Raw genomic sequence first — 114229 nt, 5'->3', positions numbered from 1 at the left:
TCGCGCTTGATCCGCTCGAAGGCACGACGATCTGCGCCAAGAACCTGCCGAACGCACTCGCGGTGATCGCGATCGCCGAAAAGGGCAGCCTGCTGTTCGCGCCCGACGTCTACATGGACAAGATCGCGGTCGGTCCGGGTTACGCCGAAGGCGTCATCGACATCGATGCCACGCCGGCCGACAACATCGCCAGCCTCGCCCGGGCGAAGGGCGTCACTGTGTCCGATATCACGGCCTGCATCCTCGACCGGCCGCGCCACGCCAAGCTGATCGACGCCGTGCGTGCCACCGGCGCCGCGATCCGGCTGATCGGTGACGGCGACGTCGCCGGCGTCATCCACACCACCGACCCGGAAGAAACCGGCATCGACATCTATCTCGGCACCGGAGGCGCACCGGAAGGCGTTCTGGCCGCGGCCGCCCTGCGCTGCACCGGCGGCCAGATGCTAGGCCGGCTGATCCTCGATACGCCTGAGAAGGTGGCACGCGCGGCAAAGATGGGCATTGCCGATCCGAAGCGGGTTTATCGGGCCGAGGACATGGCGCGCGGCGATGTGCTGTTCGCGGCCACCGGCGTTACCGACGGCAACATGCTGGCGGGCGTCAAGTTCGGCCGCACCTACATCACCACGCACACGATCGTCTTGCGCTCGTCGTCGCGCACCGTGCGGGAGATCAAGGCCCGGCACCAGGATCTGGATAAGTTCTAGACCTGCTTGCGAAGCCGGGTTTGAGTTGTTAGCCATCTGGCTGCCTCCGACGGAGGCAAGGGGTTTAACGATGAGACCGCCCCGACTGCTACGCGGCCCTGGTGTCTCGGGGCGGCAAGTGAATGGTTGGGCGCCAGGCTGAAAAGCGGAAAGCGTAGTTCTTCTTGAAGTCTCCCGCGACGCGCGCCTCCGTGAACCGCTTGGCTTTGCTGGCCTTTGGCCCTAAAGCGCGTCGCGTTAACACGGCGCTTCAGGGTGTTGTTTGTACATGCCGTTATCCCAAAACCGCTGCGCACTTTTGGGCGACATGCATTATCCTGCGGCCAACAATGAGTTGGCAAAGCGCATGATGGGCGAAAGGCGCCTCTTCCTCGATGTCAGGCAGTCGGCCACCGGTCTCTCCTGGGAGCACCGCCTGACCGAACGGCAGGACATGATCGCGCTCGCCATCGCGCAGGGCCATGGCGTGCCCGATATCGTCGCGCGCGTTCTTGCCGGACGCGGCGTTGCCGCCGATGAGACCGAGCGGTTTCTCGATCCGACGATCCGTGACCTGTTGCCGAATCCAGCCTCGCTGACCGACATGGACAAGGCCGCCATCCGCATCGCCGCCGCCGTCGTTGCCCGGGAGAAAATAGCGATCTTCGGCGATTACGACGTCGATGGAGCGGCCTCGTCGGCCTTGCTGAAACGGTTTCTCGCGCATTTCTCTGTGCCGTCGGAAATCTATATTCCGGATCGTATTTTCGAGGGCTACGGTCCCAATCCCGATGCCATGCGCGAACTGGTTTCGCGCGGCGCGACGCTGATCGTCACCGTCGATTGCGGCACCAACAGCGCCGCCTCCGTCGAGGCAGCCAACGAGGCGGGCGCCGATGTCGTGGTGCTGGACCACCATCAGGTTGGCGGCGCGCTGCCGGCGGCGCATGCCGTCGTCAATCCAAACCGCGACGACGACCTTTCCGGGCAGGGCCATCTCTGTGCCGCCGGCGTGGTCTTTCTCGCTCTGGTGCAGACCGCGAAGGTGCTGCGCGCGATGACCGACGCCACGCAGCCGGATCTGCTCTCCTTGCTCGATCTCGTGGCGCTTGCCACCGTCTGCGACGTGGTGCCGCTCACGGGCATCAACCGCGCCTTCGTCGTCAAAGGGCTGCAAGTCGCGCGCCAACAGAAGAATGAAGGGATGGCTGCCCTTGCGCGGGTGTCGCGCATCGGCGAACCGATCGGCACCTTCCATCTCGCCTATCTGATCGGCCCGCGCATCAATGCGGGCGGGCGCATCGGCGATGCGGCGCTCGGCAGCCGGTTGCTTGCAACGGACGATCCGGTCGAGGCGCTGACCATCGCCGAGACGCTCGACCGGCTGAACCAGGAACGGCAACTGATGGAGCAGGAGATGCTCGCCGCCGCGCGCGCCGAGGCCGATGCCGAGCTCGCGGGCGGCATCGGTCCGGCGATCGTCGTCACCGCCAGCAACAACTGGCACCCCGGCATTGTCGGCCTGCTTGCGTCACGCCTGAAGGATCACGCACGACGGCCGGCTTTCGCCATCGCCTTCAACGCCAACGCCAACGGCACCGGCACGGGCTCGGGCCGTTCGGTGTCGGGTTTCGATCTTGGCCGGCTGGTGCGCGAAGCCGCCAATGCCGGGCTCATCGTCAAGGGCGGCGGCCATGGCATGGCCGCCGGCATCACCGTGGAGCGCGCAAGGCTGGGCGAGCTCAGGGCCTTCTTCGAGGAGCGCGCGGCCGCCGACGTTTTCCGGTTGCAGGATGAGGAAAGCCTGGCGATCGACGGCGCTCTTGCCGCGGAAGGGGCGACGCTCGGCCTGCTCGACGCGCTGGAGAAGGCGGGGCCTTTCGGGGCCGGGCATGTCGCGCCGGTATTCGTGCTGCCACGCCATCGGCTGGTCGATATCAGGCCGGTCGGCACCAACCATATTCGCGCCGACTTGCAGTCGGAGAGCGGCGGCCGCATCCAGGCGATCGCCTTTCGCGCCGTCGACACCGTGCTTGGCGAATTCCTGTTCAAGAACCGCGGCAAGACGATGCATGTCGCCGGCTCGCTGTCGGGCAATCACTGGAACGGTAACCGCACGGTGCAGTTTCGCATCATCGACGCCGCACGCGCGTAGCCGCGGCGGAAACCGGTCAATTCAGCCGGCCGGCGCATAACGCAGCAACGTCACGCCCTGGGTAAGACTTTCCGTGCCGAGCGGTTTCAGCGCCAGCGACAGGCCGGGTTGGAAATATGGCTTACCGCCACCCAGCACCACAGGATGCATATAGAGCCGGTATTCGTCGATGAGACCGGCCCGCGCCAGAGAGGCTGCAAGATCGGCGCCGCCGAGAATGACGAGGCCACCGGTCTGGTCCTTGAGGGATCGTACCGTGTTCTCGGCATCGCCACTCATCAGGCGGGCATTGAGCCCGACTTGCCGAAGCGTAGTCGAGAAGACGATCTTCGGCGTTTCGCGCCATGCCTGGGCAAAATCCCGCTCGACCTCGGCGGCGCCGGTCTCGCGCTCAGGGCTGTCCCAGAAGCGCATCGTTTCGTACATGCGCCGTCCCGCGAGCACGGCGGAGGCCTGTCTCATCATGTCGTTGAAATGCTGGTGCAACTCCGTCTCGGGCACCGGCAAGCCGATGTCCTCGTCCGATCGGGCGATATAGCCGTCCAACGACGTCAGCATGGAATAGACAATCCTGGCTATCGGCACCTCCGCTTCGGTTGGCCTTCGTGCTCCCAAAGATCGCCGAAATCGTACTCGTAGTGAAAGCGCCCCGACGCCCCCCGGCGTCCGATCAGTAGTTGAACGAAATACGCGCAAACGGCCCATGGGTGAGTTGGCTGGCTTTACCCGCCGGTACTGTGTTGGCGTCATAGAAGTTCTTGTAGCCGACGCCGTACAGATATTCGAGCTGATAACCTGCCCCAAGCTTTACCCCAGGAGCGAACTCCCATGCCAGTCCGGTCTTGAGACCGACGGTTGCAAAGGTGCGACTTTCGGAAAACTCTTCCAAGCCACTACCATAGTCTCTCTTTGCCTTGATCTTTCCAAACAGAACGGAAGCGTCGGCCGATCCAAAGAAGCTTAATTGAGCGCCTAGAGGTTTGGACACATCCATGCCGAGACGCGGGCCGATGCCCCATGAAGTCTCGGTTGCGGTAAAGACTGGAGGTTCGTTGTCTGTAAAGTCCGCGCCATAGTGCTGATAACGCAGTCCCGCAAACGGGCGCAGGGACCAGTCGTCCTGCTGCAGGTGGTATCCTGCCTCAACGTCCGCATTCCAGTACCGCCCACCGCTGAACTGCCAGCCATAGAGATCGTCGTTGATCCGACCAGCGGACTGCTCCAAATAGCTGTAGCTCGCCGCCATGTCCCAGGCATCGTTGATGCGGTATCCCAACTTCGCCGCCCCATAACCGCCGTCGCCGGTGCGTGCTTCGTCGTAGTTGCCGGTCTCAAACTCCTGCGTTTGGCTGTTGGCCCGAAAGACGTACCCGCCCTCAACATAACCGAACCACGACGCGACCGGTATCGACTGGGCGACTGCCTGCAAATCCGCAGCCATCGCCGTGCCTGTGGCGAGCAACACCGAAGATAGCGCAAACAGAATCGATTTCATGAAAATTCCCACTAGGCTTTTTGCCTGTAACACTTGCCGCCGAAACTGAATATTGTTTTTCTGCAACACTCGCTCCAGAGCCACTCAGTGACCGCCGGAAGGGAGCGGTACATCGAGCTAGACTAATGGAAATGCCGCCGATGAAATACTGCCGGCACTTCCGATGGCCACATCATCGATCCTAAGAAGGTGATCGAAATCTCGCAATCGATGTGACGGACAAACTTAGCCGCCTTGGTTCACGGCGATGAGCTTTTGGCGGCCTGAAGCGGTGATCTGGCCGCCGTTGCGGTGCTTTTTGGCAAGCCTCGTCAGGCGCCGGCGGTGATCCGTCGTGATGGAAGGCAGGGTTTGCAGGTTGCGGTCGGCGGGTTCGGTCCGGCGCGTCTGGGCCCTGTGGCTATGTCGCGAGCCGCGGGATACGGTCGAGGGCGATGCGCAGAATACGCTGGTAGGGGCAGGATATCGGCAGGTGCAGGCGGATCTGGGTTTTCATCTCGACCACCCGCGCGGCGATCTTGATGAGGCGCAAACGCAGCGTGTCGAATCGGGCGACGGCAAAGCTCGAGCGTCTCGGCATCGCAGCGCGCAGGCCCCACATCAGCCAATAGGCGCCGGTATGCAGGAACAGCCGGAACTGGTTGGCCGTCGCTCTTGTGCAGGATGTGCGGTCGGCGGCGAGATGCGTTTTCCAGGACTTGATGTGGTTCTCGACCGCTCTGCGTCGGCACTAGTCTAGGCGAGAACCGTCTGCAGCCGCGTCAGTTCGCCGATCTGCGCCATCGTCGCCTGGTAGCCGAGCTGGATCGCCTCGTCGGCCCGGTGGAATTCGGTGAGGCCGATATGGCTGAGCTTGGGCTGCAGCGACATGTCGGGCGGATCGCCGGCAAGTCTCGCCCGTGAAATGCGATCTTGGATGATGTTGAAGGCCTCGACCATCACGCCGGTGATGCCCAGACGCGTCTGGTGCGATTGGTGCTGGGCGCCGACTTGGCCGGGCCTTGGCGCATCCTTTTCGATAATCAGTTCGCCGGCACTGTGCTTGATCACGGCGGCGCGGCCGAACAGGTCGTAGTGGAGGTTGACGGCCACGACGAGCGGCTGCTCGTAGGCGCGGCAGACCGAAACGGGTACCGGATTGACCAGCGCTCCGTCGACCAGCACGCGGCCGTTGCAATCGACCGGCTCGAACACGCCCGGCAGCGCGTAGGACGCGCGCATGGCCGTGATCAGCGAGCCGCTCGACAGCCAGATCTCGTGGCCGGTGCGGATTTCCGACGCGACGCAGACGAATGGCTTGCGCAAATCGTCGAAGCGGATACCGGCCACGTGCTCGCGCAGACGCGCATCCAGTTTCATGCCGCCGAAGAGGCCGCTGCCGCGCAGGTTGAGATCGAGCAGGCCGAAGATTCGCCGTCTGGTGAGGCTGCGGGCGAACTCTTCCAGCTCATCCAGTTTGCCGGCGAGATAACAGCCGCCGACGAGCGCACCGATCGAGGTGCCGGCGATCATGGAAACTTCGATGCCGGCTTCATCGAGCGCGCGCAGCACGCCGATATGAGCCCAGCCTCTGGCGCAACCGCCGCCGAGCGCGAGCGAAATGCCGGTTTTCTTCGGGGATTTTGCTTCGGATGCGCCGCCGGCCGAGGACAGGCCGTTGGCCTCCCTGACGTCTGGTCTGTTACGCGATGACGCCCATTCGAGCATCATGATCTCCCTTGTCCCGAGGCTAATATACGAATGGGCCGTATCGAAATGATGAATCTGAGTGGTCGGTGTGAGGCAGAAGGTTCAAGCTGGTGGCTTCCGATACATGTTTTCCGCATCGAACAGCGGTTTACTGCCGTCGTCGGCAAGCGTCGCCTTGCCGTCAATCAGCCCCACCGTCCGATAAAAGCATGAACGTCGGCCAGTGTGACAAGTTGCGTCGTGGCCCAACACTTTGACGCGCAACCATATGGCGTCCTGGTCACAATCCGTGAGCATCTCGACGACATGCTGGAAATTGCCCGACGTTTCGCCCTTCTTCCAGAGCGTGTTGCGCGAGCGCGACCAGTAATGGGCGATGCCTGTCTCCAGCGTCAGCGCCAGCGCCTGCGCATTCATATGCGCGACCATCAGCAGCATGCCGTCGGCGGCGTCGGTGACAACGACGGTGACAAGACCGGCGGCATCGAAGCGCGGTGAGAACACCGCGCCTTCCTCCAGATTTTTCTTATTTGACGGAGCTTTCGGAAATTCCAGTGCCGACATTGCCGGTCTATTTTCCTGTTGACCATGACGTCGGCAAGGGGCTTGCGCCGCGCACCATGGTGACAAAACGAACCTGCTCTTCGGGCGTATCCTTGAAGACGCCGGTGAAGGTGGAGGTCAGCGTGGTTGAGCCCTGCTTGCGGATGCCGCGCATGGCCATGCACATGTGCTCGGCCTCGATCATGACCGCGACGCCGCGCGGGTTGAGCACGTCCTGGATGACACCGGCAATCTGCGCGGTCAGGGCTTCCTGCGTCTGCAGGCGGTGGGCGAAGATATCGACGACGCGCGCGATCTTGGACAGGCCGACGACCTTGCCGTCCGGCAAATAGCCGACATGCGCCTTGCCGATGATCGGCACCATGTGGTGCTCGCAATGCGAGTGGAACGTGATGTCCTTGACGATGACCAGGTCGTCGTAGCCGGCGACCTCCTCGAAGGTACGGCCGAGCTCGTCCGCCGGGCACATATCATAGCCGCCGAACATTTCACGGTACGCCTTGGCCACGCGCTTGGGGGTATCGATCAAACCCTCGCGATCCGGATTGTCGCCGGTCCAGCGCAGCAAGGTGCGCACGGCGGCCTCGACTTCGGCCTCGCTCGGCCGGTCGGTGACCGGCTTTTCCATATAGGCGGCCTGGGGCATGAGTTTCTTGATGACGGCATCCATAAAAGGCGTCTCCCGTAGTCCCTCTCTCAGGAGGAACGAGTTGAACGGACCACGACCTTTCGGTGTCGGAAACTCGCCCCGTTTCCAGCCCCGTAAGCGGCGTGAACTTCCCGGCAAGGACGGTGGCGTTCGCCGCCTTGTCGATACCGGACTGCCAGCATTATATATGGTCGTGCCGAGCGAATGAAAGACGCAACAACGGCAATCGCTGTTCGCTTGGCGGCGACGGATTGGAAAATAATGATCAACGACGTCTACAACGCGAAAATTCTCGGTTTTGCCGGAAACATCGCCCGCATCGGCCGGCTCGATCATCCCGACGCGACCGCGAAGGCGCATTCGAAGCTGTGCGGATCGACCGTTACCGTCGACCTCAAGATGGTGGACGGCGTGGTCACCGACTTTGCCCACGACGTGAAAGCCTGCGCACTCGGACAGGCATCGTCCTCGATCATGGCGCAACATGTCGTCGGCGCCAGTGCCGAGGAATTGCGCGCGGTACGCGAGACCATGCTGAAGATGCTGAAGGAGAACGGTGCGCCGCCGGAAGGCCGCTTCGCCGACCTCAGCTATCTGGAGCCGGTGCGCGACTACAAGGCGCGGCATGCGTCGACCATGCTGACCTTCGACGCCGTGGTCGACGCCATCGGCCAGATCGAGAAGAAACGCGCCGACGAAGCGGCTTAGCGCCCGCCTGAATCCCGCCTGCTTTCGGCGAACTCGCCTCTGACCCAATCGGCGAACGCTGCGGCTGGCTCAGACAAATCGCTCAAACGCCTGGCCACCAGCCAATAGGCGCCGGACCCGACGTCGACGTCGAACGGCTTGACCAGCGCCCCGGTTGCAAGCTCCTCCCCAATCTGCAGGAGATCGCCCAGCGCCACGCCGTGCCCAAGCAGCGCGGCCTGCTTCGAGAGCGATGCGTCTGCAAGCATCGGGCCGCGCGGGCACGGCATCTGCGGGCACGCCCGCCGCCTCGAACCAGCGCGCCCAACCCTGGCGGTTTTCCTCATGCAAAAGCGTGAAGCGAACAAGGTCGGCCGGCTTCTCGAGGGCTGGGCCTGATGAAAGCAGTGTCGGCGACAGAACCGGCGAATCCACTGTCGAGGCCAGCCGCTCGGCCTCGCTACGGGGCCATGACGCCGCGCTCGAGCTGAAACGCAAGGCAAGTTCGGGCTGGTCGCCACGGAACTCGATCAGCCTTGGGTCGACTTCGAGAGAGACGTCGATGTCGGGCCGCAACTGCCGGAACCGGTTGAGCCTCGGCACCAGCCACACCGCTGCAAGCGAAGGTTCGACGCTGACGCGAACCACGGACTGGGCCGGCGTGGCGGCCAGGTCACCGAGCAGGCGGTCGATCGCATCGAAACTTCTGACCAGTTGAGCAAGCAGCCGCCGGCCGGCATCCGTCAGTTCGACGCGGCGATGGTGCCGTTCGAAAAGTGGTTGGCGCAGGAAGGTTTCGAGCTCGCGGATCTGCCGGCTGATCGCCGCCTGCGAGACGAAGAGCTCCTCGGCTGCCCGGCTGAAGCTCAAATGCCGGCCAGCCGCCTCGAAGCTCCTCAATGCAGTCAAGGGCAGGCGTCCACGCTTCATTTCGCATAACCCAGGATTATCCGAAGCGGAAATTATACTCGTTTGAAGGCGAAGGCCAGCAGCGGTCTAATCCCGTCAAAGGAGACACGACCATGATGCAGTTCCTGAACATTCTCGGCGATGTCATGCGGGTCGCGACGTTTCAATGGCGTGATGAAAGACGCGATGCAAGGCATCACGAAGAGTGGGTTCACCCTGGCCGGTGGGCACCGCCGGCCGACCGGCAGCCATTTCGCCGTTACCGCCCGTGACGGCAGGGTGAACGGGATTGCGTTCTTCGGTGGAAACTCACATCTATCATCTTGGAAACGCGGAGATCGCAGTGGGCGACCAACACGAGCATGCGCATACGGCGTCGAGGCGCGGCCGCAACTGGCCTGGTCCGTGGCGCAAGACGCCCGGCCGTTTGCTCGGCACGTCGCTCGTGCGACTTTACCAGCTGACGCTGTCCGGTTTTGTCGGCAATTCCTGCCGGCATCTGCCGACCTGTTCGGAATACGCGCATGAGGCGATCGCCCGGCATGGTCTGTGGGCCGGCGGCTGGATGGGGTTGTTCCGCGTGCTGCGCTGCGGCCCATTCGGCACGCACGGCATCGACCTCGTGCCGGAAGTGCTGGCGTCCCGTTACGTCTGGTTCATGCCCTGGCGGTACTGGCGGATTGGCCGTAAGCGCGGAGAAGCCCGGGGGTGAGGGCGCTGGTCGCACCGCGCCGGGTTTACGATCCGGTAGGGTTAACGCCAGCCTGCACGACAACTGCGCATTTGAGACAAAATCGAGACAAGAGGCCTCGCTAAGCCAGCTCGCGAACCCCCTCCTGGAGCGAGCATCCCATGCGCAACATCGACCGTCTTCCCTTCATCTTTGCCGGAGTCCTGTTCCTGCTCGCCTGGCTGTTGGGATTTCCAATGCGCGCTCAATCGGCGCCGCTCGGGGATGTGCGTTGTACCCTCATCGCCGATGCCCAGAGCGGCAAGATGCTTTACCAGGAGGGTACCTGCGACCAGCGCTTCAGCCCGGCATCGACATTCAAGGTGCCGCTTTCGCTGATTGGCTATGATGCCGGCATCCTGAGCGACGAGCACACGCCAAGCTGGGACTATAAACCCAAATTCAACGCGGTGAAGCGGGATCGGAAAACCGTCGATCCGACGATATGGGAACGCGATTCCATCATCTGGTTCTCACGCGAGATCACCCGCAAGCTCGGAGCTGAGAAATTCGCCGGCTATATATCTAAGTTCAACTATGGCAACACTGACGTTTCCGGCGATCCCGGCAAGGATGACGGGCTCACCCATTCCTGGGTCAACTCTTCGCTCGAGATCACGCCGGTCGAACAGGTTGCCTTCCTGCGGCAACTGCTCGCCGGCACAATGCCGGTGTCGGCCAAGGCGCATGAAATGACGCGGGCCATCATACCGAGCTTCAAGGCCGGCGATTGGGCCGTTCAGGGCAAGACCGGCAGCACCAGGCTCGGCGAGGGCGGCAAGGACAAGCGCTCGCTCGGCTGGTTTGTCGGCTGGGCGCGGAAAGACGGCCGCCAGATCGTGTTCGCCCGGCTCGTCGTCGATACGAAGCGGACCGACATGCCGAAGGGGTTGGCGACACGGGCCGCGTTCCTGAAAGACCTGCCGCAGCTGATTAAGTGAGCCGGGCTTTACGGCGGCGGCATCTGCTCATAAAAGACTGCCGCCGCCGGACGCCTCCGGCACCCTGGCAGGTCGCAGTTCCCGAACCGCTGATATCTGCATTTTACCACCCGCGCTCGTTTGCGGGACTGGATAGGAGATACATATGCTGAATTCCGTTTCCCTGACATTTCCCGATGGCTCCGTGCGCGACTACGACGCAGCGATGACCGGCGCCGGCCTTGCCGAATCGATTTCGAAGTCGCTGGCCAAGAAGGCCGTGGCCTATGCCATCGACGGCACCGTGCGCGACCTCAGTGATCCCCTGGGCAAATCCGGCAAGGTCGAGATCATCACCCGCGAAGACCCACGTGCGCTGGAACTCATCCGCCATGACACCGCACACGTGCTGGCGGAAGCCGTTCAGGAGATATGGCCGGGAACGCAGGTGACCATCGGGCCGGTGATCGAGAACGGATTCTATTACGATTTTGCCCGCAACGAGCCGTTCACCCCGGACGATTTCCCGGTGATCGAGAAGAAGATGCGCGAGATCATCGCGCGCAATAAGCCGTTCACCAAGGAGGTCTGGTCGCGCGACAAGGCGAAGAAGGTCTTCGCCGACAAGGGCGAGCGCTACAAGCTCGAACTTATCGACGCCATTCCCGAGGATCAGGATCTCAAGATCTATGCGCAGGGCGACTGGTTCGACCTTTGCCGTGGTCCGCATATGGCCTCGACCGGCCAGATCGGCAACGCCTTCAAACTGATGAAGGTGGCCGGCGCCTATTGGCGCGGCGATTCCAACAACCCGATGCTGACGCGCATCTATGGCACGGCCTGGGCCGACCAGGCGCAGCTCGAAGCCTACCAGACGATGCTGGAGGAGGCCGAGAAGCGCGACCACCGCAAGCTTGGCCGCGAAATGGACCTGTTCCATTTTCAGGAAGAGGGGCCCGGCGTCGTCTTCTGGCACGCCAAGGGCTGGAAGATGTTCCAGAACCTGGTCAACTACATGCGCCGCCGCCTCGACGAGCAGGGCTATCAGGAGGTCAATGCCCCACAGGTGCTCGACAAGAGCCTGTGGGAGACTTCGGGCCACTGGGGCTGGTACCGCGACGCCATGTTCAAGGTGACGGTCGCCGGCGACGAAACCGACGATGACCGCGTCTTCGCGCTGAAACCTATGAACTGCCCGGGTCACGTGCAGATATTCAAGCATGGGTTGAAGTCTTATCGCGATCTGCCCGTTAAACTTGCTGAATTCGGCAATGTGCATCGCTACGAGCCGTCGGGCGCGCTGCACGGACTGATGCGCGTGCGCGGCTTCACGCAGGACGATGCACATATCTTCTGCACCGAGGAACAGCTGGCATCCGAGTGCTTGCGCATCAACGACCTGATCCTGTCGACCTATGCCGATTTCGGTTTCGACGAAATCAGCGTCAAGCTGTCGACGCGGCCCGAAAAACGTGTCGGCACCGACGAGGCCTGGGATCATGCCGAGGCGATCATGGGCAGCGTGCTGGAGACGATCAGGACGCGCTCCGGCAACCGCATCAAAACCTCGATCAATCCGGGCGAGGGCGCCTTCTACGGGCCGAAGTTCGAGTATGTGCTGAAGGATGCGATCGGCCGCGAATGGCAGTGCGGCACGACGCAGGTCGACTTCAACCTGCCGGAACGTTTCGGCGCCTTCTACATCGGCTCGGACTCGGAGAAGAAGCAGCCTGTCATGGTGCACCGCGCCATCTGCGGTTCGATGGAGCGTTTCCTCGGCATCCTGATCGAGAACTATTCCGGCCATTTCCCGCTGTGGTTCGCGCCGCTGCAGGTGGTGGTGGCGACGATCACTTCGGACGCCGACAGCTATGCGACCGAGGTGGTGGCGAAGCTGAAGGCCGCCGGGCTGTTGGCGGAAGCCGACCTGCGCAACGAGAAGATCAACTACAAGGTCCGCGAGCACAGCCTGGCCAAGGTGCCGGTCATCCTCGTCTGCGGCAAGCGCGAGGCGGAGGAGCAGACGGTCAATGTCCGTCGGCTCGGTTCGCGCGACCAGGAATCGCTCGGCCTTGCCGAAGCGATCGACCGGCTGACCGAAGAAGCGATCACACCTGATCGCCGACGCAAGCGCGCCGCTTGATTCGGAGCGTTTTCGATCGAATGGCGGTGGAGCGATCCACCGCCGTTTTTCATATCCCTGTCACGGCAACGTTGTAACGAGCCCTTATGCTCAAGCTGAAATCGCGCGAACGCCCGTTCCCCGAGCTTTCCTACGCCAATCCGCACCAGCCGGCTCTGGCGCGCTGGTTCATTCATTCGGTGGAAGGTCTTTCGGGCCGCGACCGGTTTGCCGCGCTCTATGAATTCTGGCGCCATCAAGTTGTGCCGACCGGTGAGCGTGTGTTCAGCCGCATGCTGGACCTCATCGATGTGGGCGTGCGAACCCCCGACCAATGGCCGCCCGCGCACTTGCCCGACACGCCGCTGGTGATCATCGCCAACCATCCCTTCGGCATTGGCGACGGCATCGCCGTGCTGTCCCTGGCAGAGCAACTCGGGCGACCTTTCCGAGTGATGATCCACAAGGATCTGCTCAGGATTCGCGAGATGGGGCCTTATTCGCTGCCAATCGACTTTTCCGAGACCAAGGACGCGGTGAAAAACAACATGGCGGTGCGCCATGAGGCGGTGCGGCTGCTGAAGGAGGGCGTCACCATCGTGGTGTTTCCGGCCGGTGGCGTTGCCACGGCGCCAAACGGTTTTGGCCGGGCGCGCGACCTGCCATGGAAGATGTTTCCAGCCCGCCTCGTCCAGGAAGCCAAGGCGTCGGTCATTCCCATGCATTTTTCCGGCCAGAACGGCAGACTTTTCCATCTGGTCAGCGGCCCGATGAACATGGCCGAGCGCGACGGGCGTGTGGCCAAATTCGTAGGCAAGGCCTCGCTGACCTTGCGTACCTCGCTGCTCATCCGTGAATTCGCGCGGCTGTCCGGCAAGGCGATCGACGTGCGTGTCGGCAATGTACTCAGCTGGAGCGAACTGGAACCGTTGCGCGACCGCAAAGCGTTGCTCGATCGCTTGTATCGCGGCGTGTTCGACCTGGCGCCAGAGCTGCCGCGTCGGCGCATTCCCTTCCTGCCGGCCCGAGCCAAGCTCGCCGCATAAAGGCTAATCGGCTCCTTCTTCCGGATCCATCGCCGCCGCTTCGGTCGCCAGGACCTCGATCTCCTGATTCTGCCCGCCAACGACCGTGAAATCCTTCTGGTAGATGCGGTCGCGGTTCTTGGCGATGATGGTGTAGTCGCCTTCGGCCAACACCATAGAGGCGAAGGCGCCGACGGTTTCCTTGATCGGATCGCCGGATTCGTTGAGCAGCGACCACGAGGTGTCGGCAATCGCTTCGCCGCCAGCCTCGCGCACCAGCTTCATGGTGATCTCGGCGGCGTGATGCTCGACGGTGGCTTCGGTCAGCTTGCCGGCCTCGACACGGATGTCGGATCGGATGACGGCGTTGACCGCGCCATAGGTCGAGACGACATGGTAGATGCCGGCATTGAGCCGCACGACGCTGTTGGGTTCGACATCGGGAATGATCAGCGCGCGGTCGCCATTGGCCTCGGCGGTGCCCTCATAGATCGAGAAGCGCAGTTTCTTCGGGGGAATGCGCAGGCCGCCGGACAGAACCGCGTCGAGCTTTAAACCACCAGCATCGAGGACCAGGCTTTCTCGCTTGGCATCCTTGCCGACGGTGATGCGCTTGGTGGCGCCGGCACGGCCATAGGAGGCGTGGACCAGATAGCTGCCGGGCTCGAGCTGGAAGACGGCGCTGCCGCCATGCGCGGAAGCGACCATCGGCAATTTGCCGTTGACGGCTTCAGGCTTGAAGACACGCCAGACGAGGCCGCGGGTGATGTCGGTGCCTTTGTCGGTCAACTGGGCCGACAGGGTGATGGCGCCACCGCCGCCAAGCGCCAGCGAGGTCTCGCTCTTCGGCGTCGCATAGCTCGAAATTCCGGGAAGTTTCAGGTCGCCGACGCCGTCCTTTTCCTGCGCGACAGCCATGGCGACCGGCAGCAGGAACAGCGCGGCGCAGAGCCGGACCAGGAAAAGACGCAGTCGCCCCTCAAACATGCCTTGCGTTGAAGCCCATGGCGGTGGCAATTTCAAGGCTTAAGAGTCCGATGCGCGACTCTTCAGCCCGGCGCTAGCGCGCCTTTGCCCGAGCCGCCCGAATTCCCGATGGTGCGCTTCAGCTCAAAACAGAACGTTTTAGGAGACTTGCGCCCATGGCGTCGCCGATCATCGACTTCCTGCTGACCCGAAATTCGGCGCCTATTCCCGACCTCAGGGAGCCGGCGCCCGGCGACGCCGATATCGCGACGATGATTGCCGCCGCCACACGCGTGCCCGACCATGGACGACTCGAACCCTGGCGTTTCATCCTCTATCGCGGCGAGGCCCGCATTGAGATCGGCAGAAAGCTGGCTGCCCTGGCCGAGCAACGTGAGGGGCCGTTGCCGGAGGGCCGCCGCAACCAGGAACTGGCGCGGTTCTCGCGCGCGCCGCTGGTGATCGGTGTCGTGTCTATTCCGAAGGAGAATCCTAAAATCCCGCAATGGGAGATGTTCCTGTCCGGAGGCATGGCGGCGATGAACCTGATGATAGCGGCCAATGCGCTCGGCTATGGCACCAACATGATCAGCAACTGGTATTCCGATGTGCCGGAGGGCAGGGCGATTCTCGGACTGGCGCCACAGGAGCGCGTCGTCGGTTTTGTCCATATCGGTTCCTATGCCGGTCCGGCGCCGGAGCGGCCACGGCCCGATCCGGCAAAACTCTACGCCGACTACGCCGGGCCGTGGGCGGGCTGAATGTTCTACGAGCCGTCCAAGGGGCACGGGCTGCCGCACGATCCTTCCAAGGCGATCGTGGCGCCGCGCCCGATCGGCTGGATATCGACGCTGAACAAGGCCGGTGAGGTCAATCTCGCGCCATACTCCTTCTTCAATGCCGTCTCGACCCGGCCTTTCATCGTCTGGTTTTCCTCCGAGGGCGAGAAGGACAGCGCCTCGTTTGCGCAGGAAACCGGCGAGTTCGTCGCCAATCTGGTCAGCCGGGACCTTGCGGAGAAGATGAATTACACGTCCGTCGACGCACCGCGTGGCGTCAACGAGTTCGTCTATGCCGATCTCGCCATGGCGCCCTCGCGTCTCGTCAGGCCGCCGCGTGTGGCTGCAGCGCCCGCGGCGCTCGAATGCCGGGTGACGGAAGTGTTTCGCCCAAGGGCGCTGGACGGATCGCCGACGAGCGCCTTCGTCGTCGCCGGTGAGGTGATCGGCGTGCACATCGACGATGCTTTCCTGAAAGACGGCCTGTTCGACATCACCAAGGCCGGCAATGTCGCTCGTCTCGGCTACATGGAGTACGCCAGCGTCGATGAGGTCTTTTCGATGCGCCGGCCGCGCTGGGAACAAAAGTAGCTGTCAGACGGATATACCGGCCGCCCTTGCGCGCGCCAGTAGGCGTTCGGCCAGCCGCAGATGCGGGCGGTCGAACATCTTGCCGTCGATGCCGACGACGCCGGGATTTCCGGCTGCCTCGAATGCCGCCACGATGGCCGCCGACTGCTTCACCGCCTCGGCCGAGGGCGTGAAGGCAGTGTTGATGACGGGCACCTGATCAGGGTGGATCGCCATCTTGCCGGTGAAGCCGTCACGCTCGGCCTCGGCGCATTCCGCGGCGAAGGCCGCCGTGTCGCGAAAATTCGGAAACACGGTATCGATCGCCGCGACTTCCGCCGCGCCCGCGGCAAGGATGGCCATGGTGCGGGCGAAGCGAAACACGTCCGTGTAGCGGCCACGCTCGTCGCGGGCGGTGCGCGCGCCGATCGCCGCCGACAGATCCTCGGCCCCCCAGGTGAGACCGGCAAGCCGCTCGCTCGCTCCGGCATAGGTCGATGCCGCCAGCACGCCCGCCGGAGTTTCGGTGATGATCGGCAGGATTTTTATCGAACCGTCGCGCAGATCGTTCTCGGCCTCCCGGACCCTGAGCTTGGCCGCGAGTTGCTGCACATCCTGGCCGCTGTTCGATTTTGGCAGCATGATGCCGTCCGGCCTTGCCGGAACGAGCTTGGCAAGATCGTCGTCCGTCAACCCGGTCGAGAGGTCGTTGACCCTGATATAGATCGCCGAGCTGGTTTGCCCCCTGCGTTCGAGGATGAAGCGCGCCGCGATCTCGCGTGCATGCGCCTTGTTGTGCGACGCCACGGAATCCTCGAGATCGACGATGATCACGTCGGCACCGGCACCAAATCCCTTTTCCAGCTTCCGCTCGGAATCGCCGGGAACGAAGAGCAACGAACGCATCAGGCCGCCTTCTTCAGCATCATCGCCTGTCTCGTGCATTTGGCGACGAGATCGCCATGCTGATTATAGGCGCGGTGCTCGAATTCAACGATGCCGCGGTCGGGCTTCGATTTGGACTCGCGTACCGAGACGACAGATGTTTCGACGCGGATGGTGTCGCCATGGAAGACCGGATGTGGAAACACGGTTTCCTTCATGCCAAGATTGGCGACCGTGGTGCCGACCGTGATGTCGTTGACCGAAATGCCGATCATCAGGCCGAGCGTGAACAGCGAATTGACCAGCGGCTTGCCCCATTCGCTCTTGGCGGCGAAATCAAAGTCGATATGCAGCGGCTGCGGGTTCAGCGTCATCACCGAAAACAGCATGTTGTCGCTTTCGGTGACGGTTTTGCGCAGCGTGTGCTGGAAGACGTGGCCGACGACAAACTCCTCGAGATATAGCCCGGCCATTTCTGTCTCCTGCGCTGTCTGACGGTTGATAGGCGCTGCCTCCAGCGCTCGCAAGCCAGTTAATGAACATGGTGAACCGTTCGTAAACCATTTCTGCCTACCGTCGTCAGCGGGGCCGGAAACCTTCCGGCAAGGGGCGTAAGCAGACGGCATGGTTGTTGTTTCGCATTTCCTGAAATGGATCTACACGGCCAGGGTGTCGGAGCGCGCCGCCGCGGCCAATGCGCTGGCCCGGGCCTATGTCAATTCAGAATTGCCGTTCGAGGACCGCTGCGCCGCCGAAGCGGCGCTCACGCTGCTGCTCGACGATGCCTCGTCGAAAGTGCGGCTGGCGATGGCGGAAGCGCTCTCGATGAGCCACCACGCACCACTGCAGATCATCAGCGTGCTTGCCGCCGACCAGCCGGAAGTTGCCGGTGTCGTGCTGGCGCGCTCGCCACTGCTCACCGACGCCGATCTGATCAACCGGGTGGCGGGGAGCCAGAGGGCCACGCAGAAACTGATCGCCGACCGGCCGCTCGTCTCGATGGCGCTGTCGGCGGCCATCGCCGAGATCGGCGAGGCGGAGGCCTGCGCCGTGCTTTTGGCCAACACCGGCGCTGACATTGCCTCCCTCAGCTTCCGCCGCATGGCTGAACGCCACGGACATCTGCCTCTGGTGCGCGAGGCGCTGATATCGGATATCAGGCTGCCTGCCGACTGCCGGCATATGCTGCTCATCAAGCTCGGCGAGACATTGAAGACGTCGCCGCTGGTCATGGCGTTGATGGGCGCGGCGCGAGCCGACCGCGTCATGCGGGACGCCTGCGTCAAGGCCTCGGTCACCCTGATCGAAGGCACGCGTCAGGAAGAGCACGCGGCGCTGATCGAGCATCTCAGGCTGCGCGGCGATCTCACCGCGAGCTTCCTGATCCGCACCATCGCGCACGGCAAGGTCGATTTCTTCGGCTCGGCGCTGGTCGCGCTCAGCCAGCAGTCCGAGCCAAGGGTGAGGGCGCTGCTGGCCGGCGGGCACGATGTGGCCCTGCAGGCGTTGTTCCGCAGCGCCGGCCTGGCCGCCGCCACGCATGCGGTCATCCTGCGCGCCCTGAAGATCTGGCGTGAGGTCGCCAACGGCAAGCGCGTCGCCGGCGTTCAGGAGGTCAGCTGGCTGATGCTCAAGGAATTGGGTGGGCAATCCGCCGAAGGCGATCTCGCCGCCCTGGTCAAGTCGATCCATCTTGATGCCCTGCGCGAGAACGCACGTGGCCATGCGCTGGCGATCGCCGCAGCTTAGGTTTTGTCCCTCGCGAAGAAATCCGGGAAATCCTCCATCGCCGCGGCGATGATGCGCAGGGACGCCGCGATCTGCAGCATGTCGCCGGCGTCGTTTCGCTGGGCGATGCCTGCCGCATACTGCCGGGCGACGGTAATGGTCGCTGTTTGCGGATCGCCAGGGGCACGAAAAAGCAGTTCGCGCGCCAATCCCCTCAGGAAGTTGGCGATTGAAAGCGTCGTTTCCGATGGGATGGCATGGTTTTGGCCGGCAGTGCGCAGCCGCAGGATTTCCAGGCCTACCGTGACGGATGCGACGCCGCCACCCAGCACCGCCTCGCCCTTCCTGCCGGAATTCTGCACCAGCGGCATCAACTGATTGACCCGGTCATAAGCGAGGCTCTCGAAAGCCGAACGCCTCGGCACGCGCTCATGCAGGCAAAGCCGTGCCAGATCCTCGCGCATGGCCCGCACGATGCGGTCGGCCGCGAGCCATGGATCCGCCGGTAACACGACGATGAAGACGCCGATCGCAAGCAGGATGCCGACCAGGATCGATGCCGAGCCGGCGAAGAAGGGGCCGGGAGCGTAGGTCATTGCCTGATGCGGGCTGAGGAAAGCCAGGAAATTGATGGCGAAGGCCGTCGCCACGCCGACATGGCGCGGATTGGCCATGGCGAGCGCCGCCGGCACCATGATGGGCACGACGAACAGCATGAACCAGCCGAAGCCGGGCAAAGCGGGAAGCGCGACCTGACCGACGAGAAAGGCAAAGGGCAAAGCGAGCAGCGTTCCCTTGAAGAACCCCCAGGATACCTGCACGGGGTCGGGCCGAGCGGCAAACAGGCTCGACACGACGGCAACGAGGATGACGGTGCCGGCCGCTTCCGACCACTTCGTCGTCAGCCAGAATGCCGCGACCAGCAGCGTGGCAACGGCCGCGCGGATGGCGTTGCGCGCGGCACCGGGATAGTCGCGATGCACCACCAGCGCCGGCTGCTGGCTACTGGGACCTGGCCGGCGGGTGACCGGCGCGCGCAAGGCGTCGAGGCCGCGCAGCACCTGTTTCAGCGCCTCGGCGAAATCGGCCGCTATGGTGAGGCGCGTGATGGTCCCGACCCTGTCCTCACCTTGGTCGGCCGCGGTATCGGGCATTTGCCGGGCCCTGGTCGAGATCGCGTCGAGCCGTGCCACCCAGGGCGAGGTATCGTCCAGTGCTCCCGGCTTGGCTGCGAGTTCGCTGACGAGGGCCTGCAATTCCGAGCGTACCGGGATGAGGGCTGCGTTTTTCGGAGCGGCATGCGAATAGAGTGCGCGCGCCGCCGAAAGAGCCGAGAGCAGCTGTCCGATGGTGCGTCGCACCGGATGCGCGCGAGGCGCGAAGCTCGGCGCTTCGAGCCTGGCATAGGCGCGCATCTCGCCAAGCGTCTGGGTGTCGGCGACAAGCTTCCGGTGCAGGCCGATGAGCGTTGCCCGATCGCCGCCGGAGAACGCACCGCCAGCGTAAGTGGCGAGGTCGAGAATGCAGCGTTTCAGCCGCGAGATGATGGCGTCGCTGGCCAGTTTTGGCAGGATCAACCGGCTGGTGAGGCCGGCGCAAACGATGCCGAGCACGATCTCGGCACAGCGCGCGACCGCGAGGTCAACGACCAGATGCGGCTGTCCGAAGGCGGGCAGGCCGATGATCATGGCGGTATAGCCGGCAAGTGCGGCGCCATAGGCTTCGGGATTGCGCAGCAGCGACGAGACGAAGGTGCAAATGCCAATCCAGACGGCAAGTACCGTCACCAGAATCCAGGGGCCGGTGCCGAACGCCATGGTGATGCCGATTGCCGCGACGCCGCCGGCAAGCGTGCCGAGCAGCCGGTAGAAGCCTTTCGCGAGCACCATGCCGGCAACCGGCTGGGCGACGATGAACACCGTCATCATTGCCCATTGCGGATGGTCGAGCTTCAGCGCATAGGCGACGAGAAGCGCGATCATGCCGGCCGAAACGGTGCGCAGGGCAAAAATCCAGTCCGAGCGCGTCGGTTGCGTCAGCCCAGCCAGGCTCGTCTCGAAATAGATTTTCAGCCGCGCCCAGGTCACAGGCTGGTCTCCATGTCAGGAACGCAAGCTAAACTCGCCGGCGGCTAGATATCCAGCACTTCCGTCTCGGCGAATTCGGCGCGTTCCTGGATGAAGCGGAAGCGGGCTTCGGGCTTGGTGCCCATCAGCGCGTCGACCGCATCCTTGGTCGCCGCCTCGGCGTCAATAACATCGACCCGCAATAGCGTGCGCTTCCTCGGGTCCATGGTGGTCTCCTTGAGCTGCGCGGCCATCATTTCGCCCAGGCCCTTGAAGCGGCCGAGCTCGACCTTGCCGCGCCCGGTGAATTCGGTGCGCAGAAGCTCGTCCTTGTGCGCGTCGTCGCGGGCATAGGCGACCTTGCCGCCTTGCCTGATCGAGTAGAGCGGCGGCACCGCCAGATAGAGATGACCGCCGCGTACCAGCGCCGGCATCTCCTGGTAGAAAAAGGTGATCAGCAGCGAGGCGATGTGGGCGCCGTCGACATCGGCATCGGTCATGATGATGACGCGGTCGTAGCGCAAATCCTCGTCGCGATATTTTAAGCGCGTGCCGCAGCCAAGCGCCTGAATCAGGTCCGATATCTGCTGGTTGGCGGCCAGCTTGTCATTGCCGGCGCTGGCGACGTTGAGGATTTTTCCGCGCAACGGCAAGACGGCCTGGCTGGCACGGTCGCGCGCCTGCTTGGCCGAGCCGCCGGCGGAATCACCTTCGACGATGAAGAGTTCGGCACCTGCCGCCGCGTTCTGCGTGCAGTCGGCGAGCTTGCCAGGCAAGCGCAGCTTGCGCACCGCGCTCTTGCGCGACACCTCTTTTTCCTGGCGGCGGCGCACCCGCTCGTCGGCGCGTGCGATCACCCATTCGAGCAGCTTCGAGGCTTCCTGCGGGTTGTCGGCCAGCCAATGGTCGAACGGGTCGCGGATCGCGGTCTCGACGATGCGTATCGCTTCGATCGTCGCCAGCCTGTCCTTGGTCTGGCCGACGAATTCCGGCTCGCGGATGAATACCGACAGCATGCCGGCGGCCGAGATCATGACGTCTTCCGACGTGACGATCGAGGCGCGCTTGTTGCCGACGAGGTCGGCATAGGCGCGCAGGCCGCGCGTCAGCACGTTGCGGAAGCCGGCCTCATGGGTGCCGCCTTCGCCGGTCGGGATGGTGTTGCAGTAGGAATTGATGAAGCCGTCACCGCCGAACCAGGTCACCGCCCATTCGAGCGAGCCGTGGCCGCCTTGCTTGTCGCTCTTGCCGGCGAAGATTTCGCGCGTCACCTGGAATTCGTCGCCGAGCGACGCCTTCAGATAATCCTTGAGGCCGCCGGGGAAATGGAACTCCGCCTTGGCCGGTGTCTGATCCTTTTCCTTGATCAGGGAGGGATCGCAGGTCCAGCGAATCTCGACGCCGCCGAACAGATAGGCCTTCGAACGCGTCATGCGGTAGAGACGCGCCGGCTCGAATGCCGCGCCCTTGCCGAAAATCTGCTCGTCGGGATGGAAGCGGATTTTTGTGCCGCGCCGGTTGTGCACTTCGCCGAGCTGCTCGAGGCCGGTCACCGGGACGCCACGCGAAAAGCGCTGGCGGTAGAGCTGGCGGCCACGTGCCACCTCGACCTCGAGATGATCCGACAGCGCGTTGACCACCGACACGCCGACGCCGTGAAGGCCGCCGGATGTTTCGTAGACCTTCGAATCGAACTTGCCGCCCGAATGCAGCGTCGTCATGATGACTTCGAGCGCCGGCTTCTTGAATTTTGGGTGCATGTCGACCGGAATGCCGCGGCCATTGTCCGTGACCGTGAGATGGCCATCGGCCGAAAGTTCGACATCGATGAAGGTGGCGTGACCGGCCACCGCCTCGTCCATCGAATTGTCGATGACCTCGGCGAACAGGTGGTGCATCGCCTTGTCGTCGGTGCCGCCGATATACATGCCGGGCCGGCGGCGCACCGGCTCCAGGCCTTCGAGCACCTCGATGTCCGCGGCGCTGTAACCCTCGCTGCCATCCTTGGCCGCGGCCGGGCGCCTGGCGGCCGCTTGCACCAGCGGATCCGCCGGGCGCGCCGGCGTGCGAACCGGTTGCGGCTGCTTCTCCAGATTGCCGAAAAGATCGTTGTTGTCGTCCATGCCTGCCATAGAGCCCAAGCTGCGAATCACCCCGTCGATACTGCCACGCTTTTCAGCGCCAAGCGACGGAGGTTCCTGTTACGTTCGGGGATTTAACCCCTCTTACCCTAAAACCATTCGATAACCAAGCAGGCGGAAATAGGTCGAATGCAACCGCACAAGATTCCCGATTCTTTAACAATGCGGACTAGCGTGAGCCCAACATAACAAGAAACGACGGGCATCAGGGGTTTCGGCGTGAGGGGCAAGGCCATAACGATGATCGGTATCGCCGCCGTTTTCGGCGCGATCTCGATCTTTGCCGCGGATTTCTGGGTCAAGAGCCAGGCCAAGGCCGACGCCCAGGAGAAAACGGCGTCCATCGCCGCTCCGGCGGCACCCAAAATCGAGTTCAAGACCATCGTGGTAGCGAACGCGCCGTTGCGTTACGGCATGGAGCTCGACCGCGCCAAGCTCAGCGAAATCCCATGGCCGCAGGATTCCCTGCCGCAGGGCGCCTTTGCCACCGTCGATGGATTGCTTGGCGAAGGCAGCCGGGTCGTGCTGTCGCCGATCGAGGTCAACGAGCCGGTGCTGCTCACCAAGCTGTCGGGACCGAACGGCCGTGCGACGCTGTCCAACATGCTGACGCCCGGAATGCGGGCGGTCACCATCCGCACCGACGAGATCGCCGGCGTCGGTGGCTTCGTCACGCCGGGCGACCGGGTCGATGTCGTCCTGACGCGTGATGCCGGCGAAATCCAGGAAGTCGCCAAGAACGCCCAAGGTGCGGCCGGTTCGACCATCACTTCAGAGATCGTCGTAGCCGACGCCAAGGTGCTCAGCGTCGGGCAGGGCGCCGACGAGCGCCAGACGACGCCGCAGGTGGCCAATTCCGTGACCATCGAGGTGACGAGCGACGGCGCGCAGAAAGTGGCGCTTGCCCGCACGGTCGGGACGCTGTCGCTGTCGCTGCGCTCCGCCAGCGAAGGCGGCGACGGCAAGAACGGCGTCACCACCATCTCTTCCTTCGGCGGATCCGTGGCTTCCAAGGCCGAGGCCGCGGCCGGCTCCTTGTTCGATGCCATCGCCAAGGAGCCAGAGAAGCCGAAATTCAAGACGGTCATCGTGACACGCGGCACGCAGGCCGAGGAATACAAGGTCCCTTCGCGGGACCAGAAGTAAAGACCGGTGGGGACCGGGCGGGACGGGATCATGGTGATGCATACCCTATATCGAATGACGGATCGGTTGCGTTTCGTGCGCGCCCTGGTGATGGCGGCTTCACTGGTCGCGAGCGGCATGCTCGCCTTCGCAGGCGCGGCCAAGGCGGACAACGACATCGTCTATGTCTCGTCGACCAAGAATGCGTCGATAAAGGTCGCCAAGGGCAAGCCCAAGACGATCATGACGAGCGCGGCCTTCTACCAGATCGTCATCGGCGATCCGGAGATCGCCAACGTCAACCCGCTGACCGACAAATCCTTCTATGTGCTGGGCAACAATCTCGGCACCACCGGCATCGCGCTGTTCGACGAGAAGAAGCAGCTCGTCGGCACCGTCGACATCGAAGTGACGCTCGACACCGACCAATTGGCGAGCACCATCCGCGCAAGCGTGCCGGACGCCAAGATCAAGGTCGGCTCGGCCAATGGCCGCGTCGTGCTTTCGGGCGAGGCGGATGATGCGGTCGCCGCCGAAAAGGCCAACAAGATCGCCAGCCGCTTCTCTGGCAATGAGGAGGTGATCAATTCGGTCAATATCTCCTCGTCACAGCAGGTTCAGCTCAATGTCCGCTTCGTCGAGATCAACCGGCAGGCCGGGCAGGACCTGGGTGCGAAATACAGCGCCAATTTCGCCTACGGCTTCGGCGGTCGCGATGTCTCTCTCGATCCGGGCTCGGTGCCTGCAGCCGGCACCGGCGAGATCATCGGCCGGCTGCTGTCCAATGGCGTCTCGATCGATATCGCCATCAAGGCGCTGGAGGAGCGCGGTCTTGCCCGAAGGCTGGCCGAACCGAACCTGATTGCCCGTTCCGGCGAGACGGCGAGCTTTCTCGCCGGCGGCGAGTTCCCGATCCCGGTTTCCGAAGACAATGGCAAGATCTCCGTCAGTTACAAGAAATACGGCGTCAGCCTGGACTTTACGCCGACGGTGCTGAAGGACGGTCTGGTCAGCCTCGACATCGCGCCGGAAGTCTCCTCGATCGATGCGTCGTCGTCTTACAACATCGGCAGCATTTCGGTGCCAGGGTTCATCGTGCGCCGCGCCAAAACCTCGGTCGACCTGAAGAACGGCCAGAGCTTCATGATCGCCGGGCTGCTGCAGTCCCAGAACGACATCACCACGTCTCGCATTCCCGGTCTCGGCAAGATGCCGGTGCTGGGGTCGCTGTTCTCGTCGAAATCCTACCAACGGCGCGAGACCGACCTGGTCATCATCGTCACACCCTATCTGGTCAAGCCGGTCGATCCGTCGAAGAAAATGGCTGAACCGACCGACGGCACGCGACCCGCCAGCAACGTCGACTATTTCCTCAACAACACCGAGGAGGTGAAGGCGTCGGACACCAGCCGTGCGCTGGCGTTGGCTGACGGCAGCGCTGCCCGGAGCGCTTCCGCCACCAAAGTCGGGCATTTCCTCGACCTGCCGAAGGACTGAAGCCATGCGTCTGGTCCTGAGATCGTGCATCGCCCTGTTTATTGCCGGTTTGGCAAGCGGCTGCACCAGCGACGACTATGTGCGCAGCGAAGGCGTGACCTCGGCCGCCGGTGAGGCGCAGGCCGCCAACACCGTCATGCAGATGGTCGACCCGTGGAAGTACGGCGTCCAGAACTCGAGGCTTCTCGTGCCCGCCAAGCGTGGCAGCGCCGGACCCGTCACGCCCGATCAGGCGGCCGGTGCCAAGGCAGCGCAAACGACCACCGGCAACTGATCCACACGGCGATCGACCTCACAGGCGGCAAGAATGGCAAACAGCACCAAGAAGATCCTGCTCGTATCGACAGACCGGACCTTCGCGCAGGACACGAAGACGGCGTTTGCCGCCTCCGAGATCATCCAGCTCATGACGGTTGAGAAGAACGTCACGGAGCTGCGCGGCGAGGTCCAGGAGGCCGAGTTCGGCGTCGTTATCGTCGATATGGACGCGGCGAAACTGGAGGAAATCGAGTCACTGCAGCGCGTCATGCGCCGGCTCGAGGGCAAGGCGCCGGTGGTCGTGGTCACCCAGGAGTTCAACGCCGCCGCCGTGCGCATCCTGGTGCAGCTCAAGGTCGCCGACTTCCTGGTCAAGCCGATCACCACGGCCGACCTCGTGCGTTCGGTCGTGCGAGCGTTGCAGGGGCCAGGGCGCGAGGAAAACACCGAGTCGCAGATCTATACCTTCATGCCCGCCGCCGGCGGCGTCGGCACCACGACGCTGGCGCTGCAAACCGCGTTCCAGCTGCATCATTCGGTGACGCGCGGCGCCTCGACCTGCGTGGTCGACCTCAATTTCCAGCAAGGTGCCTGCGCCGAATATCTCGATCTGGAGCCTCGTTTCGACATCACCGAAATCGAGAACCAGCCCGAACGCCTCGACCGGCAACTGCTCGATGTGATGCTGTCCAAGCACGCCAGCGGACTTTGCGTGCTGGCCGCGCCGACGCGTCCGGCCGAGATGCGCTCGTTCAAGACCGATGTCGTGGTGCGCATGCTGGACCTCGTTTCGGCCTATTTCGACAATGTCGTCATCGACATGCCACGCACCTGGTTTCCGTGGACCGAAACGGTGCTGCTCGGCTCCAACAAGCTCTACATCGTTGCCGAGATGACGGTGCCGTGCCTGCGCCATACGCAACGGCTGATCCAGGCCGTCTACGAGACCGCCGGCAAGGAAGTGAAGCCGAACGTGATCGTCAACCGTTTCGAGCAGAAAATGTTCGACAACGGCATCAAGCAGGCGGACGTCCAGGAAATCCTTGGCGAGCATTTCGTCGGCGGCATCGCCAACAACTACCGGCTGGTGCGCGAGGCGGTCGACCGCGGCGTGCCGCTGCACGAGATCGACGCCAACGCCAATGTCGTCAACGATCTGAAGAAGATCATCCTTCCGGAAGAGGCGGTGGCGACCGCGAGCAAGTCGAAGTCGCTGTTCGGCCTCGGCAGGGGCCTCTTGAAGAGGAAGGCAGGATGACCAGCCGTTTCTCAACCCTGCAGAACCGCGACGCGCGCCCGCAGCGTCCGCCGGAATCAACACCGGTCGCGCATCATGCCGTCGTCATCCCGAGCAGCCGAAAGGCTTTGCCGGCGAAACCGGAAGCAGCACCGGTAAAAAATGCCAACAAGGTGCTCGATGCTCGCGTGCGCATCCACCGGATGCTGCTCGAGGAGATCAACCTGGTCGCGCTGGAGCGCTTGCCCAAGGACGAGATGCGCCGGCAAGTGCATGATTTCGTTTCGGAAAAGACCCGCCAGGAGCGGATGGCGATCAACACCGCCGAACTCGACGCGCTGGTCGACGATATCGTCGACGAGATGGTCGGCCTCGGCCCGCTCGAGCCGCTGCTCAAGGATCCCGACATCAACGATATCCTGATCAACGGTCATCAGAACTGTTTCGTCGAAAAGAAGGGCAAGCTGCAGCAGGTCCATATCCCGTTCAAGGACGAGGCGCATCTGCTCAGGATCGTCAACAAGATCGTGGCCGCCGTCGGCCGCCGCGTCGACGAATCGCAGCCGATGGTCGACGCTCGCATGCTGGACGGCTCGCGCTTCAACGCAGCCATCCGCCCGGTGGCCGTCGACGGTCCGCTGGTGTCGATCCGCAAGTTCTCCAAGAACAAACTTGGCCTGCACAGGCTGGTCGAATTCGGCGCCATCACACAGAACATGGCCGAAGTGCTGGCGGCGGCCGTGCATGCCCGCAAGACGACGATCATTTCGGGCGGCACCGGCACCGGCAAGACGACGATGCTCAACGCGCTGTCGGCCTTCATTCCGGAAGACGAGCGGCTGATCACCATCGAGGACGCGGCGGAGCTTCAATTGCAGCAGCCGCATGTCGCGCGCATGGAGACGCGTCCCGCCAACATCGAAGGCCATGGCGAGCTCAAACAGCGCGATCTGGTCAAGAACGCGCTGCGCATGCGCCCCGACCGGGTCATCCTCGGCGAGTGCCGCGGCGAGGAAGCCTTCGACATGCTGCAGGCGATGAACACCGGCCACGAAGGCTCGATGGCGACCATCCACGCCAACACGCCGCGCGACTGTATTTCGCGCCTCGAGCAGATGCTGGGCATGACCGGCATGCCGATGACGGTGCAGTCGATCCGCAGCCAGATCGCCAGCGCCATCGATATCATCGTCCAGCTGACCCGGCTTTCCGACGGCAAGCGCAAGGTGACCAGCGTCGCCGAGGTGACCGGCATGGAAGGCGACGTCATTCAGATGCAGGAGATATTCCGTTTCGTGCGCACCGGCATGGAGGCGGATGGCAAGATCCTTGGCTACTACGAGGCGACCGGCATACGGCCGCGTTTCCTGGAAGATCTGCGCGCGATGGGCATCGAGTTTCCCGGACGTTATTTCGAACCCGGCCGGCCGCAGGAGTAGCCGGCGTGTTGGACGGGTTCAGCGCGATCTATGTCGTCTATGCCGGGGCCGCTCTGACCGGCATCATGGTCGCCGAGGCGGTCTATCTGCTCTATGCCGGCCGCAGCGATAAGCGCACTGCCATCAACCGGCGTATGAAGCTGCAGGAAAACAAGATCAGCCAGGAACAGGTGCTGATCCAGCTGCGCAAGGAGCGCGGCCTCGACGCGGGAACGTCGCTGTTCTCGCCCGACCGGTTTCGTGCGTTGCGCACGCAGTCGGGCATGGTCATGCCGCTCTCGAAATTCCTAATGGTCACCTGCGGCGTGGCGATGGCCGTGGCCCTGTTCGCCATCTCGCGCGGCTTGCCGCTGTTGATGGGGCTCATCCTGTTCGTCATGCTGGTGCCGCTGCTGCCGGTCATGGCGATGCGCTCCATGCGCAAGCGCAGGCTGAAGCGTTTCGGCATGCAGCTGCCGGAGGCGCTAGAACTGATCACGCGAGGCCTCAAGGCCGGTCACCCGGTGCCGGTGGCCATCGCCATGGTGTCGCGTGAGATGCCCGATCCAATCGGCACCGAATTCGGCGTCATCGCCGATGAGGTGACCTATGGCTCCGATCTGGTCTCGGCGCTGAATTCGCTGTTCGACCGGGTCGGCCATGAGGATCTGCCGCTGTTCGTCACCGCCGTGTCGATCCAGACCAGCTCGGGCGGCAATCTGCGCGAAATCCTCGATGGGTTGTCGACGACGATCCGCGAACGCGGCAAGCTGCGCCGCAAGGTGCGCGCCATTTCCACTGAAGGCCGTTTGTCGGCCTACATCTTGACGGCCGTGCCGGCGCTGCTCTTCACAGCCATCATGGCCATGATGCCGGGATATTACAGCGACGTCTGGGGTGTGCCGAAGACCTGGTACATGATCGGCGGCTCGGTTACCTGGCTGATGCTGGGCAATCTGATCATGTTCAAGATGTCGAACTTCAGATTCTGACATGCAAAGCGTCATCGAATTCCTCGCCTCGCTCGCGCCGACGTCTCTGATGCCGGTGGCCGTGCTGTTGCTGGCCCTGGGAGCCGCTGCGGTCGCCTGGCCGATGGTGGCGGCGAGGGGCGACCGCAACGAGGTCAAGCGCCGGCTCAAGGTCGACCACGGTCCGGTGGTGGCCAAGCCCGAACCGGTGCAGAAGAAGAACAGCGGCGTCGTGCGCGAAAAAGCGGTGAAGAGGGCGCAGGAATTCTATGCCAAGAGCGATCCGGAAAACGTCGCCCGCCTGCGTTTGAAGCTCATCCAGGCCGGTTACATGGAGCCGCGCGCCGTCGGCATGTTCTTCCTCATCCGGTTCACGGCGATGATCGGCACGGCATTCGCCGTCTTCGTGCTCAACCGGTGGATGGCCAGCCCGGACGCGACCATGACCAGCCGGTGGACCTTCATCATCCTGTCGGGCGCTGCCGGCTATTTCCTGCCGGGCCTGGTGCTGACCCAGAAAGTGCGGGAAAAGATGCGCGAATACCGCAACGGCTTCCCCGATTTCATGGACCTGATGATCGTCTGCTCCGACGCCGGAATGAGCATGGAAGCGGGCGTCGAGCGTGTGTCGAAAGAGCTCGCCAGGACCTATCCGTCGCTCAGCCAGAACCTGCAGCTCGTATCGTTGGAGCTTCGGGCGGGGCGCAGCCTCGACGACGCGCTGAAGGCGCTCGCCGATCGCCTCAGCTTGGACGAGGTACGCTCCTTCGCCACGCTCCTGCAGCAGTCGAAGGAACTCGGCACCAGCCTATCGGGTGCGCTCAGGGTGTTTTCCGATGAAATGCGCCACAAGCGCATGTCGCTGGCCGAGGAGAAGGCGCATGCCTTGCCGGCAAAGATGTCCGTGCCGGTCGTGGTCTGCATCCTGCCGGTGGTGCTGATGATCGCCGTCATTCCCATCATCGTCAAAATGACTGGTCACTAGCGGCGTCCGATACTCGCTGGGCGGGCCGCGAAAATGTTGAATGCCCGCAGCCTTCGCCCCAGTGGTTAACGGCCGGTATTTTCGAAACCGAATCTTAGCTGCATTTCGGCACCGAAGCTTAATCGCTGTGCTGTAGTGTCTTTCCCTGAAGAACGACCCGACAAATCGGGCGACGGGGCAGGGCATGCGTCAGATAAAATTTACGGCGGTGGCTACGATGGCAACCGTCCTGATGATCACCGGGTGCACGACGAACACCAACGTCGATACGACCAAGACCACCGCGATCCAGCCGGCGGCCAAGGACGTCGACTCATCCGACCTGGCGGAAGGCAAGGCACAGTTTCGCGATGCCAATTATGGTCTTGCCGAACAGCATTTCCGCAAGGCAGTCGAACTGAAGGCCGACAACGCCGAGGCCTGGATGGGGCTCGCCGCTTCCTATGACGAACTCGGCCGCTTCGACTTCGCCGACCGCGCCTATGGCCAGCTTTTGAAAGTCGCCGGCCGCAAACCGCGGATCGTCAACAATATGGGCTATTCGCAATTGTTGCGCGGCAACAAGAAGAAAGCCAGGGCGCTGCTGCTCGAGGCGAAAGCCGGCATGGCCGATCCCACGGTCGTCGACGCCAACCTCGCCCTGCTGAACAAGGGCTGATGCCGTTTGATCCTCGGCCGGCCAGGGGTGCGGTTTCGGGACAGGTGGCATCGACGCTTTGTAAACCCTATCCGCAGGTTGGGCGGACAGATCGCCTGAAAACCATGTCCGAGGGCTGCCGCCGACCTAGAATGCGGCGCAACCGCCGACGCTCGAGAGGCACCCGCCCGATATGCTGGATTTCAGTTCGCTCCTGCTCGCAGCCGCGCTGTCGGGCATCTGTCTCAGCGCCACCATGTTCGCGATCTGGGCCACCGCGCCGCGGGCCGGATTCGTGCTGACCGTGGCATGCGGCATTCTCGTGCTCGTCGCGCATGTGATCCTGTTCTGGCGCTACACCAGGGAGCCCGATCCGCTGCTTTGCCAGATCGCGCTGGCGCTGCTCAGCCTGGGTTTTCTGATCATCTGCATTTCGGCCATGCAATATCTCGGTGTGCCGGACCACAGGCGTGCGATTGCGCCGACATTTGCCGCCATAGCTGTCTGTGCGGCCGTGACCTTCATGGGCCTTGACGGCATCGGTTTCGTGATCACCTACGCGACGGTTACCGCGCTGCTCTCGACGATCGGGGCCATGTTCTGGATCAATGGCAGTCACGATCGCCGCATCCTGCTGGTGGTGTCGTTCCTGAGCGGCACTTGTGCGCTGTCGTTTGCCCTTTGCGGCGTGGTTCTGATGGCCAAAGGGCAGTGGACGCTCGGCGTCGCGCCCGACAATTGGGCCGAGCGCCTCAACTCGGTCGTTGCGGTGGCCTGTATGACCGGCCTCGGCGCGTTGACGCTTTCGCTCCATCATCTGCAGGCGCAGATCGAGCTCAAGGCTGAAACCATGACCGATCCGTTGACCGGACTGATGAACCGTCGGGGTCTGACGTCGCTTTATGGCGAGCGCACCTTCAGCCCGTTCATGGCGATCGTCATGTTCGATCTCGATCACTTCAAGCGGACGAACGACATCTATGGACACCCGGTCGGGGATCAGGTCCTGTGCCGCTTCGCCGCCGTCATCAGGAAATATGCCAGGACCGGGGTCGACGCCTTTCGTTTGGGCGGCGAGGAGTTCGCAATCGTCATGTCGCGCATGACGGACGAGCGGGCCTATGATCTTGCCAGCAAGATCGGCGTTGCTTTCGGCACGGAAGTCGTGCCCACCCCGCTCGGTCCCTTGCGCAGCACGGTCAGCGGCGGGATCGGCTTCGGCGAAGCCGACGGCAGCACCCTCGACGAGGTGCTGGCCAGGGCCGACACCATGCTCTATGCCGCCAAGCGCGCGGGGCGAAATTGCGTGATCAGCCGCAATAGGATGGGCAAGGCCGAACCGATCAAGCGGGCCTTGCGCTCTGCGTAGCTATTCGGCAGCACCCAGATAGTCCGACAGCGGCGGGCAGGAGCAGACCAGGTTGCGGTCTCCCGCGACATTGTCGATGCGCGATACCGGCGGCCAGTACTTTGCCGCTGTGTCGGCGTCGCCGGCGGGATAGGCCGCTTCGAGGCGCGAGTAAGGGTGGGTCCATTGACCGGCCAGCGCCTCGGCTGATGTATGAGGCGCGTTGACCAGCGGATTGTCGGCCAAAGGCCATTCGCCTCTGGCCACTTTCGCTGCTTCGCCGGCAATGGCGATCATCGCCTCGCAAAACCGGTCCAACTCGCGCTTGGGCTCGGACTCGGTCGGTTCGACCATCAGCGTGCCGGCGACCGGGAACGACATGGTCGGCGCGTGGAAACCATAGTCGATCAGGCGCTTGGCGATGTCCTCGACACCGATGCCGGCGCTCTCCTTGAGCACGCGGGTATCGAGGATACATTCATGGGCAACACGATCGCTCCTGCCCTTGTAAAGCAGCGGGAAGTGCGGGGCGAGCCGCGTCGCCACGTAGTTGGCGGACACGATCGCCGTCTCGGTCGCCTGCTTCAGGCCGGAAGCGCCCATCATACGGATGTACATCCAGGTGATCGGCAGGATGGAGGCGCTGCCGAAGGGCGCGGCGGCCACGGCATGCGCCGAGCCTTCGCTGACATGGCCGGGCAAATAGGGCTTCAGATGCGCCTTGACGCCGATCGGACCGACGCCCGGTCCGCCGCCGCCATGCGGGATGCAGAAGGTCTTGTGCAGGTTCATGTGGCAGACGTCGGCGCCGATGTCCCCGGGACGGGCAAGCCCAACCAGGGCGTTGAGGTTGGCGCCGTCGAAATAGACCTGTCCGCCATGCTCATGGATGAGCGCGCAGAGGTGGCGCGCGCCTTCCTCGTAGACGCCATGCGTGGAGGGGTATGTGAACATCAGCGCCGCGAGATTCCTGGAATGCTCGTTGGCCTTGGCGCGCATATCGTCCATGTCGATGTTGCCGTCTTCCAGGCAGCGCACGACCACAACGCTCATGCCGGCCATCGCGGCACTCGCCGGATTGGTGCCATGCGCGGAGGAGGGGATCAGGCAGACGGTGCGATGGCCTTCACCGCGCGAGCGATGATAGGCGCGAATGGCGAGCAGCCCGGCATATTCGCCCTGGCTGCCGGCATTGGGCTGCAAGGTCACGGCGTCGAAGCCGGTGATCTCCGACAGCCAGCCTTCCAGTTCGCCGATCATGGCGCGGTAGCCGGCCGAATGCGCTGCGGGCGCGAAGGGATGCAAATTGGCGATTTCCGGCCAGCTCACCGGCATCATTTCCGCCGCGGCGTTGAGCTTCATGGTGCAGGAGCCCAGCGGGATCATGGCGCGGTCGAGCGCCAGGTCCTTGTCGGCCAGCCGGCGCAGGAAGCGCATCATCTCGGTCTCCGACTTGTTCTCGTGGAAGACCGGCTGGGTCAAAAACTCCTTGCCGCGCGGCTTGCCGGGCACCGTGCTGTCGGCGGCAGAAGCAGCCTTGGCGTCGAACAGGGCCGCGATCGCCTCGAGATCGGCATCGGTCGACGTCTCGTCGAAACTGATCCCGACATGGTCGGCGTCGAGCACACGCAGCAGCCTGCCGGTCTTTTCGGCGGCGGCCGCGATCCGGGTGGCCTTGCCTTTGACCTCCACCGTCACCGTGTCGAAACGGCTGGAGCCGAGCACCGATACACCCGCCCCCTCGAGGCCGCTCGCCAGGCGGTTGGCCAGTGCATGGACGCGCCCGGCGATCGCCTGCAGGCCAACCGGGCCATGCCAGATGGCGTAGGCGGTGGCCATATTGGCAAGCAGCGCCTGCGCCGTGCAGATGTTGGACGTTGCCTTGTCGCGGCGGATATGCTGCTCGCGTGTCTGCAAGGCGAGGCGGTAGCCGGGACGGCCCATGCTGTCGGTCGACTGACCGACCAGGCGGCCGGGCATCAGCCGCGTCAGTCTGTCGGCGACGGCGCAATAGGCGGCGTGCGGGCCGCCAAAGCCCATCGGTACGCCAAAGCGCTGCATCGGGCCGACGGCAATGTCGGCGCCGAGTTTCGCCGGCGCGTCGGTCAGCGTCAGGCCAAGCGGGTCGGCGATGAAGACGACAAGGGCGCCGGTGGCGCGCGCTTTTTCGATCGCCGCCTTGTGGTCGCCATAGACGCCAAAAGTATCCGGCCAGGAGACGAGCAGGGCGGCGGTGTTGTCGTCGATCGCCTCGCCGTCGATCTCGATGCCGAGTGGCTCGGCGCGGGTACGCACCACGTCCAGCGTCTGCGGGTGCGGCGTGCCGGCGAGCGCCACCTTCGTGCGCTTGTCGCGGTGGTGGCGAAGCGCAATGCCGACCGCTTCGGCGACCGCGGTTGCCTCGTCGAGCAATGAAGCCGATGCCACCGGCAGGCCGGTCAGTTCCGTGACCAGCGTCTGGAAGTTGAACAGCATTTCGAGCCGGCCCTGGCTGATCTCGGCCTGGTAAGGTGTGTAAGCGGTGTACCAGGCTGGATTCTCGAACAGATTGCGCTGGATGACCGGCGGCACGTGGACGCCGTGGTAACCGGCGCCGATAAAACTCTTCAGCACGGTATTCCTTGCCATGATCGTCGACAATTCGGCGAGCGCTTCGGCTTCGCTGGCCGGCGCGGGCAGGGCCAGCGGCTGGTCCAGGCGGATCGATCTCGGCACGGCCTGACTGATCAGCGTCTCGACCGAGGGAACACCGAGGACGGCGAGCATGGCTCTGACGTCGGCAAGGCCGGGGCCGATGTGACGGGCCGAGAAGGGGTAAGGTGCAGCGGTCATGTCAATGCGTCCTGATATCAGCCAATATGGGCTTTGTAGGCGGCCTCATCCATGAGGCTGGCGAGTTGGCTTTCGTCGGCGAGCTTCATCTTCCATAGCCAGCCGGCGCCGGTTGCCGCCGAGTTGACCAGCGAAGGGTCGGATGACAGCGTGCCATTGGCCTCGGTGATCTCGCCGTCGACCGGCGCGTAAACGTCGGAGGCCGCCTTGACGGACTCGACCACGACGGCGGTATCGCCCTTGGCGAGCTTCTTTCCCGTTTCTGGCAGTTCCACGAAGACGAGGTCACCGAGTTGCTCCTGCGCGTAGTTGGTGATGCCGACGGTGGCGACGCCGCCCTCGACGCTGAGCCATTCGTGATCGGCGGTGAAATAGATCTTTGCCATGGGGTCTATCCTTTGCGGTAGCGATGAGGGGTGAAGGGCAGGGAACTGATATCGACGGGGATCTTCGTGCCGCGCACGTCGGCGAAAACCCGTGTTCCGGGCTTGGCCAGCGGGGTGGCGACATAGCCCATGGCGACCGGATGACCGGCCGAGGGGCCGAAGCCGCCCGATGTGACATGGCCGGCAGGGTTGCCGTCGGCATCGAAAAGGGTTGCGCCCGCTCGTACCGGCTGGCGGCCATCGGCCTTCAACCCGACGCGCTTTTGCGCCGGGCCCCGCTCCACGGCGGCGCGCAACGCGTCGGCGCCGATGAAGGTGCCGGAAGCACGGATCTCTTTCGGGATTGCCCACATTAGCGCCGCCGCGGCCGGGTCGATCTCCGGCGAAATGTCCTGACCATGCAGGCAGAGGCCGGCTTCGAGCCGCAGGCTGTCGCGCGCGGCGAGCCCGATCCACAGTACGCGCTCGTCCGAGAGCAGTTTGGCGACGAGTTCTCTTGCATCGGCTTCCGGCAGGCCGATCTCGAAACCGTCCTCGCCGGTGTAGCCGGACCGGCTCATGAACCAGCTTTTTCGCGGCTCGATGCCATGCATGAACAGCAGCGAGCCCGTCTCGAGGCCGGCGCGGGAAAGTGCCGCCCAGGCTTCCGGACCCTGGATCGCCAGGAAGACGCGGTCGAGAGGCTCGACCTTCAAATCGAAATCGGCTGCCAGCGCGCGCAGATGCTTTTCGTCGGCGACGGCATTGCCGGCGTTGGCGACCACCATGAACCTCGTATCGCCGAGCCGGGTGACGATCAGGTCATCCAGAATGCCGCCCGCCTCATTGAGGAAGAAGGTCAGCTTGGATTGCGAGATTTCGAGCGCGCCGGCATCCAAAGGGCAGGCGCGATCGAGCAGCGCGACGGCATCCGGCCCGCTGACCTCGAACAGCTTCATGTGCGAGATGTCGAACAGGCCCGCATGTTCGCGGGTGTGAAGATGCTCCTTCATGACGCCGGCCGGATAGGTCAGCGGCATAGACCAGCCTGCAAAGGCGCCGAAGCGCGCTCCGGCCGCAGTGTGGATATCTTCGAGAGGAAGGTGTCTATCGTCGTCGCCCGTCATGTCGTCTCCAGAGTCGCACGCAATCGGTCGCTGATGGCGACCAGTCCGTGCCCCTCTGTCTGAAGCCTGAGAGACTCGCGCAGCCGGAACTCTGTCAGCGGCGCTTACACCTTCGGCGCGGGGGCAAGCCCCGACTTTCCAGAGTGTCTTTCCCGTCTACGGTTCTTTTGCCTGAGAGATTTCGGGCGATTTCCCCTTCGGCGGCAGCTCTCGCTGCTCTCTCCCGCAAACAGGTAGGACTCAAACCGTGAGCCCTCGACGCGCCATCCATAGCCCGTCGGCGACACCTTGTCACCTCCCAGCGACATCTAAGCGCGTCGCGCTTTAGATCTTTGTGTTGATGCATGTCGTTCTCCCAAAACCGCTGCACACTTTTGGGCGACATGCATTGGCTGACAAGTCTTCGCTAACCACGCCATTTGGCAGTTTTTCAAGATACTCCTGATATAGCAGGCCGATGTGAGGCGTTGGGCGGAGGGGGACGGCGGATGGGCGAGTTGATCATGAGTGCGCCGGTGGCGGGGCTGACTTCGAAGAACCGCATCGCTTCAGAGGATGTGGCGATGCTGCGCCGCGACGTGTTCGCCGACGGCGTGGTGACCCGGGGCGAAGCCGAGGCCTTGTTCGCGCTCGACCAGACGGCGCGGGACAAGTGCGCGGACTGGGCACCGTTCTTCGTCGAGGCGGTCACCGACTACATCGTCCGCCAGGAAAGGCCGGAAGGCTACATTTCACAGGAAAATGCCGACTGGCTGGTCCGCACGATTTCGCGCGACGGCATGGTCGACAGCCGGACCGAACTCGAATTGCTGGTCCATGTGCTGGAAGAGGCGAAATCCTCCCCGAGCCGGCTTTGCGTCTACGCGCTGGAGCAGGTCGCCAATGCGGTCGTCGACGGCAAGGGACCGCTGATGCTCGGCGGTGCGCTGGTGCCCGGATTGATCGCCAAGGCAGAAGTCGAGCTTCTGCGCCGTATCCTCCATGCCCATGGCGGCGACGGCAACATCGCCATCACCCGGGCCGAGGCCGAGGTGCTGTTCAGGATCAACGAGCGGACAGCCCAGGCCAACAACGATCCGTCCTGGAACGACCTGTTCGTCAAGGCGATCGCCAATTTCGTCATGTGCTCGGCCGGTTACGAGGCGCCTACCCGCGACGTGGCGCTGCGCCAGGAAACCTTCCTCGAACACGCCGATCCGGAAATCGGCGGTTTCTACAGCCGCATGGTCTCCGGCGGCCTTACCGGCATCATCGAGGCCTATCGCTCTCCGGACGACATTGAGGCCGAGTGGGAAGCCAAGAACAGGGCGGCCGAGGCCTTGGCCCGCCGCGCCGAGACGATCGATGCCGGCGAAGCCAAATGGCTGATCCAACATATCGGCGCGGACCGGCCGTTGTACGAGAACGAACGCGCGCTGCTGACATTGATCAAGCATGCCTCGCCGGAGATTCATCCGGCGCTGAAGCCTTTGCTCGACAAGGTTGCTTAAGAAGTTTGAACGCCTGGCATGAGTTGGCCGGTCAAAAGCCACGCCACCAGACAGCTAGAAAAACACCAAACGATAAAATGGCTACACTGCCGAATAGGCGTTCTGTTGGTATAGGTTTTTCGCCGCGCCGGACTTCCGGAGACAACATGGTTCCGATGAAGAACAAACAGAGTGCGCAGAATGGGCCGTGACCGGTTCCAAAAAACGCTTCCAATGGAGTTCCATAGAAGTCCCCCATTTTGTCATGGGCCAGGGATATGAATCCTTTCTCGATATCAGGCGATCGTGGTCTTCCAAAACTCTCGAAAATTACGCCGATAATGCAACTGAAGAAAAAACAAGAAATCGCGAGCGCAAAGAATATTGTGGACATAGCTCTCTGGGCATTCGTCCACCAAACGCGCGAAGACGGCTCGATGTCTTGCAGGCTGGCGGATCTTGGCTGAGGCTTTCGCACCTAATTTCCTTGGCTCGACAAGAGGGATTTTACCCCAACCTGTCAGACGACGGAGCACAGAAAACCGGGTGAAATCGAGATTATCGCCGACCTTGCTAGCGCACAGTTAGCTACCAACGTGGCGAACTGCGACCTCGCAAGTGTTCCTTGAAGGGCGCGATGGCGGCGAAACCGGCGATCACTCGGATCACTCTACGATGTGCCGCTGTCACGGTGATCGATGATGCTGACCAGCCGGACCAGTTCCGATTGACGGCGCACGCCGGTTCGGCTGTATGCCGCCTTGAGATGATGCGGACCGTGTTCATCGAGATGTTGGACCGGCCGGCATAGGCTTGCAATCCTCGTTGGCGGCCAATGGATTTACGCCGGCTTCTGAGCTGGCGGGGGGCTTCATCTCGTCATTGAGCATCGGGTTTGCGAAAACCGCCAAACGGTTTTCCATCCGGTGCCCTGGCCAGGCGTAACTAATCGGCTCGTGGCCCCCCATGGGCCGATCATCGTTTTGCCGTGCGCGGTTCAAATCCCGCCATACCAGTCGTAGCCATTGTCTTCCCAATAGCCGCCGCGGCCGCCGCCGACATTGGCGAAGCCGTCGACCAGTTCGATCTTGTAGAGATATTTCGGCATCTTGTAGCCGAGCTGGCGCTCGACGCGGACACGCAGCGGCGCGCCGTTCTCGACCGGCAGCGGTTTGCCGTTCACGCCATAGGCAAGGATGGTCTGGGGGTGGCGGGCATCGATCAGGTCGATGGTGCCGTAATATTTGATGTCGCCGGACAGGCTGCGGTCGATCGTGTCGAGGCAGTGGAACATGACATAGCGCGCCTGCGGCTTGACCACCGCCTGGTCGAGCACCAGCGCCAGCGGCGTACCTGTCCATTTGGCGATGCAGCTCCAGCCTTCGACGCAATCGTGGCGGGTGATCTGGGTACGGCTCGGCATGTTCATGAGCTGCTCGCGGGTGAGCGACAACGGCTTTTCGACGAGGCCTGACACCTCCAGACGCCAATCGGCGAAGTTGTTGGTGAGCAGGGCTTTGTATGTGTCGTCATCCGGCGCGGTGACTCCGTTTGGCCGCATAGGCTGACGGATATCGGCCTCGGTGAATTCCGGCGCCAGCGAATTGCCGCCGCCGAGCAACCGTTGTGCCTTGTGGGTCAGGCCATTGGCGTTTTCGAGGAAACTGCGCAAGCCGCCACCGATGCCGAGGCCGCTATCGAAGGCATCGCAGCCCGACAGCATGATGCCGGAAGCGCCGAGGCTGGCGGCGGTGAGGAATTTTCGGCGGCTGATCTCAAATTTCGCCATGTCAGACACTCCTCTCGGACGTTTTGGAGTCATGCACGGGAGGATCGGTGCGGTACCAGCCGGTGATGATCGAGCGCAGTTCGTTGATCGGGCCGGCGGCAAGGATCATCAGGATGTGGACGACGAAGAAGGCGACCAGCAGAACCATGACGCTGAAATGGATGGTGCGTGCGGTCTGCCGGCCGCCGAGCAGATCGTTGAGAAACGGCAGCACCGAATCCATGCTCGGCGACATGGCGAGACCAGTGATGATCATCAGCGGCAAGAGCACGAACAGCACGCCGCCATAAGCCATTTTCTGCAGCGTGTTGTACTCGCGCGTGTGATGGAATTTGAGCCTGGCGTGGTTGGCGATGTCCTGTGGCAAGCGCTTGAGATCATCCAGGCGCGGCGCCAGATCGCGGCGGATGTGGCCGTTGATCAGGCTGGCGACCAGCCAGACGACCAAGGTCGTCGTCAGTATCCAGGCAAAGAAGAAATGGATGACGCGGGCGGTACCGAGGTCATAGTAGGAGGGGATCGTCGCCCAGGATGGGAAACCGCGCGCTGTCTCGTTACCAGCTGGGCCCGACCAGCCGAGAACGCCGGTCGTGTCGAAACGGTGCCCGAAGATTTCGGTATAACCGCGCGGCCCGGCATTCGTATTCTCGGCGCCTATGGCGAAAATGGTGTTGTTGTAGCCGAAGCCGGATTGCTTGCCGATGTAGAGCTGCGGCCGGGCATTGAAGATCTGCAGGCCGGAAAGAAGCATGAAAAACAACGAGATGGCCCAGAGCCAGTGTGTCAGCCGCGTCCAGCGCGACTGGCGATAGATCAATGTTTTCTCTTTTGAAGCGGGGACACCCGGTTCAATTTCGGATTGGCTTCTGGCAACCGATTCCATCTTGTCTGGTCTCCCGGCCTTGCGGCTTGGCCTGCGCGTTCATTGTCCTCCTGATACGTCGCGATCCAAACCGATGTTTCATCCGATCACGGATTTATTACGAACCACCCAGGCTGACGGCGAGATTGACGGCCGCGGCGACGATGACCGTGTTGAAGAAGAACGACAGGACCGAGTGCACAAGCACGACACGACGCATGTGCGTCGTCGAGATGTTGGTGTCGGCGGTCTGCGCCGTCATGCCGATGACGGTCGAGAAGTAGAGGAAATCCCAGCCCTCGGGGCGTTTGTCGCCCGGGAACAGCAGGCCACCGACCGGGATCTTCTTGTTGGTGTCGGTGTCGACCGCGTCGCCGTCCATCCAGTAGACATGGGCATAATGGAGCGCCGCCATGGCATGGATTGTGAACCAGCCGAGCGGGATCGACAGCAGTGCGAAGCCGAGTTCGATCGGGTGACCTCCGTCCTTCCGATTGATCAGCAGGAACAGGGAGATAACGGCAACGCCGACGACAACGAGCGTCACAGCGAAGATGACCAGCACCGGCTGATCGGTGGCGCGTGCATTCTTGCTGAGATATTTGCCGGTGAGTTTGGGCATCTGGCTGACGACAAGAATGACGTAAGCGGCGAAAAATGCGTTGGCGCCGATCGAGTAGGCGAGCGGGGCGTGCAGCAGCAACGCCACGAGCAGCGCAAACGCACCGATACAAGCCGAGACTGCGAACAGCATATGGCGCTGCATCGGATTCTTAACCGGGGTTTCGGCGGCCATGGCGGTCTCCACCTGGATGGCGCTTTGTTGTTAGCTTGGTGTGGCGGATTTCAGCGCCCGCCGCAAGATACGGTCGAGTTCGCCGAGGAAACGCGAGCGGTCCTGCGGCGCAAAACTGGCGTTGTAGCCCTTGCTTTCGCCGGTTTCGCGTAGATGCTTCTTGAGGTCCCGCATCGCCACCGCCATGCCGATCGTCTCGGGTGTGAAGGGCCGCCCGGTCGGTCCCAGCACATGCGCGCCGAGCGCCACCGTGCGGGCGGCAAGCGGAATGTCCGCCGTCACCACGATGTCGTTGGACTTGGCGTTCTCGACGATCCAGTCGTCAGCGGCATCGGCGCCCTTGGAGACCACGACATTGCGGATCATCGGGTCGCGGGAAGGGCGCAGGCCGCCATTGGAGACGTAGGTTACGACAATGCCATGGCGCTCGGCGACCTTTTCTACCTCGGCCTTCACCGGGCAGGCGTCGGCGTCGACGTAGATGGCGGGTGCGGGCATTGTTTCTCCAGAAAACGCGCAGGGGCCGGAAACATGTCCGGCCCCTGCCTGAAATCTCATAGCGGTCAGGCCGGCAAAGCGCCGGACTTCTTGGCCGTCCAGGTGGCGATGTAGTCCATCAGGCCCGGGTTGAGGCAATCGTAAGGCTCCAGGCCGATTGTCCTCAGCCTGCCGCGAATGCCGTCCATCCGGCTCGGGTCGACACCCGATTCGATGATCGACGAGACAAAGGCGGTGAAGCCCGGAGGCGACCAGCCGTCTTCCTCGAAGCGCTCAGGGTGGATGAAGGACAGGCCCTTGAACGGATGGTCGCGCTCGACCGGTCCGTGCATGTGGACGCCGCATTGGGTGCAGGCATGACGCTGGATCAGCGCTGACGGGTCGACCACCTTCAGCTTGTCGCCGTTCTCGGTGACGGTGACATCGCCGGTACCGGCAACCGCTACCACAGAGAATATAGCGCCTTCGGGCTTCCAGCATTTGGTGCAGCCGCAGGCGTGGTTGTGGGCGATCTGGCCCTTGACCCTCACCTTGACCGGGTTGCTGGTACAGGCGCAGACCAACGTGCCGCCGGCAAAGCTTGCGCTTTCCCTGGGCAGGCCATTGTCGATTTTCGGATGCAGTTTCTCCGCCATTCTTACTTCCTCCCATGTTTCACCACAGAGGTCGCTGGCCGGTTGGCTGGCGGCGTGTGGCCGTCTTCAGTAAAGCACGACACTCCGGATCGACTTGCCCTCATGCATGAGGTCGAATCCCCTGTTGATGTCCTCGAGCTTCAGCGTGTGGGTGATCATCGGGTCGATCTGGATCTTGCCGTCCATGTACCAGTCGACGATCTTCGGCACGTCTGTGCGACCGCGTGCGCCGCCGAAGGCGGTGCCCATCCAACTGCGGCCGGTGACCAACTGGAAAGGCCGTGTCGAAATCTCCTGGCCGGCGCCGGCGACGCCGATGACGACCGACTTGCCCCAGCCGCGATGCGAAGCCTCCAGCGCCTGGCGCATCACCTTGGTATTGCCGGTGCAGTCGAACGTGTAGTCGGCGCCGCCGATCTGGTCGGCACCGCGCTTGGTCATGTTGACGAGGTGGGGGACGATGTCGCCCTCGATCTCCTTCGGATTGACGAAATGTGTCATTCCGAAGCGCTCGCCCCATTCCTTCTTGTCGTTGTTCAAATCGACGCCGATGATCATGTCGGCGCCGGCAAGCTTCAGGCCCTGGATGACGTTGAGGCCAATGCCGCCGAGGCCGAAGACCACTGATGTAGCACCTTGCTCGACCTTGGCGGTGTTGATGACGGCGCCGATGCCGGTGGTGACGCCGCAGCCGATGTAGCAGATCTTGTCGAAGGGGGCGTCGGGATTGACCTTCGCGACCGCGATCTCGGGCAGCACGGTGAAATTGGAGAAGGTCGAGCAGCCCATGTAATGGAAGATCCTGTCCTTGCCGATCGAAAAGCGCGACGAGCCGTCCGGCATCAGGCCTTGGCCTTGCGTGGCACGGATGGCGGTGCACAAATTGGTCTTTCTGGACAGGCAGGACGGGCACTGCCGGCATTCCGGCGTATAGAGCGGAATGACGTGGTCACCCTTCTTGACCGAGGTGACGCCCTTGCCGACATCGACGACGACGCCGGCGCCTTCATGGCCGAGAATGGCCGGGAAGATGCCTTCGGGATCGGCGCCCGACAGCGTGAATTCATCGGTGTGGCAGATGCCGGTCGCCTTGATCTCGACCAGTACCTCGCCATCGCGCGGTCCCTCGAGGTCGACCTCCATGATCTCCAGCGGCTTTCCGGCTCCAACAGCTACAGCGGCGCGGGTTTTCATCGGGCAATTCCTCCAGAGGCGATTTTTGTAGCCAAGTTTTCAGGTTTTGGGCTGCTCATCAACTGTCAGATGAGACGAAATGTCGGCTTTGGTGACGCAGATAGCACACCATTCGATAGCCGGCCCGGCAGCGGGCGCGATGGTGCGTCGGTAGCGGCGACTTTCATGGCGCCATGCCGGTACTTGAGACATGGCGACATAGTCCATAGAACTGAACTGTCTGCCGGAGGGGAATTCTGCCCGCATGTTCACCAAGATCCTGATCGCCAACCGTGGCGAGATCGCCTGCCGCGTCATCAGGACGGCGCGCAAGATGGGCATTGCCACGGTCGCCGTCTATTCCGACGCCGATCGCGATGCCGTGCATGTCGAAATGGCCGACGAGGCGGTGCATATCGGGCCATCACCCGCCGCGCAGAGTTATCTCGTTCCTGAAAAGATCATCGCCGCCTGCAAGGCGACCGGCGCCCAGGCCGTGCATCCGGGCTATGGCTTCCTGTCCGAGCGAGCCACGTTCTGCGAAGCGCTGGAAGCGGAAGGCATCGTCTTCATCGGGCCGAAGCCCAAGGCGATCAAGGCGATGGGCGACAAGATCGAATCGAAGAAATTCGCCAACGCGGCTGAGGTTTCGACGGTTCCGGGCTGGCTTGGCGTCATCGAAAATGCCGACCATGCCGAAAAGATAGCCGGCGAAATCGGCTATCCCGTGATGATCAAGGCCTCGGCCGGCGGCGGCGGAAAAGGCATGCGCATTGCCTGGGACAGGTCGGAAGTGCGCGACGGTTTTGACCGGGCCCGCTCCGAGGCCAAGAGTTCGTTCGGCGACGACCGCGTCTTCATCGAAAAATTCGTCGTCGACCCACGTCACATCGAGATCCAGGTGCTGGCCGACGCGCATGGCAACGCGCTCTATCTCGGCGAACGCGAATGCTCGATCCAGCGCCGCAACCAGAAGGTGGCGGAAGAGGCGCCGTCGCCATTCCTCGATGCCAAGACGCGCAAGGCGATGGGCGAGCAGTCGGTGGCGCTGGCCAGGGCCGTCGACTACCAGAGCGCCGGCACCGTCGAATTCATCGTCGACAAGGACAAGAACTTCTATTTCCTTGAAATGAATACACGATTGCAGGTCGAACATCCGGTGACTGAGCTCGTCACAGGTATCGATCTGGTCGAGCAGATGATCCGCGTCGCCGCCGGCGAGAAACTCGCCATCAGGCAGAGCGACGTGAAGCTGAACGGCTGGGCGGTGGAAAGCCGGCTCTACGCCGAGGATCCCTATCGGAATTTCCTGCCGTCGATCGGCCGGCTGACGCGCTATCGGCCGCCGGAGGAAGGACAGTTCGGCGACATCGTCATCCGCAATGATACCGGCGTCACCGAAGGCTCGGAAATTTCGATGTTCTACGATCCGATGCTCGCCAAGCTATGCACCTGGGCACCGACGCGGCTCGAGGCGATAGACGCTATGTCGGAATCGCTCGACAGCTTTGTCGTCGACGGCATCGAGCACAACATCCCGTTCCTGGCGGCGCTGATGCAGCATCCGCGCTGGCGGGAAGGGGCGATATCGACCGGCTTCATCGCGGAGGAATATCCGGACGGTTTTGCCCCCGTCGTGCCGAACAGCGAGGAAAGAGCCGTGCTGGCATCGATCGTCACGGCGGTGGAACTGCTGCGCCGCGACCGCCTCGACCGGCTGGGCGGACGGCTGGCGCCGCATTCGGGAGCGCTCAAGCGCGATTGGGTGGTGAAGATCGGCGAAGACTATCTGCCGGCTTCGATCCTCGAAGGCATGATTTCGATCCCGATGGAAATCGACCTGTCCATCGATGGCGGCAAGGCGCTGACCGTTTCGTCCGATTGGCGGCCGGGTGACCTGATCTGGCGCGGCACGGTCGGCAAGCGCAGGGTTGCGGCCCAGATCCGGCCTGTCGCCAATGGCCTTCGCATCGCCTGGAAGGGCATGTCGGTGACCGCGCGCGCCATGCTGCCGCGCACCGCCGAATTGGAAAGGCTGATGCCGGAGAAAGTGGCACCGGACACATCGAAACTGCTGCTCTGCCCGATGCCCGGCCTCGTCGTGTCGATCGCTGTCGCCGAAGGCCAGGAGGTCAAGTTCGGCGAGACTTTGGCCGTGGTCGAGGCGATGAAGATGGAAAACGTGCTGCGCGCCGATCGCGATCTCGTCGTGGCGAAACTCAACGCCAAACCGGGCGACAGCCTGGCCGTGGACGCGATAATCATGGAGTTTGCGTGAGCGGGCTGGATCCCTGTGGTCAGTAGTCGTTTGTGCTGGACTGGTATCGCCCGGTCCGGACAATACATTTCCATCGACTCAAAGACCTTCGGCAGCGCGAGAAACCATGGCGGATGACAGACTTCCACGCGATCCCCTGAAGCGCGAAGCAGCAATTGCGGCCGCGCGGCCGGAGGTGCCGGCGCGGTCGTTCGTCCATCTTCGCGTGCATTCGGCCTATTCGCTGCTCGAGGGCGCGCTGCAACTCGGCAAGATCGTTGACCACGCGGTGAAAGACGAAGCGCCGGCCATCGCCGTCACCGACACCAACAATCTGTTTGGCGCCTTGGAGTTCGCCCAGAAGGCGGTGAAGGAAGGCATCCAGCCGATCATCGGCTGCCAGATCGCGCTCGCCTTCTCCGGCGAAAACAGCGACGGCCAGCGTGATCGCCGTCGGCAAGGTCCCGATATGCGGCCGGTCGTGCTGATCGCGGCCACCGAAGCCGGCTATTCCAATCTCGTCCGGCTGGTCAGCCGCGTGTACCTCGAAACACCGCCCGGTGAAGCGGTACACCTGACCACCGAAATGATGAACGGCCAATGTGACGGCCTGATTTGTCTCAGTGGCGGGCCGCGCGGCCCGATCGGCATAGCCCTGAAGGAAGATCGGCGCGATCTTGCCGAGGCGCGCCTAGTCACTCTCAAGACGATGTTCGGCGACCGCCTCTATGTCGAATTGGACCGGGTCTCGGGCTACGATCGCATGATCGAGAAATCCTCGATCGATCTCGCCTATTCCCATGAATTGCCGCTGGTTGCCACCAACGAGGCCTTCTTCTCTTCGCGCGACGAATATGAGGCGCATGATGCGTTGATCGCCATCGCCGAGGGTTCGGTCGTCGCCGTCGATACCCGCCGCCGGCTGTCGCCGGACAATTTCCTGCGTAGCCAGGCCGATATGGCGAAATTGTTCGCCGACCTGCCGGAAGCGATCGACAACACGATCGAGATTGCGCTGCGCTGCTCCTACTATCCGAAAACCCGCAGCCCGATCCTGCCACGGTTCACGGGCGGCGATGCCTCCGACAAGGACGCGGCCGAAAAGGCCGAGGCCGAGGAACTGGCGCGCCAGGCGCGCGAGGGGCTTAACGCACGGCTCGCCTTGCACGGACCGACACCGGGCTACACGGTCGAGCAATATCGTGAGCGGCTCGAATTCGAGCTTGGCATCATCGAGAAGATGAAATTCCCCGGCTACTTCCTGATCGTTGCCGACTTCATCAAATGGGCCAAGGCGCAAGGCATTCCGGTCGGGCCGGGGCGTGGTTCGGGCGCCGGTTCGCTTGTCGCCTATTCCACCACCATCACCGACATCGATCCGCTGCGCTTCTCGCTGCTGTTCGAGCGCTTTCTCAATCCGGACCGCGTGTCGATGCCCGACTTCGACATCGACTTCTGCCAGGATCGCCGCGAGGAAGTGATCCGCTACGTCCAGCAGAAATACGGCCGCGACCAGGTAGGCCAGATCATCACCTTCGGTACGCTGCAGGCGCGCGCCGTGCTGCGCGACGTCGGCCGCGTGCTGCAGATGCCCTATGGCCAGGTCGACAAGCTCTCAAAAATGGTGCCGCAGAACCCGGCCAATCCGGTCAAGCTCGCCGACGCCATCGCCAACGAGCCGCGCTTTGCCGAGGAGGCCGAGAAGGAACCGATCGTCCAGACGCTGCTCGACATGGCGCAGAAGCTGGAGGGCCTCTACCGCCATGCCTCGACGCACGCCGCCGGCATCGTCATTGGCGACCGACCCTTGTCGGAACTGGTGCCGATGTACCGCGATCCGCGCTCCGACATGCCTGTCACCCAGTTCAACATGAAATATGTCGAGCAGGCCGGGCTGGTGAAGTTCGACTTCCTCGGCCTGAAGACGCTGACGGTGCTGGAGACGGCGGTGAAGCTGATCCGTCGCCGCGGCATCGACATCGATCTCGCGACGATTCCGCTCGACGATCCCGATACCTATGCGATGCTGTCGCGCGGCGAGGTGGTCGGCGTGTTCCAGGTGGAAAGTGCCGGCATGCGCAAGGCGCTGATCGGCATGCGGCCCGACTGCATCGAGGACATCATCGCGCTGGTTGCCCTCTACCGGCCGGGACCGATGGAAAACATCCCGACCTACAACGCCAGAAAACATGGCGAGGAGGAGATGGCCTCGATTCATCCCAAGATCGATCATCTGGTGAAGGAGACGCAAGGCGTCATCGTCTACCAGGAACAGGTGATGCAGATCGCGCAGGAGTTGTCCGGCTATTCGCTCGGCGAAGCCGACCTTCTGCGCCGCGCCATGGGCAAGAAGATCCGCGCCGAGATGGACAAGCAGCGTGAACGCTTCGTCACGGGCGCTGTCGAGCGCGGCGTCGCAAAACCGCAAGCCGACTTCATTTTCGACCTCCTGGCCAAGTTCGCCGACTATGGTTTCAACAAGTCGCACGCCGCCGCCTACGCCGTCGTCTCGTACCAGACCGCCTATCTCAAGGCGCATTATCCGGTCGAATTCCTGGCGGCGTCGATGACGCTCGACATGGGCAACACCGACAAGCTGGCCGACTTCCGCCAGGATGCGCTGCGCCTCGGCATCGAAGTCCTGGCGCCGTCGGTGATGACGAGTTTCCGTGCCTTCGAGGTCGGCGAGAACCGCATCTATTACTCGATGGCCGCGCTCAAGGGCGTCGGCGATGCCGCAGTGGAGCACATCGTCGCCGTTCGTGGCGAAAAGCCGTTCAAGAGTCTGGCCGATTTCTGCGAAAGGGTCGACCCGAAGATCGTCGGCAAGCGGGTATTCGAAAGCCTGATCATGGCTGGCGCGCTCGACTGCTTCGGTCACGATCGCGCCCAGATGTTGGCTGGCGTCGAACGGATGATGGGGCTGGCGTCGCTCGCCCAGCAGAACGCCGTTTCGGGCCAGGCCGACATCTTCGGCGCCTCGCTTGGCGCACAGTCGCAGGCGCTCAATCTGCCGGCGACCGATCCGTGGCTCGCTGCCGACCGGTTGCATCGCGAATTCCAGGTCGTCGGCTTCTATCTCTCGGCGCATCCGCTCGACGAGTACAAGGCGGCGCTGCAGAAGATGCGGGTTCAGAACTGGGCGGAGTTCTCGGCCGCCGTCAAGCGCGGCGCTTCCGCCGGCCGACTTGCCGGCACCGTTACCAGCAAGCAGGAGCGCAAGACACGCACCGGCAACAAGATGGGCGTGGTGGCCTTTTCCGACACCTCCGGCCAGTACGAGGCCGTGTTGTTTTCAGAAGGATTGGCGCAGTACCGCGATCTCCTCGAAGCGGGCCGCTCCGTTGTCATCACAGTCGCGGCGGAGGACAGGCCCGAGGGCGTCAACCTGCGCATCAACTCCGTGCAATCGCTGGAGGACGAGGCAAGCCGCATTCAGAAGGCCCTGCGCATTTTCGTCAGGAACGATGGGCCTGCCTCGATGATCCAATCCCAGCTTACCCAGCGCGGTGAAAGCCAGGTGAGCATCATCGTGATCAAGGAAGAGGCGCAGGGCGAGGTCGAGATTGCCCTGAATGGCGGCTACCGCGTCTCGCCGCAGATCGCCTCGGCAATGCGCGCCGTGCCGGGCGTGGTCGAAGTGGAACTGGTGTGATCCGCGCGCTTGCCAGGCGGCTGCCCGCGGGCCGTCACCTGCTGCTCATGCCGGCATGAAGGCCAAGGGGAAGCGCGCATCGCAGGACCTTTCCGCGGCGGCGCGGCTACGCGACATGCTGCGCAGGCTCTACCATGGCCGCTCGCCGGGCGCGTTCTGGTTCCAACTGGTGGCTGTCATCATCGACCTCGCCATCATCGCCTTTTTCATCGCCACGCCGGTCATCCAGCAGTCGGCCTCGTTTCTGTGGCTGGACTATGCGGTGGCGGCTCTCGTCGCCGCCGATCTGATTGCCAGGCTGCTGGCCTCCAACGACATGTTGCGCCTGATGAAGCAGCCTACCTTCTGGGTGGATGCCTTCATCCTTCTGACGCTGCTGATGCCGACGGCGCTCGCAAGTCTCGGCTTTCTGCGCATCCTGCGGCTGTGGTCGCTGTCGCGCAGCGGTTCGATCTGGCGGCATTTCGAAATGCGCGGGCTGCGACCCTGGCGCGAGGCAAGCCACGCGGTCATCAACCTGTTGACCTTTCTCTTTGTCATCACCGGCTTCGTTTATACGTTCTTTTTCCGCAACGGATCCGGACTGGAAAACTACGTCGACGCGCTTTACTTCACCGTCGCCACCGTGACGACGACGGGCTTCGGCGACATCGTGCTGCCGGGCATCGCCGGCAAGCTGACGGCGATCGTCACCATGATCATCGGCATATCGCTGTTCGTCAGGCTGGCGCAGGCGATCTTTCGGCCGGCCAAGGTGTTCTTTCCCTGTCCGCAATGCGGGCTGCGGCGGCACGAGCCGGACGCCGTGCACTGCAAGGCCTGCGGCCATGTGCTCAACATTCCAGACGAAGGGAACTGACCGGCAGTGCTATGACGCCGCGACCTCGGCCGGCTTTACGGTTTTGCGCTGCAAGTTGAGCAGATTGCCTGTCAGGATCAGCAATGCGCCGCCGGCGGTGAAGGCGTCGATCTGCTCCTGATAGAGCAGCCAGCCGATCAATGCCGACAGCGGCACGCGCAGGAAATCCATCGGCGAGATCACGGTCGCGTCGGCATAGGCCAGGGCGCGGGCGAGGCAGAAATGCGACGACATGCCGGTGAAACCGATCAGGACGATCCACGGCCACAGTGCAAGCGAGGGGTTGCGCCATTCGTAAAGGGCCGGAATAAGGCCGACCACTGACTGAATGACCAGCATCCAGAAGATGATCCGCACGACGCTGTCCGTGCGCGTCAGCGACTTGACCAGCACCAGCGAGACGCCGAAACAGACCGCCGCGCCCAGCACGACCAGATGGCCCACATCCGCCGAGCCGACGCCTGGACGCACGATGACGACCACGCCGATCAGCCCGAGCACGATCGCCGCGAGCCGCGGCCGGCTCAGTCTTTCGCCGAGAAACGTGACCGCCAGGATCGCCGTCCAGATCGGCGTGGTGAATTCGATCGAGATCAGCACCGCCAGCGGAATGAGCGTCAACGCGTAGAGCCAGGCAGCCTGGCCGCTATAGTGGACGACATTGCGCACGATATGGGCCAGCGGCCGCTGCGTGCGCATCGCGGCAAGCCCGCCTGTCGCCATCACCAGCGGCAGCAAGATGAAGAACCCGATGATCGAACGCAATTCCAGCACCTGGAAGACGTTGAGTTCGGCCGTCGTGGCGCGGCCGGCGACCGACATCGCCAGGAACGACGTGATCGACAGCGCCATCCAGAACGCGGCCTTGGGGATCGAAGGGGTGGGTGCCATTCAGCTATGTCGCAGGCCGTGGTTGCCGGAGCAATCGCTAGTCCATGTATTCTTCTGGGCCAGTCGCGGCGAAGGCTTTGAGAACAGTCGTGCTGCGAGTGAGCGGAACCTGATACGGCCGCGGGCGTTGAGCCTCTTATTGTCCGTGCCGGGCAAACGCGCATTCCCATCTCGACAAGGAGAGTTTCATGAGACTATTCGCGCAAGTCGCGCTGGCTGGCTGCCTGGTGATTGCCGCGGGCGCTGCTCATGCCGACGAGACCAAATTTCTCCAGTCGTTCAACGGCAATTTCGCTGGCAAGGGCACTGTCCAGGTAACCACGGATGTGCCGAACGTCAGTGTCTCTTGCAGCTTCAAGTCGAACGCGACCTCAGCCTCGCTGTCGCTCGACGGCAACTGCCGCGGCCTGATCCTGGTGACACGCGCCATCAGCGCTCGTCTGAAGGTCAGCGGCGGCAAATACAGCGGCGTCTATGTGGGATCGCGCACCGGACCGGCGCAGCTGAACGGACGCCGTTCCGGCAATGCGATAAACCTCGCCATCCGCTGGGCCAAGGAGGTCAACGGCGACCTCGCCGCGCAGCTTACCGTACAGAAAAACGGGGCCGACGGCATTGTTTTGACCGTGGTCGACCGTGATCCCAAGACTGGCAAAAACGTGGTGACCAGCCGCATCGATCTTCGACGCAGCTGATCGGGCTCAATCTTCGAGCGGCTCCGGCGGATGGGCATCGCGGCCCTTGCCGAAGGTGTAGCCGGTTTGCACAGCCTTGCGCCCGAACTTGTCGCGCAATGCATCGATGGCGCCTTCGGCCATGGCGCGCTTGCGCGACTGGACATCGACCAGATCCGGTGGATCGGCCTTGTCGTCGTCGGAGAGATCGCTGACGCCGATGCCGAGCAGCCGAAATTTCGTTCCGTCAGTCTCCTTGCGAAGGAGTTCCACACCGGTCGAAAAGATACGGTCGGCGAGCCGGGTCGGGTCGCCGAGCTGGCGGTTGCGCGTGCGCAGCTTGAAGTCCTGGGTTTTCAGCTTCAGCACCACGGTGCGCCCGGCGATGCCCGACTTCTTCAGCCGTGCCGAGACTTTTTCCGACAGCCCCCTCAGTACCGAGACCAGCTCTTCCAGCGAGGCGATGTCGGTGTCGAAAGTGGTTTCGGCCGATACGCTCTTGGCGTCCTGGTCGGGGTCGACGCGGCGGACATCCTCGCCGCGCGAAAGGCGGTAGAGCCGTTCGCCCATCACCCCATAGCGGCGCATCAAGTCGCCACGCTCCATTTTCTGAAGCTGGCCGATGGTGCGGATGCCATCCTGTTCGAGCGTGGCGTTGAACGCCTTGCCGACCCCCCAGATCATTGTCACCGGTTGCGCCGCCAGGAAGCCGACCGCCTCGGCCTCGCCAATGACGGAAAAGCCGCGCGGCTTGCGGAAGTCGGACGCGATCTTGGCGAGAAACTTGCAATAGGACAGACCTGATGAAACGGTGATGCCGATCTCCTTCTCCACCGCCAGCGCGAAGCGCGCCAGCACCACCGCCGGGGGCAGGCCGTGCAGCCGTTCGGTGCCGGCGAGATCGAGGAAGGCCTCATCGATCGACAGCGGCTCGACCAGCGGTGTCAACGCCTGCATCATGGCGCGCACCTCGCGGCCGACGGCCACGTATTTTTCCATGTTGGGCGCGATCACGACCGCCTCGGGGCAGGCCTCGAGCGCCTTGAACATCGGCATGGCGGAACGCACGCCGCGAATGCGCGCGATATAGCAGGCGGTGGAGACGACGCCGCGCTTGCCGCCGCCGATGATCAACGGCTTGTCCTTGAGCGCCGGGTTGTCGCGCTTTTCGATCGCCGCATAGAAGGCATCGCAATCGATGTGGGCCAGATGCAGCCGGTAAAGCTCGGGATGACGGGCAAGTCGAGGGCTGCCGCAGCGTTCGCAGCGGCGCGATTCACCGCGCTGAAACGTCAGGCAGTCACGACAAAAACCGTGATCGGGATTGTTGACAGGAGCCGCCATCGCTGCGAACATAAAGAGAACAGAAGCAATGGTACGACAGCGCAAGGCCAGCGACAAGCCTGGCCTGGGGAGAATGCATGAGCACGACCATAGTGCCGCTGGCGCCTGAGCTCTGGCCTGATTTCGAGGACCTTTTCGGCAAGCAGGGCGCCTGCTACGGCTGCTGGTGCACGCATTTCCGGCTGGCTCCGGCGGCGCGGCGCGAGAGCAGCCGTGAACGCAACAAGGATCACATCAAGGCGCGCATCGAAGCCGGCCCACCGCCCGGCGTGCTGGCTTTCGAGGATGGCAAGGCGGTCGGCTGGATGCAGATCGGGCCACGAGCCGACGTGCCCGAATGGAACAACAAGGGCAGGGGTTCGGCGCCGATCGATCCCGCCGACGCGTCCGATCCGGCCGTTTGGGCGATCTCGTGCTTTTTCATCCGCACCAAGGCGCGCGGCAGGGGCATCACGCACCGCCTCGTCGAAGGCGGCATCGATTTCGCCCGCAGGAACGGGGCGCGGCTTGTCGAGGCTTGCCCGATCGACCTGTCCCGCGATTCGCGTTCGATCGGCCTGTTCGTAGGCTCATCCGGGGTCTTCGAGAAGGCCGGATTCGAGAGACTTGTGGAGCGCAAGGCCGGCCGGCCGCTGATGCGGCTGATATTGTAAGGAAGCTTCAGCTCATAGTTGTATATAGTATTTTCTACAGCAAAGCGATTTTTGCTCATCAGGAAATAAGGGGGAGACTAAAGTGAAGCGTGTTCTGCCAGCTGTTCTTGGTTTTGCTCTGGTTGCGCCTGCCTGGGGGCAGACCGTCGACAATCGGGGCGCAAAGCAGCTTTCCGATGAGCTGTCACGCTATGTCGGGAAGCAGGTGCTCAACGAGGGCATTTTGAAGGTCTCGGTCGTAGGCGATGCCTACAAGATCACCTTCGATTTGAAGGCGATCGCCGCCGGCTTGCTGAAACAGGATCCGCCGAAGTTCGATTTCCCGCCTTACACGCTGCTGGTCAAACCTCGCGGCGACCGCAACTGGGACGTCTCCTCGGATTTTTCGACCAGCGGGTCAATTCAAGTAGATGATCCGAATGGTCAGACAAGCGCGCAGATCGTCATCAAGGACGGCAAGTTCACGGGTGTCTACGATCCTGAGCTGGCGGCATTTGCCGAGGGCGCCAGTTCGATAGCAGGCATGACGGTGACGTCGCGCATGCCCAGGCAAGTAACGGAACTCGGCATCGGCTCGAGCACTTCCAAGTTCGGCGCCAGCAAGTCGGCGAACGGTGGTGTCGATCTCAAGGTGACGCGGGCGATAGCCGACTTGGTCGAAACGGTTAAAATCGACGACCGGACTGTTGGAGCGATCAAGGCGTCGGACCTCGTCGTGGATGTAACCGCCAAAGCGATACGGACAAAGCCGTTCCTGGATCTATTGGCCTTCGCCGTAGCCCATGAAGATGAGGCGCGGCTGAAAGCCGACCAGGCGGAACTCAAAGCGCTTCTGCTCGCCGCGCTGCCGCTCTGGGACCGGTTGGCCGGAACCTATTCGTTCAAGAACGTTGCCTTTGATACATACGCGGGCAATTGGGGCGCGGCGCAACTGAGCACCGCGTTCGAGGCCGATGGCGTCGCCCGGAATGGCAAGCTCGATTACGCAATCAAAGCCTCTGGCTTGACCTTCCCCGAGGTCATACCCGGCTGGATCGCCGCAATACTTCCCACCGAGCTTGATCTGAAATTCGGCGGGTCCAACATTGACCTCGACAGCATGGCGAGAAAGACGATCGCTACATTCGATCTCGGCAAGAACCCACCGCTGCCGGCGGGGTTCCGCGATCAGATCAAGGCCGACTTCATGGCCAACACACCAAAATTCATCGTCGGTCACAGCCTTTTCAAGAATGGAGGCACGGAGATTGCGCTAGAAGGCGAAGTGACCTTCCCCGGCCAGAAGCCAGATGCAACCATGACCGTCGATGTCGCGGGCTACGACAAGATCGTTGCGACCTTGCAGACGGCGGCTAAAACCGAACCGGAAGCGGCCCGATATTTCCCCTTCGCATTGGCCGTCAAAGGATTTGCCAAGACGTTGCCGGACGGCAGGATGGAGTGGGTCATCAATGCCAAGCCCGACGGCTCCGTGATGGTCAATGGCGCCATATTGAAGCCGGCCGATCACGGTAGCGGTGGGGGCGGGGCGAAACTGAATCCTTGATTCTGCAGCGGTGCCAGATTGCGCGGCTGGTCGACGAACCATCCGCCGCCGATGCGGCTGGTGTTGAAGCCGAATGCCTGACTGTCATCGTCTTGCAGTCGTGATGGTATTTCCCTACCAGAGATACGAGACGAATTTTGCCTTCGATCGAACGGAGAATTCCCGTGAACCGTATGTTGCCAGTTGCCTTTACCGCGCTTCTGCTCAGTGCGCCTGCTTTCGGCCAGACCGTCGACAGCCAGGGCGCCAAGCAATTGTCCGATGACCTGTCCCGCTATGTCGGCAAACAGGCGCTCGACAAGGGTATTCTGAAGGTTTCGGCCGAAGGCGACGCCTACAAGATCGTGTTCGATTTCAAGGCGCTTGCCAGCAGCTTTCCCGACCAGAAGCTGATGAAATTCGACTTTGCGCCCTACGCCCTCCTGGTCAAGCCGCGCAGTGATGGGTCCTGGGATGTCTCGATTGATTTTTCGCAGAGCGCGTCCTTCGAATTCAACGGCCCCCAGGGAAAGCAAAGCACGCAATTCTCGATCAAGGACGGCAAGGCCAGCGGCGTTTATGACCCCAAGCTGGCGGCCTTCACCAGCGCCACAAGCTCGATGGCCGGGATGACGATGTCGTCGCAGGATAGCAAGCAGCAGATGGAGGCGAGCGCCGGTGCCGGCACTATGACGCTTTCCGCGACCAAGGCGGCCAATGGCGGCGTCGATTTCACGACATCGCAAAAGATTTCGAACTTCGTCGAAGCGATAAAATTCAATGATCCCGAGAGCGGACTGAATTTTCCCGTTACCGTGAAGTCGCCGGAATTTTCTGTGGAGGCCAGCGGCAAGGGCGTCCAGACCAAGCCTCTGCTCGACCTCCTGGCGTTTGGCGTGGCCAATGAAGACGAGAAGATGCTGAAGGCAAACCAGGCGCAGCTCAAGTCGCTTCTGCTTGCGGCACTTCCGGTGTGGGAGCGTATCGACGGAACCTATGGCTTCAAGGATTTCGCGGTCGACAGCCCGATCGGTACGTTCGGGGCAACCCAGTTCGGCATAGCGTTCGGTTCCGATGGGGTCGCCCAGAACGGCAAGGTCAGCTATGGCATCAAGGCTTCGGGGCTGACCGTGCCGCAGCAGCTCTTGCCGAGTTGGAGCGTGGCCCTGCTGCCCACCGATATCGACCTGAATTTCGGCGGCGCCAACATCGATCTCGACAGCATGGCGAAGAAGGCGATCGAAGCCTTTGATCTCAATCAGGATCCGCCGCTGCCGGCCGAATTCGGCGACCAGCTCAAAGCCGACTTCCTGGCCAAGACGCCGAAGGTTATCATCGGCCACAGCACCGTGAAGAACAAGGACATGGAGATCGCGCTGGAAGGTGAGATGACAAGCTTCGGCCAGAAACCCGACGCCAATCTCACTGTCGACGTCGCCGGCTTCGACAAGATCATGGAGCACCTGCAGGAAGCGGCGAAAGCGGAGCCGGAGGTCGGGCAGTACGTGCCTGTTGCCCTCATGGCGAAGGGTTTTGCCAAGACGCTGCCGGACGGCAAGCTGGAATGGGTCATCAACACCAAGGCCGACGGATCGGTCGCCGTCAATGGCGTCATGCTGAAGCCCGCCGACCCGGCGGTGGACGACAGCGTCGACGACGGTGACGGCTCGGGCGAGAGCGGCAGCGACAATGGCGGCAGCGATAATGGCGGCAGCGCTAACGGCGGGGCAGGGGCGAAGCTCAAGCCTTGAGGGTTCTGCCTTCGAGCAATTCCAGGAAAAATTGCGCCCCGGTTTTCCGTCCGGGATCGCACCAAAACGCTTAGATTAGAACCCCAGCGCGCCAGCGATCTTAGGCGCGGCTTCGTGCCAATCCTGGACGACGATGACATCGTTCGGGACCGGCGGCAGGAACGCGCGCAGCGAATTGTCGGCCATCAGGTGGAAAAGATTTGCGTCGGCGACCGAGTCCCGCACCGACGCCAGATTGGCTGGCTGGTCGTCGACGAAGACCACGGGCCGCCTGGTCTTGCCGCGCAGCTTGGCCACCGCCGGACCCTTGGCCATTTCGGTGGTCAGCAGCGGGTAGCTTAGTCCGAGGGCGTCGAGGTGGGCGCGGCGCACGCCACGATGCCTGTGCGGCATGGCCGTCAGCAATATGATTTCCGCCCGGTCTCCGAGCTCCGTCAAAGCTTCCGCGGCCCCATCGGTGATGCCCTGCCAATCGGCTTGCGCGTCGAAGAAATCGCCCAGGAGTGCCGTGACCTCGGGTTGTTCGATCAGGCGACCGCTGGCCGTTTCGGCAATGTTGCTGGTCAGCCGGAAGGAAGCCAGGGTCAGGCCATAGCCGCGCTCCTTGAGAAAATGCGGAAACGGGCGGATGAATTCGAGCACCACGTCGTCGACGTCGAGTACCAGCAGCGGCCGGTCGTCGGCCGCCAGTTCCTCGATCTGCCGCGCGGTTTCGGGATCATCGCTCATGTGGAACGCTCGTGATTGTCGTCGCCAAGCGGCAAGGCGCGCAACGCCTTGCCGACAGCCGCCGGCGGGATGCCGGTTTCCTCGGCGAAGCGCATCAAAGTCGGCTCGTGGGCGAGGATGAACTGCAGGACGCCGGCGAGGAAACCCGGCTCGCCGGCCGCCCTGCGGATCGAATGCGCCTCTATTCCCGTAATCGCCAGAAAGCGCTGCAAAAGCTCCGGATCCGCGGCAACGAAGCCCAATGCCTTCACGGCAATGGTTTCGGCCTCTTCGCGCATTGACGCTGCGTTTGCCATCACTACCTTCGGTGTGTGGAATGAGTCTCTCCCGCAGTAATGGCAAGAGTTGCTTGCGGCAAGCCATTAGAGTGTGGCGCCTTTTGGACGCGTGGGAGGCGAGGGCGGAATTCGTGGTGCTTTGCAGGCCGCGGGTTTCCGTTTCGTCAATCATATTGCCGTATCGTGAAGCAGGGTTTGGTGCGTCCAAGGAACGAGCGCATGACGGCCACCTCCGGGCGGAGGACGGCCGGGACGGGATTTCGATGCCTAAGAAGGTCATGATCGTCGAGGACAACGAGCTCAATATGAAGCTCTTTCGGGACCTCATCGAAGCAAGCGGTTACGAGACGGTGCGCACCCGCAACGGCCTGGAAGCGCTCGACCTGGCGCGCCAACACCGGCCGGACCTTATCCTGATGGACATCCAACTGCCAGAAGTCTCGGGGCTGGAAGTGACCAAATGGCTGAAGGAGGACGACGATTTGCACGTCATCCCGGTCATTGCCGTGACTGCTTTCGCGATGAAAGGCGACGAGGAGCGCATCCGCCAAGGTGGCTGCGAGGCCTATATTTCGAAGCCGATCTCGGTGCCGCGCTTCATCGAAACCATCAAATCCTATCTGGGCGATGCCTGATGTTCCCTTCCAGCCGAGCCGGAGCCTTGTGAAATGACCGCGCGGATCCTCGTCGTCGACGACATCCCTGCCAATGTGAGGCTGCTGGAAGTCCGGCTGCTTGCCGAATATTTCGAGGTGCTGACCGCCACCAACGGGCCCGACGCGATCGAGACCTGCGAGAACGGCAAAATCGATGTCGTGCTGCTCGACGTGATGATGCCCGATATGGACGGGTTCGAGGTCTGCCGGCGGCTGAAGAGCGATCCGGCGACGTCGCACATTCCGGTGGTGATGATCACGGCTCTCGACCAGGTTTCCGACCGCGTGCGCGGGCTGGAGGCGGGCGCCGACGACTTCCTGACCAAGCCGGTCAACGACCTGCAGCTGATGACGCGCGTCAAGAGCCTTGTCCGCCTGAAGTCGCTGACCGACGAGCTTCGGCTGCGCGCCTCGACCACACGCAACATCGGCATCGAAGAACTTTTGAGCCGCAATTTCGCGTCCCAGGATACCACGCCGAAAGTGCTTCTGATCGACGAGCGCAAATCGTCGGTCGAGCGCATCCAGAAGATGTTGCGCGAACGTGCCGACGTCGACGTCACTGGCGATCCGCATGCCGGGTTCTTCCAGGCCGCCGAAACCCCCTATGAATGCGTGATGATCTCGACGGCCTTCGCCGACTTCGATCCGCTCAGGCTCTGCTCGCAACTGCGCTCGCTCGACCGCACCCGTTTCGTGCCGATCATCCTTTTGGCGGAGGAGGGCGAGGATGAGCGCATCATCCGTGGGCTTGAACTCGGCATCAACGACTATCTGATGCGGCCGATCGACCAGCAGGAACTGACGGCGCGGCTGCGCACCCAGGTGCGCCGCAAGCGCTACAATGACCAATTGCGCGCCAGCGTCACCCAGACCATCGAAATGGCCGTGACCGATGGCCTGACCGGTCTGCACAACCGCCGCTATCTCGACAGCCATCTGCAGACGCTGTTCGACCGCGCCGTGGCGCGGCGCCGGCCGCTGTCGGTGATGATCACCGATCTCGACCGCTTCAAGTCTATCAATGACACGCATGGTCACGATGGCGGCGACGAGGTGTTGCGCGAATTCGCGCGGCGGCTGCGCAAGAACGTCAGGGGTATCGATCTTGCCTGCCGGTTCGGCGGCGAGGAGTTCGTGGTCGTGATGCCGGACACAGACGGCACCGTGGCCGAGAAGGTGGCCGAGCGCATCCGCGCCGAAATCGCCCAGATGCCGTTCGCCATCGGTGCCGACGGCAAGACGATCGAGGTCACCGTCAGCGTTGGGGTGTCATCGGTGCTGAAGGGCGTGGATACGGTGGCGGCGCTGATGAAGCGCGCCGATCTCGCGCTCTACGAAGCCAAGAGCGGCGGCCGCAACCGCGTCGTTGCCAAGGCGGCCTGACGGCCGGGCCGGCCCGTCAACCCAAGAGGGTTACCCATTTACCTTAATCCAAGCGATTCGCGAGCCTTGGTTAAGAAACTGTTGATTTTCATAAGCTCTTGCGCAAATGTGCAGGCAAGACGAAGCCGGCACGAGGGTAGATCGCCGGCTCGGTCCCTCAGGAATACCCCATGATGCTCAGGTCCGCCGCATCTCCTGGGTCCGTGGGGTCGGCCGGCCGGCGCTGGCACATAGTGGCCTCCTCGTACCGCTGCCAAACGCCGACCGGCCCCCTTTGTCCGACACGACATTAGGAATCTGCGTCAAGCCCCGGAAGTGCCGGGGCTATTTTGTGCGCGGCAGGGTCTGAAGGAACGCTTTCCTGGCTTGTAACGGCTTCCGTTGCGCCCCGCGTGAGCCGTCACTTCGCAGCGCCGCGACTTTTCACTGCCGTACTAAAAAGGGAAGGAGAAAAGCTATCCCCTCAATTTCGTAGATATGGCGCACAAGGGGCTTGCGGCAAGACCTGGCTGTTCCCGTAAAACCACGACCCAAATTAACGGAAACGGGAGTGGCGAAATGCCGGAATGGTTGTCAGGAGGCCAAGTGCGTCGGGACCACGCGGTGGTGATCGTCGGAGGCGGTCCGACCGGGTTGATGCTGGCTGGCGAACTCGCATTGGCAAGCGTCGATGTGGCCATTGTCGAGCGGCGCCCGAACCAGGAACTCATCGGCTCGCGCGCGGGTGGCCTGCACGCACGCACCATCGAGGTGCTCGACCAGCGCGGAATTGCCGACCGATTCCTATCGCAGGGACAGCGATCGCCGTCCGTCGGCTTCCACATGATCCGGCTGGATGTCAGCGATTTTCCCACGCGGCACAATTATCTGCTGGCGCTGCGGCAAAACCATATCGAGCGGATATTGGCCGACTGGATCAGCGAGTTGGGAGTGCCGATCTGTCGCGGACAGGACGTCACGGGTTTTGCACAGGATGACGGTGGCGTCGATGTCGAGCTGTCCGGTGGCCAGCGGTTGCGGACGCAGTATCTCGTCGGCTGCGACGGCGGACGCAGCATGATCCGCAAGGCGGCGGGCATCGCGTTCGACGGATGGGATCCGACGATGAGCTGGATGATCGCCGAGGTCGAGATGGCGGAGGAACCAGCAGTGGGCTTTCGCAGCGACGCCCATGGTATTCATGCGATTGGCAAGGTCGAGGAAGGTGGCCGGCTGGGTGTCGTGCTGACCGAGAGACAACTGACCATTGGTGGCGAACCGACACTGCGCGATCTCAGCGAGGCGCTCGTCGCGGTGTATGGCACCGATTACGGGGTCCACAGTCCGACCTGGATTTCGCGGTTCACCGATATGACGCGCCAGGCTGCCGCTTACCGCGACAGACGTATTCTGCTGGCCGGCGACGCCGCGCACATCCATCCCCCAATGGGCGGACAGGGCCTCAACATCGGTGTGCAGGACGCAGTCAACCTTGGATGGAAACTGGCACAGGTGGTCAAGCTGATATCACCGGACAGCCTGCTCGACAGCTACCATGCCGAACGCCATCCGGTCGCCGCCCGCGTGCTGCGCAACGCGCTGGCGCAGGTTGCGCTCCGTCGCATGGATGCACGCACCAAGGCTCTGGGCGACACCTTTGCCGAACTGCTCGCCATGGATGGGCCACGCAAACGGACCGCCGCGGACATGTCCGGCCTGGGTGTCCATTACGACCTCGGCGAAGGCCACGCGCTGCTTGGGCGGCGAATACCCGACCTCGACCTGCTCACCGCCAACGGGCCGTTGCGGCTGTTTACCTTGCTGCACGACGCGCGGCCGGTGCTCCTCAATTTCGGTGAGCCAGGCAGACTGGACATTGCGCCTTGGACCGACAGGATTCGGCAGATCGACGCCGTGTATGCCGGCGCCTGGGAGCTTCCCGTACTGGGAACGGTCGCTGTGCCCGACGCTGTCTTGATCCGGCCCGATGGATACGTGGCCTGGGTAGGAGTTGGGACGCAACAGGGATTGGCCGATGCGTTGACCAGATGGTTCGGGCCGGCTGCCGCGCATCCTTCCGAACATGGCGCTTCACAACCTCCTTGGGCCGAAGACTGAAAGTCTCCTGACACGCGATTGACAGGAGGGCTTCATCTGTGCAGAAATTGGTTGGACCATTGGACCACTTGGAGGAAATGTGGACCAGAACAGCCTGCCACCCATTCAGACGACGGCGCGCGACGACGCCGTGCTGAAGGCATTGGTGGGCTTCGTCCGCGCCGAGGCCTTGCAGCCTGGCGAGCGATTGCCGACCGAGCGCATCCTGGCCGAACGGCTCAAGGTCAGCCGCAACACGGTGCGCGAGGCGCTGACCCGGTGGGAGGGATTGGGCCTGGTCGAACGCCGGCAAGGCAGCGGCACCTATCTTAAGGCGGCCGTCTCGCCCGACATGCTGCATTTGCCGCTGACGCTGGCCGGCGGCAACGACTTCACCAGCCTGATGCAGACGCTGGAAATCCGCCGCGCACTGGAAGCGGAAGCGGCGGCGCTGTGCGCCGAGCGGGCAAGCCCGGCCGACATTGCCGAGATCGAACGCAAGCTTGATATCATGGAGCAGGCGTTTCGCACCCTTGACGGCATGTCGTCGGAAGAGGACTGGGAATTCCACCAGGCGATCTACCGGGTCTCCGGCAATCCGCTGTTCGAACAGATTATCGCCGCCATGCACGAACTGTTCCATCGCTTCTGGGAGCATCCGCTCGGCGTGCGCGATTTCGGCCATGCCAGCTTTCCCTATCACCGCACCATCTACGAACGCATCGCCGCACGCGATCCGCAAGGCGCCCGCGCAGAGGCGCTGAAGCTCATCGCAACCGTCGAGGACGACCTGAAGCGCGGTGCGGCCAAACTCAAACTTTCGGACCTGAGATGAACGAGCAGCCAGCCGGTTTCGATCCCGACTATCTCGCCGAGGCGGCGACGCTCTTGGCGCATGACGAACCGTTCCCCGGTGGCGCCGTCGTGCCACCGATCTACCAGACGTCGCTGTTCACCTTCGCCAATTATGCCGAAATGGCCGAGACGTTTGCCGGCAAACGAAAGCAGCCGATCTATTCGCGCGGCGACAATCCGACGGTCATGGAGTTCGAGTCGCGTGTCGCGGCTCTCGAAGGCGCCGAGGCCGCACGTGGGTTCTCCAGCGGCATGGCGGCGATCAGCGCCACCGTGCTTGCCTTTGTCGGGGCAGGCGAGCGCATCGTTGCGGTGCGCAATTGTTATGGCGATGCCTACCGGCTGTTCGAACGCCTCCTGCCGCGGCTCGACATCAAGGTCGACTACGTCGAGGGCTCCGACCCGGACGCGGTCGCGGCGGCATTGCCCGGCGCCAAGCTGCTCTACCTGGAAAGCCCGACCTCGATGGTGTTCGAGCTCCAGGACCTGCCGCATCTGACCCGGCTGGCAAAAGAGCAGGGCATCGTCACCACCATCGACAATTCCTGGGCGACGCCGGTTTTCCAGAAGCCGATCACGCACGGCGTCGACCTGGTGCTGCACTCGGCCTCGAAATATCTCGGTGGCCACAGCGACACGGTCGCCGGCGTGGTCGCAGGCTCGGCCGCGCATATCAAGCACATCAACGAGCAGACCTATTCCTATCTCGGTGGCAAGCTATCGCCTTTCGAGGCCTGGCTTTTGCTGCGCGGCCTGCGCACGCTGCCGCTGCGCCTGCCGCACCACATGAAGAGCGGGCTCGCCATCGCCGAGCGGCTGAAGGCGCATGGCAATGTCGAGCGGGTCAACCACCCCGCCTATTCCAACCATCCGGGCAAGGCGACGCTTGCCGGCTATGGCGGGTTGTTCTCCTTCGAGGTGACGGACGACATCGACATTCCCGTCTTCGTCGACGCGCTGAGATATTTCCGCATCGGCGTCAGCTGGGGCGGGCATGAGAGCCTGGTCGTACCGGCCAAGGCGTCGCTAGAGCAGACGCCGGGACTGAATTCGATGGCGCGCTTCGGCGTCAGCCCCCGAACCATCCGCTTCAATGTCGGATTGGAAAATGTCGAGGATCTCTGGGCGGATGTCGCTCAGGCCTTCGAAAAAGCCAGAAAATAACAAGCGGGTTCAAAATGGGAGTCTTGAACATGAAAAAACTGACCGTCATGCTTGCCACCGTTGCGGGGCTGGCGATTTCCGCCGGAAGCGCGCTGGCCGATTCGACCCTGAAAATGGTCGAGGTGATCACCAGCCCGCCACGCACCGAATTCCTCAAGAAGCAGATCGCCGAGTTCGAGGCGGCCAATCCGGGCGTCAAGGTCGAGCTCGTCTCGCTGCCCTGGGGGCAGGCCTTCGAAAAATTCCTGACCATGGTGCAGGCCGGCGACACGCCTGACGTGGTCGAGATGCCGGAACGCTGGATGGGGCTTTACGCCAACAATGCCCAGCTCGAGGATCTCGGCCCCTATATGGCCAAGTGGGACGACGCCAAGACGCTGGGCGAGCGTGCCAAACAGTTCGGCTCGACCGTGAACAACACCCAGTTCATGATCCCCTATGGCTACTATGTGAACGCGCTGTTCTGGAACAAGAAGCTGTTCAAGGAGGCCGGTCTCGACGGCCCGCCGGCAACGCTCGACGAATTCGTCGCCGATTCCAAGAAGATCTCGGCCATTCCCGGCAAATACGGCTACTGCCTGCGCGGCGGGCCGGGTGCCTTCAATGGCATGCACATGTTCATGAACATCGCCGCCGGCAAGGGCGGCTATTTCAACGAGGACGGCACCTCGACCATCAATGAAGAGGGCTCGGTCAAGGGCCTGCAGATGCTGGCCGACATGTACAAGAACGGTCTTGCGCCGAAGGATTCCGTGAGCTGGGGCTTCAACGAGACCGTCACCGGCTTCTATTCCGGCACTTGCGCCATGCTCAACCAGGATCCGGACGCGCTGCTCGGCATCGCCGACAAGATGAGCGCCGACGACTTCGCCGTGGCTCCGCTGCCGGTCGGACCAAGCGGCAAATCCTATCCGACACTGGGTTATGCTGGTTGGGCGATGTTCGCCAATTCCCAGCACAAGGACGATGCCTGGAAGCTGATGGCGACCCTTCTGTCGCCGAAGGACAATCTGGAATGGGCCAAGGAAGTCGGCGTCGTGCCGATTCACAACGGCGCCGACCAGGATCCCCACTTCAAAACCGAGCAGTTCAAGGGCTGGTTCACCGAGCTCAGCGACAGTTCCAAATACGAAATGGTGACGCCTCCGACGCATCTGGAAAACCTCGGCAATTTCGTCGACCAAGTAGCCATCAAGAATTTTCAGGAAGTGCTGCTTGGCCAGAAGACGGCCAAGGACGTCGCCGACCAGTGGGCTGCCTTCCTGACAAAGGAGCAGCAGGACTGGCTGGCGAAGAACAAGAAGTAATTTTTCGTCCCTTCTCCCCGTTCACGGGGAGAAGGTGGCCCGATAGGGCCGGATGAGGGGCAGCGCCAAGTTCTGCCAGCCTAGCGCCGCCCCTCATCTGCCTGCCCGTCCTCCGCAGCAGCTGCGGAGGGTGGACCGGCATCTTCTCCCCGTTGAACGGGGAGAAGGACGCTTGTCGCCAACGCCGCGCTCCCAGAGGACGTTCCACAGCCAATGACCTATGCCGTGTCCGAAATACGATCTGTCGGCAAGCCGCGACGTAAGTGGCTCACACACGCTGCCATCGAGCCCTGGCTTTATCTCAGCCCGGCGATCATCCTGCTGGTCGTGGTGCTGCTCGTGCCGCTGGTCATCGGCATCAGCTACTCCTTCCGCAAATTCTCTGCCTTCAAGTCGGAATATGTCGGGCTCGGGCAGTATCAGGCGATGCTGTCGGATCAGGTGCTGGGCCAGGCGCTGATCAACACGTTGTGGTGGACGGTGGCCAGCCTGTTCTTCCAATTCTTCCTCGGCCTTGGCCTGGCGCTGCTGCTCGACAAGCCGTTTCGGGGCCGCAAGGCCGTGCAGGCGCTGGTCTTCCTGCCCTGGGCGGTGCCCTCCTTCCTGTCGGGGCTGACCTGGGCCTGGTTGTTCAACCCGATCGTCGGGCCGCTGCCGCACTGGCTGTTCGCCTTGGGGCTGAAAGCCGAACCGACCAATGTGCTGTCCGATCCGGCCACCGCGATGTGGGGGCCGATCATCGCCAATGTCTGGTTCGGCATCCCGTTCTTCGCCATCACGCTGCTGGCGGCGCTGAAATCTATCCCCTCGGAACTGCATGAGGCGGCGGCGATCGACGGCGCTTCGCCGTTGCAACGTTTCACCAAGGTGACGCTGCCGTTCCTGGCGCCGACCATCGCCATCACGGTGATGTTGCGCACGATCTGGATCGCCACCTTCGCCGACCTGATCTTCGTCATGACCGAGGGCGGACCGGCCGGCTCGACCAACACGGTGCCGGTCTACATCTATGTCAGCGCCTTCAAGTCACTGGACAAGGGCTATGCCTCGGCCGTGGCCGTGCTGCTGCTCGTCCTGCTCATCGCCTATGCGATCGGGCTGATCGCGATCCGCCGCTCCCTTGTGAGGCACGTCTGATGATCGCTGGACGCTCAGCCCCACAGCGCTTCTTCGGCGGCATTGGCCTTTACGCCGCGATCGCGGCCTATGTGGTCTTCGCCTTGTTCCCGATCTACTGGACGCTGAAGATCTCGGTCACGCCGGAGCGGCTGCTCTATTCCGAGGGCATCACCTTCTGGCCGTCACACATGACGTTGCAGAACTTCGTGACCGTGCTGGAGGCCACCGATTTCCCACGCTATTTCCTCAACAGCGTCATCGTCTCTGTCTCGACGGCGGCCCTGGTGACGATCATCTCCACGCTCGCCGGCTACGCGATGTCGCGCTTTACCTTTCGCGGCAAGGCGGCACTGGCGTTGATGCTGCTTTTGACCCAGACCTTTCCTCTGGTGATGGTCATTCCGCCGATCTATCGCGTGATGGGTCAGATCGGCCTGATCAACAGCCTGACCGGGCTGATCATCATCTACACCGCCTTCAATACCGCCTTCGCCACCTTCCTGATGCAGTCTTTCTTCGACGGCATCCCGAAGGACCTCGAAGAGGCCGCGATGATCGACGGCTGTACCCGCGCGCAAGCGATGCGCCGGGTGATCGTGCCGCTGACGCTGCCCGGCATGGGCGCGACACTGGGCTTCGTCTTCACCGCCGCCTGGAGCGAGCTCCTGTTCGCCCTGATGCTGATTTCCAGCGACGACCAGAAGACCTTCGCGGTCGGCCTGCTCACCTTCATCGGCAAGTTCGCCGTCGACTGGGGGCAGATGATGGCGGCGTCCATCCTGGCGCTGATCCCGGTCTGCATCTTCTTCGCCTTCCTGCAACGTTATCTCGTCACCGGCCTGACCGCCGGCGCGGTCAAAGGATAGATCGATGGCCTCTGTCACGCTCGAAAAGGTCCGTAAGGATTATGGCGCCGTGCGCGTCCTGCACGCGGTTGATCTCGAGATCGCCGATGGCGAGTTCGTCGTCCTGGTCGGACCGTCCGGCTGCGGCAAGTCCACGCTTTTGCGCATGATCGCCGGGCTCGAGGAAGCCTCGGGCGGCGAGATACGCATCGGCGAGCGGGTGGTCAACGATGTCGCGCCCAAGGACCGCGACATCGCCATGGTGTTCCAGTCCTATGCTCTCTATCCGCATATGGACGTGTCGAAGAACATGGGCTTCAGCCTGATGCTGAAGAAGGCCGAGAAGCCGGCGATCGATGCTCGCGTCGATGGTGCCGCCAAGCGGCTGGGGCTCGATACGTTCCTGCAACGCCTGCCCAGGCAATTGTCCGGTGGGCAACGCCAGCGCGTCGCCATGGGCCGCGCCATTGTGCGCGATCCGAAAGTCTTCCTGTTTGACGAGCCGCTGTCGAACCTCGACGCCAAGCTGCGTGTTCACATGCGCGCCGAGATCAAGGCGCTGCACCAGCAGTTGAAGACCACCTCTGTCTACGTCACCCACGACCAGATCGAGGCTATGACCATGGCCGACCGCATCGTCGTCATGCATGACGGGCTGATCCAGCAGGTCGGCGCGCCGCTCGATCTCTATGACCGGCCGGCCAACATGTTCGTCGCCGGCTTCATCGGCTCTCCGGGGATGAATTTCCTGCCGGCGACGGTGGAGAAGGGCGGCCAGGCGGATGCCGTGTTGTCCGATGGCCAGAAGCTTCGGCTGCCGGACGGCCTGCCGCTCAGGGATGGCGACGTCATCACCGTCGGGCTGCGCCCCGAGCATATCGGGCTCGCCGATGACGGCGCCCTGCAGGGCGAAGTGGGAGTGGTGGAGCCGCTCGGCCTGTCGACGCAGTTCTACGTCAAACTGGCCGGCCAGCAGCTTTGCGTCTTTGCCATGGGCCGCGCGGCCGTGAAGCCCGGCGACTTGGTGCGGCTGGCGGCGGATCCGGCGTCGCTGCATCTGTTCGATCCGAAAAGCGGCGATCGAATCGGCTGAATGAATTCATCCAGGGCCGAGGGAACTCAGCCCGCAGCCTTCCGCCTTGCAAACGAAACGAAAACGCCGCCCGATGGGCGGCGTTTCGGCATTCCGGAGGGAAACCCAGATTACTTGATCTTGGTTTCCTTGAATTCGACGTGCTTCTTGGCGACCGGGTCGTACTTGCGGAACGACAGCTTGTCGGTCTTGGTACGGCTGTTCTTGCTGGTGACGTAGAAGAAACCGGTGTCGGCGGTCGACAGAAGCTTGATCTTGATGTTTGCGGCTTTGGCCATGATCTCAGTCCGTTATGTTCGTGGAGTTTTGGCCGCTGGAGCACGGGGAAAACACCCGGACGCGGGAAACTTGGCGCGACACATAAAGAACGTGCCTGGAAAGTCAAGCCCGGCGTCCCCTGTGTGTCGTAAGCACATGAGTTGTCCGGATTAGGTAGCACATGAGTTGTCCGGTCTTATCGCCAGCCAATGGAGGCTGGGAACATAAATCAGGCGTTTTCCACCTCTGATACCGCAACCTTCTTCCAGTCTCCGGTGGTGTTCCACCAGCGATTCGGATTGGCGCGGTCGTCCAGACCCTTGGAGCGGCTGGCAAGGATCGGCTGGATACGGATCACCGGCTCCTGATAGGAATGCGCCTGGAAAATCGCCTCGACGACGCGGGCTGCCAGCGCTTGGTCATCAGGCAATTCGAATGAAACCTCGACCGTGCCCGGGCGGCGGCGCAATTCGGTCTCGGCGCCGGCCGCGGCCCCTTCCAGCGGCCTGTAGCGCTCGATGCCATGCGCCGACTGATACGCATTGCGGTCATACTTGCCCATGGCGAGCGGTGCGATCGCCACCACCGCATCCATGATGCGGTCGACGTCGGCAGCCGGAGCCTGGAAGCTGACGAGCAGAAGGAGCGTCATTCGCAGCGAAGTGGTTTCAAAGCCGCTGTCGATCATCGGAGTGTCCTCGGTTCAGGGTGTTTTAGGACACCCTTTTAACCGGTGGCTGCTGACACGGTTCTGTCAGCAGCCTGCCGCTGCACAGTGCCGATAAACGACTGGTTGGCCCTACAGGAGGATCTTGCGGACGAGCCTGAAGCAGACCAGGGCGATGTAGGCGGCGAAGAACAGGCCGAGCGACCAGCCAAAGCCGGAAGGCCCGAAACTGTCCATGCCGATGCCGATCGCCTGCGGGCCAAGCACCATGCCGACGCCGTAACATAGTACGAACGCGGCATTGGCCGACGCCAGTTCATGGCCTGAAAGCTGCGAACCGAGATGGGCAAGGCCGATCGTGTACATGGCCGCGACGAAACCGCCCCAAACGAAAAGCAGGGCAGCCATCAAGTGCCAATTCGCGGCAAAGAACGGCATGAACATCGTGCCGGCGAGACCGACCGCGGCGCAGGCGAGCAGCAGATAGCGCCGGTCCGTGACGCGGTCGCTGATCATGCCGATCGGGATCTGCAGCAGCACATTGCCAAGGCCGATCATGGTCAGCAGCAGCGCCGCATCGGCCTCGGAGTAGCCGATGCGATTGCCGTAGACCGGGAACAGCGCGAAGCCGCCGGTCTCGACCGCGCCGAACACAAGCACGGCGAAAGTCGCGGTCGGCACCAGCCAGATGTAGCGCAGGAAGTGGCTGGTTTCGCTGTTCGCCACGATGGTGGGGCTTTCGTTGCGCGCGGCCAGCACCGGTATGGCGGCCAACGTCACCAGGGCGATGATGACGCCGAACGGCCTGAAGCCGGAACTGCCGAGGTGGGCGAACAGCCACGGCCCCGCGGCAAAACCGAGCGACAGGACGGTGGCGTAGATGCCAAGCACGAGGCCGCGCCGGTGTGGCGGCGCCGATGTGCTGATCCAGAATTCGGACAGGATGAACAGCACCGTCAGCGCGATGTGAAGCACGATACGCAGCGGGAACCACATCCAGAAATCGGGCGCGAAATGGAAACCGACGAAGGCCAGCGCGCCGGCGGCGATCATGGCGATCATGGTCCAGGCGACGCCGAAGCGCATGGCAAGCGGCGTGGCGAGCGGCGCTCCGGCGATCGAGGCGAGACCGGCGACGGCCGTGTTGAGGCCGATCATCGAGGCCGAATGGCCGCGTGTTTCCAGGATGACGCTGAGCAGCGGCATGCCGAGGCCGATGGCAATGCCGACGACGCTGATCGACGAGATCGCCGCCACCATCGGCAGCCAGTGTACGCGTTCGTCGCCCTTTGGTTGGGTATCGACCGTCATGAGATGCTGAATACTCTGTCTGTTTGATCTTACGCAATTCCGGACGGAAAACCGCGTCACACTTTTCCTGGAATTGCTCTAGAGAAGTTCGCGGGTGAAGCGGTTGCGGACAAGCCTGTAGAAGGGGACAGGGCCGCCCGGACGCAGCAGTGGATCATTGGCGAGCCGCTTTTCAAGCTCGTCCAGGATCATTCGGGTGATGTCGGGTATGTCAGCCTGCTTGGCCTTGGCGAGCGGCAGCCAGACCAGTTCCTCCAGTTCGTTGGTCGGGCCGCCATCGGGCAATTCGATGGCGACGTCGCCACGCCAGGCACTGAAGAAGCGGGTATCGAAGCGGCGCACCCGGTTCGGCGGGGTGATGGCGCGCGCGACGAAGCGCAATGCCTCCAGCGACGGTGCCACGCCATGTTCGACGAAACCCTGCCAGTCGCGCCTGGTCGTGGCAAAGGCGCCTTTGCGGCCGATCAGCAGGCCGGCTTCCTCGTAGGTCTCGCGGACCGCCGACAAAGCAATGGCGCGGGCGCGGGCGTGACTGGTGCGGCCGGGGCCGGCCGTCAGCTTGGCTTCTTCGTGCTGGTTAAGTGCCGTCGCCGTCGGGATGCGGCTGTCGGCAGGGTCGGTGCGGCCGCCGGGGAAGACGAATTTCCCGGGCATGAAGGCGTGACCGGCATGGCGGCGTCCCATCAGCACCAGGACGTCGTCGCCCTTGCGGTCGAGCAGGATCAGGGTCGCGGCGTCACGCGGACGCAAGGGCCGGCCGCCATGCGTGGCAAGACCCTTGTCGAGCTTGTCGGCATCCGCCTTGGTCATAGCTTCCATGCGCAGGACCTAGCGGAAACTTCTTGCATGCGAAAGTGGCCTTAACGATTGGCATGTTGCGCCAGCCAATACCTCAGGCCCCAGGATGCGGCTCGATCACATCCTTTTCGCCACCAAATCCGTGCATATAGAACGCCCATTGCAGTCCGATGACGGCGCCTTTGACAGGCTGCAGCAGTGCAACCGACAGAAGGATGGTCAAGGGCACCCATATGGCAATGTGCTGCCAGGTGGAGAGCGTCGAGGTCGCTTCCACGCCCATGAAGGCACCGAGAACGATGTGGCCGACGATGACGATGACGAGATAGGCGGGCAGATCGTCGGCGCGATGGTGATGAACCTCCTCGCCGCAGACGCTGCAGGTTTCGACGGTCTTGGTGAAGCCGCGGAAGAGCTTGCCTTCGCCGCAATTCGGGCAGCGGCCTAGCAGACCGCGCTTCATCGCCGTCCACAATGGGCGGGCAATCCGGCCCGAGTGATGTTCGCCACCAAAAACCTGTTGTTCCATCATCGTCTCCTGCCGCGCGACCCCGGTCGCGATTGCGACGCACGGGCGCGGCCCTTGGCCTTGTGAAACGACCTGCTGGAGCCTGGCAGGGGCTTTGGGTCGGTCAACATCTCGAAGCGCATCGCCCCGGCCATCGGCGCCACCTCGACGAGCCGGACCTCGACGCGGTCAGCGAGCTGGTAGCCCTTGCCCGAGCGTTCCCCGAACAGGGAGCGGGCCGTTTCGTCGTATATATAATAATCGCCGCCCAGAGTTGACACAGGGATGAAACCATCGGCGCCATACTGCGGCAATTGGACAAAAAGTCCTGATTTGGTGACTCCGGAGATGCGGGCGTCGAAGCGGTCGTCGATGCGCTCGGCGAGATAGGCGGAGATCAGCCGGTCGACCGTGTCGCGCTCGGCTGCCATTGCGCGCCGTTCGGTGCCGGAGATCAGCACGGCGACGTCTTCGAGGCGAGCCTCCTCATCTTGCGTCAGTCCGCCTGGACCGAGGCCGAGCGCGGCAATAAGCCCGCGATGCACGATCAGGTCGGCGTAGCGGCGGATCGGCGAGGTGAAATGCGCGTAACGCCTGAGGTTGAGGCCGAAATGACCGATGTTCTTGGGTGAATATTCGGCCTGGCTCTGCGAGCGCAGCACCACTTCGTTGACCAGCGCCTCGTTGTCGGCGCCGCGCACGCGCTCCAGAATGCCGTTGAACTGGCTGGGCCGCATCTGGGCGCCACGCGCCAATGACAGGCTGAGCGTCTGCAGGAATTCGCGCAGCGATTCCTGCTTGGCCAGCGACGGCGCGTCGTGGATGCGATAGACCAGCGCCTGCTTCTTGCCCTCCAGCGTTTCGGCGGCCGCGACATTGGCCTGGATCATGAATTCTTCGATCAGCTTGTGGGCGTCGAGCCGCTCCGGCACGATGACGCGGTCGACCGTGCCATCCGGTTTGAGCAGGATCTTGCGCTCCGGCAGGTCGAGCTCGAGCGGCTGGCGGCTGTCGCGGCCGCGCTTGAGGATCGCATAGGCATCCCACAGCGGCCTGAGCACGGTGTCGAGGATCGGGCCGGTCTTGTCGTCCGGCACGCCGTCGATCGCTGCCTGGGCCTGGCTGTAGGCGAGCTTGGCCGCCGACTTCATCATGACGCGGTGAAAGGAATGCCTGATCTTGCGGCCGTCGGCGGAGAAGGTCATGCGTACCGCCAGAGCCGGCCGATCCTGGCCCTCACGCAACGAGCAGAGATCATTGGAGATGCGCTCGGGCAGCATCGGCACGACGCGATCCGGGAAATAGACCGAATTGCCGCGCTTCAGTGCCTCGCGGTCGAGCGCGGTGCCATAGCGGACATAGGTGGCGACATCGGCGATCGCGACGGTGGCGATAAAGCCGCCGAGATTTTTCTCGTCGAGGTCAGGCGTGGCGAAGACGGCGTCGTCATGATCCTTGGCGTCGGCCGGATCGATGGTGACCAGCGGCAGGTCGCGCCAATCCTCGCGATGGGCAAGCGTCGCCGGCTTCACCGCCTCGGATTCGGCGATGACGTCGGCCGGAAAAATGTGCGGAATGTCATGCGCGTGGATGGCGATCATCGAGACCGCCTTTTCGCTGGTCAGCGAACCCAGCACGTTGAGCACCTTGGCGCGCGGCAGCCCATAGCGCGAGGCGCGCGCGGGCTCGACCTCGACCAGGTCGCCATTTTTGGCGCCGTTCTGGAATTCCTTGTCGACGATCAATTCCGGCTGGCGCCGTTCCACCGGCTCGATGCGGAAAGTGCCGTCCTGAAGCACGCGGAAGACACCGAGGACGGCGTCCGCGCGCTTCTCGAAGATCTTCATCACCCGGCCGGTATAGGCGGGGCCTGATGGATCATCGGTCGGAAACGTCTTGGCCAGCACGCGGTCGCCAATGCCTGGCGCCGGTCCGTTGCCCCCACGCGAAACGCGGATCGAGACCACGGGAGGTTCGCCCGGACCAACGGGCTCGGCCGGATGCGCCAGCAAGATACCATCGGCGTCGCGGCCAAAAATGTCGAGCACGGCGACATGGGGCAGGGCGCCGACCCGGGCCAGCCGCTTGCGCTCCTTGGTCAGAACGCCTTCGTCCTGCAAGTCGCGCAGGAGATCCTTCAGCCAGATGCGGTCGTCGCCGCGCAGCGCGAACGCCTTGGCGATGTCGCGCTTTCCGGCGCGATCTGGGTTTTCGGCGATGTAGCGCAGGATTTCGTCACGCGAGGGCCGGTAGTCGTCCTTGACCTTGGCCCGGGTGTCGGCGGTGCGCGGATCGCCGTGGCTTCGTCCGGTGATCCTGCGCGCCACGCCGTCCTATCCTTTCTTCTTTGCGGCCGGCTTCTTCGCAGCCGGCTTTTTGGCCGCCGTTTTCTTGGCTGCGGGCGCCTTGGCCGCCGCAGCCTTGCGGAACGGTTTCTTGCCGCCGCCGCCCTTGGCTTCCTTCTCGGCAATCAGCGCCAGCGCATCCTCGATCGTCACCGATTGCGGATCCTTGCCCTTGGGTAGCGTGGCGTTGACCTTGCCGAAATTGACGTAAGGGCCGTATTTGCCGTCGCGAACGACGATCTTGCCGCCGCCGTCCGGATGGTCGCCGAGCTCCTTCAGGGCTGCCGGTGTGCCGCCGTTGCGGCCGCCCTTGCCCTTCGACTGCTTCTCGGCAATCACGGTGACGGCACGGTTGAGGCCGATCGAGAACACGTCCTCGATGCTGTCGAGATTGGCATAGGTGCCATCGTGCAGCACGAACGGACCGTAGCGGCCGAGCCCGGCCGAGATCATCTTTCCGCTTTCGGGATGCTTGCCCACGTCGCGCGGCAGCCCCAGCAAGGCGAGCGCCTTCTCATGATCGATGGATTCAGGCGTCCAGCCCTTGGGCAGGCTCGAGCGCTTGGCTTCCTTGCCGTCGCCGCGCTGGATATAGGGGCCGAAGCGGCCCGAGCGCAGCGTGATTTCCTCGGCCGTGTAAGGATCCTTGCCGAGCACCCTGGTGCCGTCCTCGCCACCGCCATTCTCGCCATTGGGATTGGCGGCGTCGCCGAGCTGGCGGGTGAAGGAGCATTCGGGATAGTTCGAGCAGCCGACGAAAGCACCGAACTTGCCGAGCTTCAGCGACAGATTACCGGTGCCGCATTTCGGGCAGATGCGCGGATTGGAGCCGTCCTCGCGAGCGGGGAAAACCAGCGGCGCCAGTTCCTCGTTGAGCGCATCGAGCACATCGGTGACGCGCAGCTCCTTGATGTCGGCGACGGCGCCCGAAAAATCCTTCCAGAAATCGCGCAGCACGTCCTTCCAGGCGAGCTTGCCGTCGGAGATCTCGTCGAGCTTTTCCTCAAGCGATGCGGTGAAGTCGTACTCGACATAGCGCTCGAAGAAGCTTTCGAGGAAGGCCGACAGCAGGCGGCCCTTGGCCTGCGGCACCAGCCGGCGCTTGTCGATCGTGACATAGTCGCGGTCCTCGAGCGTCTTCAGGATCGCCGTATAGGTCGACGGACGGCCGATGCCGAGCTCTTCCAGCTTCTTGATCAGCGACGCCTCCGAATAACGTGGCGGCGGCTCGGTGGTGTGCTGGGTGGCATTGATCGCGCGGCGGGCAAGCTGCTCGCCGGCGCGGATTTCGGGCAGGCGGCGGTTTTCCTCGTCTTCGGCGTCGTCGTCCTTCTGGTCGGTGTAGGCGGCGATGAAGCCGTCAAAACGGACGACCGAGCCGACGGCGCGAAGTTCGGCGGTGCGGGCGCCGTTCAGCGCCTCGATTTCGACGGTGGTGCGCTCGATCTCGGCCGACTGCATCTGGCTGGCGATTGCGCGCTTCCAGATCAGCTCATAGAGCCGCATCTGGTCGGCATCGAGATATTGCCTGACCGACGCCGGGGTGCGCATGAAATCCGTCGGGCGGATGGCTTCATGCGCTTCCTGGGCGTTCTTGGCCTTGGTGGTGTATTGGCGCGGCTTTTCCGGCAGGTATTTCGGGCCGAATTCCTTTGCGATGGCATCGCGAGCGGCATCGATCGCCTCGGGGGCCATCTGCACGCCGTCGGTTCGCATATAGGTGATCAGGCCGGTGGTTTCGCCGCCGATCTCCATGCCCTCATAGAGCCGCTGCGCCACCTGCATGGTGCGCGTGGCCGAGAAGCCGAGGCCCGATGAGGCGGCCTGCTGCAGCGTCGAGGTGGTGAAGGGTGGACCGGGGTTGCGCCTGGTCGGCTTGGCTTCGACGGACAGCGCCTTGAAGGTAGCGCCTTCGAGCATCGCCTTGATGTCGTCGGCCTGCGCCTTGTTGGAAATGTCGAGCTTTTGCAGCTTCTTGCGCTCGAATGCGGTCAGGCGGGCTTCGAAAGTCTCGTTGCGCGGTGTGCCGAGGATGGCAGCGATCTGCCAATATTCCTCGCGGATGAAGCGCTCGATCTCGGATTCGCGGTCGCAGACCAGACGCAGCGCCACGGACTGGACGCGGCCGGCGGAACGGGCGCCCGGCAATTTGCGCCACAGCACCGGCGACAGCGTGAAGCCGACGAGGTAGTCGAGCGCGCGGCGGGCCAGATAAGCGTCGACCAGCGGCGCATCGATCTGGCGCGGATTGGCCATCGCCTCCAACACCGACGATTTGGTGATGGCGTTGAAGACGACGCGGCTGACCGGCTTGTCCTTCAGCGCGCGCTTCTGCTTGAGCACTTCCAGCACATGCCAGGAAATCGCCTCGCCCTCGCGATCCGGGTCGGTGGCGAGGATCAGACCGTCGGCATCCTTGACCGCCTTGGCGATGTCGGCGAGGCGCTTGCCCGAAGCCGTGTCGACCGCCCAGGACATGGCAAAATCTTCATCCGGACGCACCGAGCCATCCTTGGCCGGCAAATCCCTGATATGGCCGAACGAGGCCAGAACCTTGTAGTTCCTGCCCAGATATTTGTTGATTGTCTTTGCCTTGGCCGGCGATTCGACGACGACGACGTCCATGAGGTCTCATATCAGCTGTGATGCGGCAGAAGAATTCCGCTGCGCGCGACGAAATCTCGGTTCTGTTCGTCGCTCACATGGCCGCGCTTTGGCATCCGGTCAAGGGGAAGAAGCCAAATTGCGGGGGCGCCGGCAGCAATACACTCTAAGAGTGTATGGAGAAGATCACAGAATTTCGGTCAGGGACGACGGAGGTCGGGAGTCGGCGGAAAACGACTGCTTCAAACTCCGGCCGAGTCGTGGAAAGCCGTTCAATGCCTCGCTGGGCAATGCCGCCGATCGATGCTGGCCGCCGGCTGCGTGGAGGAATGCGGCGACCAGCTTGCCGACGGCAGGCGGAGAGCAGGGCAGGCCTAGTTGGCCTTGACGACGTGCCAGACACCGGCGACGCCATCACCGCTCATGTCGCCGGCCTTCTTGTCCTTGATGAAGGTGTAGACGGGCTTGCCGTCATAGGCCCACATCTTGGTGCCGTCGGTGCGATCGACAACGCTCCATTCGCTGTCGGACTTGGCGCCGGCCTTGGCCTTCAGCGCCGGCCAGTTGGCGGCGCATTTGTCGTAGCAATTGCTCTTGCCCTTCTCGTCCTTGTCATAGGTGTAAAGCGTCATGCCTTTGGCATCGGTATAAATCTTGGTGCCGCCGACCTCGGCTTCCTTCCACGCCTCTGCGGCAAAGGAGGCGGCGGTGCTGAGCAGAAGCGCGGCCAGCGCTGCGGTTATCGTTTTCATGGAAATCTCCGTGGCTGATATTCAAAGGCGCGCGGGAAATCGCGGCCTCGTTGTATCAACGTCCTGCGCGGATGCTTTCTTCCCCGCCCGCGATGACTTGCCACACGATGGTGATTGGCGGACAAACCCGCGTGCCGCTATATCGAACGCCAAACAGTCGGAGCTTCGGAAATGGCATTGGACATCGGCTATGTCAGCGCGGTCGGGGCGGGGGCCATCTCGTTCCTGTCGCCATGCGTGCTGCCGCTGGTGCCGCCCTATCTCTGCTACATGGCCGGCATATCGGTCGACGATTTCCGCGGCAATGCGGGCGCGACCGCAAGTCAGGGCGCACGCGGTGCGCTGCTCTATTCCTCGATCGCATTCGTGCTCGGCTTTTCGACCGTGTTCGTCGCGCTCGGCGCCGGCGCCTCGACCATCGGCCGGCTGCTGCGCGTCTGGCAGGAGCCGCTGGCGATGGGCGCCGGCGTGCTGATCATCTTGATGGGCCTGAATTTCCTCGGCATTCTGCGCATTCCGCTGTTGTCACGCGAGGCGCGCTTCCAGTCGCAGGGCAAGCCGGCCAGCGCCGTCGCCGCCTATGTCATGGGCCTTGCCTTCGCCTTCGGCTGGACGCCCTGCATCGGCCCGGTACTGGGGCCAATCCTGACGCTGGCCGGCGGGCGCGAAACCGTGGGCGAGGGCGCGCTGCTGCTCGCCGCCTATTCGCTAGGGCTGGGCATCCCGTTCCTGATCGCCGCGCTGTTCTCCGGCGCCTTCATGCGCTTCCTCGGCAAATTCCGCGTGCATCTCGGCCGTGTCGAAAAGGCGATCGGCGCGCTGCTGGTGGTCGCCGGCGTGTTTTTCCTCACCGGCGGCGTGCAGACGGTGTCCTACTGGCTGCTGGAGAATTTCCCGGTGCTGGGGCGGCTGGGGTAGGCCTACTGATTAAAAGCCAGTTGCTCTTCCTCCCGCCGATCTCACCGGAATTTAACCGCATTGGTGCAGCATGGGGCCACTGCTATCCTGTCGTGATTCCCAACGCATTTCATATGGTTGCCTTTCCATGAGCCAGAGATCCTGCCTGTCCGTCATCCTCGCCGCCGGCGAAGGCACGCGCATGAAGAGCGCGCTGCCGAAGGTGCTGCACCAGATCGCGGGGCTGCCGATGGTCGCCCATGTGGTGAAGGCGGCCGAGGCCGCTGGTGCGAGCGGCCAGGCGCTGGTCATCGGGCACGGCGCCGATGAGATGCGCAAGGCGGCGGCGAAGTTTGCGCCGAAGGCGGAGACCTTCGTGCAGGAAAAGCGCTTGGGTACGGCGCATGCCGTTATCGCTGCCCGCGCAGCGATATCAAAGGGTTATGACGACGTCCTCGTGATGTTTGGCGACACGCCACTGATCGATGCGGATGCCCTGATGGTGGCGCGGCTGAGATTGGCGGAAGGTGCCGCCGTCGTGGTGATCGGATTCCGCCCACCCAATCCGACCGGCTATGGTCGGCTGATCGAAAAGGGCGGCAAGCTGATTGCCATCCGTGAGGAAAAAGACTGCTCCGAAGAGGAGAAGAAAATCGGTTTCTGCAATGCCGGCACGATGGCGGTGGCCGGCGCGCACGCGCTGAAACTGCTCGACGCCGTCGGCAACAAGAATGCCAAGGGCGAGTATTATCTAACCGACATTGTCGAGATCGCCAGTGCACAGGGTCTCGATGTCGTTGCCACCGAAGCCAGCTTCGAAAGTGCGCTCGGCATCAACAATCGCGCCGAACTTGCGCAAGCCGAAGCCATCTGGCAACAGCGCCGACGCCATGCGGCGATGCTGTCGGGCGTGACCCTGATTGCCCCCGAGACGGTTTATTTCTCGTACGACACCGAAATCGGCGCCGACACGATCGTCGAGCCGAATGTCTGGTTCGGCCCAGGTGTGAAGATCGCCAATGGCGCCAAGATTCACGCCTTCAGCCATATCGAAGGGGCCACTATCGGGTCCAATTGCGATGTCGGGCCGTTCGCGCGGCTGCGGCCAGGTGCCGACCTCAGGACCAAGGCCAAGGTCGGCAATTTCTGCGAGGTCAAGCAGGCCGTTATCGAGGAGGGCGCCAAGGTCAACCACCTGACCTATATTGGCGACGCGCGCGTTGGCGCCAGGGCCAATATCGGCGCCGGCACCATCACCTGCAACTACGACGGCTATTCGAAATTCTTCACCGACATCGGCGAGGGCGCATTCATCGGCTCCAATTCCTCGCTCGTGGCGCCAATCACCATCGGCAATGGCGGCTATATCGCCTCGGGCAGTGTCATCACCGAAAGTGTACCCGACGAAGCGCTGGCCTTCGGCCGGGCTCGCCAGAAAACGATCCCCGGCAAGGGGAAGGAGCTGCGCGAACGGCTTGCTTCCGCGGCGGCGGCAAAGAAGAAGGCTGCCGGCGCCGACCATTAGCGATAGTCGACAGGTCTGCTTTCTTGTTGGAGCAATCGAAAAACCGAACGATTGCAGTAACCGGATTGCAAGAGCGGTCTGTCATAGTGCATGCGTGCGCAAGCGTCCGTTACACCGGACGAAATGCAATGTGACTTTCGCGGCGGGCCGGCTACCCCTAAAATAACGCTGGTTTTCCATGGGCAATCGGGGACTGTCTGCATGTGCGGTATTGTTGGAATCGTCGGCCGCTCGCAGGTTGCGCCGCTCATCGTCGATGCGCTGAAACGGCTCGAATATCGCGGTTATGACTCGGCAGGCGTCGCCACCATCGAGAAGGGCGAGCTCGGCCGCCGCCGTGCCGAGGGTAAGCTGGTCAACCTCGAACGCCGGCTCAAGGATGAGCCGCTCGACGGCACGATCGGTATCGGCCATACACGCTGGGCGACCCACGGCGTGCCCAATGAGGCCAATGCGCACCCGCATTTTTCCGACGGCGTCGCCATCGTCCATAACGGCATCATCGAGAATTTCGCCGAACTGCGCGACGAACTGATCCGCGACGGTTATTCTTTCTCGTCGCAGACCGACACAGAAGTCGTGGCGCATCTGGTGGCGCGCGAACTCGCCAAGGGGCTGAATCCGGTCGAGGCGGCGCACAAGGCGCTGAAGAGGCTGGAAGGCGCTTTTGCGCTGGCGATCATGTTCAAGGGCGACGAGGACCTGATCGTTGGCGCCCGCAACGGTCCGCCTCTGGCCGTCGGCCATGGCGATGGCGAGATGTTCCTGGGCTCGGACGCGATCGCGCTCGCTCCGTTCACCAATTCGATCACCTATCTCGAGGACGGCGACTGGGCGGTGGTTCGCCGCGACGCCGTCGCCATCTTCGACATCGACGGCAAAACGGTCGACCGCAAGCGCCAGCAGTCGCTGTCGACCAGCTTCATGGTCGACAAGGGCAATCGCCGCCATTTCATGGAGAAGGAGATCCATGAGCAGCCCGAGGTGATTTCGCACACGCTGGCTCATTATGTGGATTTCGTCTCCGGCGTCTCCAAACCGCTCGATCTGCCGTTCGATTTCGCAAGGATTGGCCGGCTGGCGATCTCGGCCTGCGGCACTGCCTATCTCGCCGGCCTGATCGGCAAATACTGGTTCGAGCGCTATGCGCGGCTCCCGGTCGATATCGATGTCGCGTCGGAATTCCGCTACCGCGAGATGCCGCTGTCGGCCAGCGATGCCGCCTTCTTCATCTCGCAGTCGGGCGAGACCGCCGATACGCTGGCTTCGCTGCGCTATTGCCGCAAGGCCGGCATGAAGATCGGCGCCGTCGTCAACGTGCGCGAATCGACCATGGCGCGCGAATCCGACGTCGTGCTGCCGACGCTGGCCGGCCCCGAGATCGGCGTCGCCTCGACCAAGGCTTTTACTTGCCAGCTCTCAGTACTGGCCTCGCTCGCGGTGCGGGCGGGCGTGGCACGCGGCACGATCTCGAAAGAGCAGGAGAAAACCCTGGTGCGGGAGCTCTCCGAAGCGCCGCGCTATGCCAACCAGGTGCTGAAGCTCGAAGAGCAGATCGAGCGGGTCGCGCGTGAGATATCGCGCTACTCCGATGTGCTCTACCTCGGCCGCGACACCAATTTCCCGCTGGCCATGGAAGGCGCGCTAAAACTCAAGGAAATCTCCTACATCCATGCCGAGGGCTATGCCGCGGGCGAGTTGAAGCATGGGCCGATCGCGCTGATCGACGAGAACATGCCCGTCATCGTCATTGCGCCGCACGACCGCATCTTCGAGAAAACCGTGTCCAACATGCAGGAAGTAGCGGCTCGCGGCGGCAAGATCATCCTGATCACCGACGCCAAGGGCGCGGCACAGGTGAGCGTGAAGACGATGGAGACGATCGTGCTTCCGGATGTGCCGGAAATCATCTCGCCCATCATCTACGCGCTGCCGATCCAGATGCTCGCCTATTTCGCCGCCGTGTTCATGGGCACCGACGTCGACCAGCCGCGCAATCTGGCGAAATCGGTGACGGTGGAGTAAGTTTTGCCTCCCAAATTGAGAGGTCGAGCCGAGTGACATCGAAATTCGCACGTCCAGTTCATCCTGGAGAATTCCTGCGTGAAGAATATCTCGTCCCGCTCGGCATGAGTGCAGGCGCGCTGGCGAAAAAGCTCAATCTTCCGCGCACCCGTATTGAACGCATCGTCAAGGAGGAGATCGGCCTGACTCCCGACACGGCCCTTCGCCTCGCGAGGTTTTTCAATACCACGCCTGAATTCTGGATGAATTTTCAGCAGGCTTACGAGCTTGAGACCGAGGCGAAGAAGTTGGCGCCGGAACTTGAGAAGATCGCGCCGCTGGAAGCAGCCGCATAACAGAACCTTTAAAAACTTTTAAAAACTTCGCAGTTCCAAAGCGCCTTCCGGTTCACTAGTGTCGCGCTGCAACCCGCGCCCGGTGAACCATGTCAGACGCTCCGAAGACTTCCGGCATGACCCGGCTGAGGAACTATTTCCTCACGGGCTTCGTCGTCTGCGCGCCGCTGGCGATCACCGCTTACATCGCCTGGTCCTTCATCGGCTGGGTCGATTCCTGGGTCAAACCCTATATTCCGTTGCGCTACAGCCCCGACACCTACCTGCCGTTCCCGGTGCCGGGGTTCGGGCTGATCGTCGCCTTGATCCTGATCACGCTGATCGGGTTCCTGACCGCCAACATCGTCGGCCGCGCCATCGTCGGCTTTGGCGAGCGCCTGCTTGGCCGCATGCCCTTGGTGCGCGGCATCTATGGCTCGCTGAAGCAGATTTTCGAGACCGTGCTTTCGAACAAGGGCGACATGTTCCGCCAGGTTGGGTTGGTCGAATATCCACGCAAGGGCGTATGGTCGCTGGTGTTTGTCGCCAGTGAGAAGGAAACAGAGATCAACCAGAAACTCGATCAGGAAGGCGATCCGCTGATTGCGGTGTTCATGCCGTGCACGCCGAACCCGACGACTGGCTTCCTGATGTATGTCCTGAGGTCGGACATCGTGCTGCTCGACATGACGATCGAGGACGGCGCCAAGTTGATCGTGTCGGCCGGGTTGGTGGCGCCCGAGGTGAAGACGAAATTGGTGACGCTGAACGGTGAGCCGATCAACGGAGCCCTGGCAAATCCGCCGCTAGGGCCTCATCCGGCGCGCAGGAGCCGCACGGCCTCGTCGCGGCCGAACAAGTAGAGCAGGAGGCGCAGCGCCCCGCCGCGATCCGATTGCAGTTCGGGGTCGCGCGACAGGATCAGCCTGGCGTCGTCTCGGGCGGCTTCCAGCAGGTCGGCATGCGCCTCGATCCGCGCCACCTGGAACCCCGGCGTGCCGGACTGACGGGTACCCAACAATTCGCCTTCGCCGCGCAATTTCAGGTCCTCCTCGGCGATCAGGAAGCCGTCCTCGGTCTCGCGCATCACCGACAGCCGGCGTTTGGCGGTTTCGCCGAGCGGGTCCTTGTAGAGCAGCACGCAGGATGACTTGATGTCGCCGCGCCCAACCCGGCCGCGCAGCTGGTGCAACTGGGCGAGGCCGAAGCGTTCGGCATGCTCGATGACCATGATGGTGGCGTCGGGCACGTCGACGCCGACCTCGATGACGGTGGTGGCGATCAGGATGCGCGTCTCGCCTTGCTTGAAGGCGCGCATCGCCTCGTCCTTCTCGGCACCCTTCATGCGGCCATGGACAAGGCCGATGCGATCGCCGAACAGTGGTTTCAGCGAGGCGAAACGATCCTCGGCCGACATCAGTTTTATCTCTTCGGATTCCTCGACCAACGGACAGATCCAGTAGATCTTTTGGCCATCCGCGACGGCATCGAGCATGCGGCCGACCAGTTCGTCGAGCCGTTCGAGCGGTAGCGTGACGGTGCGGATCGGCTGGCGGCCGGCCGGCTTTTCCGTCAGCTTCGACACGTCCATGTCGCCGAAGGCGGTCAGCACCAGCGTGCGCGGGATGGGAGTCGCGGTCATCACCAGCATGTCGGGCGCATCGCCCTTGGCGGTGATGGCAAGCCGCTGATGGACGCCGAAGCGATGCTGCTCATCGATGACGGCCAGGACCAGGTCGTGGAAGCTGACGGTTTCCTGAAACAGCGCGTGGGTGCCGACGACGATATCGATCTCGCTGCTGGCAAGACCAGCCAGTGTTTCGGCTCGCTCGCGGCCCTTTTCGCGGCCGGTGAGGATAGAGACGCGCAGCCCGACCTGGGCGGCAAGCGGGGTGATCGTCGCCAGATGCTGGCGCGCCAGGATTTCGGTCGGCGCCATCAGCGCCGCCTGGCCGCCGGCCTCGACGGCGCGTGCCATGGCCAGCAAAGCCACGACCGTCTTGCCAGAGCCGACATCGCCTTGCAGCAGCCGCAGCATGCGCTCTGGATCGGCGAGATCGGCGTTGATTTCGGCGAGCGCCAATTCCTGCGAGGGAGTGAGCGAATAAGGCAGGGCCGTGCGCAGTTTCTCGACGATGCGGCCATGGCCGACGAGAGGGCGGCCTGACAGGCGTCGCACCTTCGCCCGCACCAGCGCCAGCGAGACCTGGCCGGCAAGCAGTTCATCATAGGCGAGGCGGCGCCATGCAGGCCCTTCGACCGCGACATCGATCGGATCGGCGGGATAGTGGATACGGGTCAGCGCGTCGCCGAAGGACGGAAAGCTCTGACCGCGCATGAAGGCACCATCCTGCCATTCCGGCAGTTCCGGCAGGCGGCCGAGCGCCTGGCCGATCGCACGCCGCAAAACCTTGCCGGAGAGCCCCGCCGTCAGCGGATAGACCGGCTCGACCAGCGGCAGGTTCTCGGCTTCGCTGGCGAGTGCGATATGGTCGGGATGGACCATGGTCGGGCGTCCGTTGAACCATTCCATGCGGCCCGACACCACGACATGCTCGCCCACCGGCATTGCTTTTTCGAGATAGGCGGCATGGGCATGGAAGAAGGTCAGGCCGATTTCGCCGGTATCGTCATGGGCGTATACGCGGTAGGGCACCGACCTGTTGCCGCGCGGCGGCGGCTGGTGGCGGTCTATGCGTAGCTCGAGCGTCACGATGGCGCCTTCCGCGGCAAGCGCGATGCCAGGCCGGCTGCGGCGGTCGATGACGGTATGCGGCAGCACGAACAAGAGATCGCCGGCGCGCCCGCCGCGATCGCCGAGATCGGCCGCGACGACCTTCTCGATAAGCACGCCAACTTTCGGCCCGACGCCGGTAAGCGAGGTGATCGGGACAAACAGGGGATCGAGGATGGAAGGACGCATGATGTCAGCTTATGTCGCGACGGCCGCAGCGCAAGGCTGACACCGCCCACTATCCACGCTATATGCGCCGCTTGAAGCGAGGATGCGGCACAATGACCGGAACGAAACGATCAAGCGAGGGGCTGGACGCCCACCGCCGCAAGCTGTTGTTCCGTTCCTGGCATCGCGGCATGCGCGAGATGGACCTCATCCTAGGCACCTTCGCCGATGCCGAGATCGGCACCTTGACCGCCGAGGAAATCGACCAATATGAGAGGCTCCTCGATATTGTCGACACAGATTTCCTGCCGCTGGTCACGGGCGAACGCCCGGTGCCGGCGGAGATCGATTGTGCCGTCCTGCAAAAAATCCTGGCGTCCCGCCGGACCATGACATTCTGAACAAAAGCAATTCCAGGAAAAGTGCGAAGCGGTTTTCCGTCCGGAATTGCGATAAACAAGACCGTGATTTGATGGCTCTCATTCCCACCATTGGCTTGCCGAAGGGCCGCGCCGGCCAGTTCATCGTCGACGGTGTCGCCGACGGCTACGAGGCCTTCGCGCTGGTACAGACGGCGCTCGAGATCGCACCCGACAAGCCGGTGTTGTTCGTGGCCCGCGACGGTCAGCGCCTGCCTTCCATCGTCGAGGCGCTGTCCTTCGTCGCGCCCGGCCTGCCTGTGCTGGAGCTGCCTGCATGGGACTGCCTGCCATACGACCGTGTGTCGCCCGGTTCCGATGCCGCCGCCAAGCGCCTCGATGCGCTGACCGCCATGATCGCGCTGGCGAAGAAACCGCACCGTGCCGTCATTCTCACCACCGCCAATGCGCTGCTGCAGCGCATCCCGCCCGCTGAGCTTGTCGAGGCGCAGACCTTCCACGCCAGACCCGGCAACCAGATTGACATGAATGCGCTGATCGCGCGGCTGGAGACGTCGGGATTCGAGCGGGTGCCGACCGTGCGCGGCATCGGCGAATTCGCGGTGCGCGGCGGCATTCTCGACCTCTTCGCACCCGGCTGGACCGAGGCGCTGAGGCTCGATTTCTTCGGCGACACGCTGGAATCGATCCGCGTCTTCGACGCCGCCACGCAGCGCACCACCGGCCAGCGCAAGTCGATGGCGCTGCAGGCGATGAGCGAAGTGGCGCTGACGCCCGAAACCATCAGCCGCTTCCGCCGCGCCTATATCGAAGCCTTTGGTGCGCCATCGCGTGACGACGGGCTCTACGCGGCGGTCAGCGAAGGGCGGCGCTTCGCCGGCATGGAGCATTGGCTGCCGTTCTTCTATGAGCGGCTGGAGACGGTTTTCGACTACCTGCCCGACGCACCTGTGGTTTTCGACCATCTGGCGCATGAGGCGCTTGCCGAACGCCATACGCTGATCCTCGACCACTACGAGGCGCGCAAAAAGCAGGCTGAAGGGGCGCTTAGGGATGCGGTGCCCTACAAGCCTGTTGCGCCGGACCTGCTCTATCTCTCGCCGGAAAATCTCAAGGCTTCGCTTGGCGAGCGCGAGGACATCGACTTTACCGTGTTCGATGCGCCCGACGTTGGGGGTAAGAAAGTCTTCCACGCCGGCTCGCGCCATGGTCGCAGCTTCGTCGAGGAGCGAGCCGATCCGAACGTCAATGTCTTCGATGTCGTCGTCCGGCACATAGCCGACGAGCGCGCGGCGCGCCGCCGGGTCGTCATTGCCGGCTGGACCGAAGGCTCGCTCGACCGGCTTGGCCAGATCCTGGCCGAGCACCATCTCGGCAATCTCAAACAGGTCGAGACGCTGGCGCAGGCGGAACAGCTCGAGCCCGGACAGGCGGCATTGGCGGTTTTGCCACTGGAATCCGGCTTTGAGACCGAAAAGCTGGTCGTTGTCGCCGAACAGGACATTCTGGGCGACCGGCTGATCCGCCGCTCGAAGCGCAAGAAGCGTGCTTCCGATTTCATTGCGGAGGCCTCGGCGCTGTCGGCCGGTGACATTGTCGTCCATACCGACCATGGCATTGGCCGTTTTATCGGCCTGCGCACCATCGAAGCGGTCGGCGCGCCGCATGACTGCCTGGAAATCCACTATGCCGGCGACGACCGGCTGTTCCTGCCGGTGGAAAACATCGAGCTGCTGTCGCGCTATGGCTCCGACACAGCCGAGGCAACGCTGGACAAGCTCGGCGGCGGCGCCTGGCAGTCGCGCAAAGCCAAGCTGAAACGGCGCCTGCTCGACATGGCCGGACAGCTGATCCGCATCGCCGCCGAGCGGCAGATGCGCGCCGCACCGCCGCTGGTGCCAGCCGAAGGCCTCTATGACGAGTTTGCCGCCCGCTTCCCTTACGAGGAAACCGACGACCAGCAGACGGCGATCGACTCGGTGCGCGACGACCTTGGCGCGGGCAAGCCGATGGACCGGCTGATCTGTGGCGACGTCGGCTTCGGCAAGACCGAAGTGGCGCTGCGCGCCGCCTTCATCGCGGCGATGGAAGGGTTTCAGGTCGCGGTGGTGGTGCCCACGACACTGTTGTCGCGCCAGCATTTCAAGACATTCTCGCAGCGTTTCTCAGGGCTTCCCATCCGTGTCGCCCAGGCCTCGCGGCTGGTCGGTGCCAAGGACCTGGCCGAGACCAAGAAGGGCATTGCCGAAGGCCAGGTCGACATCGTCGTCGGTACCCATGCGCTGCTCGGCGCCGCGATCTCGTTCAAGAATCTCGGCCTCCTGATCATCGACGAGGAGCAGCATTTCGGCGTCAAGCACAAGGAGCGGCTGAAGGACCTGAAGACCGACGTCCACGTGCTGACGCTGTCGGCGACGCCAATTCCGCGCACGCTGCAACTGGCCCTGACCGGCGTGCGCGAACTGTCGCTGATCGCCACGCCGCCGGTTGACCGCATGGCGGTGCGGACCTTCATCTCACCGTTCGATCCGTTGGTCATTCGCGAGACGCTGCTGCGCGAGCGCTACCGCGGCGGCCATTCCTTCTATGTGGTTCCGCGTATCAGCGATCTCTCGGAAATCCATGATTTCCTGAAGGAATCCGTGCCTGAACTGAAAGTCGCGGTGGCCCACGGCCAGATGCCTCCGGGCGAACTCGACGACATCATGAACGCCTTCTACGACGGCCAGTACGATGTGCTTCTGTCGACCACCATCGTCGAATCCGGTCTCGACATCCCGACCGCCAACACGCTGATCATCCACCGCGCCGACATGTTCGGCCTGTCGCAACTCTACCAGTTGCGCGGCCGCGTCGGGCGCTCGAAGGTGCGCGCCTATGCGCTGTTCACCCTGCCGGCCAACCGCAAGCTGACCGACACGGCCGAGCGCCGGCTGAAGGTGCTGCAATCGCTCGACACGCTCGGTGCCGGCTTCCAACTCGCCAGCCATGACCTCGACATCAGGGGCGCCGGCAATCTTCTCGGAGAAGAACAGTCCGGGCATATCAAGGAGGTCGGCTTCGAGCTCTACCAGCAGATGCTGGAGGAAGCGGTGGCCGAGGTGAAGGACACCGGCGAGGTTCAGGATGGCGGCTGGTCGCCGCAGATCGCTGTCGGCACCGCCGTGATGATCCCGGAAGGCTACGTGCCGGACCTGCAGCTCAGGCTGGCACTTTATCGCCGTCTCGGCGATCTCGAAACCACCGAGGAGATCGACGCCTTCGGCGCCGAGCTAATCGACCGTTTCGGACCGCTGCCGGACGAGGTGAAGCATCTCCTCAAGATCGTCTTCATCAAAGCGCTCTGCCGCAAGGCCAATGTCGAGAAGCTCGACGCCGGGCCGAAGGGCGTCGTCATCCATTTCCGCAAGCGCGAGTTTTCGAACCCGGTCGGACTGGTCAAGTATATTGGCGAACAGGGTTCGCTGGCCAAGATCCGGGCCGACCATAGCGTGGTCTTCATCCGCGACTGGCCGACGGCGGAGAAGCGCCTGGCGGGCTCGGCTATCGTCATGACGCAACTGGCGAAGTTGGTGGAGAAGGCGGCCTAATCTCGCCTTCCGGGCCATGCTGGAGGCGCCAGGCCATTCGCCAGCACCGAAATTCCGGTCTAGAATAGGAAATCGGCTTCGTGTATGGAGCCGCCACCCCATTTAGGGGCTGAAATGGCGGGCAAGGGTGTTCGCCGGAAAGAGCGTTGGGTGCAGCGATGACGAAATGGTCGCCGAATTCGTGGAGAGCAAAGCCGATCAAGCAGGTTCCCGCTTATCCGGATCTTGCCGCGCTGAAGAACACGGAAGCCCAACTCGCCACCTTTCCGCCGCTGGTCTTCGCCGGCGAGGCGCGCAAGCTGAAGAAGCAGCTCGCGGCTGTCGCTGCCGGTGACGCCTTCCTGCTCCAGGGCGGCGACTGCGCCGAGAGTTTTGCCGAACATGGCGCGGACAACATCCGCGACTTCTTCCGCGTCTTCCTGCAGATGTCGGTCGTGCTGACCTTTGCCGGTGCGCAGCCGGTGGTGAAGGTGGGCCGCGTCGCCGGCCAATTCGCCAAGCCGCGCTCGTCCGACAACGAGACCAAGGGCGGCGTGACGCTGCCGAGCTACCGCGGCGACATCATCAACGGCATCGAGTTCGACGCCAAGTCGCGTATTCCCGATCCGGCGCGCCAGGAAATGGCCTACCGCCAGTCGGCGGCGACGCTCAACCTTTTGCGCGCCTTCGCGCAAGGCGGCTATGCCAACCTGGAGAATGTGCATAGCTGGATGCTCGGTTTCGTCTCCGATAGCCCGCAGGGCGAAAAATACGAGTCGCTCGCCAACCGCATCACCGAGACGATGGATTTCATGCGCGCGGTCGGCATTACGTCCGAAACCAATTTCGCGCTGCGCGAAACCGACTTCTACACCAGCCACGAGGCGCTACTGCTCGGCTACGAGGAGGCGCTGACCCGTGTCGATTCGACCTCCGGCGACTGGTACGCCACGTCGGGCCACATGATCTGGATCGGCGACCGCACGCGCCAGCCCGACCACGCGCATGTCGAATATTGCCGCGGCATCAAAAACCCGCTCGGCCTGAAATGCGGTCCGTCGCTGACGCCGGACGGCCTGCTGGAACTGATCGACCTGCTGAACCCCGAGAACGAGCCGGGGCGGCTGACACTGATCGCCCGCTTTGGTTCGGACAAGGTTGCCGACCATCTGCCGAAGCTGGTGCGCGCGGTGCAGAAGGAGGGCCGCAGCGTGGCCTGGTCGTCGGATCCGATGCATGGCAACACGATCGAAGCGGCCGGCTACAAGACACGGCCCTTCGACCGCATCCTGAAGGAGGTGCAGACCTTTTTCGAGGTGCACCGCGCCGAAGGCACCCATCCGGGCGGCATCCATGTCGAGATGACCGGCAAGAACGTCACCGAATGCACCGGTGGCGCGCGTGCCATCACCGCCGAGGAGTTGCAGGACCGCTATCACACCCATTGCGATCCGCGCCTCAACGCCGACCAGGCGATCGAACTGGCCTTCCTGGTCTCGGACCTGTTGAAGAAGAGCCACCCGATGCAGCACAGGCAAGTCGCGAACGGCTGAGCCTAGCCAATTGGATCGATAAAGGAAAGGCGACTGGGAAACCCGGCGCCTTTTCCATTTTCAGCTTTTTGTTTGTTCCTCCGACTGCGCTGGCGCGACCGGAAAAAAGCAAAGGCTTCAGTCTTGCTTGTAGAGCAGCCAGCTCTTGCCGGTGCGCCCTGCCATGGCCGAATGCCTGGTAATGCGGTTGCGGCCACCGACTTTCGAGCGATAGAGCGCGCGATCCGCCTTGGTGTAGAGGTCTTCGGGGCCTTCGGCCTCGGACGCCATGCAGATGCCCATCGACACCGTCACCGTGCCGTAGTTCATCCCGGTCTGGCTGCTGGTGAACGGCGTCTGCTCGATCAGGGCACGAATGCGTTCCGCGATCTCGTAGGTTGCGTCCTCGCTGGCGCCCTCGATGATCAGCGCGAACTCCTCGCCGCCGGTGCGGGCGACGAACATGTCGCCGCGAATGCTGGTCTGGAAAATCTCGGCGATGATCTGGATGATCTTGTCGCCGACAGGATGGCCGTAGCGGTCGTTGATGTCCTTGAACCGATCGATGTCGACAAGAACCAGGGCATTGAACAGGATACCCTTGGTGCTGTTGTAGATCCTGGTGATTTCCTTGTCGAAGGCGCGGCGGTTCCAGATATGGGTCAAAGGATCCGTGTCGGCCAGCCGCTTGTATTCCTCGAGCTTCGACTTGACGCTCTCGAGCTCCGCCGTCTTGTCGCCGAGCGTCGAGGCGATCTGCCGGCCGTGATCGATCGTCGAATTGGTCGCGATCGTCATTGCGTTGGCGATCTTTTGCAGAAGATCCTGGGAGAGAAGGCTGCGGTTGCTCAGGCCGCTTGATGTTTCATCGAGGATTCTGCCGTATTTTTCGATGTGGCTGCGCTCGTTGCGCAGGAGCGACGCGACCTCCTCGAGTTCTCGGGCGATGATGTCCCTGGCATGCTCGACGATGCCGGGGCCATGGTTATGGGCAAAGAAGGTGCGCCCGATCTGGTCCAACTCGTCCTGCGTCGGCCGGCTGTTCAGCGATACGACGGCGAGGCTGAGCTCGCGGTTGGTGCCGCTCAAGGCCTCATAGAAAATCTCGTAGTTGCGTGGCACACCGAGTACGCCAAGCTGGCGCATGGTCGCGACAACGGTGGTTGCGATATCGGTGCTTCGTTCGGTCGGGGCTGCTGCCGGCTGCATGTCTGATTCACTCTTCCCCTCGGATCCCGACGCAGAATTCGCGGGTCCATTGATCGCCGACCTGGGGAGCGCTACCCAATGCTCCAGAACAACTTGCGAAGAGGCGCGGCCCCATCCGCACCCTTCGCTTGTGAGATCATAGTTGCGTCATCGCTAAAGTTTCCTTAATTCGCACGACTTCCACAGGTTTTCTCTACCTGTGGCTGTACGCGCGTAAAGTTTTGCATTGCCATCGCGCGACAGCACTCAGTTTGGCGGTCTTGAATTCGAAATTCCGCGGTGTGCCTGCCGCAAATGAAACTGAATTTCGAATTTGTCACGCCAATCGATGTCGTATTTGCTTGCGCGTAACCACCGCGAAGCTGGAATCCTGACAATGATGCTGGACGAGTTTTCTTCGAGGAGTGCCGAAATGAGCGACAACCACCAGGGATCATGTCTGTGCGGAGCGGTCCGCTTCCGCACGAGTGGCGCGCTGCGTGGGGTTGTCTACTGCCATTGTTCGCAATGTCGCAAACAGAGCGGGCATTTCTATGCCGCGACCAATGTCGCCGACCCCGACATCATGATCGACGGCACGGAAAGCATCACCTGGTACGAGGCTTCTTCCTTTGCCAAGCGCGGCTTTTGCAAGACATGCGGCTCGCTGCTGTTCTGGAAGCCGCGGGACGACGCTTATATCTCGGTCCTGGCGGGATCGTTCGACACGCCGACGGAGCTCAAGGGCGAATGCCATATCTTCGTCGGCGACAAAGGCGACTACTATTCGATCGACGACGGGCTACCCCAGTTTGAAATGTCGACACCGTCGATCAAGGTACTGTCGGGCAAATGAAATTTGGGCGATCAGCCTTATTCCATTGATCGGGGCATTGCTTTATCCCGGGCCGGTGATTCCGAGAGGGGCCTTGGCATGCAGCGGCTGATCGATGCTTTTATCAATTCGGTGCGGGCATTTCGCAAGCTTGCGGTCAGCGAGAAGGCTTTCCAGCAGGAACTGATGCTGCTGGTGCTGGCCTTGCCTGCTGGCTGGTTCGTCTCGGTCTCCTGGCGCGGTTACGCCTTGCTCATCGGTGCGGTGCTGATGCTGATCATGGTGGAGGTGCTGAACACCGGCATCGAGGCGGCCTGCGATGCGTTCAGCCGCGAATTCAATGTCGATATCCAGCTGGCCAAGGACTGCGGCTCGCTGGCGGTGCTGATTTCGGTCGTGATCGTTGCCGGCGTCTGGAGTATCGCTCTCATCGAGCGGATCACCGGCGCTTCCATCTGATTTTCCTCGCGAGGAGAGAAGCGGTTCACTGCTCCCGGTCGCGCTCCCGCTTGGCGATGTGGCGGGCGACAAGCCAGGCAAGCACGGCCACGGCAAGGCCGATGCCAAGCCCGACGAACAGCCGCTCGTGGCGCAGCAGCGTCTGGCCAATCAACTGTTCGGCTCCCAATCCGAAGACATAGCCGATCGTGCTGAACAGCACCGCCCAGATCACCGATGAAATGGCGTTGAGGATAACGAAGCGCGGCGCCGCTATAGTCGAAAGACCGGCCGCGACGCCGCCGACCAGGCGCATGCCGTAGACATAGCGGTTCGACAGCACGAAGATGTTGGGATGGGTGTTGAGCAGGCGGTAGGCGCGACGAAAGCCGGGCCGCCGGCGCAGCCTGACGACATGGCGATTGTCGGCGAAACTCCTGCCGAGGATGAAGAAGAAGGTGTCGCCGGCGAAGGCGCCCAGCGCCGCCGCGACAAAGGCATGCCACAACACGAAAACATGCTGGTGAGCGAAGAAGCCGCCCAGGATCGCGGCACTTTCGCCTTCGGCCACGCAACCGAGAAAGACCGCCAGCAACCCATATTGTTCGATGAAATGGTGGATCGTCTCGGTCATGACGCCGACTGTTGCGACAGTCTTTCATCGATCCGCTTGACCACTTCCGCCAGCCGCACGATCTCGTCGCGCATGCCGATGATCTGGCTGTGGCGCAGCTCATCCATTTTCTCATGCAGCGCCATGATCTCGATCTCCGCCTTCAGATTGACCTCGTAGTCGTGGGCGGCATCGATGCGGTCGCGCTCGGTCTGCCGGTTCTGCGCCATCATGATCACCGGCGCCTGCAAGGCGGCGACCATCGAGAGCACCAGGTTGAGGAAGATGAAGGGGTAGGGGTCGAACGCATCGCGCGACAACAGCCAGACATTGCCTGATGTCCACACGATCAGGAAGGCGACAAAGGTCAGGATGAAGGACCAGGAGCCGCCGATGCGGGCGATCGTATCGGCAAGGCGGTCACCAAAGGTCTGGTGGAAGGCGACGGCCTTGTTGGTGTCCCTGGTGATGGTGGTACGCTCGATGGTGCTTTGCAGCACCCGGCTTTCGAGCTGGCTCAGCCCATCCGGCTTTCGCCTCAGCCAGCGGTTCGCCAGATCGTCGATCGTCTTGTTCATGGCCGTCTCCAAGCGCTTTGCTGCGCTAGAGGTAGAGGCTGCCGGCCCGGGCGGGAAGTGCTAGATTGAGGCGAACCGAGGGGGACCGATGGCCGACTTCAAGAAAATTCGCGCTCGCGCGGCAAATCGCAAGGGCGGTGAGGCGGAACTGACCTCCCTGTTGGGGCCGATGCCCGACAATGCGGCGGTGGCCGACATCACCGATGACCGTATCCTCTCGACGATGGCCGAGCGCGTCTTCGCGGCCGGCTTCGTCTGGCGGGTCGTCGAGCAGAAATGGCCGGGATTCGAAGAGGCGTTCCTGCGCTTCGAGCCCAAGCGGCTGTTGTTCCAGCCCGACGATTTCTGGCACGACCTGGCGTCGGATCAACGCATCGTGCGCAATCCGCAAAAGATAAAATCCGTTCGCGACAACGCCGCTTTCGTCGAACGCGTGTCCAGGGAACATGGCGGCTTCGGCAATTTTCTCGCCGAATGGCCCGCCAATGATCAGGTCGGGCTGATGGCCTACCTCGGCAAGCATGGCAGCCGGCTCGGCGGCAACACCGGCCAGTATTTGCTGCGCTGGCTGGGCTGGGATGCTTTCGTCATTTCGGCCGACATGGTGGCCGCCCTTCGCGACGCGGGCCTCGACATCGCCGAAAATCCGACATCGAAGAAGGATCTCGACAAGATCCAGGTCCAGATGAACCGATGGGCCGATGAGACAGGCCTGCCGCGCAGGCATCTCTCGCGCATCCTGGCGATGTCGATCGGAGAGAACCATTCACCGCAATCGTTGCGCGACTATATGGGCGACGATTGACGCTCTGAATTGGTCCAAGCGAACGCCATTGCGGGGCGGATTTTGCCGCGCTAAGTCAGCAGGCATGACCAAGAAGCTCGACATACTGCGTATCGCCATTGCCCAGCTCAACCCGACGGTCGGTGACGTCGCCGGCAACCTCGCCAAAGCGCGCGAGGCGAGGGCGGATGCTGCCCGCCAGGGCGCCGATCTCGTGCTCTATACCGAGCTTTTCCTCGCAGGCTATCCGCCGGAGGATCTGGTGCTGAAGCCGGCCTTTCTCAGGGCATGCGAGCGGGCGGCCGACGATTTTGCCAGGGATACCGCCGATGGCGGTCCGGGCGTTATCATCGGCACACCGCTGAAGCGAAAGAGCGGCACACATAATTCCATCATCTTCGCCGATGGCGGCAAGATCATCGCCGAACGCTACAAGCTCGACCTGCCGAATTACGGCGAGTTCGACGAGAAGCGCGTCTTCCAGGCCGGGCCCGAGGTCCAGGGGCCGGTCAATTTCCGGGGCGTGCGCATCGGCATACCGATCTGCGAAGACATCTGGGGCGAGGCCGGCATTTGCGAGACGCTGGCCGAAAGCGGCGCGGAGATCCTGCTGGTCCCGAATGGCTCACCCTATTATCGCGCCAAGATCGACGTTCGCCACCAGGTCGTCATCAAGCAAGTCATCGAATGCGGATTGCCGATGATCTATGCCAACCAGCTCGGCGGCCAGGACGAGCTGATCTTCGACGGCGCCTCCTTCGCCATCGGTGCCGACAAGACGCTCGCCTTCCAGATGAGCCAGTTCGAGGACGCGGTCGACGTCACCACCTGGAAACGTACTGATAACGGCTGGATCTGTTCGCAAGGCCCGATGTCGAAAATCCCGGACAAGGAGGAGGCCGACTATCGCGCCTGCATGCTCGGCCTGCGCGACTACGTCAACAAGAACGGCTTCAAGAATGTGGTGCTTGGCCTCTCTGGTGGCATCGATTCGGCGATCTGTGCCGCCCTTGCGGTCGACGCGCTCGGCGAGGAGCGGCTGCGTGCTGTCATGATGCCTTATCGCTACACCTCGAAGGATTCGCTGAGGGATGCCGAGGACTGCGCCCGTGCGCTCGGCTGCCGCTATGACATCGTGCCGATCTTCGAGCCGGTTGAAGGATTTCTGCATACGCTGACGCAGTTGTTCGAAGGCACCAAGGAAGGCATCACCGAGGAGAATTTGCAGAGCCGCGCGCGCGGCACCATCCTGATGGCGATCTCCAACAAGTTCGGCTCGATGGTGGTCACCACGGGCAACAAGAGCGAGATGTCGGTCGGCTACGCCACGCTCTACGGCGACATGAATGGCGGCTTCAATCCGATCAAGGACCTTTACAAGATGCAGGTCTATGCGCTGTCGCGCTGGCGCAACAGCCATGTGCCGCCGGGCGCGCTCGGGCCTTCGGGCGAGGTGATCCCGAAGAACATCATCGACAAGGCGCCGTCGGCCGAACTGCGCGAGAACCAGACCGATCAGGATTCGCTGCCGCCCTATCCGGTGCTGGACGATATTCTGGAATGTCTGGTCGAGAACGAGATGGGCGTCGACGACATCGTCGCACGCGGCCATGACCGGGCGACGGTGACGCGCATCGAGCACTTGCTCTACATCGCCGAATACAAGCGCCGGCAGGCGGCGCCGGGTGTGAAGATCACCAGGAAGAATTTTGGCCGCGACCGCCGCTATCCCATCACCAACCGTTTCAGGGATCGTGGATAGGCGTCCTTTCGCTTGCTGAGCGGGAGTGCGCGATGCCGCGGGCGAGTGTGCAACCACGCCGACTGCTGCGGGTCGATTTCCGAACGACCTCCGACCTGTTGATGGCCTGCCGGGGTGAACACCCTGCAACGACGATAGGCACAAGCCTCGACTGTTGCAAAATCGCCTCATCGGCTGGGCCAGACGTGCTTTTGACCGTGGCTTGCCTTGGCGAGCGATCGAAGCATCCCTATAAGGGCCTTTCCGCGATTCCCTTCAGGGAGGACCGAATGCCAGGATTTGACATCGTTATGCGAGGCTGTGAGGCCTAGGTCTGCGCCGGTGTTCCGAAGTATCGGAACCACACCGGACGCAGAAAAGGCATTTTCCGCTGCCGATCGCCGCCCATGGGCAGGCGACCAACCATAGCCGAACCTCCGCATTCACGGGCAACTGGCCCCAGCGCGGTTTTCAACTTTCGACCTTATTGGGATCGGGCTCGTTTGCGCCCGAATGACATCATGGCTCGTTTTAAGATCGATTTGCGCGCGAGCGCCTTTCGCAGCGTTCTTGGCTTCACACTAACCCATTGGCGGCGCCAGCCGTGGCGGCTTTCGCTGATCACGGGCGGTTTCCTGCTGTCGACACTGGCCGACGTGCTGACACCGCTCTATTCCGGCCGGCTGATCGACGCCGTCGCCAGCAGCGCCGGAGCGGATGCCATTGCCTGGAACGCCGCGATGACGGCATTCTTCATCTTGATGGCGCTGGCGCTGACTGGTGTCATGTTGCGCAATCTTGCCTTCATGGGCATCGTTGAGTTGACACTCAAGATGATGGCCGACATCGCGGCGGACGCCTTCCATCGCGTTCAGCGCTTTTCGACCGATTGGCATGCCAACAGTTTTGCCGGCTCGACGGTGCGCAAGGTGACGCGCGGCATGTGGGCGCTCGACCTGCTCAACGACACCGTCCTGATCGCGCTGTTGCCGTCGGTGGTGATGCTTGCTGGTTCGACGCTGCTGCTCGGTTGGTTCTGGCCGCTGATGGGCGCGGTCGTTGCTGCCGGCTCGGTGCTGTTCATCGTGGTGACTGCGATGCTGTCGCTCGGCTATGTCGCGCCGGCGGCAAGGCTTGCCAACACCTGGGACACGCGTCTCGGTGGCTCGCTGGCCGACGCAGTGAGCTGCAACGCCGTGGTCAAGGGCTTTGGCGCAGAGGAACGCGAGGAGCGCCGCCTCGCCAGGGTGGTCGCCAAATGGCGCGCCCGCACACGGCGGACCTGGGTGCGCGGCACCATCAACGGCACCACGCAAGGGGCGCTGCTGCTGGTCATGCGGGCCGCGGTGATCGGCCTGGCGCTGATGCTGTGGTCATGGGGGCAGGCGAGCGCCGGCGATGTCGCTTTCGTGCTGACCTCGTTCTTCGTGCTGCAAGGCTATCTCAGGGATATCGGCACGCATATCCGCAATTTGCAGCGTTCGATCAACGACATGGAGGAACTGGTCGATTTCCAGTCGGAACCGCTGGGCATCGAGGATCAGCCCGGCGCCGGACCGATTGCCATCACGCAGGGCCACATCGCCTTCGACGACGTCACCTTTCACTACGGCAATCACCGGTCGCCGCTCTACCGCGACTTTTCGGTCGACATCGCGCCGGGTGAGCGTGTCGGGCTGGTCGGTCACTCGGGTTCGGGCAAGACCACTTTCGTCAAGCTCATCCAGCGGCTCTATGACGTTGGAGCGGGCCAGATCGTGATCGACGGCCAGGATATCTCGCAGGTCGCCCAGGCGTCGCTGCGAGGCCAGATCGCGATCGTCCAGCAGGAACCGATCCTGTTCCACCGTTCGCTGGCGGAAAACATCGCCTATGGCAGGCCAGGCGCAACGCAGGACGAGATCGAGCATGCCGCCAGGCTGGCGAGCGCGCACGACTTCATCGCCAACCTGCCGAAGGGCTATGGCACGCTGGTCGGCGAGCGTGGCGTGAAGCTGTCGGGCGGCGAGCGCCAGCGTGTGGCGATTGCCCGCGCTTTCCTGGCCGATGCGCGCATCCTGATCCTGGACGAGGCGACTTCGAGCCTCGATTCGGAATCCGAGGTGCTGATCCAGCAGGCGATGGAACGGCTGATGGTCGGCCGCACGACGCTGGTCATCGCGCACCGGCTTTCGACGGTGAGGGCGCTCGACAGGCTGTTGGTCTTCGATCGCGGCAAGATCGTCGAGGAAGGTTCGCACGACGATTTGATCCGCCTGAAGGGCGGCATCTACCGCCGCCTGTTCGAGCGCCAGGCGCTGGAGCTGACTAAAGGCCTGGTCAGCTGACCTGACATGGCCTCCGGCTTCGGCCGGGGGCCATCTCCATCACGCGCTGCGAGACGTCCCCCCAGTCGCCTGGCGTATGCCGGCTGGGCAAATCCGCCAGTGGAGTCCTTTCCAGATATCGAGTTCGAGACGTCTGTTTACGCTACCGACCGAGATTCGTTGTCTCTACTTTTGGTTGCCGTATGCTAAAAATGGCAACCTAAGCGGCTTTCACAATGCATCTTGTTTCCGAAACTACCGGCATGGAAAAGGTGGCTGCGCCATCGGTGCTGGAATCTCGGAACGGCTCGTTTCGGCCGCTCGCCGCCGAAGATCTCGAGCGCGTCGCCGCACTCTTCCTGACAAAGTTTCGCCGGCGGCTGCGCCACCTCCTCGATCGCGCGATCGTGGAGACGGCCTAGTAAATGAGAAGGATCTATCTCGACCCTGCCCGCCAGTCCGGTGAGAGCAACGCTCTTGTGCATATCAACCGGCAGGGCGATCTAGGTGGGTTCCTTGGTGTCCTGAAGGCCCGTTACGAGCTCAACGGAGCGGCATTGAATGCGGCGATCATCGGTCGTTCATGGCAGACACTGGCGTCGATCACGGCTCTGCAGGACCGCAATTGCTGCGTGCCTTGCATCGAGGTGAATTCGATCTGCAGCTGACCGATTCGGCCAACCGCGTATCTCTGGCCTTCGCGCGTCCGATGAAATACCAACTCCTGCCGGTCCATTGTCTGGGATGGACCTATGTTTTCCGGCCGGCCGCGATGGCCGCCGCCGCATTGCATCGCAAATGGCCCCGCATGCCTCGCCTGGCACTCGATCCCCTCGCGAGGGCATTCGACGCCCTCGCGAAGGGAAGGTTTGAACCGCCCGTCCAGCCTTCATCGTCGCAACGGGTCCATGCCGAGGCGATCAATGCCGCGCAATTTGCCGAGCGGCTGCCGACCCTCCTGTCCGATTACGCTCTTCGGCCGAGTTGGAGGGACGGCGAGTTGCCGCGGCTGCTCGCACTGGCGGCCGAGAAGCGGGCCGACGGCCCACTTCATTTCGGCGGAACTTACGACGAGACGGGCAAAATGCTCGGTTGCTATGCCTTCTATGGTCAAGCCGGCGACATGGCGAGCCTGTTGCAAATCCAGGCTTCTGGACACCACTGGGGCGCGACGCTGGATGGCCTTGTCGCGGCTGCGCGGGATATGGGCTGCGTGGGCATCACCGGGCAGACCCAGAGCCGATTCATGCCTCACCTCTTCGGCTACAGGAATCTCTTCTTCCGTTATGCCGGGGGAACGATGGTCCGCTCGCGAATCCCCGAGGTCACCGAAGCGGTTCGCTCCGGCGACATCGCTATCGGCGGCTTGATGGGCGACCGCTGACCCGCCTCAGCTCCGACGACATCGGCCGCTGATCGCTTCAACCATCTCTTCGTCGGCTCAGTCGGCCGACCGCCGCCCATGCGCCGCCAGAGACGCATCCGGCCGGTCTTTTCATTCCAGCCGCCATGTTCTATGTCTGCGGCACGGCGCGGGGGCGCATCTTGTCAATCACAAAGGCATCCGGTACGCCCCGCTCATGACAGTTACCGTTCGTTTCGCCCCGTCACCGACCGGCCGCATCCATATCGGCAATGCGCGCACCGCTCTGTTCAACTGGTTGTTTGCCCTCAACAACAAGGGCCGCTTCATCCAGCGCTTCGACGACACCGACATCGCCCGCTCGAAGCAGGAATTCGCCGACGCCATCCTTTACGACCTGCACTGGCTGGGGATTTTCCCGGATGCCACCGAGTATCAGTCGCGGCGCTTCGAAATCTATGACGCGGCGGTCGAGCGGCTGAAGGCGGCGGGTGTCCTCTACGCCTGCTACGAAACGCCGGAAGAACTCGATCTCAGGCGCAAGGTGCGCCGCACGCGAGGCCTGCCGCCGGTCTATGGCCGCGAGGCATTGGCGCTGACGACAGAGCAGGTGGCCGAATATCAGGCCGACGGGCGCCGGCCCCACTGGCGTTTCCTGCTGCCCAATTTCTCCAGCGATCCGCTGCAGCCGGAGCGTACCGATATCCACTGGCACGATCTGGTGCGTGGCGAGGAGACGGTGGATCTGGCTTCGCTGTCCGATCCGGTTCTGGTGCGTGAGGACGGCACCTATCTCTACACGCTACCCTCCGTCGTCGACGACATCGAGATGGGCGTCAGCCACGTCATCCGCGGCGACGATCATGTCACGAACACCGGCGTGCAGATCGCCCTGCTCAAGGCGCTGGGTGCCGAGCCGCCGGTCTTCGGCCACCACAATCTCCTGACCACCGTCTCGGGCGAGGGGCTGTCGAAGCGCACCGGCGCGCTTTCCATCGAGAGCCTGCGCGAGGACGGCATCGAGCCGATGGCCGTCGCTTCGCTGGCCGTGCTGGTCGGCACGTCGGAGAATGTCGCGGCCGCGAATGACTTGGCCGAACTCGCCGGCCATTTCGACCCGGCCGCGACCTCGAAATCGTCGTCCAAGTTCGATCCGGCCGAATTGTTCGTGCTCAACCGGGTGCTGCTGCACCGTATGCCGTTCGACGAGGCGCGGGACCGGCTGATGGTGCTGGGTATTTCCGGCGAACGCGCCGAACCGTTCTGGCTGGCGGTGCGCGGCAATCTCGACCGGCTGGCCGATGCGGTTGCCTGGTGGCGTGTCCTGCGCGAAGGGCCGCAGGAGAAGCCCGAATTTTCCGATGACGACCGCGATTTTCTGCACCATGCGCTCGATCTCCTGCCTGAGGAGCCATGGAACGGGACGGTCTGGAAGGATTGGACCGGCAAGATCAGGGAAGCGACCGGCCGCAAGGGCAAATCGCTGTTCATGCCGCTCAGGCTTGCCCTTACCGGACTGCCTTCGGGGCCGGAGCTTGCAGATCTATTGCCGCTGATGGGTCGGGAAGGAACGTTGGCCCGACGACCCTGACCTTGCGCTGTTCCGGAGGCACGGCCGAAACGGGCGATGCCACCGGCTTGGCCGAAAGGCGCTTGATGGCTTCACGATCGAGCCCGCCATCCATATTGGCCAAGGTCTCGGGGTCGGCACCCGGATCAGGCTTCGAGGCCGGCACCGGAACAATCGGCGCCGTATCCGGTTCGGGCGGTGATTGTTGCTGGCTTGGCGGGTTGCCGCCAATGATCTGGAAATTCTGCGCGGCATTGCAGCCGCAAGCGGGTGGCCGCGACATGTTGGCCTGTTTGTAGAGATAGGCGGTCGGCAGTTCGCCATAGGGCCTGCCGGTGACCGATGACGTCATCGATGCCGAATCGTCGTCCATGCCGCGCGAATAGAAGACCTGCATCTCCGTGCCGGGGCAGGCCGATTCGCAATTCTTCTGGTCGCGCTCGAAATCGCCGGCCGAGGCTGCGTTCGACATGGGGAAGAAATAGCCGTCGCAAGTGCGCACGCAACTGGTGTGGAATTCGCCGCCGTTGCTCGCAACGTCAGGAATGCCGGGCTGGTTGAGGACGCGGCTGACATCGCGTTCCTCGCCGGAATCGTCAGGCTGATCCAGCGTATCGATCTGCCGGTTGCCGCCGAAAAGCTGGTCGAAGAGGTTGGCATTACCCCCTTCTTCACGATTGGCTTCCTGCGGAGGCGCGCGGCGGGGTGCCGCCGCATCGTCACGGCAGTCATTGGCATCGAGCGCCGCCAGGATACGGCCCCGGTCGCGGCGTGAGCCGCCGCCGGCGAGTTGGGCACGCTTGGCCTGCAAACTGTCGAGATTGGCGTTCATGCGCTCGATGGTGGCGTTCAGCCCGGCACACTGGTTGATGTTGCGCGAAAACAACGAGAACCCGCAGCCGGCATTGTTCGCCTGACCGCGAGCCTTCGAGATCTGTTCGCGCTGCCTTTCGATCGCGGCGTCATATTTCCGGACCAGTGCCGGGCCACCGCCACCGCCGCGTGAGGCCGCGGCGAGGTCGGCCTCCAGTTGCCGGCAGATCCGTGAGGCGGCCTGCGGCTCGCTGACCGCTGCGCCGGACAGCAGGATGCCAAGCAGCACGGCAGCATGCGCCTGCTTCAAACCTCCGGTTGCCATCCGTCTCGATCCCGCTTGTCTTCTGGTCGCCAAGGCTAACCCGTTCGCGGTTAATCGTCCATTTCGGAAGTCGACTTGTCGCCGGCTGAGAAGCGGCGCGCATTGGATGGCGCCCATCAGTCCCGGCAATGGCCGGGCGGGCCGTCAGAACTTGTAGTTCATCCCGATCCTGACGGTACTGAACGTGTTGTCGAAGGTCGTATTGGAGTTGGGTCCGTAGTTGATGGTCTGGTCCCGCAGATCGACATATCGATATTCGGCATTTGCCGACCAATGATCGGTGATTGCCTGCTCCAGCCCCGCGCCAATCGTCCAGCCAACCTTGGTGCTCTTTTCGGAATAGCTGTTGGCGGGCCCATCGAGATATTGGTTCTCGACACCTCCGAAAGCGAGGCCGCCGGTCCCGTAAATAAGGGTGCTGTCGAACGCATACCCCGCCCTGGCGCGGATCGTTCCGAACCAATCCACCTTGGTGTCGTAGACATCGCCTCCGCCTACATTGACCTCGTCGGAATGTCCCTTGATATCGGCGCCCGAAATATCGGCCTCGATCCCCAGAACCGCGGAGTTGACCTGGTAATTGTAGCCGATCTGGACGCCGCCCAGAAAGCCGTCGATGTCGTAATCCTGCGTGCCCCGGATCGTTGGCGTGTTTGGCAGGTTGTAGGTCGCGTCGGTGCTGCCAAAACCATAGCCAAGATGCCCGCCGACATAGACGCCGGACCAGTCATACACGGCCGGCTCCAACCCGATGGCGTCGGCGGCGAACGCCTCTACGCCAGTCACAGTCAGCATTGCCGAAGCGAGCAACAGGGCTCTCATGACACTCTCACCGCCTAATCAGACGGCGTGACCATATCAAATTGCTCCTTCCCGTGAAATCCGCATTCGTTCGATGCCGGACTTCACGGTTAAGAGTTGTTGGTTCGCAACACTCAATCCGGCCAACGCGGTCCGCGGCGCTACCTAGCCTTGATCAACTGGGGCTGGACCAATCCGGTCGCGAGAGCCGGTTCAGTCCAGATTGGCGATCGCCTGCGCCTTGTGTGCGGCTTCGACCACTGCCAGCGCCGTCATGTTGACGACGCCGCGCGAGGTTACCGAGGGCGTCAATATGTGGGCCGGCTTGTCGGTGCCGAGAAGGATGGGGCCGACATGCAGGGCATCCATCATGGCTCGCAGCGCCGTCAGCGTGATGTTGGCCGAATCGAGGTTCGGGAACACCAGGAGATTGGCTTCGCCCTTCAGACGCGAATGCGGATAGACGCGCTGGCGCAGATGCTCCGACAAAGCGGAATCGGCATGCATTTCGCCGTCGCACTGCAGCTCCGGCGCGATGCGCGCCAGAATGGCCGCGGCCTGACGCATCTTCAGCGCGCTCGGCGAATCGCGCGAGCCGAAATCCGAATGCGACAGCAGTGCCGCCTTCGGCTCGATGCCGAAACGCTGGATTTCTTCCGCCGCCAGCACGGTCATCTCGGCGATTTCATCCGCCGTCGGGTCGACGGAGACGTGGGTGTCGGTGAGGAAGATGATGCCGCGCTGCGAGATCAGCATGGAAAGGGTCGACAGGTCCCGGTCCTTGATGCCGGTGCGCGGCCCGATGATCAGCGTCACGTTGCGCAAATGCCGCTCGAAACGGCCTTCGAGGCCGCAGACCATGGCGTCGGCATCGCCGCGCTTCAGTGCCAACGCCGCGATCACTGTGTTGTCGGTGCGCACCATGGTACGCGCGGCCTCCGTCGTCACGCCGCGGCGGCCGGCGAGCTCGATCAGGAGATCGACATAGTAGCGGTAGCGCGGATCGTCCTCTGGATTGATCAGGCCGAAATCGACACCAGGCTTGATGCGCAAGCCATAACGCTTCAGCCTGACCTCGATGACATGCGGACGGCCGATCAGGATCGGCTCGGCGATGCCTTCCTCAAGCACAACCTGGGCGGCACGCAGGACACGCTCGTCCTCGCCGTCGGCGTAGATGACGCGTTTGGCACTGGAAGCCTTGGCGGAGGAGAACACCGGCTTCATCACCAGGCCGGAGCGGAAGACGAAGCGGTTGAGCTTGTCGATATAGGCGGCGAAGTCGGTGATCGGCCGCGTCGCCACACCGGTCTCGCAGGCTGCCCTGGCGACGGCCGGCGCGATGCGCAGGATGAGGCGCGGGTCGAAGGGCGAGGGGATCAGGAATTCGGGTCCGAAGATCGGTGTCTCGCCCGAATAGGCGCGCGCAGCGACATCGGAAGGTTCTTCGCGGGCAAGGGCGGCGATCGCCCGCACCGCCGCCATCTTCATCTCCTCATTGATGGCGCTGGCGCCGCAGTCGAGTGCACCACGGAAGATGTATGGAAAGCAAAGGACGTTGTTGACCTGATTGGGAAAATCGGACCGGCCGGTGCAGATCATGGCGTCAGGACGAGCCGCGCGCGCCACTTCCGGCATGATCTCCGGATTGGGATTGGCCAGCGCCAGGATCAACGGCTTCGGCGCCATGTGTCGCAGCAGCTCCGGCTTCAGCACGCCGGCGGCCGAGAGGCCGAGAAACACATCGGCGCCGGCAATGACGTCGGCCAGCGTGCGCGCCTCGGTGTCCTTTACATAAGGGTCTTTCCAGCGGTCCATCTCGTCGACACGGCCCTTGTAGGCGACGCCGAAACGGTCGGTGACCCAAATGTTCTCGACGCGCACTCCGAGCGAAACGAGCAGGTTGAGGCAGGCAAGGGCGGCGGCACCCGCGCCGGAGGTGACGACCTTGATGTCCGAAATGGTCTTGCCGGCGAATTCCAGCCCGTTGAGCACGGCGGCGGCGACGATGATGGCGGTGCCGTGCTGGTCGTCATGGAACACCGGTATGCTCATGCGAGCCTTCAGGCGTTCTTCGACTTCAAAACACTCCGGCGCCTTGATGTCCTCGAGGTTGATGCCGCCGAAGGTCGGTTCCAGTGCGGCAACCGTTTCGACCATGCGCTCGATTTCCGGCGCGTCGATCTCGATGTCGAAGACGTCGATGCCGGCGAACTTCTTGAACAGGACCGCCTTGCCCTCCATCACCGGTTTGGAGGCCAGCGGCCCGATATTGCCGAGGCCGAGCACGGCCGAGCCGTTCGACACGACGCCGACCAGATTGGCGCGCGCCGTGTAGTCGGCGGCGGTCGCCGGATTGTCGCGGATCTCGAGGCAAGGGGCGGCGACGCCGGGCGAATAGGCGAGCGCCAGATCGCGCTGGTTGCCGAGCGGCTTGGTCGCCTGGATCTCGAGCTTTCCCGGCGTCGGGTGTTTGTGGAAGTAGAGGGCGGCTTCGTCGAGGTCCGAACGTGCCGTTTTCTTGTTCTCGCCTTCCATGCGGCCGCTCCTCGAAACCTGCTTCGGGAGTCCTTTTAGCATGAGGCCAAGGTTTTTCGCGACGCTAATTGACGCGCCGGCAGCTTTAAATACCGGCACGCCAAAATCGAATATTTATCAGGTTGTTATGGTTGTTTCATGCGAAATCAGGTGCGCGCCTTCGCAGGCGCGCCGGTCAAAATGCGCTGACGTAGAGACCGCCATCGACGGGTATGTTCTGTCCGGTCAGATAGCCGGCGTGGACAGAGCACAGGAAGGCGCAGATCTGGCCGAATTCCTCGGGCGTGCCGAGCCGCTTGGCCGGTACGTCGGCACTGATGCGGGTCTTGCGCGCCGCGGACGCCTTCGGGTCCTCTGGCGTACCGGCCTCATGCGGGCCGCGCAGCCGGTCGGTGTCGAGCTTGCCCGGCAGCAGGCTGTTTATGGTCACGTTGCGCTCGATCACCGTGCGCGCCACGCCGGCAAGGAACGATGTCAGACCGGCGCGCGCGCCCGATGAGAGGTCAAGGCCGGGAATCGGTACATAGACCGACAGCGAGGTGATGTTGACGATGCGCCCGAAGCCGCGCGTCGCCATGCCGTCGATGACCGCCTGCACCATTTCGATCGGCGTCACCATGTTCTGGGTAACACCTTCGAGGATTTTTCCACGATCGAGCTCGCGGAAATCGCGAAGCGGCGGCCCGCCATTGTTGTTGACGAGGATGTCGGGTTCCGGACAGGCGGCGAGCAACGCCTTCTGTACCTCCGGCTTCGAAACGTCGCCGACGACTTCCGTCACCGTCACGCCATGGCGCTGGCGGAGCTCCGCGGCGGTTTTGGCGACCAGCTCCGCATTGCGCCCATTGACGACGATGTCGCAGCCTGCTTCGGCCAGCGCCATGGCGCAGCCACGCCCGAGCCCTTTGCTCGAAGCGCAGACGATGGCCTTCTTTCCGCGGATACCGAGATCCATGACGATTTCTCCTTTGATTTGCCCGGCAGGCTAGCGCCAGCGCTGGACCAATCGCAACCGTCATACGGTTGTTGCATGAATCGGGGCATAGGCTGCTCGAAAGCAAGGGTGATCCGCGATGCCAGGCCAAGAGCCCCGCACTTTCCGCAGCATGTTCATTTCCGATGTCCATCTGGGCTCGAAGGCGGCGAAGGCCGATTTCCTGATCGATTTCCTGCGCTACCACGATGCCGACATCATCTACCTTGTCGGCGATATCGTCGACGGTTGGCGCCTGAGGCGCAGCTGGCACTGGCCGCAAAGCCACAATGACGTGGTGCAGAAACTGTTGCGCAAGGCGCGCAAGGGAGCCTCGATCACCTATATCGCCGGCAATCACGACGAATTCGCCCGCCAGTTCCAGGGCGTGCATTTCGGCGGCATCGTCGTTGCCGACCGTGCTATCCACGAAACCGCCGATGGCCGGCAGCTGCTGGTCATTCATGGCGACCAGTTCGACACCGTCGTCCACAACCAGCGTTGGCTAGCCTATCTCGGCGACCATGCCTATGACGCCGCCATGCAGGTCAACCGGCTGATCACGCGGCTGCGACAGCTGCTCGGCCTGCCTTACTGGTCGTTTTCGTCCTGGGCCAAGGTCAAGGTCAAGAAGGCGGTGAACTTCATCGGCTTGTTCCAGACGGTGCTCAGCGAGGAAGCGCGACGCTCGCATGTCGACGGCGTCATCTGCGGGCACATCCACCATGCCGCCATCGAAAGCTATGGCGACGTGCAATATATCAACACCGGTGACTGGGTGGAGAGCTGCACCGCCGTGGTCGAGCATTTCGACGGCCGCATGGAAATCCTGACATGGGCGCATATCCTGCCTGAAGCGCCTGACGAGCCCTTCATCCCGATGCTCATCGAGGACAGGGTAGTGCAGGCCGCCTGAGGCGGAAGCCGGCCCTGAACTTTCTGGTGCCAATCGACTGGTCCAGCCGGTTTCGCCCGGTTTTTCCTCATGTTAAGGATCGGTTTGCGCTGCTCGCCGGTCGTTGAGCGCAGCGTCATTGGATCGATTCATGTCGCTGCCACCGCTTTCGCCCGAACAACTCGTGAAGCCGAGCCGTTTTGAGCTGCGCATGAGCCTGATCTTCGGCACGTTGTTCATATCACTTGGCACCCATTTGCCCTATTTCCCGCTTTGGCTGCAGGCCAAGGGATTTCACGCCGAACAGATCGCGGTCATCCTGGCGGCGCCGATGTTCCTGCGCGTGGTGACGACGCCGCTGCTGACGACGCTCGCCGACCGAGCCAGGGACCGCGCCGATGTCTATGTCGTGCTGGTCGCAGCCTCGCTGCTGCTCTCCGCAGGGTACTTCCTGACACCGACCTACGCGACGGTGCTGGCAGTGTCGTTGTTGCTGACCATTGTCTGGACGCCGCATTCGCCGATCGCCGATTCGCTGGCGCTTTCGGGCGTGCGCCGCTTCGGTTCCAATTATGCGAGCATGCGCAAATGGGGGTCGATCTGCTATCTCCTGGCCAATGTCGCGGGCGGCTTCATCCTGGCGGCCAGCGGCCCTCAAGCCGTTCCGGTGATCATATTCCTTGCCCTTGGCGCGGCACTCGCCGCAGGCCTGCTGGCGCCGCGCATGGGGCGGCCGCGCAAGGCCTCGCCGTTGTCGGCGGCGGAAATCCAGCACGCGGCGCCGGGGCTATTCAATGCTTATTTTCTCTATTTCACGCTTGGCGTTGGCATCATCACCGCCAGCCATGCCTTCCTCTACGGCTTCGTCTCGATCTATTGGAAATCGATCGGCATCAGCGATTCCCTCGTCGGTTTGCTATGGGCATGGGGCGTGGTGTCCGAGGTCTGCATGTTCCTGTTTTTCAATCGCATATTCGCCTCCGTACCCGTCGTCCGGGTCATGCTCATTGCCGGAATCGGTTCGATCGTGCGTTGGATCGCTTTTCCGCTGGTGTGGCCGCTCGGCCTTGGCGTCGGCGGCTTCTTCGCCGTGCAGTCGCTGCATTCGGTGTCTGTCGCAATGGTGCTGATCGGCCTGCAGAAGATGATCGCCGAGACCGTCTCCGAAGAGCGCACGGGTGCCGCGCAAGGCATTGCCTATTTCTTCAACGGCTTCTTCATGGCCGCCGTCACACTGGCTTCCGGTCCGCTCTATGACCGCCTTGGCGTCGACGGGTTCCTGGCGATGATCCCGATCGCGATCATTGGCCTCGTGCTGATCGGGCTTGCCGCGCGCTCAGCCCCACAACGCCCGATCCGGGGGTGAGACGAGCGATCCCTGGTAAACGAGGCCCGGCACACGATCCCGGGCAAGCAGCAGCGGACCGTCGAGGTCGACGAAATCGGCTCCTTGCGCGAGCAGCACCGCCGGCGCCATTGCCAGTGACGTGCCGACCATGCAGCCGACCATGACGCCAAAACCCAATTCACGGGCGCGGTCGCGCAAGGTGAGCGCCGCTGTCAGCCCGCCGGACTTGTCGAGCTTGATGTTGACGGCGTCGTAGAGACCGACAAGCGCTTCGAGGTTGCTTGCTTCATGAACGCTCTCGTCGGCGCAGATCGGCACCGGATGCGCTATGTGGCGCAGAATGCCGTCCCGGCCCGCCGGTAGCGGCTGCTCGATCAGGGCGATTTCCTGTTCGGCGGCAAAGGCGAAGTTGCCAACAATGTTGTCGTCGGTCCAACCTTCATTGGCATCGAGGATCAGTCGGCTCTCGGGCGCGGCCTGTCTCACCGCCCGGATGCGGGCGATGTCGTCGTCGCCGCCGATCTTGACCTTGAGCAGCGGCCGGCCGGCATTGGCGCGAGCCTGTGCCGCCATCGCTTCGGGTTCGCCGAGCGACAGCGTGTAGGCGGTCTCGAGTTGATGCAACGGGGCCGGCCAGATTGCGTCCGCCACCGGATTGCCGCTGATCTTGGCTTCAAGGTCCCAAAGGGCACAGTCTATGGCGTTGCGCGCCGCTCCGGCAGGCATTGCGTCAAGCAGGGCGGTTCGGTCCATGCCGCCGGCGATCCGGTCGCGCATCGCCTCTATCGCGTCACGGACACCGTCCATGGTCTCACCATAGCGCTTATAAGGAACGCATTCGCCGCGCCCGCTATGACTACCCTGGCTGATCGTGCAGGTGATCACCTCGGCCTCGGTCTTGGAGCCGCGCGAAATGGTGAAGGTTCCGGCGATCGGAAACCGCTCGGCCTCGACCGAAATGACACGCGCCATATTTTTCTGCTCCGGCTATGCGAGAAGGGTTGTCGGCAAATCGACAAGGTCAGACCCATCAGGTTAAACAGGACGCCATGTTGACCATCGGCAAACGCGACGCAAGCGGCACGGCCGCCTCAGGGGCTGACCACGACCCGCGCGTGGCGGTCGGCGAGGAGGGTGATGTCTTCGGCTGCGCGTTCTCAGGTATCTGGACGACACGGACCGTGGCGCTGATCGACGCCGACATGCGCAAAATCGAGAAACGAAGCGGTTTCAAGACTTTGGCGCTCGATCTTTCGAAAATCGAAAAAATCGATACCGCCGGCGCCTGGCTAATCGACCGGCTGGTCAGCGCCTTCGAGAAGAAGAACGTCGAGGTCCGGCTGCAAGGCCAGAGCGAGATCGCTTCCATCCTGCTCGACGCGGTCAACGAAGCTGTCCGGCGCGAACCCGAATCCGGACCGGCGCGGCCGCCCAACATCGTCATTCGGGCGCTGGAGGCGGTTGGCCGGCGCGTCTACGAGATGCGCGACGATTTCCTCGCTTCGATGAATATATTGGGCGCCACCATCCGTGGCGCGCAAATGAAGCTCGGCCGCGGTCATGCCGTCAATCCGGCGGCGATCTTCAACCAGATCGATCGCATGGGCGTCGGCGCGATCCCCGTGGTGGTGTTGATGTCGGCGATAGTCGGCGCCATCGTTGCTCAGCAGGGCGCCTATCAGCTCAGCTATTTCGGCGCCGACATCTTCGTCGTCGATCTCGTCGGCGTGCTGATCCTGCGCGAACTCGGCGTGCTGATGACGGCAATCATGATCGCCGGCCGCTCCGGCAGCGCGATCACCGCCGAAATCGGTTCCATGAAGATGCGCGAGGAGGTCGATGCGCTGAAGGTCATCGGCCTCAACCCGATCGGCGTCCTGGTCTTTCCGCGTCTTGTGGCGCTGGTGATCGCCTTGCCATGCCTGACGATCATCGCCAATTTCGCCGCACTCGGCGGCGGCATTGTCGCTGCCTGGCTCTACTCCGATATCCCGCCCGCCGCATTCATCGACCGGTTGCGTGTCGCAATCGATCTAAGCACGATTTTCGCCGGGCTGATCAAGGCGCCCTTCATGGCCATGATCATCGGCACGATTGCCTCCGTCGAGGGCATGAAGGTCGGCGGCAGTGCCGAATCGCTCGGCCAGCACGTGACCGCTTCGGTGGTGAAATCGATCTTCGTCGTCATCATCCTCGATGGGCTTTTTGCCATGTTCTACGCAGCGATCCAGTTCTAGTAACATGGCAAAAGGCAACGGAGTCACTACTGAGGTGCCGGACGAGAGCGAGATCGTGCTTTCGGTGCGCGACGTCACCGTTGCCATCGATGACAAGCTGATTCTCGACAAGCTGTCGCTCGACATCAAGCGCGGCGAGATACTGGGGTTCGTCGGTGCCTCGGGCGCCGGCAAGTCCGTGCTGTTGCGCACCATTCTCGGGTTGATGCCCAAGCAGTCGGGAACAATCAAACTGTTCGGCGTCGATGTCGACAAGGCAAGCGATATCGAGCGGCTGCGCATCGACATGCGTCTTGGCGTGCTGTTCCAGCATGGTGCGCTGTTTTCGTCGCTGACCGTGATGGAGAACGTGCAGGTGCCGATGCGCGAATATCTCGATTTGCCCAGGAAGCTGATGGACGAGTTGGCGCTGCTCAAGGTCGAACTTGTCGGGCTACCGCCGGACGCGGCCCTGAAATTCCCCTCCGAGCTCTCTGGCGGCATGATCAAGCGTGCCGCCCTTGCCAGGGCGCTGGCGCTCGATCCGGACATCGTCTTTCTCGACGAGCCGACATCAGGCCTCGATCCGATCAGCGCGGCCGAGTTCGACGAGCTCGTCGTCAAGCTGCGCGACACCATGGACCTGACCGTTTACATGGTGACCCATGACCTCGACACGCTGTTTACCGCCTGCGACCACGTGGCGGTGCTCGGCAAGAAAAAGGTGCTGGTCGAAGGCACTATCGACGACATGCTGAAGAGCGAGGAACCGTGGGTGAAATCCTATTTCCGCGGAAAACGCGCCCGGCAACTTGATCTTGCCGCACGTGCATAGCCATAAGTGAAGCAATGGAAACCAGAGCCAACTACGTCATTGTCGGCATTTTCACGCTGGTTGCGATCCTGGCGGCTTTCGGCTTCGTCTATTGGACGGCCGCGATCGGCAACAGGGGTGAGACGACGCTGCTTCGGGTGCGCATTCCGGGCTCGGCCTCCGGTCTCGGCCGCGGTAGCTTCGTGCTGTTCAACGGCGTCAAGGTCGGCGACGTCAAGCGCGTCTATATCGACGTCGACAATCCGACTGTCGCCATCGCCGACACCGAGATCGACCGGATGACGCCGATCACCAAGTCGACGCAGGCCGATATCGGCCTTGCCGGCCTCACAGGGCAGGCCAATATCGAGCTCAAGGGCGCCGACCCCAAGGAAGTGAAGCTGCTCGACCAGGCCGAAAAGGAAGGCAAGGTCGCCGAGATCGTCGCCAATCCATCGGCGGTGACCAATTTGCTGCAGACGGCGCAGAACATCTTCACCCGCGCCGACAAGGTGCTGACGGAGCTGGAAGGCTTCACCAAGGACGTCCGCGGGCCGCTGACGCAGACCGTGCACAACGTGCAGACGTTTTCCGATGCACTGGCCAGGAATTCCGACGGTATCGACAAATTCCTGTCCGCCGTCAGCGCGCTGTCCGATGAGCTGAAAGGCGTTTCAGGAAAGCTCGACGGCACGCTGAAGGCGGCGGAAGGCCTGCTCAACGCGGTCGACAAGGACAAGATCAAGAGCATCGTTGCCAATGTCGATACGGTGACGGGGAACCTCAAGGAAACCT

General features: G+C 62.8%; 100 protein-coding genes, 2 pseudogenes and 1 riboswitch (2 of these 103 running past the window's edge). Of the genes and pseudogenes, 59 read left to right on the top strand and 43 right to left on the bottom strand.

Annotated features, from left to right (window positions below):
• Both glpX and recJ read left to right on the top strand, forming a co-directional pair.
• Nucleotides 1–710, top strand: the 3' portion of a protein-coding gene (gene glpX, locus FJW08_RS03150; protein WP_140760541.1) for a class II fructose-bisphosphatase. Its footprint begins 274 nt before the window's first position; only the last 710 of its 984 coding nucleotides appear in the window; its start codon lies off the left edge, out of view; its stop codon occupies nt 708–710.
• 346 nt (nt 711–1056) lie between these two features.
• Nucleotides 1057–2844, top strand: coding sequence for a single-stranded-DNA-specific exonuclease RecJ (recJ, locus tag FJW08_RS03145; protein ID WP_140808891.1), 1788 nt, complete (start codon nt 1057–1059; stop codon nt 2842–2844).
• Nucleotides 2845–2865: 21 nt separating this feature from the next.
• Here the strand turns inward: recJ and FJW08_RS03140 are convergent, their stop codons facing one another.
• The 6 genes and pseudogenes from FJW08_RS03140 to folE form a co-directional block, all read right to left on the bottom strand.
• Entirely contained in the window at nt 2866–3423 is a 558-nt protein-coding gene (locus tag FJW08_RS03140; RefSeq protein ID WP_140808889.1) for a dihydrofolate reductase family protein, read from the bottom strand.
• 91 nt (nt 3424–3514) lie between these two features.
• On the bottom strand, nt 3515–4405 hold the full coding sequence (locus FJW08_RS03135; RefSeq protein WP_140760548.1) for an Lpg1974 family pore-forming outer membrane protein: 891 nt from the start codon (nt 4403–4405) through the stop codon (nt 3515–3517).
• 334 nt (nt 4406–4739) lie between these two features.
• Nucleotides 4740–5069, bottom strand: a pseudogene (locus tag FJW08_RS03130) (transposase); the annotation flags it as partial.
• 5 nt (nt 5070–5074) lie between these two features.
• Nucleotides 5075–6046 carry a patatin family protein gene (locus FJW08_RS03125; RefSeq protein WP_140808750.1) on the bottom strand — a complete coding sequence of 324 codons (972 nt, stop codon included), beginning with the start codon at nt 6044–6046 and terminating at the stop codon, nt 5075–5077.
• A gap of 84 nt (nt 6047–6130) precedes the next feature.
• A complete protein-coding gene (gene hisI, locus FJW08_RS03120; protein ID WP_140808748.1) occupies nt 6131–6592 on the bottom strand; it encodes a phosphoribosyl-AMP cyclohydrolase in 462 nt (153 codons plus the stop codon).
• 7 nt (nt 6593–6599) lie between these two features.
• Entirely contained in the window at nt 6600–7262 is a 663-nt protein-coding gene (gene folE / locus FJW08_RS03115; protein ID WP_140808746.1) for a GTP cyclohydrolase I FolE, read from the bottom strand.
• A 240-nt stretch (nt 7263–7502) separates the two neighbouring features.
• Here folE and FJW08_RS03110 point away from each other — a divergent pair, with 240 nt between their 5' ends.
• Nucleotides 7503–7949, top strand: coding sequence for an iron-sulfur cluster assembly scaffold protein (locus FJW08_RS03110; RefSeq protein ID WP_140760555.1), 447 nt, complete (start codon nt 7503–7505; stop codon nt 7947–7949).
• On the opposite strand, the pseudogene FJW08_RS03105 reads toward FJW08_RS03110, so the two are convergent.
• Nucleotides 7946–8858: pseudogene (locus FJW08_RS03105) on the bottom strand (LysR substrate-binding domain-containing protein). The gene FJW08_RS03110 and the pseudogene FJW08_RS03105 sit on opposite strands and share 4 nt — an antisense overlap.
• A gap of 92 nt (nt 8859–8950) precedes the next feature.
• Here FJW08_RS03105 and FJW08_RS32290 point away from each other — a divergent pair.
• From FJW08_RS32290 to FJW08_RS03085, 5 genes are all read left to right on the top strand, one after another.
• Nucleotides 8951–9109 carry a hypothetical protein gene (locus tag FJW08_RS32290; RefSeq protein ID WP_181178689.1) on the top strand — a complete coding sequence of 53 codons (159 nt, stop codon included), beginning with the start codon at nt 8951–8953 and terminating at the stop codon, nt 9107–9109.
• A gap of 71 nt (nt 9110–9180) precedes the next feature.
• Nucleotides 9181–9549 carry a membrane protein insertion efficiency factor YidD gene (yidD, locus tag FJW08_RS03100; protein ID WP_140760559.1) on the top strand — a complete coding sequence of 123 codons (369 nt, stop codon included), beginning with the start codon at nt 9181–9183 and terminating at the stop codon, nt 9547–9549.
• Nucleotides 9550–9689: 140 nt separating this feature from the next.
• On the top strand, nt 9690–10508 hold the full coding sequence (gene blaOXA, locus FJW08_RS03095; protein ID WP_140808744.1) for a class D beta-lactamase: 819 nt from the start codon (nt 9690–9692) through the stop codon (nt 10506–10508).
• A gap of 145 nt (nt 10509–10653) precedes the next feature.
• Complete coding sequence (thrS, locus tag FJW08_RS03090; RefSeq protein ID WP_140808742.1) at nt 10654–12630, top strand: threonine--tRNA ligase; 1977 nt, start codon at nt 10654–10656, stop codon at nt 12628–12630.
• An 86-nt stretch (nt 12631–12716) separates the two neighbouring features.
• Complete coding sequence (locus tag FJW08_RS03085) at nt 12717–13655, top strand: GNAT family N-acetyltransferase (RefSeq protein ID WP_140808740.1); 939 nt, start codon at nt 12717–12719, stop codon at nt 13653–13655.
• Nucleotides 13656–13658: 3 nt separating this feature from the next.
• Here the strand turns inward: FJW08_RS03085 and FJW08_RS03080 are convergent, their stop codons facing one another.
• A complete protein-coding gene (locus FJW08_RS03080) occupies nt 13659–14621 on the bottom strand; it encodes a hypothetical protein (RefSeq protein WP_140808738.1) in 963 nt (320 codons plus the stop codon).
• Between the two features lie 155 nt (nt 14622–14776).
• Here FJW08_RS03080 and FJW08_RS03075 point away from each other — a divergent pair, with 155 nt between their 5' ends.
• Complete coding sequence (locus FJW08_RS03075; RefSeq protein WP_140808736.1) at nt 14777–15361, top strand: nitroreductase; 585 nt, start codon at nt 14777–14779, stop codon at nt 15359–15361.
• Nucleotides 15362–15970, top strand: coding sequence for a flavin reductase family protein (locus tag FJW08_RS03070; protein WP_140808735.1), 609 nt, complete (start codon nt 15362–15364; stop codon nt 15968–15970).
• A gap of 3 nt (nt 15971–15973) precedes the next feature.
• Here FJW08_RS03070 and FJW08_RS03065 read toward each other — a convergent pair whose 3' ends face one another.
• Together FJW08_RS03065 and FJW08_RS03060 are read right to left on the bottom strand one after the other, a co-directional pair.
• On the bottom strand, nt 15974–16855 hold the full coding sequence (locus FJW08_RS03065) for a CoA ester lyase (protein ID WP_140808733.1): 882 nt from the start codon (nt 16853–16855) through the stop codon (nt 15974–15976).
• The gene (locus FJW08_RS03060) at nt 16855–17307 is read right to left on the bottom strand and encodes a MaoC family dehydratase (RefSeq protein ID WP_056572267.1); all 453 of its coding nucleotides are present in this window, start codon (nt 17305–17307) and stop codon (nt 16855–16857) included. Before FJW08_RS03060 ends, FJW08_RS03065 begins: the two co-directional genes overlap by 1 nt.
• Nucleotides 17308–17458: 151 nt before the next feature.
• Between FJW08_RS03060 and FJW08_RS03055 the strand changes: the two genes are divergently transcribed.
• On the top strand, nt 17459–18583 hold the full coding sequence (locus tag FJW08_RS03055; protein ID WP_140808731.1) for a DUF2336 domain-containing protein: 1125 nt from the start codon (nt 17459–17461) through the stop codon (nt 18581–18583).
• Here FJW08_RS03055 and FJW08_RS03050 read toward each other — a convergent pair.
• Nucleotides 18580–20649, bottom strand: a complete 2070-nt coding sequence (locus tag FJW08_RS03050) for an FUSC family protein (RefSeq protein WP_140808730.1) — start codon at nt 20647–20649, stop codon at nt 18580–18582. The two genes, FJW08_RS03055 and FJW08_RS03050, sit on opposite strands and share 4 nt — an antisense overlap.
• 44 nt (nt 20650–20693) lie before the next feature.
• On the bottom strand, nt 20694–22751 hold the full coding sequence (gene parE / locus FJW08_RS03045) for a DNA topoisomerase IV subunit B (RefSeq protein ID WP_140808728.1): 2058 nt from the start codon (nt 22749–22751) through the stop codon (nt 20694–20696).
• A gap of 258 nt (nt 22752–23009) precedes the next feature.
• Here parE and cpaB point away from each other — a divergent pair, with 258 nt between their 5' ends.
• From cpaB to FJW08_RS03000, 9 genes are all read left to right on the top strand, one after another.
• Nucleotides 23010–23915: a Flp pilus assembly protein CpaB gene (gene cpaB, locus FJW08_RS03040; protein ID WP_140760646.1), complete on the top strand. Its 906-nt coding sequence runs from the start codon at nt 23010–23012 to the stop codon at nt 23913–23915.
• Nucleotides 23916–23945: 30 nt separating this feature from the next.
• The gene (locus FJW08_RS03035) at nt 23946–25391 is read left to right on the top strand and encodes a type II and III secretion system protein family protein (RefSeq protein WP_140808727.1); all 1446 of its coding nucleotides are present in this window, start codon (nt 23946–23948) and stop codon (nt 25389–25391) included.
• Nucleotides 25392–25395: 4 nt separating this feature from the next.
• Nucleotides 25396–25665: a hypothetical protein gene (locus FJW08_RS03030; protein WP_140808726.1), complete on the top strand. Its 270-nt coding sequence runs from the start codon at nt 25396–25398 to the stop codon at nt 25663–25665.
• Nucleotides 25666–25698: 33 nt separating this feature from the next.
• Nucleotides 25699–26907 carry a response regulator gene (locus FJW08_RS03025; RefSeq protein WP_140808724.1) on the top strand — a complete coding sequence of 403 codons (1209 nt, stop codon included), beginning with the start codon at nt 25699–25701 and terminating at the stop codon, nt 26905–26907.
• Nucleotides 26904–28325, top strand: a complete 1422-nt coding sequence (locus FJW08_RS03020) for a CpaF family protein (RefSeq protein ID WP_140760592.1) — start codon at nt 26904–26906, stop codon at nt 28323–28325. The genes FJW08_RS03025 and FJW08_RS03020 overlap by 4 nt, the downstream gene beginning before the upstream one ends.
• Before the next feature lie 5 nt (nt 28326–28330).
• Entirely contained in the window at nt 28331–29296 is a 966-nt protein-coding gene (locus FJW08_RS03015) for a type II secretion system F family protein (protein WP_140808722.1), read from the top strand.
• Nucleotide 29297: 1 nt separating this feature from the next.
• Nucleotides 29298–30260: a type II secretion system F family protein gene (locus FJW08_RS03010; protein ID WP_140760597.1), complete on the top strand. Its 963-nt coding sequence runs from the start codon at nt 29298–29300 to the stop codon at nt 30258–30260.
• 184 nt (nt 30261–30444) lie between these two features.
• Nucleotides 30445–30918 carry a hypothetical protein gene (locus FJW08_RS03005; RefSeq protein ID WP_140808720.1) on the top strand — a complete coding sequence of 158 codons (474 nt, stop codon included), beginning with the start codon at nt 30445–30447 and terminating at the stop codon, nt 30916–30918.
• 172 nt (nt 30919–31090) lie between these two features.
• Nucleotides 31091–32266: a GGDEF domain-containing protein gene (locus FJW08_RS03000; protein WP_140808718.1), complete on the top strand. Its 1176-nt coding sequence runs from the start codon at nt 31091–31093 to the stop codon at nt 32264–32266.
• Here the strand turns inward: FJW08_RS03000 and gcvP are convergent, their stop codons facing one another.
• The 3 genes from gcvP to gcvT are packed head-to-tail and all read right to left on the bottom strand — an operon-like array spanning nt 32267 to nt 36569.
• The gene (gcvP, locus tag FJW08_RS02995) at nt 32267–35077 is read right to left on the bottom strand and encodes an aminomethyl-transferring glycine dehydrogenase (protein WP_140808716.1); all 2811 of its coding nucleotides are present in this window, start codon (nt 35075–35077) and stop codon (nt 32267–32269) included.
• A gap of 17 nt (nt 35078–35094) precedes the next feature.
• Nucleotides 35095–35463: a glycine cleavage system protein GcvH gene (gene gcvH, locus FJW08_RS02990; protein ID WP_140760607.1), complete on the bottom strand. Its 369-nt coding sequence runs from the start codon at nt 35461–35463 to the stop codon at nt 35095–35097.
• Nucleotides 35464–35468: 5 nt separating this feature from the next.
• Nucleotides 35469–36569, bottom strand: a complete 1101-nt coding sequence (gene gcvT / locus FJW08_RS02985; protein ID WP_140808714.1) for a glycine cleavage system aminomethyltransferase GcvT — start codon at nt 36567–36569, stop codon at nt 35469–35471.
• 149 nt (nt 36570–36718) lie between these two features.
• Nucleotides 36719–36805, bottom strand: a riboswitch (glycine riboswitch).
• 252 nt (nt 36806–37057) lie between these two features.
• On the opposite strand from gcvT, the gene FJW08_RS02980 reads away from it, so the two are divergent.
• Nucleotides 37058–38059: a hypothetical protein gene (locus FJW08_RS02980; RefSeq protein WP_140808712.1), complete on the top strand. Its 1002-nt coding sequence runs from the start codon at nt 37058–37060 to the stop codon at nt 38057–38059.
• A gap of 31 nt (nt 38060–38090) precedes the next feature.
• Here FJW08_RS02980 and FJW08_RS02975 read toward each other — a convergent pair whose 3' ends face one another.
• From FJW08_RS02975 to FJW08_RS02945, 7 genes are all read right to left on the bottom strand, one after another.
• A complete protein-coding gene (locus tag FJW08_RS02975; RefSeq protein ID WP_140808710.1) occupies nt 38091–38516 on the bottom strand; it encodes a hypothetical protein in 426 nt (141 codons plus the stop codon).
• A 519-nt stretch (nt 38517–39035) separates the two neighbouring features.
• Nucleotides 39036–39827 (bottom strand): molybdopterin-binding protein, encoded by a 792-nt coding sequence (locus FJW08_RS02970; protein WP_140808708.1) that lies wholly within the window; start codon nt 39825–39827, stop codon nt 39036–39038.
• 1 nt (nt 39828) lies between these two features.
• Nucleotides 39829–40710, bottom strand: a complete 882-nt coding sequence (locus tag FJW08_RS02965; RefSeq protein WP_140808707.1) for a cytochrome b/b6 domain-containing protein — start codon at nt 40708–40710, stop codon at nt 39829–39831.
• A 97-nt stretch (nt 40711–40807) separates the two neighbouring features.
• The gene (locus FJW08_RS02960) at nt 40808–41485 is read right to left on the bottom strand and encodes a DUF1345 domain-containing protein (protein ID WP_140808705.1); all 678 of its coding nucleotides are present in this window, start codon (nt 41483–41485) and stop codon (nt 40808–40810) included.
• Between the two features lie 30 nt (nt 41486–41515).
• Nucleotides 41516–41983 (bottom strand): YaiI/YqxD family protein, encoded by a 468-nt coding sequence (locus FJW08_RS02955; RefSeq protein ID WP_140808703.1) that lies wholly within the window; start codon nt 41981–41983, stop codon nt 41516–41518.
• 65 nt (nt 41984–42048) lie between these two features.
• Nucleotides 42049–42618, bottom strand: coding sequence for an S-(hydroxymethyl)glutathione synthase (gene gfa, locus FJW08_RS02950; protein ID WP_140808701.1), 570 nt, complete (start codon nt 42616–42618; stop codon nt 42049–42051).
• Between the two features lie 66 nt (nt 42619–42684).
• On the bottom strand, nt 42685–43812 hold the full coding sequence (locus FJW08_RS02945; protein ID WP_140808699.1) for an S-(hydroxymethyl)glutathione dehydrogenase/class III alcohol dehydrogenase: 1128 nt from the start codon (nt 43810–43812) through the stop codon (nt 42685–42687).
• Nucleotides 43813–44056: 244 nt separating this feature from the next.
• Here FJW08_RS02945 and FJW08_RS02940 point away from each other — a divergent pair, with 244 nt between their 5' ends.
• From FJW08_RS02940 to FJW08_RS02930, 3 genes are all read left to right on the top strand, one after another.
• Nucleotides 44057–46069 carry an acetyl/propionyl/methylcrotonyl-CoA carboxylase subunit alpha gene (locus FJW08_RS02940; protein ID WP_140757615.1) on the top strand — a complete coding sequence of 671 codons (2013 nt, stop codon included), beginning with the start codon at nt 44057–44059 and terminating at the stop codon, nt 46067–46069.
• 106 nt (nt 46070–46175) lie between these two features.
• A complete protein-coding gene (gene dnaE, locus FJW08_RS02935; protein WP_140808697.1) occupies nt 46176–49703 on the top strand; it encodes a DNA polymerase III subunit alpha in 3528 nt (1175 codons plus the stop codon).
• Between the two features lie 55 nt (nt 49704–49758).
• A complete protein-coding gene (locus FJW08_RS02930) occupies nt 49759–50562 on the top strand; it encodes a potassium channel family protein (RefSeq protein ID WP_140808695.1) in 804 nt (267 codons plus the stop codon).
• Between the two features lie 9 nt (nt 50563–50571).
• Here FJW08_RS02930 and FJW08_RS02925 read toward each other — a convergent pair whose 3' ends face one another.
• A complete protein-coding gene (locus FJW08_RS02925) occupies nt 50572–51453 on the bottom strand; it encodes a DMT family transporter (protein ID WP_140808693.1) in 882 nt (293 codons plus the stop codon).
• Between the two features lie 188 nt (nt 51454–51641).
• Between FJW08_RS02925 and FJW08_RS02920 the strand changes: the two genes are divergently transcribed.
• Nucleotides 51642–52148 (top strand): hypothetical protein, encoded by a 507-nt coding sequence (locus FJW08_RS02920; protein ID WP_140808691.1) that lies wholly within the window; start codon nt 51642–51644, stop codon nt 52146–52148.
• A gap of 6 nt (nt 52149–52154) precedes the next feature.
• On the opposite strand, the gene FJW08_RS02915 is transcribed toward FJW08_RS02920, so the two are convergent.
• Nucleotides 52155–53483, bottom strand: coding sequence for a DNA polymerase IV (locus FJW08_RS02915; RefSeq protein ID WP_140808689.1), 1329 nt, complete (start codon nt 53481–53483; stop codon nt 52155–52157).
• A gap of 65 nt (nt 53484–53548) precedes the next feature.
• Between FJW08_RS02915 and FJW08_RS02910 the strand changes: the two genes are divergently transcribed.
• The 3 genes from FJW08_RS02910 (at nt 53549) to FJW08_RS02900 (ending at nt 57400) form a co-directional block, all read left to right on the top strand.
• Complete coding sequence (locus FJW08_RS02910) at nt 53549–54124, top strand: GNAT family N-acetyltransferase (RefSeq protein ID WP_140808687.1); 576 nt, start codon at nt 53549–53551, stop codon at nt 54122–54124.
• 205 nt (nt 54125–54329) lie between these two features.
• Entirely contained in the window at nt 54330–55670 is a 1341-nt protein-coding gene (locus tag FJW08_RS02905; RefSeq protein ID WP_140808685.1) for a hypothetical protein, read from the top strand.
• A 173-nt stretch (nt 55671–55843) separates the two neighbouring features.
• Nucleotides 55844–57400, top strand: coding sequence for a hypothetical protein (locus FJW08_RS02900; protein WP_246682188.1), 1557 nt, complete (start codon nt 55844–55846; stop codon nt 57398–57400).
• Between the two features lie 75 nt (nt 57401–57475).
• On the opposite strand, the gene FJW08_RS02895 is transcribed toward FJW08_RS02900, so the two are convergent.
• A complete protein-coding gene (locus FJW08_RS02895; protein ID WP_140808681.1) occupies nt 57476–58129 on the bottom strand; it encodes a hypothetical protein in 654 nt (217 codons plus the stop codon).
• Nucleotides 58126–58425, bottom strand: a complete 300-nt coding sequence (locus tag FJW08_RS02890; protein ID WP_140808679.1) for a DUF3572 domain-containing protein — start codon at nt 58423–58425, stop codon at nt 58126–58128. The genes FJW08_RS02895 and FJW08_RS02890 overlap by 4 nt, the downstream gene beginning before the upstream one ends.
• A gap of 245 nt (nt 58426–58670) precedes the next feature.
• Between FJW08_RS02890 and FJW08_RS02885 the strand changes: the two genes are divergently transcribed.
• From FJW08_RS02885 to ugpC, 9 genes are all read left to right on the top strand, one after another.
• Nucleotides 58671–59042 (top strand): response regulator, encoded by a 372-nt coding sequence (locus FJW08_RS02885; protein WP_006334976.1) that lies wholly within the window; start codon nt 58671–58673, stop codon nt 59040–59042.
• Between the two features lie 33 nt (nt 59043–59075).
• The gene (locus FJW08_RS02880) at nt 59076–60449 is read left to right on the top strand and encodes a PleD family two-component system response regulator (protein ID WP_140757605.1); all 1374 of its coding nucleotides are present in this window, start codon (nt 59076–59078) and stop codon (nt 60447–60449) included.
• Nucleotides 60450–61007: 558 nt separating this feature from the next.
• On the top strand, nt 61008–62546 hold the full coding sequence (locus FJW08_RS02870; protein ID WP_246682187.1) for an FAD-dependent monooxygenase: 1539 nt from the start codon (nt 61008–61010) through the stop codon (nt 62544–62546).
• Between the two features lie 79 nt (nt 62547–62625).
• Entirely contained in the window at nt 62626–63360 is a 735-nt protein-coding gene (locus FJW08_RS02865; protein WP_140757603.1) for a FadR/GntR family transcriptional regulator, read from the top strand.
• Complete coding sequence (locus tag FJW08_RS02860) at nt 63357–64544, top strand: PLP-dependent transferase (protein WP_140808677.1); 1188 nt, start codon at nt 63357–63359, stop codon at nt 64542–64544. Before FJW08_RS02865 ends, FJW08_RS02860 begins: the two co-directional genes overlap by 4 nt.
• 29 nt (nt 64545–64573) lie before the next feature.
• Nucleotides 64574–65851, top strand: coding sequence for a sugar ABC transporter substrate-binding protein (locus FJW08_RS02855; RefSeq protein ID WP_140808675.1), 1278 nt, complete (start codon nt 64574–64576; stop codon nt 65849–65851).
• 213 nt (nt 65852–66064) lie between these two features.
• Nucleotides 66065–66988, top strand: a complete 924-nt coding sequence (locus tag FJW08_RS02850) for a sugar ABC transporter permease (protein WP_140757600.1) — start codon at nt 66065–66067, stop codon at nt 66986–66988.
• Nucleotides 66988–67836, top strand: a complete 849-nt coding sequence (locus FJW08_RS02845) for a carbohydrate ABC transporter permease (protein ID WP_140757599.1) — start codon at nt 66988–66990, stop codon at nt 67834–67836. Before FJW08_RS02850 ends, FJW08_RS02845 begins: the two co-directional genes overlap by 1 nt.
• 4 nt (nt 67837–67840) lie before the next feature.
• On the top strand, nt 67841–68908 hold the full coding sequence (gene ugpC / locus FJW08_RS02840) for a sn-glycerol-3-phosphate ABC transporter ATP-binding protein UgpC (protein ID WP_140808673.1): 1068 nt from the start codon (nt 67841–67843) through the stop codon (nt 68906–68908).
• 110 nt (nt 68909–69018) lie between these two features.
• Here ugpC and rpmG read toward each other — a convergent pair whose 3' ends face one another.
• The 8 genes from rpmG to FJW08_RS02800 all read right to left on the bottom strand — a co-directional run bounded on the left by rpmG (nt 69019) and on the right by FJW08_RS02800 (nt 78151).
• The gene (gene rpmG, locus FJW08_RS02835; protein ID WP_006201775.1) at nt 69019–69186 is read right to left on the bottom strand and encodes a 50S ribosomal protein L33; all 168 of its coding nucleotides are present in this window, start codon (nt 69184–69186) and stop codon (nt 69019–69021) included.
• Nucleotides 69187–69395: 209 nt separating this feature from the next.
• Nucleotides 69396–69854 (bottom strand): hypothetical protein, encoded by a 459-nt coding sequence (locus FJW08_RS02830; protein ID WP_027146692.1) that lies wholly within the window; start codon nt 69852–69854, stop codon nt 69396–69398.
• A gap of 111 nt (nt 69855–69965) precedes the next feature.
• Entirely contained in the window at nt 69966–71144 is a 1179-nt protein-coding gene (locus FJW08_RS02825) for an MFS transporter (RefSeq protein ID WP_140757596.1), read from the bottom strand.
• 78 nt (nt 71145–71222) lie between these two features.
• A complete protein-coding gene (locus FJW08_RS02820; RefSeq protein WP_140757595.1) occupies nt 71223–71963 on the bottom strand; it encodes an NUDIX hydrolase in 741 nt (246 codons plus the stop codon).
• Between the two features lie 73 nt (nt 71964–72036).
• Nucleotides 72037–72471, bottom strand: coding sequence for a DUF983 domain-containing protein (locus FJW08_RS02815; RefSeq protein WP_181178409.1), 435 nt, complete (start codon nt 72469–72471; stop codon nt 72037–72039).
• Nucleotides 72471–74777, bottom strand: coding sequence for a ribonuclease R (rnr, locus tag FJW08_RS02810; protein WP_140808671.1), 2307 nt, complete (start codon nt 74775–74777; stop codon nt 72471–72473). Before rnr ends, FJW08_RS02815 begins: the two co-directional genes overlap by 1 nt.
• Nucleotides 74778–74783: 6 nt before the next feature.
• Complete coding sequence (gene topA, locus FJW08_RS02805; RefSeq protein WP_140808669.1) at nt 74784–77420, bottom strand: type I DNA topoisomerase; 2637 nt, start codon at nt 77418–77420, stop codon at nt 74784–74786.
• A 353-nt stretch (nt 77421–77773) separates the two neighbouring features.
• On the bottom strand, nt 77774–78151 hold the full coding sequence (locus FJW08_RS02800; protein ID WP_140808667.1) for a hypothetical protein: 378 nt from the start codon (nt 78149–78151) through the stop codon (nt 77774–77776).
• Between the two features lie 171 nt (nt 78152–78322).
• Between FJW08_RS02800 and FJW08_RS02795 the strand changes: the two genes are divergently transcribed.
• From FJW08_RS02795 to FJW08_RS02775, 5 genes are all read left to right on the top strand, one after another.
• On the top strand, nt 78323–79069 hold the full coding sequence (locus tag FJW08_RS02795; protein WP_140808665.1) for a cytochrome c biogenesis CcdA family protein: 747 nt from the start codon (nt 78323–78325) through the stop codon (nt 79067–79069).
• Between the two features lie 127 nt (nt 79070–79196).
• Nucleotides 79197–80573, top strand: coding sequence for a bifunctional UDP-N-acetylglucosamine diphosphorylase/glucosamine-1-phosphate N-acetyltransferase GlmU (glmU, locus tag FJW08_RS02790; RefSeq protein WP_140808663.1), 1377 nt, complete (start codon nt 79197–79199; stop codon nt 80571–80573).
• A gap of 201 nt (nt 80574–80774) precedes the next feature.
• Entirely contained in the window at nt 80775–82598 is a 1824-nt protein-coding gene (glmS, locus tag FJW08_RS02785) for a glutamine--fructose-6-phosphate transaminase (isomerizing) (protein ID WP_140757588.1), read from the top strand.
• Between the two features lie 32 nt (nt 82599–82630).
• Nucleotides 82631–82933 carry a HigA family addiction module antitoxin gene (locus FJW08_RS02780; protein ID WP_140757587.1) on the top strand — a complete coding sequence of 101 codons (303 nt, stop codon included), beginning with the start codon at nt 82631–82633 and terminating at the stop codon, nt 82931–82933.
• An 89-nt stretch (nt 82934–83022) separates the two neighbouring features.
• Nucleotides 83023–83775, top strand: coding sequence for a DUF502 domain-containing protein (locus FJW08_RS02775; RefSeq protein ID WP_140808660.1), 753 nt, complete (start codon nt 83023–83025; stop codon nt 83773–83775).
• Here FJW08_RS02775 and recG read toward each other — a convergent pair.
• Entirely contained in the window at nt 83727–85835 is a 2109-nt protein-coding gene (gene recG, locus FJW08_RS02770) for an ATP-dependent DNA helicase RecG (RefSeq protein WP_140808658.1), read from the bottom strand. The two genes, FJW08_RS02775 and recG, sit on opposite strands and share 49 nt — an antisense overlap.
• Before the next feature lie 92 nt (nt 85836–85927).
• Here recG and FJW08_RS02765 point away from each other — a divergent pair, with 92 nt between their 5' ends.
• The 3 genes from FJW08_RS02765 (at nt 85928) to FJW08_RS02755 (ending at nt 91316) form a co-directional block, all read left to right on the top strand.
• On the top strand, nt 85928–86215 hold the full coding sequence (locus FJW08_RS02765) for a succinate dehydrogenase assembly factor 2 (RefSeq protein ID WP_140757584.1): 288 nt from the start codon (nt 85928–85930) through the stop codon (nt 86213–86215).
• Between the two features lie 71 nt (nt 86216–86286).
• On the top strand, nt 86287–89784 hold the full coding sequence (gene mfd, locus FJW08_RS02760; protein WP_140808656.1) for a transcription-repair coupling factor: 3498 nt from the start codon (nt 86287–86289) through the stop codon (nt 89782–89784).
• A 158-nt stretch (nt 89785–89942) separates the two neighbouring features.
• Complete coding sequence (locus tag FJW08_RS02755; protein WP_140808654.1) at nt 89943–91316, top strand: 3-deoxy-7-phosphoheptulonate synthase class II; 1374 nt, start codon at nt 89943–89945, stop codon at nt 91314–91316.
• A 117-nt stretch (nt 91317–91433) separates the two neighbouring features.
• On the opposite strand, the gene FJW08_RS02750 is transcribed toward FJW08_RS02755, so the two are convergent.
• Nucleotides 91434–92504: a diguanylate cyclase gene (locus FJW08_RS02750; RefSeq protein WP_140808652.1), complete on the bottom strand. Its 1071-nt coding sequence runs from the start codon at nt 92502–92504 to the stop codon at nt 91434–91436.
• A gap of 412 nt (nt 92505–92916) precedes the next feature.
• Between FJW08_RS02750 and FJW08_RS02745 the strand changes: the two genes are divergently transcribed.
• Together FJW08_RS02745 and FJW08_RS02740 are read left to right on the top strand one after the other, a co-directional pair.
• A complete protein-coding gene (locus tag FJW08_RS02745; RefSeq protein WP_140808650.1) occupies nt 92917–93339 on the top strand; it encodes a GFA family protein in 423 nt (140 codons plus the stop codon).
• Nucleotides 93340–93417: 78 nt separating this feature from the next.
• Nucleotides 93418–93777, top strand: a complete 360-nt coding sequence (locus FJW08_RS02740) for a diacylglycerol kinase (protein WP_140808648.1) — start codon at nt 93418–93420, stop codon at nt 93775–93777.
• 25 nt (nt 93778–93802) lie between these two features.
• Here FJW08_RS02740 and FJW08_RS02735 read toward each other — a convergent pair whose 3' ends face one another.
• Together FJW08_RS02735 and FJW08_RS02730 are read right to left on the bottom strand one after the other, a co-directional pair.
• Complete coding sequence (locus FJW08_RS02735) at nt 93803–94390, bottom strand: DedA family protein (protein WP_140808646.1); 588 nt, start codon at nt 94388–94390, stop codon at nt 93803–93805.
• Complete coding sequence (locus FJW08_RS02730; RefSeq protein WP_140808644.1) at nt 94387–94947, bottom strand: DUF1003 domain-containing protein; 561 nt, start codon at nt 94945–94947, stop codon at nt 94387–94389. The genes FJW08_RS02735 and FJW08_RS02730 overlap by 4 nt, the downstream gene beginning before the upstream one ends.
• 88 nt (nt 94948–95035) lie before the next feature.
• Between FJW08_RS02730 and FJW08_RS02725 the strand changes: the two genes are divergently transcribed.
• The 7 genes from FJW08_RS02725 (at nt 95036) to FJW08_RS02705 (ending at nt 102732) form a co-directional block, all read left to right on the top strand.
• Nucleotides 95036–95752, top strand: coding sequence for a DNA-3-methyladenine glycosylase I (locus FJW08_RS02725; protein WP_140808642.1), 717 nt, complete (start codon nt 95036–95038; stop codon nt 95750–95752).
• A gap of 64 nt (nt 95753–95816) precedes the next feature.
• Nucleotides 95817–97493 carry an NAD+ synthase gene (locus FJW08_RS02720; RefSeq protein WP_140808640.1) on the top strand — a complete coding sequence of 559 codons (1677 nt, stop codon included), beginning with the start codon at nt 95817–95819 and terminating at the stop codon, nt 97491–97493.
• A 500-nt stretch (nt 97494–97993) separates the two neighbouring features.
• A complete protein-coding gene (locus tag FJW08_RS02715; protein WP_140808638.1) occupies nt 97994–99799 on the top strand; it encodes an ABC transporter ATP-binding protein in 1806 nt (601 codons plus the stop codon).
• A gap of 215 nt (nt 99800–100014) precedes the next feature.
• Complete coding sequence (locus FJW08_RS32850; RefSeq protein WP_246682174.1) at nt 100015–100200, top strand: hypothetical protein; 186 nt, start codon at nt 100015–100017, stop codon at nt 100198–100200.
• 3 nt (nt 100201–100203) lie between these two features.
• Entirely contained in the window at nt 100204–100446 is a 243-nt protein-coding gene (locus FJW08_RS32845) for a hypothetical protein (RefSeq protein WP_246682172.1), read from the top strand.
• Nucleotides 100404–101162, top strand: coding sequence for a hypothetical protein (locus FJW08_RS32840; protein ID WP_246682169.1), 759 nt, complete (start codon nt 100404–100406; stop codon nt 101160–101162). Before FJW08_RS32845 ends, FJW08_RS32840 begins: the two co-directional genes overlap by 43 nt.
• Nucleotides 101163–101358: 196 nt before the next feature.
• The gene (locus FJW08_RS02705) at nt 101359–102732 is read left to right on the top strand and encodes a glutamate--tRNA ligase (RefSeq protein WP_140808636.1); all 1374 of its coding nucleotides are present in this window, start codon (nt 101359–101361) and stop codon (nt 102730–102732) included.
• Here the strand turns inward: FJW08_RS02705 and FJW08_RS02700 are convergent.
• The 4 genes from FJW08_RS02700 to FJW08_RS02685 all read right to left on the bottom strand — a co-directional run bounded on the left by FJW08_RS02700 (nt 102650) and on the right by FJW08_RS02685 (nt 108143).
• Nucleotides 102650–103849: a DUF2865 domain-containing protein gene (locus FJW08_RS02700; RefSeq protein ID WP_140808634.1), complete on the bottom strand. Its 1200-nt coding sequence runs from the start codon at nt 103847–103849 to the stop codon at nt 102650–102652. The two genes, FJW08_RS02705 and FJW08_RS02700, sit on opposite strands and share 83 nt — an antisense overlap.
• Before the next feature lie 144 nt (nt 103850–103993).
• Nucleotides 103994–104671: an outer membrane protein gene (locus tag FJW08_RS02695; RefSeq protein WP_140808632.1), complete on the bottom strand. Its 678-nt coding sequence runs from the start codon at nt 104669–104671 to the stop codon at nt 103994–103996.
• 192 nt (nt 104672–104863) lie between these two features.
• Nucleotides 104864–107188 carry an NADP-dependent malic enzyme gene (locus FJW08_RS02690; protein ID WP_140808630.1) on the bottom strand — a complete coding sequence of 775 codons (2325 nt, stop codon included), beginning with the start codon at nt 107186–107188 and terminating at the stop codon, nt 104864–104866.
• A gap of 175 nt (nt 107189–107363) precedes the next feature.
• Entirely contained in the window at nt 107364–108143 is a 780-nt protein-coding gene (locus FJW08_RS02685) for an SDR family oxidoreductase (RefSeq protein ID WP_140808628.1), read from the bottom strand.
• 151 nt (nt 108144–108294) lie between these two features.
• Here FJW08_RS02685 and FJW08_RS02680 point away from each other — a divergent pair, with 151 nt between their 5' ends.
• Together FJW08_RS02680 and FJW08_RS02675 are read left to right on the top strand one after the other, a co-directional pair.
• The gene (locus FJW08_RS02680; protein WP_181182824.1) at nt 108295–109077 is read left to right on the top strand and encodes a UDP-2,3-diacylglucosamine diphosphatase; all 783 of its coding nucleotides are present in this window, start codon (nt 108295–108297) and stop codon (nt 109075–109077) included.
• Between the two features lie 130 nt (nt 109078–109207).
• Nucleotides 109208–110422, top strand: a complete 1215-nt coding sequence (locus FJW08_RS02675) for an MFS transporter (RefSeq protein WP_140808624.1) — start codon at nt 109208–109210, stop codon at nt 110420–110422.
• Here the strand turns inward: FJW08_RS02675 and dgcA are convergent.
• Entirely contained in the window at nt 110393–111376 is a 984-nt protein-coding gene (dgcA, locus tag FJW08_RS02670; protein WP_140808622.1) for an N-acetyl-D-Glu racemase DgcA, read from the bottom strand. The genes FJW08_RS02675 and dgcA overlap by 30 nt on opposite strands.
• A 77-nt stretch (nt 111377–111453) precedes the next feature.
• Here dgcA and FJW08_RS02665 point away from each other — a divergent pair, with 77 nt between their 5' ends.
• The 3 genes in view from FJW08_RS02665 to FJW08_RS02655 are tightly spaced (at most 14 nt apart) and all read left to right on the top strand, a layout consistent with a single transcriptional unit that may run on beyond the window.
• A complete protein-coding gene (locus FJW08_RS02665) occupies nt 111454–112641 on the top strand; it encodes an ABC transporter permease (protein WP_140808620.1) in 1188 nt (395 codons plus the stop codon).
• A 4-nt stretch (nt 112642–112645) separates the two neighbouring features.
• Nucleotides 112646–113455, top strand: coding sequence for an ABC transporter ATP-binding protein (locus tag FJW08_RS02660; protein ID WP_140808618.1), 810 nt, complete (start codon nt 112646–112648; stop codon nt 113453–113455).
• 14 nt (nt 113456–113469) lie between these two features.
• Nucleotides 113470–114229 carry the 5' portion of an MlaD family protein gene (locus FJW08_RS02655; RefSeq protein WP_140757564.1) on the top strand. The gene runs 614 nt beyond the window's last position, so only the first 760 of its 1374 coding nucleotides appear in the window; it begins with the start codon at nt 113470–113472; the stop codon falls past the right edge of the window.

Source organism: Mesorhizobium sp. B3-2-1, from assembly GCF_006439515.1.
Taxonomy (GTDB): Bacteria; Pseudomonadota; Alphaproteobacteria; order Rhizobiales; family Rhizobiaceae; genus Mesorhizobium.
The sequence above is the reverse complement of the archived record's forward strand: the minus strand, read 5'-3'. Positions and strand labels throughout refer to the sequence as shown.

Excerpts from the sequence above, each read along its gene's own strand:
- recJ (WP_140808891.1), top strand. The coding sequence starts at position 1,057 with ATGATGGGCGAAAGGCGCCTCTTCCTCGATGTCAGGCAGTCGGCCACC.
- FJW08_RS03125 (WP_140808750.1), bottom strand. The coding sequence starts at position 6,046 with ATGCTCGAATGGGCGTCATCGCGTAACAGACCAGACGTCAGGGAGGCC.
- hisI (WP_140808748.1), bottom strand. The coding sequence starts at position 6,592 with ATGTCGGCACTGGAATTTCCGAAAGCTCCGTCAAATAAGAAAAATCTG.
- folE (WP_140808746.1), bottom strand. The coding sequence starts at position 7,262 with ATGGATGCCGTCATCAAGAAACTCATGCCCCAGGCCGCCTATATGGAA.
- FJW08_RS03110 (WP_140760555.1), top strand. The coding sequence starts at position 7,503 with ATGATCAACGACGTCTACAACGCGAAAATTCTCGGTTTTGCCGGAAAC.
- FJW08_RS32290 (WP_181178689.1), top strand. The coding sequence starts at position 8,951 with ATGATGCAGTTCCTGAACATTCTCGGCGATGTCATGCGGGTCGCGACG.
- blaOXA (WP_140808744.1), top strand. The coding sequence starts at position 9,690 with ATGCGCAACATCGACCGTCTTCCCTTCATCTTTGCCGGAGTCCTGTTC.
- thrS (WP_140808742.1), top strand. The coding sequence starts at position 10,654 with ATGCTGAATTCCGTTTCCCTGACATTTCCCGATGGCTCCGTGCGCGAC.
- FJW08_RS03085 (WP_140808740.1), top strand. The coding sequence starts at position 12,717 with ATGCTCAAGCTGAAATCGCGCGAACGCCCGTTCCCCGAGCTTTCCTAC.
- FJW08_RS03080 (WP_140808738.1), bottom strand. The coding sequence starts at position 14,621 with ATGTTTGAGGGGCGACTGCGTCTTTTCCTGGTCCGGCTCTGCGCCGCG.
- FJW08_RS03075 (WP_140808736.1), top strand. The coding sequence starts at position 14,777 with ATGGCGTCGCCGATCATCGACTTCCTGCTGACCCGAAATTCGGCGCCT.
- FJW08_RS03070 (WP_140808735.1), top strand. The coding sequence starts at position 15,362 with ATGTTCTACGAGCCGTCCAAGGGGCACGGGCTGCCGCACGATCCTTCC.
- FJW08_RS03065 (WP_140808733.1), bottom strand. The coding sequence starts at position 16,855 with ATGCGTTCGTTGCTCTTCGTTCCCGGCGATTCCGAGCGGAAGCTGGAA.
- FJW08_RS03060 (WP_056572267.1), bottom strand. The coding sequence starts at position 17,307 with ATGGCCGGGCTATATCTCGAGGAGTTTGTCGTCGGCCACGTCTTCCAG.
- FJW08_RS03055 (WP_140808731.1), top strand. The coding sequence starts at position 17,459 with ATGGTTGTTGTTTCGCATTTCCTGAAATGGATCTACACGGCCAGGGTG.
- parE (WP_140808728.1), bottom strand. The coding sequence starts at position 22,751 with ATGGACGACAACAACGATCTTTTCGGCAATCTGGAGAAGCAGCCGCAA.
- cpaB (WP_140760646.1), top strand. The coding sequence starts at position 23,010 with ATGATCGGTATCGCCGCCGTTTTCGGCGCGATCTCGATCTTTGCCGCG.
- FJW08_RS03035 (WP_140808727.1), top strand. The coding sequence starts at position 23,946 with ATGGTGATGCATACCCTATATCGAATGACGGATCGGTTGCGTTTCGTG.
- FJW08_RS03030 (WP_140808726.1), top strand. The coding sequence starts at position 25,396 with ATGCGTCTGGTCCTGAGATCGTGCATCGCCCTGTTTATTGCCGGTTTG.
- FJW08_RS03025 (WP_140808724.1), top strand. The coding sequence starts at position 25,699 with ATGGCAAACAGCACCAAGAAGATCCTGCTCGTATCGACAGACCGGACC.
- FJW08_RS03020 (WP_140760592.1), top strand. The coding sequence starts at position 26,904 with ATGACCAGCCGTTTCTCAACCCTGCAGAACCGCGACGCGCGCCCGCAG.
- FJW08_RS03010 (WP_140760597.1), top strand. The coding sequence starts at position 29,298 with ATGCAAAGCGTCATCGAATTCCTCGCCTCGCTCGCGCCGACGTCTCTG.
- FJW08_RS03005 (WP_140808720.1), top strand. The coding sequence starts at position 30,445 with ATGCGTCAGATAAAATTTACGGCGGTGGCTACGATGGCAACCGTCCTG.
- FJW08_RS03000 (WP_140808718.1), top strand. The coding sequence starts at position 31,091 with ATGCTGGATTTCAGTTCGCTCCTGCTCGCAGCCGCGCTGTCGGGCATC.
- gcvP (WP_140808716.1), bottom strand. The coding sequence starts at position 35,077 with ATGACCGCTGCACCTTACCCCTTCTCGGCCCGTCACATCGGCCCCGGC.
- gcvH (WP_140760607.1), bottom strand. The coding sequence starts at position 35,463 with ATGGCAAAGATCTATTTCACCGCCGATCACGAATGGCTCAGCGTCGAG.
- gcvT (WP_140808714.1), bottom strand. The coding sequence starts at position 36,569 with ATGACGGGCGACGACGATAGACACCTTCCTCTCGAAGATATCCACACT.
- FJW08_RS02980 (WP_140808712.1), top strand. The coding sequence starts at position 37,058 with ATGGGCGAGTTGATCATGAGTGCGCCGGTGGCGGGGCTGACTTCGAAG.
- FJW08_RS02970 (WP_140808708.1), bottom strand. The coding sequence starts at position 39,827 with ATGGCGAAATTTGAGATCAGCCGCCGAAAATTCCTCACCGCCGCCAGC.
- FJW08_RS02965 (WP_140808707.1), bottom strand. The coding sequence starts at position 40,710 with ATGGAATCGGTTGCCAGAAGCCAATCCGAAATTGAACCGGGTGTCCCC.
- FJW08_RS02960 (WP_140808705.1), bottom strand. The coding sequence starts at position 41,485 with ATGGCCGCCGAAACCCCGGTTAAGAATCCGATGCAGCGCCATATGCTG.
- FJW08_RS02955 (WP_140808703.1), bottom strand. The coding sequence starts at position 41,983 with ATGCCCGCACCCGCCATCTACGTCGACGCCGACGCCTGCCCGGTGAAG.
- gfa (WP_140808701.1), bottom strand. The coding sequence starts at position 42,618 with ATGGCGGAGAAACTGCATCCGAAAATCGACAATGGCCTGCCCAGGGAA.
- FJW08_RS02945 (WP_140808699.1), bottom strand. The coding sequence starts at position 43,812 with ATGAAAACCCGCGCCGCTGTAGCTGTTGGAGCCGGAAAGCCGCTGGAG.
- FJW08_RS02940 (WP_140757615.1), top strand. The coding sequence starts at position 44,057 with ATGTTCACCAAGATCCTGATCGCCAACCGTGGCGAGATCGCCTGCCGC.
- dnaE (WP_140808697.1), top strand. The coding sequence starts at position 46,176 with ATGGCGGATGACAGACTTCCACGCGATCCCCTGAAGCGCGAAGCAGCA.
- FJW08_RS02930 (WP_140808695.1), top strand. The coding sequence starts at position 49,759 with ATGAAGGCCAAGGGGAAGCGCGCATCGCAGGACCTTTCCGCGGCGGCG.
- FJW08_RS02925 (WP_140808693.1), bottom strand. The coding sequence starts at position 51,453 with ATGGCACCCACCCCTTCGATCCCCAAGGCCGCGTTCTGGATGGCGCTG.
- FJW08_RS02920 (WP_140808691.1), top strand. The coding sequence starts at position 51,642 with ATGAGACTATTCGCGCAAGTCGCGCTGGCTGGCTGCCTGGTGATTGCC.
- FJW08_RS02915 (WP_140808689.1), bottom strand. The coding sequence starts at position 53,483 with ATGTTCGCAGCGATGGCGGCTCCTGTCAACAATCCCGATCACGGTTTT.
- FJW08_RS02910 (WP_140808687.1), top strand. The coding sequence starts at position 53,549 with ATGAGCACGACCATAGTGCCGCTGGCGCCTGAGCTCTGGCCTGATTTC.
- FJW08_RS02900 (WP_246682188.1), top strand. The coding sequence starts at position 55,844 with ATGTTGCCAGTTGCCTTTACCGCGCTTCTGCTCAGTGCGCCTGCTTTC.
- FJW08_RS02895 (WP_140808681.1), bottom strand. The coding sequence starts at position 58,129 with ATGAGCGATGATCCCGAAACCGCGCGGCAGATCGAGGAACTGGCGGCC.
- FJW08_RS02890 (WP_140808679.1), bottom strand. The coding sequence starts at position 58,425 with ATGGCAAACGCAGCGTCAATGCGCGAAGAGGCCGAAACCATTGCCGTG.
- FJW08_RS02885 (WP_006334976.1), top strand. The coding sequence starts at position 58,671 with ATGCCTAAGAAGGTCATGATCGTCGAGGACAACGAGCTCAATATGAAG.
- FJW08_RS02880 (WP_140757605.1), top strand. The coding sequence starts at position 59,076 with ATGACCGCGCGGATCCTCGTCGTCGACGACATCCCTGCCAATGTGAGG.
- FJW08_RS02870 (WP_246682187.1), top strand. The coding sequence starts at position 61,008 with ATGCCGGAATGGTTGTCAGGAGGCCAAGTGCGTCGGGACCACGCGGTG.
- FJW08_RS02860 (WP_140808677.1), top strand. The coding sequence starts at position 63,357 with ATGAACGAGCAGCCAGCCGGTTTCGATCCCGACTATCTCGCCGAGGCG.
- FJW08_RS02855 (WP_140808675.1), top strand. The coding sequence starts at position 64,574 with ATGAAAAAACTGACCGTCATGCTTGCCACCGTTGCGGGGCTGGCGATT.
- FJW08_RS02850 (WP_140757600.1), top strand. The coding sequence starts at position 66,065 with ATGACCTATGCCGTGTCCGAAATACGATCTGTCGGCAAGCCGCGACGT.
- FJW08_RS02845 (WP_140757599.1), top strand. The coding sequence starts at position 66,988 with ATGATCGCTGGACGCTCAGCCCCACAGCGCTTCTTCGGCGGCATTGGC.
- ugpC (WP_140808673.1), top strand. The coding sequence starts at position 67,841 with ATGGCCTCTGTCACGCTCGAAAAGGTCCGTAAGGATTATGGCGCCGTG.
- rpmG (WP_006201775.1), bottom strand. The coding sequence starts at position 69,186 with ATGGCCAAAGCCGCAAACATCAAGATCAAGCTTCTGTCGACCGCCGAC.
- FJW08_RS02830 (WP_027146692.1), bottom strand. The coding sequence starts at position 69,854 with ATGATCGACAGCGGCTTTGAAACCACTTCGCTGCGAATGACGCTCCTT.
- FJW08_RS02825 (WP_140757596.1), bottom strand. The coding sequence starts at position 71,144 with ATGACGGTCGATACCCAACCAAAGGGCGACGAACGCGTACACTGGCTG.
- FJW08_RS02820 (WP_140757595.1), bottom strand. The coding sequence starts at position 71,963 with ATGGAAGCTATGACCAAGGCGGATGCCGACAAGCTCGACAAGGGTCTT.
- FJW08_RS02815 (WP_181178409.1), bottom strand. The coding sequence starts at position 72,471 with ATGGAACAACAGGTTTTTGGTGGCGAACATCACTCGGGCCGGATTGCC.
- topA (WP_140808669.1), bottom strand. The coding sequence starts at position 77,420 with ATGGACGTCGTCGTCGTCGAATCGCCGGCCAAGGCAAAGACAATCAAC.
- FJW08_RS02800 (WP_140808667.1), bottom strand. The coding sequence starts at position 78,151 with ATGAAAACGATAACCGCAGCGCTGGCCGCGCTTCTGCTCAGCACCGCC.
- FJW08_RS02795 (WP_140808665.1), top strand. The coding sequence starts at position 78,323 with ATGGCATTGGACATCGGCTATGTCAGCGCGGTCGGGGCGGGGGCCATC.
- glmU (WP_140808663.1), top strand. The coding sequence starts at position 79,197 with ATGAGCCAGAGATCCTGCCTGTCCGTCATCCTCGCCGCCGGCGAAGGC.
- glmS (WP_140757588.1), top strand. The coding sequence starts at position 80,775 with ATGTGCGGTATTGTTGGAATCGTCGGCCGCTCGCAGGTTGCGCCGCTC.
- FJW08_RS02775 (WP_140808660.1), top strand. The coding sequence starts at position 83,023 with ATGTCAGACGCTCCGAAGACTTCCGGCATGACCCGGCTGAGGAACTAT.
- recG (WP_140808658.1), bottom strand. The coding sequence starts at position 85,835 with ATGCGTCCTTCCATCCTCGATCCCCTGTTTGTCCCGATCACCTCGCTT.
- FJW08_RS02765 (WP_140757584.1), top strand. The coding sequence starts at position 85,928 with ATGACCGGAACGAAACGATCAAGCGAGGGGCTGGACGCCCACCGCCGC.
- mfd (WP_140808656.1), top strand. The coding sequence starts at position 86,287 with ATGGCTCTCATTCCCACCATTGGCTTGCCGAAGGGCCGCGCCGGCCAG.
- FJW08_RS02755 (WP_140808654.1), top strand. The coding sequence starts at position 89,943 with ATGACGAAATGGTCGCCGAATTCGTGGAGAGCAAAGCCGATCAAGCAG.
- FJW08_RS02750 (WP_140808652.1), bottom strand. The coding sequence starts at position 92,504 with ATGCAGCCGGCAGCAGCCCCGACCGAACGAAGCACCGATATCGCAACC.
- FJW08_RS02745 (WP_140808650.1), top strand. The coding sequence starts at position 92,917 with ATGAGCGACAACCACCAGGGATCATGTCTGTGCGGAGCGGTCCGCTTC.
- FJW08_RS02740 (WP_140808648.1), top strand. The coding sequence starts at position 93,418 with ATGCAGCGGCTGATCGATGCTTTTATCAATTCGGTGCGGGCATTTCGC.
- FJW08_RS02735 (WP_140808646.1), bottom strand. The coding sequence starts at position 94,390 with ATGACCGAGACGATCCACCATTTCATCGAACAATATGGGTTGCTGGCG.
- FJW08_RS02730 (WP_140808644.1), bottom strand. The coding sequence starts at position 94,947 with ATGAACAAGACGATCGACGATCTGGCGAACCGCTGGCTGAGGCGAAAG.
- FJW08_RS02725 (WP_140808642.1), top strand. The coding sequence starts at position 95,036 with ATGGCCGACTTCAAGAAAATTCGCGCTCGCGCGGCAAATCGCAAGGGC.
- FJW08_RS02720 (WP_140808640.1), top strand. The coding sequence starts at position 95,817 with ATGACCAAGAAGCTCGACATACTGCGTATCGCCATTGCCCAGCTCAAC.
- FJW08_RS02715 (WP_140808638.1), top strand. The coding sequence starts at position 97,994 with ATGGCTCGTTTTAAGATCGATTTGCGCGCGAGCGCCTTTCGCAGCGTT.
- FJW08_RS32850 (WP_246682174.1), top strand. The coding sequence starts at position 100,015 with ATGCATCTTGTTTCCGAAACTACCGGCATGGAAAAGGTGGCTGCGCCA.
- FJW08_RS32845 (WP_246682172.1), top strand. The coding sequence starts at position 100,204 with ATGAGAAGGATCTATCTCGACCCTGCCCGCCAGTCCGGTGAGAGCAAC.
- FJW08_RS02705 (WP_140808636.1), top strand. The coding sequence starts at position 101,359 with ATGACAGTTACCGTTCGTTTCGCCCCGTCACCGACCGGCCGCATCCAT.
- FJW08_RS02700 (WP_140808634.1), bottom strand. The coding sequence starts at position 103,849 with ATGGCAACCGGAGGTTTGAAGCAGGCGCATGCTGCCGTGCTGCTTGGC.
- FJW08_RS02695 (WP_140808632.1), bottom strand. The coding sequence starts at position 104,671 with ATGAGAGCCCTGTTGCTCGCTTCGGCAATGCTGACTGTGACTGGCGTA.
- FJW08_RS02690 (WP_140808630.1), bottom strand. The coding sequence starts at position 107,188 with ATGGAAGGCGAGAACAAGAAAACGGCACGTTCGGACCTCGACGAAGCC.
- FJW08_RS02685 (WP_140808628.1), bottom strand. The coding sequence starts at position 108,143 with ATGGATCTCGGTATCCGCGGAAAGAAGGCCATCGTCTGCGCTTCGAGC.
- FJW08_RS02680 (WP_181182824.1), top strand. The coding sequence starts at position 108,295 with ATGTTCATTTCCGATGTCCATCTGGGCTCGAAGGCGGCGAAGGCCGAT.
- FJW08_RS02675 (WP_140808624.1), top strand. The coding sequence starts at position 109,208 with ATGTCGCTGCCACCGCTTTCGCCCGAACAACTCGTGAAGCCGAGCCGT.
- dgcA (WP_140808622.1), bottom strand. The coding sequence starts at position 111,376 with ATGGCGCGTGTCATTTCGGTCGAGGCCGAGCGGTTTCCGATCGCCGGA.
- FJW08_RS02665 (WP_140808620.1), top strand. The coding sequence starts at position 111,454 with ATGTTGACCATCGGCAAACGCGACGCAAGCGGCACGGCCGCCTCAGGG.
- FJW08_RS02660 (WP_140808618.1), top strand. The coding sequence starts at position 112,646 with ATGGCAAAAGGCAACGGAGTCACTACTGAGGTGCCGGACGAGAGCGAG.